71 protein-coding genes, 1 tRNA gene, 3 pseudogenes and 1 riboswitch (2 of these 76 only partly in view) are annotated in these 115343 nt (G+C 43.8%); of the genes and pseudogenes, 23 read left to right on the top strand and 52 right to left on the bottom strand.

Annotated elements, in window-relative coordinates; all coding sequences use genetic code 11:
* On the top strand, window positions 1-1607 hold the 3' portion of the coding sequence (gene parE, locus HC660_RS09710) for a DNA topoisomerase IV subunit B (protein ID WP_010334425.1). Its footprint begins 361 nt before the window's first position; 1607 of the gene's 1968 nt are visible here — the last part of the coding sequence; the start codon falls outside the window, past its left edge; the stop codon is at window positions 1605-1607.
* Window positions 1608-1610: 3 nt separating this feature from the next.
* Window positions 1611-4028 (top strand): DNA topoisomerase IV subunit A, encoded by a 2418-nt coding sequence (parC, locus tag HC660_RS09715; RefSeq protein WP_168747953.1) that lies wholly within the window; start codon window positions 1611-1613, stop codon window positions 4026-4028.
* A gap of 52 nt (window positions 4029-4080) precedes the next feature.
* Here the strand turns inward: parC and HC660_RS21230 are convergent, their stop codons facing one another.
* Window positions 4081-4206: a hypothetical protein gene (locus tag HC660_RS21230; protein WP_010334426.1), complete on the bottom strand. Its 126-nt coding sequence runs from the start codon at window positions 4204-4206 to the stop codon at window positions 4081-4083.
* 24 nt (window positions 4207-4230) lie between these two features.
* Window positions 4231-4584 carry a hypothetical protein gene (locus HC660_RS09720; protein WP_168747954.1) on the bottom strand — a complete coding sequence of 118 codons (354 nt, stop codon included), beginning with the start codon at window positions 4582-4584 and terminating at the stop codon, window positions 4231-4233.
* A 477-nt stretch (window positions 4585-5061) separates the two neighbouring features.
* Between HC660_RS09720 and HC660_RS09725 the strand changes: the two genes are divergently transcribed.
* The 3 genes from HC660_RS09725 (at window position 5062) to HC660_RS09735 (ending at window position 8625) form a co-directional block, all read left to right on the top strand.
* Window positions 5062-6459: an alanine/glycine:cation symporter family protein gene (locus HC660_RS09725; RefSeq protein ID WP_168747955.1), complete on the top strand. Its 1398-nt coding sequence runs from the start codon at window positions 5062-5064 to the stop codon at window positions 6457-6459.
* A 329-nt stretch (window positions 6460-6788) separates the two neighbouring features.
* Window positions 6789-8288, top strand: a complete 1500-nt coding sequence (locus HC660_RS09730; protein ID WP_168747956.1) for a cellulase family glycosylhydrolase — start codon at window positions 6789-6791, stop codon at window positions 8286-8288.
* A 76-nt stretch (window positions 8289-8364) separates the two neighbouring features.
* Complete coding sequence (locus HC660_RS09735) at window positions 8365-8625, top strand: YnfE family protein (protein WP_168747957.1); 261 nt, start codon at window positions 8365-8367, stop codon at window positions 8623-8625.
* Window positions 8626-8893: 268 nt separating this feature from the next.
* Here the strand turns inward: HC660_RS09735 and HC660_RS09740 are convergent, their stop codons facing one another.
* From HC660_RS09740 to HC660_RS09765, 6 genes and pseudogenes are all read right to left on the bottom strand, one after another.
* The gene (locus HC660_RS09740) at window positions 8894-10039 is read right to left on the bottom strand and encodes an alpha/beta hydrolase (protein ID WP_168747958.1); all 1146 of its coding nucleotides are present in this window, start codon (window positions 10037-10039) and stop codon (window positions 8894-8896) included.
* Between the two features lie 38 nt (window positions 10040-10077).
* Window positions 10078-10269 (bottom strand): annotated as a pseudogene (locus HC660_RS09745) (response regulator); the annotation flags it as partial.
* Window positions 10270-10418: 149 nt separating this feature from the next.
* Complete coding sequence (gene xynC, locus HC660_RS09750; RefSeq protein WP_168747959.1) at window positions 10419-11690, bottom strand: glucuronoarabinoxylan endo-1,4-beta-xylanase XynC; 1272 nt, start codon at window positions 11688-11690, stop codon at window positions 10419-10421.
* A gap of 138 nt (window positions 11691-11828) precedes the next feature.
* Window positions 11829-13367, bottom strand: coding sequence for an alpha-L-arabinofuranosidase (gene xynD, locus HC660_RS09755; protein ID WP_168747960.1), 1539 nt, complete (start codon window positions 13365-13367; stop codon window positions 11829-11831).
* Between the two features lie 148 nt (window positions 13368-13515).
* Window positions 13516-13736, bottom strand: a pseudogene (locus HC660_RS09760) (malonyl CoA-acyl carrier protein transacylase); the annotation flags it as partial.
* Between the two features lie 403 nt (window positions 13737-14139).
* On the bottom strand, window positions 14140-14262 hold the full coding sequence (locus tag HC660_RS09765) for a hypothetical protein (RefSeq protein ID WP_410033813.1): 123 nt from the start codon (window positions 14260-14262) through the stop codon (window positions 14140-14142).
* Window positions 14263-14502: 240 nt separating this feature from the next.
* On the opposite strand from HC660_RS09765, the gene HC660_RS09770 reads away from it, so the two are divergent.
* From HC660_RS09770 to uptA, 3 genes are all read left to right on the top strand, one after another.
* A complete protein-coding gene (locus HC660_RS09770) occupies window positions 14503-14961 on the top strand; it encodes a GtrA family protein (RefSeq protein ID WP_168747961.1) in 459 nt (152 codons plus the stop codon).
* 6 nt (window positions 14962-14967) lie between these two features.
* On the top strand, window positions 14968-15873 hold the full coding sequence (gene galU / locus HC660_RS09775; protein WP_168747962.1) for a UTP--glucose-1-phosphate uridylyltransferase GalU: 906 nt from the start codon (window positions 14968-14970) through the stop codon (window positions 15871-15873).
* A gap of 76 nt (window positions 15874-15949) precedes the next feature.
* Window positions 15950-16546, top strand: coding sequence for an undecaprenyl phosphate transporter UptA (gene uptA / locus HC660_RS09780; protein WP_168747963.1), 597 nt, complete (start codon window positions 15950-15952; stop codon window positions 16544-16546).
* A gap of 47 nt (window positions 16547-16593) precedes the next feature.
* Here the strand turns inward: uptA and HC660_RS09785 are convergent, their stop codons facing one another.
* From HC660_RS09785 to HC660_RS09875, 19 genes are all read right to left on the bottom strand, one after another.
* Window positions 16594-17793, bottom strand: coding sequence for a DHH family phosphoesterase (locus tag HC660_RS09785; RefSeq protein WP_168747964.1), 1200 nt, complete (start codon window positions 17791-17793; stop codon window positions 16594-16596).
* Window positions 17794-17960: 167 nt separating this feature from the next.
* On the bottom strand, window positions 17961-19490 hold the full coding sequence (locus tag HC660_RS09790) for an acyl-CoA carboxylase subunit beta (protein ID WP_168747965.1): 1530 nt from the start codon (window positions 19488-19490) through the stop codon (window positions 17961-17963).
* Between the two features lie 19 nt (window positions 19491-19509).
* Window positions 19510-20292, bottom strand: coding sequence for an enoyl-CoA hydratase (locus tag HC660_RS09795; protein ID WP_168747966.1), 783 nt, complete (start codon window positions 20290-20292; stop codon window positions 19510-19512).
* Between the two features lie 16 nt (window positions 20293-20308).
* The gene (gene ldeG, locus HC660_RS09800) at window positions 20309-21211 is read right to left on the bottom strand and encodes a hydroxymethylglutaryl-CoA lyase (protein ID WP_168747967.1); all 903 of its coding nucleotides are present in this window, start codon (window positions 21209-21211) and stop codon (window positions 20309-20311) included.
* A gap of 16 nt (window positions 21212-21227) precedes the next feature.
* Window positions 21228-21449, bottom strand: coding sequence for an acetyl-CoA carboxylase biotin carboxyl carrier protein subunit (locus tag HC660_RS09805; protein ID WP_010334445.1), 222 nt, complete (start codon window positions 21447-21449; stop codon window positions 21228-21230).
* Between the two features lie 14 nt (window positions 21450-21463).
* A complete protein-coding gene (locus HC660_RS09810) occupies window positions 21464-22798 on the bottom strand; it encodes an acetyl-CoA carboxylase biotin carboxylase subunit (protein WP_168747968.1) in 1335 nt (444 codons plus the stop codon).
* Between the two features lie 16 nt (window positions 22799-22814).
* Complete coding sequence (locus HC660_RS09815) at window positions 22815-24461, bottom strand: AMP-binding protein (RefSeq protein ID WP_168747969.1); 1647 nt, start codon at window positions 24459-24461, stop codon at window positions 22815-22817.
* 41 nt (window positions 24462-24502) lie between these two features.
* The gene (locus tag HC660_RS09820) at window positions 24503-25645 is read right to left on the bottom strand and encodes an acyl-CoA dehydrogenase family protein (RefSeq protein ID WP_168747970.1); all 1143 of its coding nucleotides are present in this window, start codon (window positions 25643-25645) and stop codon (window positions 24503-24505) included.
* 259 nt (window positions 25646-25904) lie between these two features.
* The gene (locus tag HC660_RS09825; protein ID WP_412096229.1) at window positions 25905-26399 is read right to left on the bottom strand and encodes a GNAT family N-acetyltransferase; all 495 of its coding nucleotides are present in this window, start codon (window positions 26397-26399) and stop codon (window positions 25905-25907) included.
* A 207-nt stretch (window positions 26400-26606) separates the two neighbouring features.
* A complete protein-coding gene (locus tag HC660_RS09830) occupies window positions 26607-28142 on the bottom strand; it encodes a glycoside hydrolase family 10-like protein (RefSeq protein ID WP_168747972.1) in 1536 nt (511 codons plus the stop codon).
* A 143-nt stretch (window positions 28143-28285) separates the two neighbouring features.
* Window positions 28286-28678 (bottom strand): DUF1360 domain-containing protein, encoded by a 393-nt coding sequence (locus tag HC660_RS09835; protein WP_010334451.1) that lies wholly within the window; start codon window positions 28676-28678, stop codon window positions 28286-28288.
* A gap of 123 nt (window positions 28679-28801) precedes the next feature.
* Window positions 28802-32626, bottom strand: a complete 3825-nt coding sequence (fenB, locus tag HC660_RS09840; RefSeq protein WP_168747973.1) for a fengycin non-ribosomal peptide synthetase FenB — start codon at window positions 32624-32626, stop codon at window positions 28802-28804.
* Window positions 32627-32654: 28 nt separating this feature from the next.
* Window positions 32655-43451 (bottom strand): fengycin non-ribosomal peptide synthetase FenA, encoded by a 10797-nt coding sequence (gene fenA, locus HC660_RS09845; RefSeq protein WP_168747974.1) that lies wholly within the window; start codon window positions 43449-43451, stop codon window positions 32655-32657.
* Between the two features lie 25 nt (window positions 43452-43476).
* Window positions 43477-51141, bottom strand: a complete 7665-nt coding sequence (fenE, locus tag HC660_RS09850) for a fengycin non-ribosomal peptide synthetase FenE (protein WP_168747975.1) — start codon at window positions 51139-51141, stop codon at window positions 43477-43479.
* Between the two features lie 16 nt (window positions 51142-51157).
* Window positions 51158-58873 (bottom strand): fengycin non-ribosomal peptide synthetase FenD, encoded by a 7716-nt coding sequence (fenD, locus tag HC660_RS09855; RefSeq protein ID WP_168747976.1) that lies wholly within the window; start codon window positions 58871-58873, stop codon window positions 51158-51160.
* A gap of 25 nt (window positions 58874-58898) precedes the next feature.
* Complete coding sequence (gene fenC / locus HC660_RS09860; protein ID WP_168747977.1) at window positions 58899-66581, bottom strand: fengycin non-ribosomal peptide synthetase FenC; 7683 nt, start codon at window positions 66579-66581, stop codon at window positions 58899-58901.
* Window positions 66582-66959: 378 nt separating this feature from the next.
* Window positions 66960-68435, bottom strand: coding sequence for a D-alanyl-D-alanine carboxypeptidase/D-alanyl-D-alanine endopeptidase (dacB, locus tag HC660_RS09865; RefSeq protein ID WP_168747978.1), 1476 nt, complete (start codon window positions 68433-68435; stop codon window positions 66960-66962).
* A 26-nt stretch (window positions 68436-68461) separates the two neighbouring features.
* Complete coding sequence (gene galM / locus HC660_RS09870; RefSeq protein WP_168747979.1) at window positions 68462-69436, bottom strand: aldose 1-epimerase; 975 nt, start codon at window positions 69434-69436, stop codon at window positions 68462-68464.
* A 141-nt stretch (window positions 69437-69577) separates the two neighbouring features.
* Window positions 69578-70969, bottom strand: a complete 1392-nt coding sequence (locus HC660_RS09875; RefSeq protein WP_010334460.1) for an MATE family efflux transporter — start codon at window positions 70967-70969, stop codon at window positions 69578-69580.
* Window positions 70970-71258: 289 nt separating this feature from the next.
* Here HC660_RS09875 and HC660_RS09880 point away from each other — a divergent pair, with 289 nt between their 5' ends.
* Window positions 71259-71804 (top strand): DL-endopeptidase inhibitor IseA, encoded by a 546-nt coding sequence (locus HC660_RS09880; RefSeq protein WP_168747980.1) that lies wholly within the window; start codon window positions 71259-71261, stop codon window positions 71802-71804.
* Window positions 71805-71894: 90 nt separating this feature from the next.
* Here HC660_RS09880 and HC660_RS09885 read toward each other — a convergent pair.
* From HC660_RS09885 to HC660_RS09895, 3 genes are all read right to left on the bottom strand, one after another.
* Window positions 71895-71967: transfer RNA gene (locus tag HC660_RS09885), tRNA-Arg, on the bottom strand.
* Window positions 71968-72021: 54 nt separating this feature from the next.
* On the bottom strand, window positions 72022-72567 hold the full coding sequence (locus HC660_RS09890) for a site-specific integrase (protein WP_168747981.1): 546 nt from the start codon (window positions 72565-72567) through the stop codon (window positions 72022-72024).
* 315 nt (window positions 72568-72882) lie between these two features.
* A complete protein-coding gene (locus HC660_RS09895; protein ID WP_168747982.1) occupies window positions 72883-73113 on the bottom strand; it encodes an excisionase family DNA-binding protein in 231 nt (76 codons plus the stop codon).
* Between the two features lie 190 nt (window positions 73114-73303).
* On the opposite strand from HC660_RS09895, the gene ggt reads away from it, so the two are divergent.
* On the top strand, window positions 73304-75067 hold the full coding sequence (ggt, locus tag HC660_RS09900; RefSeq protein ID WP_168747983.1) for a gamma-glutamyltransferase: 1764 nt from the start codon (window positions 73304-73306) through the stop codon (window positions 75065-75067).
* Between the two features lie 230 nt (window positions 75068-75297).
* Here ggt and yofA read toward each other — a convergent pair whose 3' ends face one another.
* The gene (yofA, locus tag HC660_RS09905) at window positions 75298-76167 is read right to left on the bottom strand and encodes a LysR family transcriptional regulator YofA (RefSeq protein WP_168747984.1); all 870 of its coding nucleotides are present in this window, start codon (window positions 76165-76167) and stop codon (window positions 75298-75300) included.
* Window positions 76168-76295: 128 nt separating this feature from the next.
* Between yofA and HC660_RS09910 the strand changes: the two genes are divergently transcribed.
* Window positions 76296-77285 (top strand): zinc-binding dehydrogenase, encoded by a 990-nt coding sequence (locus HC660_RS09910; RefSeq protein WP_168747985.1) that lies wholly within the window; start codon window positions 76296-76298, stop codon window positions 77283-77285.
* Window positions 77286-77340: 55 nt separating this feature from the next.
* On the opposite strand, the gene gltD is transcribed toward HC660_RS09910, so the two are convergent.
* Together gltD and gltB are read right to left on the bottom strand one after the other, a co-directional pair.
* Entirely contained in the window at window positions 77341-78822 is a 1482-nt protein-coding gene (gene gltD / locus HC660_RS09915) for a glutamate synthase small subunit (protein ID WP_168747986.1), read from the bottom strand.
* Between the two features lie 16 nt (window positions 78823-78838).
* Window positions 78839-83401: a glutamate synthase large subunit gene (gltB, locus tag HC660_RS09920; protein WP_168747987.1), complete on the bottom strand. Its 4563-nt coding sequence runs from the start codon at window positions 83399-83401 to the stop codon at window positions 78839-78841.
* A 146-nt stretch (window positions 83402-83547) separates the two neighbouring features.
* On the opposite strand from gltB, the gene gltC reads away from it, so the two are divergent.
* Window positions 83548-84450, top strand: a complete 903-nt coding sequence (gene gltC, locus HC660_RS09925) for a glutamate biosynthesis transcriptional regulator GltC (RefSeq protein ID WP_024121635.1) — start codon at window positions 83548-83550, stop codon at window positions 84448-84450.
* Between the two features lie 56 nt (window positions 84451-84506).
* Here the strand turns inward: gltC and proB are convergent, their stop codons facing one another.
* The 3 genes from proB to rtp form a co-directional block, all read right to left on the bottom strand.
* Window positions 84507-85622, bottom strand: coding sequence for a glutamate 5-kinase (proB, locus tag HC660_RS09930; protein ID WP_168747988.1), 1116 nt, complete (start codon window positions 85620-85622; stop codon window positions 84507-84509).
* 15 nt (window positions 85623-85637) lie between these two features.
* Window positions 85638-86516 (bottom strand): pyrroline-5-carboxylate reductase, encoded by an 879-nt coding sequence (gene proC / locus HC660_RS09935; protein WP_168749441.1) that lies wholly within the window; start codon window positions 86514-86516, stop codon window positions 85638-85640.
* Between the two features lie 145 nt (window positions 86517-86661).
* On the bottom strand, window positions 86662-87030 hold the full coding sequence (rtp, locus tag HC660_RS09940; RefSeq protein ID WP_010334473.1) for a replication termination protein: 369 nt from the start codon (window positions 87028-87030) through the stop codon (window positions 86662-86664).
* 299 nt (window positions 87031-87329) lie between these two features.
* On the opposite strand from rtp, the gene HC660_RS09945 reads away from it, so the two are divergent.
* The gene (locus HC660_RS09945; protein ID WP_168747989.1) at window positions 87330-88547 is read left to right on the top strand and encodes a cytochrome P450; all 1218 of its coding nucleotides are present in this window, start codon (window positions 87330-87332) and stop codon (window positions 88545-88547) included.
* Window positions 88548-88577: 30 nt separating this feature from the next.
* Here HC660_RS09945 and HC660_RS09950 read toward each other — a convergent pair whose 3' ends face one another.
* On the bottom strand, window positions 88578-89294 hold the full coding sequence (locus HC660_RS09950; protein ID WP_168747990.1) for a 3-ketoacyl-ACP reductase: 717 nt from the start codon (window positions 89292-89294) through the stop codon (window positions 88578-88580).
* Window positions 89295-89447: 153 nt separating this feature from the next.
* On the opposite strand from HC660_RS09950, the gene HC660_RS09955 reads away from it, so the two are divergent.
* The 3 genes from HC660_RS09955 to HC660_RS09965 all read left to right on the top strand — a co-directional run bounded on the left by HC660_RS09955 (window position 89448) and on the right by HC660_RS09965 (window position 91171).
* Window positions 89448-89753 carry a DUF948 domain-containing protein gene (locus HC660_RS09955; RefSeq protein WP_168747991.1) on the top strand — a complete coding sequence of 102 codons (306 nt, stop codon included), beginning with the start codon at window positions 89448-89450 and terminating at the stop codon, window positions 89751-89753.
* A gap of 68 nt (window positions 89754-89821) precedes the next feature.
* Window positions 89822-90586 carry a hypothetical protein gene (locus HC660_RS09960; protein ID WP_168747992.1) on the top strand — a complete coding sequence of 255 codons (765 nt, stop codon included), beginning with the start codon at window positions 89822-89824 and terminating at the stop codon, window positions 90584-90586.
* Window positions 90587-90643: 57 nt separating this feature from the next.
* Window positions 90644-91171 carry a GNAT family N-acetyltransferase gene (locus tag HC660_RS09965; protein ID WP_168747993.1) on the top strand — a complete coding sequence of 176 codons (528 nt, stop codon included), beginning with the start codon at window positions 90644-90646 and terminating at the stop codon, window positions 91169-91171.
* A 211-nt stretch (window positions 91172-91382) separates the two neighbouring features.
* On the opposite strand, the gene HC660_RS09970 is transcribed toward HC660_RS09965, so the two are convergent.
* The 7 genes from HC660_RS09970 to HC660_RS10000 form a co-directional block, all read right to left on the bottom strand.
* The gene (locus HC660_RS09970) at window positions 91383-92372 is read right to left on the bottom strand and encodes an ABC transporter permease (protein WP_168747994.1); all 990 of its coding nucleotides are present in this window, start codon (window positions 92370-92372) and stop codon (window positions 91383-91385) included.
* On the bottom strand, window positions 92366-93112 hold the full coding sequence (locus HC660_RS09975; RefSeq protein WP_168747995.1) for an ABC transporter permease: 747 nt from the start codon (window positions 93110-93112) through the stop codon (window positions 92366-92368). Before HC660_RS09975 ends, HC660_RS09970 begins: the two co-directional genes overlap by 7 nt.
* 10 nt (window positions 93113-93122) lie before the next feature.
* Complete coding sequence (locus tag HC660_RS09980; RefSeq protein ID WP_168747996.1) at window positions 93123-94061, bottom strand: ABC transporter ATP-binding protein; 939 nt, start codon at window positions 94059-94061, stop codon at window positions 93123-93125.
* A gap of 12 nt (window positions 94062-94073) precedes the next feature.
* Window positions 94074-94625, bottom strand: a complete 552-nt coding sequence (locus HC660_RS09985; RefSeq protein WP_010334482.1) for a MarR family winged helix-turn-helix transcriptional regulator — start codon at window positions 94623-94625, stop codon at window positions 94074-94076.
* Between the two features lie 449 nt (window positions 94626-95074).
* Complete coding sequence (locus HC660_RS09990) at window positions 95075-96319, bottom strand: MFS transporter (RefSeq protein ID WP_168747997.1); 1245 nt, start codon at window positions 96317-96319, stop codon at window positions 95075-95077.
* A gap of 93 nt (window positions 96320-96412) precedes the next feature.
* Entirely contained in the window at window positions 96413-97891 is a 1479-nt protein-coding gene (locus HC660_RS09995; RefSeq protein WP_168747998.1) for an FGGY-family carbohydrate kinase, read from the bottom strand.
* Between the two features lie 18 nt (window positions 97892-97909).
* A complete protein-coding gene (locus tag HC660_RS10000; RefSeq protein ID WP_168747999.1) occupies window positions 97910-98983 on the bottom strand; it encodes a 2-hydroxyacid dehydrogenase in 1074 nt (357 codons plus the stop codon).
* A gap of 46 nt (window positions 98984-99029) precedes the next feature.
* A riboswitch (SAM riboswitch) is annotated at window positions 99030-99121 on the bottom strand.
* A gap of 148 nt (window positions 99122-99269) precedes the next feature.
* On the opposite strand from HC660_RS10000, the gene HC660_RS10005 reads away from it, so the two are divergent.
* Both HC660_RS10005 and HC660_RS10010 read left to right on the top strand, forming a co-directional pair.
* On the top strand, window positions 99270-101312 hold the full coding sequence (locus HC660_RS10005; RefSeq protein WP_168748000.1) for a molybdopterin oxidoreductase family protein: 2043 nt from the start codon (window positions 99270-99272) through the stop codon (window positions 101310-101312).
* A 110-nt stretch (window positions 101313-101422) separates the two neighbouring features.
* A complete protein-coding gene (locus tag HC660_RS10010) occupies window positions 101423-101719 on the top strand; it encodes a hypothetical protein (protein ID WP_168748001.1) in 297 nt (98 codons plus the stop codon).
* A gap of 335 nt (window positions 101720-102054) precedes the next feature.
* On the opposite strand, the gene exlX is transcribed toward HC660_RS10010, so the two are convergent.
* Window positions 102055-102753, bottom strand: coding sequence for an expansin ExlX (exlX, locus tag HC660_RS10020; RefSeq protein WP_168748002.1), 699 nt, complete (start codon window positions 102751-102753; stop codon window positions 102055-102057).
* Window positions 102754-103008: 255 nt separating this feature from the next.
* Window positions 103009-103686, bottom strand: a complete 678-nt coding sequence (locus HC660_RS10025; RefSeq protein ID WP_168749443.1) for a YoaK family protein — start codon at window positions 103684-103686, stop codon at window positions 103009-103011.
* Between the two features lie 197 nt (window positions 103687-103883).
* Here HC660_RS10025 and HC660_RS10030 point away from each other — a divergent pair, with 197 nt between their 5' ends.
* On the top strand, window positions 103884-104894 hold the full coding sequence (locus HC660_RS10030) for a polysaccharide lyase family 1 protein (protein ID WP_425321666.1): 1011 nt from the start codon (window positions 103884-103886) through the stop codon (window positions 104892-104894).
* Window positions 104895-105180: 286 nt separating this feature from the next.
* Here HC660_RS10030 and HC660_RS10035 read toward each other — a convergent pair whose 3' ends face one another.
* Entirely contained in the window at window positions 105181-105954 is a 774-nt protein-coding gene (locus tag HC660_RS10035; RefSeq protein WP_168748004.1) for an acetoin reductase, read from the bottom strand.
* A gap of 1050 nt (window positions 105955-107004) precedes the next feature.
* Here HC660_RS10035 and HC660_RS10040 point away from each other — a divergent pair.
* The gene (locus HC660_RS10040) at window positions 107005-107499 is read left to right on the top strand and encodes a VanZ family protein (RefSeq protein WP_244956489.1); all 495 of its coding nucleotides are present in this window, start codon (window positions 107005-107007) and stop codon (window positions 107497-107499) included.
* Between the two features lie 171 nt (window positions 107500-107670).
* Window positions 107671-108216 carry a hypothetical protein gene (locus tag HC660_RS10045; protein WP_168748006.1) on the top strand — a complete coding sequence of 182 codons (546 nt, stop codon included), beginning with the start codon at window positions 107671-107673 and terminating at the stop codon, window positions 108214-108216.
* Between the two features lie 150 nt (window positions 108217-108366).
* Here HC660_RS10045 and HC660_RS10050 read toward each other — a convergent pair whose 3' ends face one another.
* The 4 genes and pseudogenes from HC660_RS10050 to HC660_RS10065 form a co-directional block, all read right to left on the bottom strand.
* On the bottom strand, window positions 108367-108723 hold the full coding sequence (locus HC660_RS10050; protein ID WP_168748007.1) for a DUF3221 domain-containing protein: 357 nt from the start codon (window positions 108721-108723) through the stop codon (window positions 108367-108369).
* A gap of 283 nt (window positions 108724-109006) precedes the next feature.
* On the bottom strand, window positions 109007-109486 hold the full coding sequence (locus tag HC660_RS10055) for a YozF family protein (RefSeq protein WP_168748008.1): 480 nt from the start codon (window positions 109484-109486) through the stop codon (window positions 109007-109009).
* Window positions 109487-109673: 187 nt separating this feature from the next.
* Window positions 109674-110218: pseudogene (locus HC660_RS10060) on the bottom strand (delta-aminolevulinic acid dehydratase).
* 354 nt (window positions 110219-110572) lie between these two features.
* The gene (locus HC660_RS10065; protein ID WP_168748009.1) at window positions 110573-111988 is read right to left on the bottom strand and encodes a sugar porter family MFS transporter; all 1416 of its coding nucleotides are present in this window, start codon (window positions 111986-111988) and stop codon (window positions 110573-110575) included.
* Between the two features lie 534 nt (window positions 111989-112522).
* On the opposite strand from HC660_RS10065, the gene HC660_RS10070 reads away from it, so the two are divergent.
* Both HC660_RS10070 and HC660_RS10075 read left to right on the top strand, forming a co-directional pair.
* Window positions 112523-113134, top strand: coding sequence for a thermonuclease family protein (locus HC660_RS10070; RefSeq protein ID WP_168748010.1), 612 nt, complete (start codon window positions 112523-112525; stop codon window positions 113132-113134).
* A 79-nt stretch (window positions 113135-113213) separates the two neighbouring features.
* Window positions 113214-114653 (top strand): flavin monoamine oxidase family protein, encoded by a 1440-nt coding sequence (locus tag HC660_RS10075; RefSeq protein WP_168748011.1) that lies wholly within the window; start codon window positions 113214-113216, stop codon window positions 114651-114653.
* Between the two features lie 191 nt (window positions 114654-114844).
* Here the strand turns inward: HC660_RS10075 and HC660_RS10080 are convergent, their stop codons facing one another.
* A protein-coding gene (locus HC660_RS10080; protein WP_010334501.1) for a glycoside hydrolase family 11 protein crosses the window boundary here: on the bottom strand, window positions 114845-115343 show its 3' portion. The gene runs 197 nt beyond the window's last position; only the last 499 of its 696 coding nucleotides appear in the window; its start codon lies off the right edge, out of view; the stop codon is at window positions 114845-114847.

Genomic DNA, 115343 nt, shown 5'->3' on the forward strand with positions numbered 1-115343 from the left:
GTGCATCTGTCGTGAATGCTTTATCTGAATGGCTGACGGTTACGATTGAGCGGGACGGCTTCGTCTATCAGCAGCGTTTTGAAAACGGAGGTAAACCGGTCACATCTCTCGAAAAGATCGGCAAAACAAAAAAGACAGGCACACTTACTCACTTTAAGCCTGATCCGACAATGTTCAGCACAACAACTTATAATTTTGAAACGCTTTCTGAGCGATTACGAGAATCAGCGTTTTTATTAAAAGGATTAAAAATTGAACTGATTGACGAGCGGAACGGCCAGCGTGAAGTCTTTTATTATGAGAACGGTATAGAAGCGTTTGTTGCTTACTTAAATGAGGAAAAAGATGCCCTGTCTGAAGTGGTCTCGTTTGAAGGAGAACATCATTCCATCGAAGTGGATTTTGCGTTCCAGTTTAACGACGGCTATTCTGAAAATATCCTGTCGTTTGTTAACAATGTCAGAACAAAAGACGGCGGGACTCATGAGTCAGGTGCAAAGACAGCGATGACGCGAGCCTTTAATGAATATGCGAGAAAAGTGTCTTTGCTGAAAGAAAAGGATAAAAACCTGGAAGGCACTGATATAAGGGAAGGTCTTTCAGCGATTATTTCTGTCCGTATTCCTGAAGAACTTCTTCAATTTGAAGGACAAACAAAAGGAAAACTCGGCACAAGCGAAGCCAGATCTGCCGTAGACGCAATCGTGTCAGAGCAGCTTGCGTATTTTTTAGAGGAAAACCGGGACACGGCTACACTTCTTGTGAAAAAAGCTATAAAGGCGAGCCAGGCGCGTGAAGCGGCTCGTAAGGCACGGGAAGAAGCCAGAAGCGGCAAAAAACGAAAAAAATCAGAAGCGACATTAAGCGGTAAGCTGACACCTGCGGGTTCAAGAAATCCGGCAAAAAATGAGTTGTATCTCGTTGAGGGTGACTCTGCGGGCGGTTCAGCAAAGCAGGGAAGAGACCGCAGATTCCAAGCGGTTCTGCCATTGCGAGGTAAAGTCATTAACACGGAAAAAGCAAAGCTTGCTGATATCTTTAAAAACGAAGAGATTAATACGATCATTCATGCAATCGGCGGCGGTGTCGGAGCTGATTTTTCAATCGACGACATTAACTACGATAAAATCATCATTATGACGGATGCCGATACTGATGGCGCTCATATTCAAGTGCTGCTTTTAACCTTTTTCTATCGCTATATGAAGCCGCTCATTGAGAATGGAAAGGTATTCATTGCACTGCCTCCTTTATATAAGGTCAGCAAAGGAAGCGGTAAAAAAGAAATCATTGAATATGCATGGTCTGATGAAGAGATGGATGGAGTACTGAAAAAAGTCGGCAAGGGCTATACAATCCAGCGATACAAGGGTCTTGGTGAGATGAACGCGGATCAGCTGTGGGAAACGACGATGAATCCGGAGTCCCGTACGCTTGTAAGGGTCAAAATTGACGACGCGGCACGTGTTGAGAGGCGCGTGACGACATTGATGGGCGATAAAGTAGAGCCGCGCAGAAAGTGGATTGAGAAAAACGTAGCTTTCGGCTTAGACGAAGAAAGCAATATTTTAGAAAATGAAAACTTATCGGTCGCTGAGGAGGTTTAATGATTGTCACAGCCAGAATTATTTCATGATTTACCATTAGAAGAGGTGATCGGCGACCGTTTTGGACGCTATAGTAAATATATTATTCAAGACAGGGCGCTGCCTGATGCGCGCGACGGTTTAAAACCCGTACAGCGCAGAATACTGTATGCGATGCATACAGACGGAAACACATTTGATAAAAATTTCAGAAAAGCGGCCAAAACGGTCGGTAACGTCATCGGTAACTACCATCCGCACGGGGACAGTTCGGTGTATGAAGCAATGGTGCGGATGAGCCAAGACTGGAAAGTGCGTAATGTTTTAATTGAAATGCACGGGAACAACGGAAGTATTGATGGAGATCCTCCGGCGGCCATGCGTTACACAGAAGCGAAGTTATCTTCGATTGCATCAGAGCTTCTGCGGGATATTGACAAAAATACAGTTGAATTTGTCCCGAACTTTGATGATACAAGCAAGGAGCCCGTTGTACTTCCGGCTATGTTCCCTAACTTGCTGGTCAACGGATCTACCGGTATATCTGCAGGATACGCGACTGATATACCGCCTCATCATTTAGGAGAAGTCATTGATGCTGTGATTAAACGCATTCAAATGCCGTCATGCTCTGTAGACGATCTCATGGAAGTGATCAAAGGGCCTGACTTTCCGACAGGCGGAGTTATCCAGGGCGTTGATGGCATTAGAAAAGCCTACGAAACCGGAAAAGGGAAAATTATTATCCGCGGAAAAGCTGAGATCGAAGCGATCAGAGGCGGACGAGAGCAAATTGTGATTACCGAAATCCCATTTGAAGTCAACAAAGCCAACCTTGTGAAAAAAATGGACGAATACCGTATTGATAAAAAGGTTGAAGGCATCTCCGAGGTCCGAGACGAGACAGACCGAACCGGCCTTAGAGTGGTCGTAGAACTAAAGAAAGAAGCAGATGCCAAGGGCATTTTGAATTACTTATATAAAAATACTGATTTACAGATTACGTATAACTTTAATATGGTGGCGATCCATAACCGCCGTCCAATGCTGATGAGTCTGCCTGCTATTTTAGATGCATATATCGGCCACCAAAAAGAAGTGGTCACAAACCGATCTGTTTATGAGCTTCAAAAAGCAAAAGACAGACATCACATTGTAGAAGGTCTTATGAAGGCTTTATCGATCTTGGATGAAGTCATCGCAACGATTCGCTCCTCAAGCGATAAACGTGACGCCAAAAACAATTTAATGGCGAAATATGAATTTACTGAGCCTCAGGCTGAAGCTATCGTGTCCTTGCAGCTATATCGTTTAACAAATACAGATATCACAGCACTCAAGGAAGAGGCTGAAGAGCTCAGCAAAAATATTGAAGAACTTGAATCAATTCTGAGCAATGATAAAAAGCTGTTAAAGGTCATTACAAACAGCTTAAAAGCGCTGAAAAAGAAATATGCGGACACGAGACGCTCTGTCATTGAAGAAAAAATTGAGGAAATCAAAATTAATCTTGAAGTTATGGTCGCCTCTGAGGATGTATACGTGACCGTTACAAAAGATGGCTACTTAAAGCGCACAAGCCAGCGTTCCTTTGCCGCTTCAAACGGGCAGGACTTCGGAATGAAGGATACAGACAGGCTGCTGCATCAGTTTGAAATGAATACGACAGATGTGCTACTGCTTTTCACAAATAAGGGAAGCTACATCTATTGTCCGGTTCACCAGCTGCCTGATATCAGATGGAAGGACATGGGCCAGCATTTTTCAAACATAATCACGATTGAACGGGACGAATCGATTGTTAAGGCCATCCCGATAAAAGAATTTGATCCGTCTGCTTATCTTTTATTCTTCACGAAAAACGGCATGGTGAAAAAGACAGAACTCACGCATTACAAAGCACAGCGTTATTCTAAAGCGCTTGTAGCGTTAAATCTAAAGGGTGAAGACGAGCTGATTGATGTACACGTGACAAATGGTGACAGTCAGATCTTGATGGCGACACATCTGGGGTATGGCCTATGGTTTGGAGAAGATGAAGTGAATGTTGTGGGTGCACGTGCAGCAGGCGTTAAAGGAATTAACTTGAAAGATGGAGACTTTGTCGTGTCAGGAGAAATTCTGCATGAATCCGATTCACTTGTATTGTTCACACAAAGGGGAGCGGTCAAACGTATGAGTCTTTCTGAATTTGAAAAGACCTCCCGTGCAAAACGGGGAGTCGTTATGCTGCGGGAGCTGAAGAAAAATCCACATCGTGTCGTTTCGCTGTTTGCATGCGGACTTAATGAGCGGTTTATGGCAGAAACGGAAAAAGGGGACAGAAAAGAACTGCAGGCTAAAGAATTGCGAACAAACGACAGATACAGCAATGGCTCATTCTTTATTGATGAAGAAGAATCAGGCAAGATCACAGCTGTCTGGCGTCTTAAAACTGAATAATCATCATTAAAAAACCCGCTCACATATCGTGAGCGGGTATATTTGTTTTTCATCAGCTTTCATGGCTGGTGAATAAGTCTGTCACGGCATGAATGACTTCAATCCCTTGCCATACAAATAAGTTCAGCGCTGTGAAAGAGAATAAGCCTAAAATCACCATTCTTAAGATAAACAACATGTTAACAGCCTCCTCATATTTTCGTTATATATTCGGGTGATGTTGAACATGAAGTTTGTCGAAATAAGACGATTGATAAAATTTGGCCAGTATAAAGCTTTTTTTCCGCTGGCGCCTGCGGGAGTATCCCGTACTTTTGCTTTCAGCGGTCAGAAGCAGAACAGCCATTGCCCATAAAGCAGTCAGCGCAAATGCCCCTGTGATGGATTTCTTCTCATCATCAGCATTTTGGCCGGCTTTCATCTCATGCATTTCCTGCTGGTCGGCTACGGCTTTATAATGATGGCCGATATCAAAGGCGTGGGGAATTGAGAACAAATGAAAACTGGCAAGCGCCAAAAATAAGATGGACGCTTTCAGTATCGTTACTTTTTTCAAATGATCTCCCCCCTTTTAATATTACTGAATATTTTTATAATAATACCCTAATCCACCCTGAAAGTAAACCTGATTTATTAAATTTAAAAATAAATTTCACTTTGTTAAGTATATATCTTTTTGCTTATTTTTGAAAGAGAAATTTCTTTTATTAGTGTATGTATACCCGGTCTAAGGTGTGAATAAAAACACATTTTAAAAGATATGTTTGTTGTTTAGAATTTATTACTTTTGGAATCAAAAGAAACAGAAAATGTCAGGCAAGAGAGGACTCTTATTTATAAGCTTAATAAGAAATTTTTTATTCATAGAAAAATAATAGAGAGGGAGACCGAAGGAGTAACTTCAATCTAGAACAATATTCTTCCCGAAAAAACTTCCTAATTCGACATAATGTGATATAATAAGACTCGATATGTTAAAAAATCTAACATCAAATTTAAATTTTTTATGAATTGATGAAAACGGGAGGTAAATATGGAGTCTTTTTTCAACAGTTTGATTAATATTCCAAGTGATTTTATCTGGAAATATTTATTTTATATTTTAATAGGGCTTGGATTATTTTTTACACTTCGTTTTGGTTTTATCCAATTTCGTTATTTTATTGAAATGTTCAGAATAGTAGGAGAGAAACCTGATGGAAATAAAGGTGTTTCTTCTATGCAGGCATTCTTTATTTCTGCCGCATCCCGAGTCGGTACAGGAAATTTGACTGGTGTTGCCTTAGCAATTGCGACAGGCGGACCGGGCGCTGTATTTTGGATGTGGGTTGTAGCTGCAGTAGGTATGGCTTCAAGCTTTGTTGAGAGTACGTTGGCACAGCTTTATAAAGTGAAGGACGGAAACGATTTCCGCGGTGGACCGGCCTACTATATTCAAAAAGGTCTTGGAGTCAGATGGCTCGGCATCGTATTCGCTGTCTTAATTACCGTGTCATTCGGTTTAATCTTTAACGCTGTTCAATCCAATACAATTGCAGGAGCGTTAGATGGCGCATTTCATGTGAACAAGATAGTTGTAGCTATTGTTCTTGCTGCTTTAACGGCTTTTATTATTTTCGGCGGTTTAAAACGTGTAGTTGCAGTGACACAATTGATTGTTCCGGTCATGGCTGGTCTTTATATTCTCATAGCTCTATATGTTGTATTCACTAATATTTCTGCATTTCCAAGCGTTATTGCGACCATTGTCAAAAATGCTTTGGGATTTGAACAAGTTGTCGGCGGAGGAATAGGAGCGATCATCGTCATCGGTGCACAGCGCGGACTTTTCTCTAACGAAGCAGGAATGGGTAGCGCGCCAAACGCTGCTGCGACAGCTCATGTTTCGCATCCGGCAAAGCAAGGCTTTATCCAGACATTAGGCGTGTTTTTCGATACATTTATCGTATGTACGTCCACAGCGTTTATTATTTTGCTGTACAGTCTAACACCAAAAGGTGACGGCATCCAAGTCACACAGGCTGCTCTGAACCACCATATTGGAGGATGGGCACCTAGTTTTATAGCAGTCGCAATGTTCTTATTCGCTTTCAGCTCAGTTGTCGGAAACTACTATTATGGCGAGACAAACATTGAATTTATTAAAACAAGTAAAACATGGCTGAACATTTACCGTATTGCGGTTATTGCTATGGTTGTCTTTGGATGTGTAGCAGGTTTCCAAATTGTTTGGGACATGGCAGATCTCTTTATGGGGATTATGGCGCTGATTAACTTAGTTGTAATTACGCTGCTATCAAACGTAGCATACAAAGTCTATAAAGATTACGCAAAACAGCGCAAACAAGGACTTGATCCTGTGTTTAAAGCTAAAAATATCCCAGGACTGAAACACGCTGAAACTTGGGAAGAAGAGAAACAAGAAGCATAAATGATAAAGAACGGCTGCATTCAATGATTTGAATGCAGCTTTTTATTTGCCGAAAAAAGCGGAATCTTTTGATTTCATTAAATAATAACGAGCAAAGTCCTGATCAAACACTTTTATCCCTGATACACATGTATCAGCTGTATACAAAACAACTCAAAAAGAGTCAATAGACAGGCTTTTAAGCCGCCTAAAAACAAGAAATTAGGTTGATAGACAATCATGAGAAAGATTTTTACAATGAGTGCGTGTTTAAAAAAAGAAAGGGAGGGAGAGCGGCAGCTAATAGGCATACGTTTTACATGATTATTTGGAGGAGGAGAGAATGCTATATGAAACGTTCAGTCTCTATCTTTATCGCATGTTTAGTAATGACAGTATTAACAATTAGCGGTGTCGCGGCACCAGAAGCATCTGCAGCAGGGGCGAAAACGCCTGTAGCCCTTAATGGCCAGCTTAGCATTAAAGGTACTCAGCTAGTCAATCAAAACGGAAAATCGGTGCAGCTGAAGGGGATCAGCTCACACGGTTTGCAGTGGTTAAGCGATTATGTCAATAAAGACTCTTTAAAATGGCTAAGAGACGATTGGGGAATTACCGTCTTCCGAGCGGCAATGTACACGGCTGAAGGCGGTTATATAGAGAATCCGTCTGTGAAAAATAAAGTCAAAGAAGCTGTTGAAGCGGCAAAAGAGCTCGGGATATATGTCATCATTGACTGGCATATTTTAAATGACGGCAATCCAAATCAAAATAAAGAGAAGGCGAAGGAATTCTTTAAGGAAATGTCGAGCCTTTACGGAAGCACACCAAACGTTATTTATGAAATTGCTAATGAACCGAACGGTGATGTAAATTGGAAGCGCGATATCAAACCGTATGCGGAGGAAGTGATTTCCGTTATCCGTAAAAATGACCCGGATAACATCATTATTACCGGAACTGGCACTTGGAGTCAGGATGTCAATGATGCTGCTGATGATCAGCTTAAGGATGCAAACGTCATGTACGCGCTTCATTTTTATGCCGGTACACACGGCCAGTATTTAAGGGATAAAGCCGATTATGCGCTCAGCAAAGGAGCGCCGATTTTTGTAACGGAATGGGGGACGAGTGACGCTTCCGGAAATGGCGGGGTCTTCCTTGACCAGTCGAGGGAATGGCTGAATTATCTCGACAACAAGAAAATCAGCTGGGTAAACTGGAACCTTTCTGATAAGCAGGAATCTTCCTCAGCTTTAAAGCCGGGGGCATCTAAAACAGGCGGCTGGCCGTCATCAGATTTATCCGCTTCAGGGACATTTGTAAGGGAAAAGATCCGTGGCTCCCAACATTCGACTGAAGACAGATCTGAGACACCAAAGCAAGATAAACCCGTACAGGAAAACAGCCTCTCTCTGCAATACAGAACAGGGGATGGAAGTGTGAACAGCAACCAAATCCGTCCTCAGATCCATGTGAAAAACAACAGCAAGACCACCGTTAATTTAAAAAATGTAACTGTCCGCTACTGGTATAACACGAAAAACAAAGGCCAAAACTTCGACTGTGACTACGCGAAGATCGGATGCAGCAATGTGACGCACAAGTTTGTGACATTACAAAAACCTGTAAAAGGTGCAGATGCCTATCTTGAACTTGGGTTTAAAAACGGGACACTGTCACCGGGAGCAAGCACTGGAGACATCCAAATTCGTCTTCACAATGAGGATTGGGGCAATTATTCACAAATCGAGGATTATTCTTTTTCTCAGTCAAATACGTTTAAAGATACAAAAAAAATCACATTATATAATAACGGAAAACTAATTTGGGGAACTGAACCCAAATAGTTACTGTATTGACGGACATCACAATTGGTGTCCGTTTTCATTATCTAATAAGCAGCAGAACAAGGAGGTGTAAGCTGTGGACGAAACATTGAAACAGTATATGTTGCTATTCAAACAAAACAACGACCTGGTTAACGGACCGGACTATCCAAATAAGGAAAAAGATATCCAAAACCAAAAAGAACAGATTGAAGCCTATGAAAAACTTCTGCAGCAAGGTTTTACCAGTGATTATGATTATGATGAGTTTGCTGATTCGGTGATCAAATGCGCATACGGTGATATGACATTAGAAGAGCTGGAAGCCGTTTATTATGGGTTGACCTCGCCATTTTAAAGTTTCTTAATAAGACTTGCTGAAGCTCAGAACATTTTTTTATTCTGTCTCACTAACTTAAGTATACTTTGTTATTGAGACAGAATTTCTTTAAAATTAATTACTTCCTAGAATATATATTATGTAAACTAACAAAATGAAATTCATATTTGGATTTCTTTGCCTGAAATATGAATGAGAGAGCCGATAACCGCGTAATAGAGTTATCGGCTTTGTATCTGTATGGCTAGCTCTTTGATATACGTTTATCAGCAACCTCTCGGTTATGTCACTTGTTGCTGGTCTTCTTGATCAAGTCCACTCCATCGTATGCCAGACTTTCCACACTTGCAGCTTTCTGCAGTAAGTAATGATCAAAAAAGTTCTTCGTATAGTCTGTAACAAGATTTCGCATCTCCATAGCATCCCGTTCGCCTCTAAGTTCCTCATTCACACTGGTAAACACGATGTCACAGTAATCTAAATGTGCAACACGCTCAACAGAGAAATAATAGGTTTCCATGCTATTGTTAGCGCCAATTATCGCATTCATGTTATAGTTAGGTTCACAAAACAGTAGCAAGAAAGGTTTCTTAAGGTCGCTGTCGAGAAGGCCGAACGCACCGCTATCCAAGCCAATCCCGCAGGTGAACCGGTCGTCTTCCCGGCAAACAATCGCCGACGTAGGCCCTCCATAAGAATGTCCGACTATGCCCATGCCGATGTCAAGCAACAATCTGCCCTTAAAGCTGGAATTCAACTCTCCAGAGTCCAGTTTGTAAAGATAATCGGCTACATACCTTACATCTTCTGTCTGTAATTCACTATACTCTGTTAACTTGGCAAGTATCGGCAGTGTAAGCACGTTATGGCACATCTCAATGGCAGTTTCATCGTTAGGCCGCATCTCCATCTTACCAGCCAACGCCAGCATCTCCGGATCTTCAGAAAACGCCATAATGACATCCGAAAAATCCTTTGATACATTAAACAAGCGCCCATCTTTACGCTTATACATTGTGCTATTCTGATGACCGATGCTTACCACAATATATCCCATGCTTGCCAAGTCTGTACAGATCACTGTACCCCATTCTGGAGAACCGCCCCCGCCGCAAACATAGAATAACACCGGATAGCGCTTTTCCTTCCCGGAGAGAGCAAGGTCGTCGTAACACTGGGTCTTGATATCGATAGAGAAAAAATCCTTCTTTTTAAGATACTCAGTGACAAGTGGCTGATCATTAAGCATCTCATAGACTTCAGAAAACATGTACGTTGATGTAGTCTTCCCTTCGCTGCTGTCAGATGGATAATACACAAACGCCGTCAGTTCTCTTTTTGAGTGATCTGATGCCGTGTACTCAACATCCATCTGGGTTCGACCAACAGCATAGCCGCCAATTGGTTCTGGAAATGCGTCATCAGTTTTCACTTTCTTGTTCCCCCTTCATTAATAAAAGTGGCGAATGCTCTTATTTGCTTGCAGATATCATAGCCTTCACCGTCTGGCAGCATGATATCCAGTAAAACCAAATCTGGATTTTCTTGATGAAATTGAGCCAATCCATCACGGGCAGTAGAAGCTGTGATCACACGCTCAATACCTTCTCTTCTTAATACTGTTTTGATCAGTTCCAAAATTTCTTTTTCGTCATCTATTATTAATACTTTGTTGTGTAGCTGTTATACCGAATGTCCGTGCATTGTTAAAAAATCAACACTTCTCTTCTACCACAGAAAATAAGCCAATTTTCTTTTTCGTGTGAGAAAATTGGCTTATTGCTATGATCTATTTGAACAATCAGATGTCTTTAACGCTTTACAACAAATGTTGTGACGCTTTGAGCTGGAAGATGGGCCCAAAAATGATTGTCCGTTACATTGAGATTCGTTCCAGGTTGAAGATTGCTGCTTCCGCTCGTGATCCATCTAGATACCTGAGAAGCAGATCCATTCTGCAACACAAAGTTTTGGTTGACCCCTGTGTTATTTTTGTTAATGGCAACAATAACGACCTTGTTATCACCTTTATAGGCTGACACGTAAACGTTCGCATTAGGATTTTTCGTTGCATCAACCCTTATATAGCCGGGACGCACAAACTTCGAGAAATGAGCCATATTGTAACCGCGTTTGCTGATCGTACCGTCCTCTTTCATAGGACCGTAAGATCTGCGGATGTACCACCAAACATAAGTTTGAAAATCTCCCTCCACCATTGAATGGTGAATATGCTCTGAAACGCCTAATGCCTCGGGCCAGCGATCCGCTGAATTGTTGTCACTGTTTGGATAGTATACTTCCGTCATCCATAGCTCTTTCCCTGCTCCTTTTTGTTTGAAAAGCGGATAAGGAAACTGACTGACCTGAGTACCGTACAGGTGAGTTCCGAGAATATCCATGTTCCTAAGCGCCTGTGGATCGTTCAAAATGGGGTCCGATATATTTTTCAGGTATTGAAATGATTCTGGTGCAATGACACGTGCATTAATGGAACCGGCATTTTCTCTCATGAAACGAAGTATTTCTTGTGGCGTCCACCACGTCCATTCGTGTGCATAATCAGGCTCGTTTTGAACAGAAATCGCATAAAGATTCACGCCATTATTCTTCATGTAGGTAACAAAATCGTTAAGATGCTGCGCGTATGCGGCGTATTTATCGTATCTTAGCCGTTTAGCTGATGCGTCACCATTATGATTGAAGGTTTCAACCATATCGCTTGGAGGATTCCAGGGAGAAGCAAAAACGATTGCTCCATGTTTGATTGCACTCTTTGCAGTCTCCACTTCTCTGTACCAATTATTTCTATTTTCATCTATATGAATTCTTAAAATTGAAAAGCCTAACTGATTCTGTCCATTGCCAAAAGCGGTTTCTCTTTGAGCAGCTGTCAAATCTCCAATCCAAGCCGGGTGGTTCATTCCTCCAAAACCGCGAATCACTTGTTTTTCTGCAGATAAATTAACTGTCACATCACTTGCTGCCAAAACTTCAGTAGCACCTGGTCCGGCTAACATGACTGACAGCATAGTGAAACATACCAACAATAAACAAATTGGTTTTTTTACGCATGACATCATTTTTTCCTCTCCTTCATATGTCTTTTTCTGTCTCCTTTTATATTGCAAACAGAGTTGACTTATCCGATCAATGGGGGCTGCTCCGGCGTTGGTCAGTTCTGCACCCTTCTCGTTTCTTAAGCGGTGCCATTACAGGTGCTATCGTTGCGTAAACTGCCAGTAATCAAAATTAAACAAGTTTCCTGTACCTGTTCCGGTAAATACAAAGAATACTTTGTGCACACCGGTTACACCGCTTACCGCAGTTTCTATTTCTCTCCAGGTTTGCGCTCCACCTGTGGAAGGTACATTCAGGGTTCCTGCAAGCTTACCGTTTGCACTGTCGAGGCGCACTTCTATTTTCCCGCCTACAGTGGATGCTACATTTGCTTTAAACGTCCTGGCACCGCCCGCCCCGAAGTCGGCATTTCCAACAGCAATCCAGTCTCCGTTATGAATGCTTGTTACATGTTGATTATTTACCGGCCCGCCTGGTGCTGAGGATTTCTCTGTCAAAATGCGTCCATTCCAGGCAAACGTTTCAGCTTCTACCCGGTTATATGGATTTAAATTGGAAAGCTGTGTTACGCCTGCATAATTTGCCGCAACCTCTTGAATGGATCCATCTGCATTGTGCACCAGCTTATTAATATGGGGAGAACGGTATCCTTTGCCGGTCCCGAACAGAGCGGAACTGACAGTTTGAGTATGGTACACCACATACCACTCGTTTTTAAAATTGAAAACAGCATGGTGGTTGTTTCCGCCACCTCCGAAAAATGCTCCCGGATTTTTCAGGAAGTGCCCTCTATATGTAAAGGGACCCATGGGACTTGAACTGGTCATGTAGCCAATCTCACCTGGGGGTTTATCGGCCGGGTGCATGCCCCCGAAATTGATGCAATAGGAATAGTAATATTTTCCGTTATGCTTATGCATTCCCGAATCTTCAAACATAAAAGGCGCATCAATTGTAGCTGCACTTCCAACAACACTGGTCATATCAGGGCCCAATTTCATGACTCTTGCTGTTTTAGGATTGGCCCATTGTCCCTGCGTTGGGTTTGAACCGCCAGGAACGCCTCCCCCGGCATACAGGTAACCGGTGCCGTCATCATCTACAAATACTGCCGGATCAAAAAGCCATACAACACCAGACATTCCTGGCGTACTTGGCGTTACGAGCGCTTTTCCAATTGGGTCGGTCCATGGACCAATCGGGCTGTCTGCGGTGAGAACCCCGATACCTCCGCCGCTGTTAGCGAAATAAAGGAAGAATTTATCCTTGCCGTTTATTTTTTTTACTGCAATTGACGGGGCCCAGGACGCACCTGCCCATTTCGCAATCCCCCGGCCACCATTAGCCCCGTTGGCACCTGCTACCGGAATGGCTCCGTGGTCTGTCCAGTTCACCATATCCGCTGAAGAGATGACGAATACTCTATTCAAATTGGCAAATGAATTATCCTTAATCGTTCCGTCGCTATTATATTCATAGTCATCACTTGACATATAGATGTAGATTCTTCCGTTATAGGTCAGCGCAACCGGATCTGCTCCCAAATGATGGTCGATAAGCGGGTTTGAATTTCCTATATGTTTTGCAATTGTAGTACTGGCAGCATACGCAGACTCCCCAAATAAGCAACTCAATAATAAAGCAAGAACCCATAAACATACGCTACACTTTTTACCCATAACTAAACATCCTCCTTTTTCGTTAAAATGAAGGGGTTCTTTTAAAAATTGATGACACAGGTCCAGAACGCAAAAAATAGATAATTTCTAGAGTAAACCGTTGATTTCCTAGCCTTGATTCCCTATCAGCCTCCAGTATTTGAAAAGCGGAAATGATCGGCCATGCGGCATCCCGGAAGGAATACTGGTGTAATACAGTCTGGAATTGTTCGGATGCTGATCATATCATCGAACTGTGAAAAGGCGCACTGACATTCAAATAAGTATATTTAGCTCCCTTTTCCTTCGTCATCCTGATGACACGTTTCACAGCTTGCCGATGTCCGGACAACACTGCTGCTGGTCTGAATTCATGCAAGTTACATCAGCTCCCTCCGATCACAATGAACAGGGATACAATATTATACAAAGTATCCTTTATCTAACATCCTAGCATGATTATAATAAATGTGTATAGAATACTTTCGGAGGAATTATTGTTCGGTTTTACAAAGAAACTGGATACATTTATTCATTAAATATATAAGTGGGGCTGACACCGAAAAATCAGTCTTAAAGAGAGATGATCAGAGCCGTGATGGAAGGCTGTTACCAACTCTTCTTCCTTAGACTGCGCCTTCAAGGTCTACAGGCACAAAAAAACAGCCGTTCAGAGCGGCTGTTTTTTTCAAGAGGATAAGAACTATTGAGCGGTATATCCGCCGTCCATGACTACGGCCTGACCTGTGATGCCTTTTACTTTGTCGCTGTCCCTCTTGAGCGCGAGAAGCCTTTATGTAATAAGCCATTCACCCCTTCCTGTAATCTGCTGTAAGTGATGACCCGTTCTCTGCCTGTTCATGGGGGCGCCCTGGGAAGCTCTCATTCTGACGCTGTAATATGCTTCTTCCTGCATCATATTCCCCTCCTTTCTTACCTAGAATCCTTTCTTACCTAGAAAATGAATGTTAACTAAAAATCATTAAAGGTTAATAATTGTGCGGAATATTAGTGTTGCTCGTAAAATTCGTCAACCTAAACGATCAAACTATTAACTTAAAGGATCTGCAAGGCCTCATTACTTTTTCATGTTTTGTTCATATTTTAGTAATTGTTTATTCAACACTCTCCGCTAAAGTAATCCATATCACCCAATATGACAGCCATATGCATCTTTTATGAAGGGAGGTCAAAACCGGATGCCGTTATGTTGAAAGAAAAAATAAAAACATTAGGGCGTTTTTGCACCGTGGGCGTCGGCAATACGCTGATAGATTTTGGTGTCTTCTTTTTCCTCACCGCTTGTCATATCCCTTATCTGCCGGCACAGATCTGCTCCTATTCGGCAGGTATCATCAACAGCTATGTGTGGAACCGGAATTGGACGTTTCAGGTAAAACGTAAGGCTGACGGTAAAGAGATCGTGCGCTTTCTCATGATTAATATTGCCGCGTCGGGGATCACCTTTTTGCTGCTTTATTTGTTTCAAAGAGGCGGCTGTTCGCTTTTGGTGAGTAAGCTCGCCGCCACTATCGGCGGAATGATGATGAATTTTACCGGAAACCGAATCTGGGTATTTGGAGATTCGCTGAAAAACATACAGGATCAGGAGTGAAAATGAATGAGAACAAAAGTGAGAAAAGCGGTCATTCCCGCAGCGGGTTTAGGAACGAGATTTCTGCCGGCGACAAAGGCGCAGCCGAAAGAAATGCTCCCGATCGTAGACAAACCAGCAATCCAATACATTGTAGAAGAGGCTGTAGAGTCAGGAATTGAAGATATACTGATTATTACAGGGAGAAACAAACGCTCGATTGAAGATCATTTTGACCGGTCGGCGGAATTGGAATTCAATCTGCGAGAAAAAGGCAAGACGGAGACGCTTAAGGAAATGCAGCAGATTGCCAATTTGGCCAACATTCATTACATCCGCCAGAAAGAGCCGCTCGGATTAGGTCATGCGGTGCTGTGTGCGGAGCATTTTATCGGAGATGAGCCTTTCGCCGTTCTTTTAGGCGATGATATTATGGTGTCTGAAAAACCGGCTCTTCGGCAATTAATGGATGTATACGATGTTTACGGCACAGAGGTTGTCGGTGTACAGTCAGTTCTCCCTGAGGATGTCAGTAAATATGGTATTATAAATACATCAGGCTCTCAAGGGCATGTGTATGAAGTGAAGGATTTAGTTGAAAAGCCTTCTCCTGAAGAAGCGCCTTCGGATATCGCCGTGATGGGACGATATGTACTGACCTCTTCTATCTTTCCTGTGTTGAAGTCGATTGGGAGAGGCGCAGGCAATGAAATTCAATTAACAGATGCACTTCGTGAGGTTTGCCGCACCCAGCCTATTCATGCGCGGCTTTTAAAAGGAAAACGATATGACATTGGCGATAAATTGGGCTGTTTTAAAGCAAGCACTGAAATCGGCTTAATGCGTCCTGAAATGCGATCTCAGCTTTTAGCTTATCTAGAAGAATTGCTCGAGCGGGAAACACGTGAACGGGAAACAAAAGAAGTGCTGTAATTAAAAAATTTGTAACCATCTTGCTCGTCAATCAGTCATATAATAGTGAAAAAGATAAGGACAGGTTGTGAAGAATGTGGGCAGTTTGATAAGCGAAATTTTAACATGGCTGACGAATATGGGATATGCGGGCATTGCGATTGGTTTGATGATCGAAATTATACCGAGTGAAATTGTATTGGCCTATGGCGGCTATATGGTTTCAGAAGGCACGATTGGATTTATCGGCGCAATCATTGCGGGTGTTATCGGGGGCACCATTGCCCAGATCTTTATTTATTGGATTGGACGCTATGGCGGCAGACCTTTTTTGGACAAATACGGGAAGTACTTATTGATTAAAAAGCATCACATTGACATGTCAGAAAGCTGGTTTCAAAAGTACGGCACGGGGGTTGTCTTCTCGGCACGTTTTATACCGGTTGTCAGACATGCGATATCCATTCCTGCAGGCATTGCCAAAATGCCGTTTCTCAAATTTGTGATACTGACTGTGCTTGCTATCATTCCATGGTCTATCCTCTTTGTTTATTTAGGCATTCAGCTCGGAAGCCAGTGGGATGACGTTGAGAACATAGCGGGCACCTATACAACGCCGATTATGATATTGGCGATTGTGGTCATTGCACTTTATTTTGTCATAAAAAAACGCACAGCCATTTTTAAACGATAGCTTATGGAAATGCATAGGGATGACTCTTCCCCTATGCATCTTTTTTGTTATCTTCGATGATGATTAGAAAGCTTCATATGTTCCGCTAAAAATGCGACAAACACTTCATCCCGTACAAGAGATGCGGCATAATTCCTTTTAATAAACCATTCTGCTTCCTCAAAAGCCGCAAAGGTTTCGTCCTGTGTCTCCCCGTTAATTTGAATATTCCATGCGTTGTCCAAAGGAAACAGGAAGAATCTCATTTGTTCTCGATTTTCGTATAATGAGCCGTTTGCAGATCCTTTCAAGTTATAGAAATTACGGAATGCATCTGGGCGGACCGGTTCCATTCGGAATGCTTCAGCTACAAACAAATCGTATACTTCGTCCGTTATGGAACAGCCGGAAGCCTTCGCATGCCCCCCGCCTCCGTACCGGCCTGCTACTTCTGAAACATCAATGTAATCATGAATGGTGCGCAAGCTGGCTCGTTTTGATCCCATGCTTAAAATGGCAATGTAATCAAGATGCGGATTGTCTTTTCCGAGTCTGTTTCCGAGTTCAGAATGGTACGATTCTGCGTGAACGATACCTACACAGTGTTCGTGAACAAAGGTTTGCACCATTTCTCTTTTTTTCCTGCGAAGGTAGCGCTCGATTTTTTCTTCTTCTAGGTCAAGCAGTTTTACTTCAAATTCATCAAAGAAGAATTCGTCATGGGCAGAAAGCCGCTGGATCATTTTTTGTTCAAATTCATCAATTGAAAGCAAAAAGAAAAGGTCATTAAGCCGCTTAGCCTGTTTTTGATCGTACTGCTCCCACTCCCAAGTGTCGTATTGGCGGATGAGCTCTGTAAATTGATCTAATGCGTTTGTCGGCTTCATCAGATCATTTTGGACAAGGTAGTCGTATAAAAGAGATGTAGCCGATGCAAGACGTCCGTCATCGTATTCCACCTGAACAAATCCCCACTCATGCTCATTCAAATGGAGGGCTGTTTTATGATGGTCAATCAGTTTCACTTTTCCGCCAGCATGAACATACTCGTTCAGCCTTTTTTCATTTTCTTCATTGACAGCAAGATCCGTGATAAATAAGGCATCGTGTCTGCTGGTCTCTTTTGCTTTTTCTAAGAAGTATTGGACTTGAGCATTTAAGCCGTTGACAGAGTTATAACGGACCTCAACTTCTTTCCCGAAAGCCAATTTTGCAACGATCCCGCACCCTACTCCGTCCAAGTCGTTATGTGAATATAAATGGTACATAATAAAGGCCCCTTTTTATCATACTGGAGATTGCCGCTATAGGTGTGCGGCAGCCTTTATTTACTATTGTAAAAAACAGATGGTTTTATGCACAGTTGATTAGTTTACATAATAAGATTATCGAAAACAATAAAAGGAGCGCTTATTCACGCTCCTGGTACTTCCTTTTAAACTGGATAAACCGGATGTTTTCGATTGGTGAATGTCATTTCCTTTGTCATGTATGCCCTAAGCCGTTTGTGCAATTCTTCGCGCAATGAATTGGCTGGGATTACCGCATCAATGATCATCTCTGAAGCCAAGCGGTATATATTGATGTCCTCTTTGTACTCCTCGCGTTTTCTGCTGATAAAATCAGCTCTCTCCTCTTTCGGCAGCTCGGAGATTTTTTTGGCGTAGACAGCGTTTACGGCTGCTTCAGGCCCCATTACGGCGATTTGTGCGGTTGGAAGCGCTATGCAGCAATCCGGTTCGAAAGCCGGTCCGGCCATTGCATATAACCCCGCTCCATAGGCTTTTCTCACAATCACAGAAAGCTTAGGGACGGTTGCTTCTGACATCGCTGAAATCATTTTGGCTCCATGACGGATGATTCCGGCCTGTTCTACCTTTGTTCCGATCATGAAGCCGGGAATGTCCGCTAAGAACAGCAATGGAATATGAAAAGCGTCACATAATGTGATAAATTTAGCGGCTTTGTCAGCGGAATCGTGGAACAAGACGCCGCCCTTTACTTTCGGCTGATTCGCGATAATTCCGACAGGCTGTCCGTGAATCCTCGCTAGACCTGTAATGATTTCTGGTGCGAATAAAGCTTTGATTTCAAAGAAAGAGTCTTCATCTATTACACGATCGATCAGCTCAAACATATTAAAAGGTGCATTTTGGTTTTGCGGAATAACGTCGGAAAGCGGTATGTCAAAGGGCTTTGGCGGCCGTTTTTCTTGTACAGGCGCTTTTTCTTTATAATTTGCCGGGAAGTAAGATAAATATGAGCGTGCCAAGTGAATGGCTTCTTGTTCAGTTTCTGCGAGAATATCTCCGCATCCTGAAACTGAACAATGCATGCGGGCGCCTCCCATCTCTTCAAGTGACACCTTTTCGCCGATCACCATTTCCGCCATGCGCGGCGAGCCTAAATACATGGACGCATTGCCGTCTACCATGACGACAATATCGCAGAAGGCAGGAATATAAGCGCCCCCAGCTGCGGACGGGCCGAATAGAAGGCAGATTTGGGGAATGCGCCCTGACAATTTGACCTGATTGTAAAAAATTCTCCCTGCGCCTCTTCTGCCCGGGAATACATTGATCTGGTCGGTGATTCTGGCGCCTGCCGAATCGACTAAATAAATGAGCGGACAGTTTAATTTTTCTGCTGTTTCTTGAATTCTGATGATTTTTTCGACTGTTTTTGCTCCCCAGGAGCCTGCTTTCACTGTAGAATCATTCGCCATGGCGCAGACGGTTTGGCCGCCGATTTTACCGATGGCGGTTATGACTCCGTCGGCGGGAAGCCCGTCTGACATACATTCTGCAAAAAAAGCGTCTTCAAGCTCGATGTCATCGTCAAATAAGAGGGCAAGCCGCTCTCTTACAAAGAGCTTGCCTTTTTCTTGGTTGCTGCGATGATACTTCTCCGCTCCGCCTTTTTGTATCCTTTCCGCCCGTTCTGTTCGTTCTTTTTCATAATCCATAAGGCATTCCCTCCGCTCTTTATTCTCCCGTGTATACGGCACGTCTTTTTTCTTGAAAGGCTTGAAGTCCCTCTGTCCTGTCCTTTGTCGGGATCGTGTGTTCATATGCTTTTTGTTCAATTGATAATCCTGTTGCCAGATTTGTATCCAATCCTTTATTGATCGCGAATTTAGCCTGGCGAACGGCAATTGGTCCGTTAGCTGAAATGGCTTCTGCCAGTTCCTCTGCTTTGGCCATAAGCTCACTAGAAGCTGTAACATGCTCTACAAGGTTTATCTCTTTGGCTTCATGGGCCGTTATGCGTCTGCCTGTATAAATTAATTCTTTTGCCTTTCCTCTGCCGATCAGACGGGGAAGTCTTTGTGTCCCTCCTGCGCCTGGGATAATGGCTAAAGCCGTTTCCGGAAGGCCTAATGTAGCATTCTCGGCTGCTATCCGGATGTCGCATGCCATTGCCAATTCAAGCCCGCCTCCTAAAGCACTTCCGTTTATGGCTGCTATCACCGGCTGCGGTAAGGCTTCGAGTAAAGCAGCGGTTCTCTGAATGAAGGATACACTTCTGAGAACCTGATCTTGCTTCATTTTTATTCTTTCTTTTAAATCTGCTCCAGCGCAGAATGCTTTTTCGCCAGCGCCTGTTAGGATGACACAGCGGATTTTCGGGTTGAATTCGATTTCTTGAACAATGGATTGCAGGCCTCTAAGCATTTCTGCCGAAAGGGCATTTGCCGCATGGGGCCTGTTAAGGGTGATGACAGCAATGTGTTCTGTTTTTGACGTAAAAAGGATAGATTCTCCCATTGGTTTTTCCTTTCTTTTATAAAGATGATTTATACACCTGTAAATTTCGGCTCGGAAGATGTTTCCCGATTTTCTCCTCGATCCATTTGGCTGCTGGAAGCAACTTGGCGAGCTTTACGTTTGTTTCGATTCCCATTTGCTCAAACATGTACACGATATCTTCTGTCGCAGCATTTCCTGAGGAACCTGGAGCATATGGGCAGCCGCCAAGCCCGCCTGTTGAGCCGTCAAATATTGTGATGCCCATTTGCAGTGCGGTGAGGATATTGGCGAGAGCTGTTCCCCTTGTATCATGAAAGTGGAGTGCGAGCTGGCTTGCCGGGAACCGTTTCAAAAGTGCTTCAAGTACGATTTCAACCTGTACAGGATTTGCCGCTCCGATCGTATCTCCAAGCGATAGTTCAGAAATTCCGAATTCAAATAAAGAATCTGCTAGGCGAATTACTTGTTCAATCGGTACACGTTTTTCATACGGACAGCCGAAAACTGTGGAGAGATAGGCTCTTACTGAAAGATTTGCTTTTTTTGCGTCGTCGGTTACTTGTTTGAGGACTTGGAGAGTGTCAGCAGTGGATTTGTTGATGTTTTTTACGTTGTGTGTTTCGCTTGCGGACATAAAGACAGAAGCTTCGTCAATACCCCCTTCCAGCGCATTCTCCAGTCCCTTTTGATTAGGGACAAGTGCTGCGTACGTGACGCCTTTTACCCGGCTGATGCCTTTTGCCACATCTAGAGCATCTCGAAGCGCGGGAATCCATTTTGGATGAACGAAGGATGTCAATTCGATATAGGAGAGTCCTGTTTGGGAAAGCTGGTTGATCCAAGCGATTTTATCTTCTGTTGCAAGCCAAACCGGTTCGTTTTGCAGGCCGTCCCGAGGGCCGACTTCTCTTAACATGACTTTTTTAGGATAGGACATGGTCTGGCCTCCCTGATCATTGAGTTGGATCGTTCAGTTCGAGCAGCACATCACCTTCATTCACGAAATCACCTTCATTTTTTTTGACTTCTTTTACTGTTCCGCTTCTCTCTGCAACAATCGGGATTTCCATTTTCATTGATTCTAAAATGGCGACTTCCTGGCCTTTTTCGATGTGGTCTCCGGCTTTAACATGTACCTTCCACAGGTTTCCTGCCATTTGAATGTGTATGGTCATGACAGCTGCCTCCTTTATAAGTTGTTTTTCAAAAAATCAGTTGTAACGTCTCCTTTTTTGAATGCTTCTGATGAAGCAGCCTGTAAAAGAAGCGGAATATTCGTTTTAATCCCTTCTATCCGATAATCACGGAGCGCCTCCTTTAGTCTCTCAATCGCTTCCTCTCTGTTTTGGCCTTTGACAATCATTTTGGCGATCATTGGATCATAAAAAGGCGTGACCGCGCTCCCTGCTGCTACTGCACATTCGTGCCGTACTCCCTTTTGTGCCGGGAGAGAAAAAGCGGTGATTGTTCCCGGTGACGGATAAAAGGTTTTTGGATCTTCCGCATAGATTCTAACCTCTATGGCATGCCCGTTTCGGCTTATGTCCTGCTGAGCGAATTTGAGAGTCTGTCCCTCCGCAACCCTTATTTGCTGCTCAACTAAGTCTAAACCTGTAATTTCTTCAGTCACGGGATGCTCTACCTGCAATCTCGTGTTCATTTCCAGAAAATAAAAGTTTTTATTCTCATCGACTAAAAATTCGATTGTTCCCGCATTGGCATAGCCGATCGCTTTGGCTGCTTTCACTGCCGTTTCTCCTATCTTCATTCTCAGCTCATCATCAACAAATGAAGATGGGGCTTCTTCAATGACCTTTTGGTGGCGTCTCTGGACAGAGCAATCACGTTCAAACAGATGCACGGCATGCCCGTGGTGATCTGCAAGAATTTGAATTTCAATGTGGCGGGCGTGTTCAATCACCTTTTCTATATACATGGATCCGTCTCCGAAAAAATCTGCTGCGCGCTTTTTGTTTCCTTCATACGCCTTTATCAATGCTTCTTCGTTAGGAACGAGCTGCATTCCGATGCCGCCTCCCCCTGCTGAGGCTTTCAGCATAACGGGGTAGCCGATTTCACTCGCGGCGAGGCAGGCTGCCTGAATGTCTCCAAGGGATTCGGAAACGCCGGGCACTACAGGAACACCTGCCTCCTCCATTGCCTTTCGTGCTTCAATTTTACTTCCCATTTTGGCAATGACAGCTGGTGAAGGGCCGATAAACACAATGTTTTCTTCTTTGCAGCGTTGCGCAAAACGGCTGTTTTCTGACAATAATCCATATCCCGGATGGATGGCATCGGCATTTGCTTTTTTCGCTGCCTCTATGATTCTCTCAATATTTAAATAGCTCTCACTGACTCTCGATTTTCCGATATAATAAGCCTCTGTTGCTGCCTTTGTATGGAGCGCATCTCTGTCTGCTTCAGAATATACGGCTGCCGTTTTGATCCCAAGGCGGCTGCACGTACGAATGATTCTCATTGCGATTTCTCCCCGATTGGCAATCAGCACTTTTGTAAACAAATGAATTCACCCCTCATTAACTTGATGGTAAGTGAAACAGCTGAATCGTTTTTTCACGCAACTTATATTTTTGAATTTTGCCTGAGGCTGTCATAGGATACTCGTCTGTAAAGATGAAATAGCGCGGAATTTTGTGGCGGGCGATTTTCCCTTTGCAGTAGGCTTTCAGCTCTTCGGGTGAAGCTGTTTTCCCCTCTTTCAGCTTAATCCAGGCAGCAGCCTCCTCCCCGTATTTTTCGTCAGGCACACCAACTACCTGTACATCTAAAATATTTGGATGGCGGTATAAAAATTCTTCTATTTCTCTCGGATAAATATTTTCACCGCCTCTGATGAGCATGTCTTTTAATCTCCCGGTCACGCGGCAGTATCCGTCCTCATCCATAACAGCGAGATCACCGGTAAATAGCCATCCGTCTGGGTTAATTGCCTTTTGGGTAGAATCTTCGTCTTTATAATAGCCCTTCATGACATGATAGCCGCGGGTGCAAAGCTCTCCCTGTCCACCTCTTTGAACCTCATGAAACGTGCCGTGCTCCACAATTTTCACTTCGACCTCAGGCAAGGCTCGGCCGGTTGTTTCCACTCTTCTTTGGAAGGAATCATTAGCTCTTGTTTGTGTGATCACCGGCGAAGCTTCCGTTTGTCCGTAAGCGATTGTGATGTCGGTCATGCCCATTTTTTCAATGACAGCTTTCATCACTTCGCTTGGACAGGATGATCCGGCCATGATGCCTGTTCGCAATGATGACAGATCATAAGAATCAAAATTCTGATGATGAAGCTCCGCGATAAACATGGTCGGTACGCCGTGAAGCGCTGTGCATTTCTCGTTTTCAACCGTTTTAAGGACTGTGGCAGGTTCAAATTCTACAACAGGTACCATAGCTGCACCAACGGACACACATGCCAAAACGCCAAGCACGCAGCCGAAGCAATGGAAAAACGGAACCGGGATGCACATGCGGTCAGATGAGGTTAATTTCATACATTCAGCGATATTTACGGCGTTGTTGATGACATTAAAATGAGTCAGCATCACTCCTTTAGGAAATCCTGTCGTTCCTGACGTGTATTGCATGTTAATCACGTCATTTTTTTCAAGGCTGTTCATTCTTGCTTCCAGCTCGACATCTGTCACTGTTTGTGCCAGCATCTCTGTATCGTCCCAATGATACATACCTGGTAAACGTTTTTCACCGATATAAATCAGTGTTTTTAAACACGGATAGCGTTCTGATTGCAGCTGCCCTGGCTCTGCATCCTTCAGCTCAGGAATTAAGCTGTTGAGGATTCCTGTATAAGAAGTGCCGCGATAGGAATCCATGACGATAAGCGCATCCGCATCTGATTGTCTCAGCAAGTAATCAAGCTCTTGGGCTTGGTAATTCGTATTCACGGTAACGAGCACGGCCCCGATTTTTGCGGTGGCGAATTGAGCAGCAAGCCATTCCGGTATATTCGAAGCCCATATGGCCACGTGGTCTCCCTTTCCAATCCCCATCCCCATAAGTCCTTTAGCGGTTTGGCGGCACAGCCTGTTGAATTGCGCGTACGTGTAGCGGAGATTCCGGTCGGGATAGACAACCGCTTCTTGATCAGGATAGGCTGCTGCCGTTTGTTCCAGCAGCCTGCCGATTGTGCAATGGATGAGTTCGGCCATGTTTCGGTCCTCCTTTCACGAGATCAGAAAGCGTTTACATTTTATTTCAGAAGCTGTCTGGCGATCACGATACGCTGAATTTCTGATGTGCCCTCTCCAATTTCCATCAATTTTGCATCCCGCAGCATCCGTTCAACCGCGTATTCCCTCATGTAGCCGGAACCGCCGTGGATTTGAATCGCTTGGTTGCATGCCCTTGTTGCCATTTCAGAGGCAAACAGCTTGGCATAAGCCGCTTCTTTCGTAAACGGGCGCTTATGATCTTTCAGCCAGGCCGCTTTTAATACCATTTGCCGTGCCAGATCGATTTCCATCGCCATGTCGGCAAGTTTAAACTGAATGGCCTGAAAGGAAGAAATCGGCTGTCCGAACTGCTTTCGTTCTTTTGCATAGGCTAGGGATGTGTCTAGTGCCGCTTGAGCAATGCCGACTGCAAGAGCGGCAATTGAAATGCGTCCGCCATCCAGGGTATGAAGAAACTGTTTAAATCCTTTTGAAGGGTCGCCGAGCAGGTAATTTGCGGGTACACGGACATCCTCTAGCAAAATTTCCGCTGTATTTGACCCGCGCACACCCATTTTATCGTATGGGCTCGTTATGGTAAGGCCGGGTGTATCAGTCGGAACAATCAATGCGGAGATGATATTATGTCCGCTCTCGTTTTTGCCTGTCACTGCCGTCACAATCACCGTACGTGCGTAGCTGGCATTTGTGATCCAGCATTTTTCGCCGTTCATCACATATTCATCACCATCTATAACCGCTTTCGTTTGCGTGCCTCCTGCATCAGAGCCGGCATTTGGTTCTGTCAGACCGAATGATCCGAGTGCTTTGCCGGAAGCTAGAGGAATCAAATGCTCCCGTTTTTGTTCTTCTGTCCCGAAGTAGTATAGAGGGCTTGCACCGAGTGAAACTGCAGCTGCATAGCTTAATCCTGTACTGCCGCATGCTTTGCCAATTTCCTCAACAGCTAAGGCATAGGAAATCGTATCTCCGCCTGATCCTCCATATTCCTCAGGAAAGGGGATGCCCATCAGCCCGAGATCACCCATTTTTTGAAACGTTTGTATCGGGAATTCACCCGTTTGATCCACATGTTCTGCGTGAGGAGCAATTTCTCTCTTTGCAAAATCCTTTACCATTTCACGTACCATTTGCTGTTCTTTTGTCAGCTCAAAATTCACTTGGTTTCCTCCTTCACATCTTTGTAACATCCTATTAAGTGAATTCAGTAATCATTCCCTGACAAAAGAAGTCTGAAAATTAAAATGGAACCACTTTCTATATGACAGCAGCAATGGAATGAACAAATATATGGCGTAAGCACATACCATCCATATTGAAAAGCAATCCTTGCCCTTCAGAAAGTGCCGGGAGGATGAAGGCATGGTTCCAAAGGAAAAACGTATCAATAAACAAGCCGCTGCTCCCATTTTTCTCGTTTCATACATCAAAATCTGCAGATTCAGATGTATTCCTAGATATTTCTAAGTCGACAACTCCTTTGCCGGCCCAATAAGAAGCCTGTCTAATTAAGCCTTCTCTCATAAAATTATTTTTCAAGAGGACTTTTTTTGACGCTTCATTTGCAGGAATAACCTCTGCTTGAATTCGGTTTACGTTGACTTTTTTAAATAAAAAAGTGACCAGCATTTGGACGGCTTCAGTTGCAATGCCTTTACGCCAATAATTTCGTCCTAGAAAGTATCCTATGGTTACCATGTTTACTTTTTGGTTAAAATCCATTGCTTCAATGATCCCAACCAATGCAGTCCCTTGATACTTCTCGAAAATCCCCCATTTAATTTTGCTTTTTTTCTGATAATCTCTCTCAAAATGGCTAATCATTTTATGTATTGTCTTTATGTGATGTTTCGGAATGATGCCGCAGTATTCAAATACTTTGTCATTGTTATAGATTGAAAATACAGCTTGCAAGTGTGTCTCTTCGATCTTTATTAATACTAAATGCTCGGATTCCAATACAGGAACTCGGTAAAAATCATTTCCAAATTCACGTTCTTTCCTCCATTTGTATTTCTTTTATTTGTTTCTCTTAGTCCTTCAGCACCGGCCATACGTTTCCTGTCTATTCATGAAAAATGGAATATAAAGAGACGGCTAGTAAATAGCCGTCTCTAAGGGCTATTGATTTATTTTTCTTTTCGAGGCCTTACTTTCGTTGTGAAGCCGATCTGCTGACGTGACATAATACGTATAGGTTTTATTTGGTTTTGCCGTGTCATCCAGGAAGGTTTGCTTGTCGTTTGTTTTTCTTGCGGTGGCCAGTAATGCTTGCTTCTGTTTTCCTTCAGATCTGTATATCGCATAATAGGCTGTTTCCTTTGTTTTTCGATTTGATGGGTGGTCTTGTATGTGCAGGAGATTTCCGTTATCGTCTGCGGTTACTTTGGTCAGTTTCGGTTTTTTTGGCGCTTTGCTGTCGAGCCAAGGCATTTCGGGTACCAGTGCGGGCTTACTGTACAGGTCGGTTATGAGTCTGTCTTTGATGCCGAGCGGATTATTATTGAGGTCTTTGAGGCTGAAATGCATGCTTCCTTTCACCAGCTCCAGCTGACGGTTGAGGTTGATTTGTCGGGCGTATTCTTCAGGATCGGACCATGGCGGGTCAAAATTGTTATTGATTTTATAAGCTGCCTGCCCGATGTATAAATGAACGGGTCTGTTTTTGACTTCGTTGCTCCACCAATCAGCCAGCACGTCATAAGCCGCTGCGTTGAAGCCGATGCTCCAGTAAATTTGCGGGGCGATATAGTCGATGTCGCCTTGCTGGATCCAATGTCTCGTATCTGCATAAAGATCATCATAATTTCTGACGCCTGCTTTGGTATTTGATCCGGTTGGGTCGTCTTCTATGTTTCTCCATACACCGAATGGGCTGATGCCGAATTTAACATATGGTTTTTCAGCTTTGATTGTTTGATTGATTTGGCTGACAAGCTGGTTTACATTGTCTCTTCGCCAGTCATCAATATCGGGAAATATGTCTTTCCCGTATTGTTCGTACTGTTCTGAATCAGGGAATTCCTGTCCGGCTATTTTATAAGGGTAAAAATAATCATCCATATGAACGGCATCAATATCATAATGCTTTACGACTTCTTCAATGCCCTCGACGATAAAATCCCTCGCTTCAGGAATGCCGGGATTATAATAAAGCTGCTTTCCGTAAGCAGCGACCCAGTCAGGATGCTTTCTTGCCGGGTGATCCTCAGACAATTTATTGAGATCTGTATGGTTCATCGTAATGCGGTAAGGATTAACCCAAGCGTGAAATTCAAGATTTCGTTTATGGGCTTCTTCAATCATAAAAGCGAGCGGATCATAACCTGGGTCTTTTCCTTGAACACCAGTCAAATATTCAGACCAAGGCCCGTAAGCGGACGGATAAAAGGCATCGGCCGTCGGCTTAATTTGAACAATGACGGCATTCATTCCCATTGACTGAACGTCATCCAGCAGGCTGAGATACTCCTGTTTTTGCGCTTCAATCGATAACCCTTTTTTTGATGGCCAATCAAGGTTTAATACGGATGCAATCCATACGGCTCTCAGTTCCCTGTCCGTTTGTGCTTTGGCCAGATATGGAACGGTTATGATCAACGTTCCGATGAGCAAGCTGACAAGAATACGTACGATCGGCTTTTGACAACCCTTCATTCTGTTTCTTCTCCCCCATTACATCGCTTTCACTATTTCGTTAATACGGTATTCCCGGGCTGTAAAAGGGTGCTTAATCGATTGAAGAAACCGGAATTATCACCGGGTGAACGTAAAAAAGTCCCGAAGCATCTTTATCTGCTTTAGGACTTTTTATCATTTATGAGTATTTGGACACTTTTTAACACGTCAACGAGTTTTACGCCTACGCCGACAGCTGATTCAAGAATGGCCTGTGCGCCTGCGATCGATAATATGAAAATCACCGGAACAGCGATATCAGGTAAAAAAAGATAGCCCAGCCCAATCAGGATGGCACACCAAACGCCGGCGCACCAGTAGCAATTAAGCATATAGCCAAAGTTTGAGGCCGGCACGTTTTTTTCATTCACGTGCCCGTTTGCATCAACAGTCCTTTTCTTTTTCATAAAAGGTTTTCGGATGAATTCAGTAATTTTGTCGAATACAATTAAGTGTGTCAGCCTGTAACTCGCCAGTATCAGCATAAAAAAAGTAAGCCAAGAAAGATGTTCCATGACAAGCCTCCAAGAAAAGGGATGTTGTTATCATTCCCCGCATTTTTGCATCCATTCTTATGCGCGACTCTCTTGCAAAAAGAAAACCGGACAGAGAATCGCTTCCGTCCGGCCTGCATTTGTTTAATGCTTGTTTGGTAGCATTTTTTGATCTGACGTAATCTTGTCTAATATATCAAGTATGATGTTTGCATTCTTTTCAGCACATTCACCTTCCAGCATGTCTTTGTGCGCGCCGTACCCGGTGTATTCGGTATAGCCTTCCTCAGAGGCGTCTTGCCATTTCTGTAATACCATCGGGCCGCTTGTTTCCGACTGAATGCCAGCTTCAATGAAATGAATGTTTGACTTGATGCGGCCTTCATTTATTAGCTGAGCCCAATAATCCTGATAGCACCTTTTTTTCTGCATCACTGTTTCTCTGACTGCTTCCGGCAGGTATGCGGCTGAGTCGTCTTTTTCGGTATCTGCTGTTATAGACTGATCCTTTTTGTAGGCGTCTACGATAATGAAGTCACTGACTACTAATCCTTTCTGCTCCATAGCCTGTACGACCTCAAAAGCCAAGTTTCCGCCCGCGGAGTAGCCTAATAGAACGTACGGTCCTTCTGGCTGTATGTCGGTGATGCGGCTGACGTATTGTTCGATGCGGCTGTCTTCCTCAATAAAATGAAAGCCATACACGGCTGCTTTGTGATTTAGCTGTAGTGCCAAGTCTTTGAAATAAATCCCGAAGCCTGAAATCGGCGGGAAGCAGAAAAGGTTTTTTCCGCCTTGCTCGTTCAGTTGGATCACATGCTGTTCGCCAGCCGCTGTCAGCTGATTAGAATAAAGCTTATCCGCAAGCTGGGCGATCGTCGGATTTTCGAATAAGACATCGATTGGTATATCAATATGCTGATGATGTTTAAGCATGTGTATCACTTGAAGCGCTTTTAGTGAATGTCCGCCAACAGCAAAGAAATCATCATGTATTCCGATCGTTTTGACACCGAGTACGCTTTTCCAAATTTGCATCAATTCCTGTTCGACCCAGTTTCTGGGCGGTGTAAGATCCTGACGATTTTCAGGCTCGTTTTCAGGAATAGGAAGTGCGCTGCGATTGATTTTTCCGTTTCCAGTAAGCGGCATACGGTCAACCCGGACCCAGCGCTGCGGAATCATGTAGTCAGGAAGCACACGTGCCAATGCAGCGCGAATTTCCTTTTCGTTTCTGCTGCCATCACTAACATAATGCGTGTATAGCTGCGCCTCTCCATCTGTTTCCACCGATGTAACTGCTGCTTCACGGACCCCTTCAATTTCTAACAGACGCGCTTCAATTTCAGCGGGTTCAATCCGTTTTCCGCGAATTTTAATCTGCCTGTCAATCCGGCTGATATATTCTAGATTCCCATCTGGCAGCCATCGCGCCAAATCACCGGTACGGTATATTCTTTTTCCAGGTATGAAAGGATCAGGAGAAAAAACGGCAGCTGTTACATCATCTCTATTCAAATAGCCTTTTGCCACCCCGTCACCGCCGACACATAGCTCTCCGGGAACGCCTATTGGCAAGAGACGTCCTTTTGCATCTAAGATGAAAGCGGTACAATTGCTGATCGGTTTCCCGATCGGGATTGGAGTCGTATAGTCTCTTTTAATCTCAAAAAAGGTTGAGAACGTCGTGTTTTCCGTTGGTCCATAGATATTATAAAGCGAAAGCTTCGGACACGCGTGTCTGACAGTTTTTATAAGCTCAGGCGACAGCGCTTCGCCTCCGACATATAGCGTATGAAGCCTGCGGAACATGTCAGCTTGAGCTTGTGCCAGCTGATTAAAAAGAGCAGTTGTCAAAAACAGCACTGAGATGTTGTTTTCAAGTAAATACGCGCCAAAAAGATCTGGTGTCAGCATTGTTGATTTATCAATGATATGCAGAGTTGCTCCTTTTAAAAGAGCCCCAAACATTTCAAAGGTGACGGCGTCAAAGCTGATGGATCCTGTCAGGATAAAGCGGTCATTTACAGAAGCTGATGTGTAATTGCTGTTGCAAACAAGGGACACGACATTGCGATTGGTGACCATGACGCCTTTAGGCCGGCCTGTCGAACCGGAAGTATACATGATGTACGCGAGATCATCCGGGCCAGTGACGATTTCCAAAGGTTTCGTATGTTCTTCAATCAGCGCCTCTGCATCTGCAGAAATGAAGGTTCCTGCAAACGCTGTGTTTGGCTCCAGTCCTTTTTGAACAATCAGCATAGCGGCTTTTGTCTCGTCGAGCATATAGCTGATCCGTTCAGGCGGAAGCTCCGCGTCAAGAGGAAGGTATGTCCCCCCTGCTTTTAAAACAGCCAGTACACTAATGATGAATTCAGGAGAATGACCAGCCAAAATACCCGCTGTCCCGTTTCGGCGCAGCCCGTTTTCATACAATGTTCTGGCCAGTGCATCCGATTTTTGATCGAGCTCACGATAAGAGATGGACCTATTTCCGTAAACTAGCGCCGTTTGATCTGGTGTTTTTGCTGCCTGTTCGCGGAATAGATCTATTACTGTTTTGTTTTTCGGATACTCCGTCGAAGTGTCGTTACATTGTGTCAGCATCTGCTCTTTTCCTTTCGGATCAAGAAAGGAAAAGTCTGCAACGGGAATGTCAGGGTGATCTGCAGCAACTTGTAACGCTTGTGTAAGCTGTCTTTGGATGCAGGTCATCCAGGCAGCATCATACACGTGCGCATTATAGCTGAACTTGATGACGAGTTCATCACCGGGAGCAACGACAAGGTTAAAATTGTACCCTGACTGTTCAGACACGTTTACATTGTCTATTTGCAGAGGTGAATCAATCCGATCAGCTGAGTCAGCCATTTTTTGCTGTAATGGATAGTTTTCAAAGACAATAATGTGGTCAATCAGTTCCTGTTTTAAGGCGGTGTTTGCCTGAATATCGAATAAAGGATGGCAGGTAAACGGCTCGGCGTCCAGCATATCTTTTTGACAGCGGGTGAGCAGTTCTGCTAACGTTTCTTCTTTGCCTGTTTGAACACGAACCGGAACCGTATTGATAAACAATCCGATCATTGACTCAACACCCGGGATTTCAGATGGTCTGCCTGAAACGACTGCGCCAAAAACGACATCGTCCGTTCGGTTGTAGCGCTGGAGCATGACACCCCAGACCGTTTGAATAAAGGTGGCAAGCGTGACGCCTGTTTGTTTGGCGGTCTCTTTCAGCTTGTCCGTCAGCTTTTGATGTAGAGTGAAAATTAATTCTTCGCGGTAATACCCTTCTTTTGCTTCTCTGTCCGTCACCCGAGGCAGCGGTGAGGGGGTGCTGTAGTTTTTCAGATAAGCACGCCAGTAGTCCGCTGCCGTTTCTTTGTCTTGTTTTGTCAGCCAAGAAATATAGGTGCTGTAGGGACGGACAGGCTCCATAGAAAGGTGATTTCCTGTATGGATAGATTGATAGATTTGCATAAATTCCTGCAGAATGATCCCGAGACACCAGCCGTCCATTAAGATGTGATGATGACTCCAGACACAGACATGCTCATTATCCGCTTTTTTGAGCAGAGAAATCCGCATCAGCATGTCTTTTTGCAAATCAAACCCTTTTTCCTTATCTATCTCTTTAAACTGTTCAATATAATCATTCTGCTCATTCGTTTGCAGGCTGGAAATGTCCTCATTGTGCAAATGGAATTTCCGTTCTGTCATCACGACCTGCCGAGGCCCCGATAAATTGGGGACGTGCGGCAGAAATACGGTTCTGAAGATATCATGGCGGTCGATGATGGCTTGAATACTGCGCTGAAACATCTCATAGCTAAGGTTTCCTTTTATCGTAAAGAGCGACTGCTCAACATATGCTCCCTCCTCTTTTTGGAGGAAGGAATGAAACAGCATGCCCTCCTGCATATAACTCAGAGGATATATGTTCTTGATTTTTTTGGTTTTCCCCATATGGCCTGCACCTTTCTATACGGTTTCATTAGTGAAAACTGAGCATATCAGCGATCTCTTGGAGTGCGTCCTCGGTCAGTTCATGATCATCAAAATCACTGATGGTTTTTTCTGTTTCTGTTTTGTTCAGACAGTGATCAATCAGCTTCAGTAAGTAGTGATGGCAATTCTCACAAAGCTGTGCAATTGTTTTGTGCTGGAAACGGTATGTTTCATACGTCATGTTGACTGTCATTTTTCCTTCTGCTGCCATCGCACTGATATCAAGCGTTTGCTCACGGTTCCAAGAGGTGCTGATATCTTCTCCGGTCCCGAGTGGAGAAAACGAGAAGGTTTTTTCATCAGGCGCTTCAGTTGTACGGCTGTTTTCAAATTGACCCAGATAGTTGAAGCTGATTTCCGTTGTGCCGCTGAAATCGACGTCAGTTTTCTCAGGCGGGGTCAAATACTTGAGTACACCGTAGCCGAATCCTTTGTCCGGTACGCGTCTCAGTGTATCTTTTGTTGTTTTTAACACATGAACCAAGTATTCTTCTTGATCCTTGTCGGTCAAGTCTGAATCTAGTTTGACGAATAACGGATAAATGGCAGTAAACCATCCAACCGTGCGGCTGACATCTATGCCGTCTAACACATCCTCGCGTCCGTGGCTTTCTAATGACAATTTGACGGCGGATTGTTTCGTCCAATCCCGCAAAGCTAGAATTACGGAAGCCAGCAGCATATCTTGCGTATCTGTGTTATATGTGCGGTTGACGCTTTTTAAAAGCGCCTCCGTCTCTTTTGTATTGAGAGAGAATGAAACTGTTTCCCGTTTTCTCTGATTTAACGTTTGATCGTTTATTTGATCAAACGGCAGTGCTTCTGCCTGATACTCTTCAGCTTCGCGCCAATAGGCGAGCTGTTTCATAAGCTGACGGCTTTCAGCATAGTCGGCGAGTTTTTCCGTATATGCTTTGAAAGAGCTAGTTTTAGGCGGCAAATCAATGCCTTCTCCCTTTACAGCCTGACGATATCCGGTTGCCAAATCCTCCAACAGGACACGCCATGAGATGCCGTCAACGATGAAGTGATGAGCCGTTAGGAACAAAAAGTCTCCGTCATCTGTACGGAAAAGTCCGGCCTGCAATAGCGGCCCTTTTTCCAAATCTATGTTCTGTTGAATGCCACGTACATGGTGTTTCATAAGAGATTCATATGCATTGACTTCTGAACCTTTAAGATTGATGATCTGAAGGCTGTACAGTGCGTCGTCTGAATGACTGACCGGCCGATTATATTGAACCCATTTGCCTTGCTCAGACTGTGTGAACACCATTCGCAGCGCATCGTGGTGAATGGTGATGGCTTTTAACGTTTTGCGCAGCGCGTCTTCTTGGACGGAGGCATTCCGATGCAGCATAACAGATTGATTAAAATGGTGTTTCTCTTTTATATCTTGAGAAAGGAACCATTTCTGAACAGGTGACCATTGTACTTCACCCTCAACCGGAGCTTGACTGGCAATAGTATCGGAATCACGAATATAGGCTGCCAGTTCTTTAATTGTCGGATGACTGAATAAATCTTTAACCGACATTTGTTTCCCGATTCGATGAAGCCGTGCTGACACCTGTAACGCTTTAATGGAATCTCCTCCGAGCTCAAAGAACGAAGCGTCAATTCCGATTTTTTCTGCACCGAGCACTTCACCCCATATATCTGCCAGTTTTTGTTCCATCTCGCTGTTCGGTGCATGAAATGTCCGTACTTGATTGAATGCCGGTTCTGGAAGTGCCCGGCGATCCAGCTTGCCATTTGGTGACAAAGGAAGCGTGTCCAGCGTTTGAATAAACGCCGGCATCATATATAAAGGCAGCTGTTTTTTTAATTCGGCACGCAGCATTTCTGTATTGAAGTCTTGCTCTGCCACAATATAAGCACATAATTCGGTTTGAGCAGGCGCTGTTTCGCGAGCAAGGACAACGGCCTCTTTTACTCCGTTTATACGGCGGATAACCGATTCAATTTCTTTCGTTTCTACACGGTGGCCTCTGATTTTGACTTGATCGTCCAATCGTCCTAAGTACTCGATCGTACCGTCTGCCATCCATCTGGCTGCGTCACCTGTTCGATACATGCGTTTTTCGGGCTGGAATGGGTGCTGAACGAACGTTTTTGCTGTCAGTTCCGGAAGATTGACGTACCCTCTAGCAAGCCCTGTTCCTGCTATGCAAAGCTCGCCGGCAACGCCGATTGGCTGAAGCTGATCCCGGTTTAAAATCAGCACTTCAGTATTGTCGATCGGCCGGCCGATGCATACGTTTTTCTGCCGTTCCATATGTCTCATGGCTGTGGTTGCCACACTGTTTTCTGTCGGCCCATATTCGTTTGCTAGCTCTGTATTCGGACATATTGCCATGCTGCGGTCTATCAATTCCCGGTCAGCTGCTTCTCCTGCAAGCGTGACTACTCTAAGCGTCTTTGCATCTTCCGGCTGTAGGACGTCCAAAAGCGCCCGATATAAAACAGGGACGATAATCATATGTGTAATTCGATGATGAGATAGATCATGCTTAATGGACAAAATATCTTTCGCTTCGTTTTCATCAGGCAGCACTGTCTTTGCACCTGACAAAAGCGGTGTGAACATACTTGTTAAAAAGCCGTCAAACGAAAAAGAAAAGAGCTGAAGGACTGTGTCTGTCTCATTCAAAGCATAAGCGTTTTGCCGCCACTGCAGGGTGTTGGCTATTCCTTTATGCTCGACCATCACTCCTTTAGGCTGGCCTGTCGTTCCTGAAGTGTAAATGATATAAGCCAAATGCTGAGGGCGTGACACTTGCGGAAGCGGTGATCCGTCGTATGTCTCCGCGTTCTCTAGGGCGAATATCTCACCTTCAAAATCTTCAAGTGCTTCTTGGTCCGCAGCAGGTAAAGTGATGAGCAGTTTGGTTCTGCTGTCGCCGAGTATATAGCGTTTCCGTTCCGCCGGGTATTCCGGATCAATCGGGACATAACAGCCGCCGGCTTTCCAAACGCCCAGAATGGCTGCAATCATGCTGAACGAACGAGGCATCATAATTCCGACTGGTGTGTCCGGTTTAACCCCGCGGTCACGCAGTGCCCATGCAATGCCATTGGACCATTCGTCCAGTTCCTGATAGGTGAGCGTGTTTTCTCTGCTGACGAGTGCAGGAGCATTCGGAGTCAGCGCTGCTTGTTTTTCAAACAGGTGATCGATTGTTTGCCCTTTATGTTCATTTTCTTGGCCGCTGTTAAACTCATTCAGCAGTTTGTTTCGTTCTTCATGAGTCAGAATGTCGATATCGTTAAGAAGGGTGTTCGGGTTTTCGACGATATGGCTCAGCAAATTTGTCAGATGATATGTCCATTGTTTTACCGTTGCTTTTTGAAAAAGAGCAGACGAATATTCAAATTGTAAATGAATTTGCTCGTCACCCTCAGAAGCCTGCAATGTGATGTCAAATTTAGAAACATGATGAGAAGCGCTGGCCGGCTGGAGTTGTATGTCATCCAGCTCCAAAGTCTGTTGCTCTGTATTTTGTACGACTAACATGGCGTCAAACACTGGATTTCGGCTCATATCCCGCGTTATGCCGAGCTTGTCGACAAGCTCTTCGAACGGATAATCCTGGTGCTCATAAGCTTCCAATGCGATCTCGCGAACTTCCTGCAATAATTGCGCAAACGGCTTCCCTCCCTCCGGGCGTGCCCGAAGCGCCAGGGTGTTGACGAACATTCCAAGTATCGGCTCAAGGTCCTTGTGAGGACGTCCGGCAATAGGCGACCCGACGATGATGTCTTCCTGTCCGCTTAAGCGTGACAATAATGCTGTGTAAGCTGCCAGGAGCACCATGTACAGGGTGCTTCCGTTCTCGCGTGCGAGCTTGTGAAGCCCGGCTGTGAGTTCTTGATCGAGCGTAAATGAAACTTGATCACCCGCGAAGCTTCGCACCGGCGGCCGGGCGTAATCAGCCGGCAGGTCCAGTACGGGCAGCTCGCCTTCGAGCTGCTTCAGCCAGTACGCCTCCTGCGTCTTGTACGTGTCTCCTTTTTTAAAGGCCTCCTGCCATACGGCATAGTCTTTATATTGAATGTGAAGCGGAGGAAGCTCCTGATTGGCGTACAGCTTTCCGAATTCCCGAATGAGCGTATTGACTGAAACACCATCTGAAATAATGTGATGCATATCGACCAGTAATAGATGCCGCCCGTCTGATATCTTGACGATTCCCGCTCGGAACAGCGGAGCTTGGCTGAGATCAAACGGCTGGATAAACGATGCCGCGGCCTCCTGTTCAGTTTGTCCGCCGAGCACAGAGGTGTGGAATGTAAACGGCACTTCCTCATGGATGCGCTGAACCGGCTCGCCGTCTGTGTCCGTTGTAAAGGACGTCCGCAGTGACTCGTGGCGTTTGATCAGCTTTTTGAATACGACATCCATTCTTGTAAGATCCAGCTTTCCTTCCAGCTCCAAGACTGCCGGCATATTGTAGCCTGTGCCTCCATCCTCCAGCTGCTGGAGCACATACATCCGCTTTTGGGCGGAGGAAACCGGATAGGACTCGCGTTTTTCTGCCGGCTTAATGGCTTCATACGGACTTTCCGTTCCTTCGCTGATGACAGAAGCCAAACCTTCTACCGTCGGATGGGCAAATACCTCCTTCAGCGGCACCTGGACGCCGAATTCCTTGGCGATCCGGGAGACAAGCGCGGTGGCTTTTAAGGAATGGCCGCCCCGGTCAAAAAAGTTGTCGTGAATGCCGACAGGTCCGCTTTTCAGCACTTCCTCCCACAGCTGGGAAAGCTTCATCTCTGTCAGATTTCTCGGCGCTGTGTAGGTTTCCCGATCTGCCGCTCCGTCAGGAGCAGGCAGCGCTTTTCGGTCGAGCTTTCCACTCGGGGTAACCGGCCATTGTTCCATCTCAATGATATGAGCAGGAATCATGTAGCCCGGAAGCAGTGTCTCAAGCTGCTTGCGCACTTCGTTTCTTCCGAGCCCTTCTGCATACGCACATAATTCCGCCTCGCCGCTTTCTGTACGAACAGTCACAGCCGCTTCCCGCACGCCTTCTATGCTTCTGAGCGCCGCTTCGATTTCTCCCGGCTCAATCCGGTAGCCGCGGATTTTCACCTGGTCATCCAGACGGCCGAGGAATTCCACCTGTCCGTCAGGCAGCCAGCGCGCCAAATCACCCGTTTTGTACATGCGTTCACCCGGATAAAATGGATCATCAAGAAAACGTTCTTCTGTTAATTCCGGGCGATTCAAGTAGCCTCTGGCGACACCGGCTCCGGCGATATACAATTCCCCGATACATCCAGCAGGCAGCACCCTCTGCTTCTGGTTCAGAATATACAATCTGACATGATGAATAGGTTTGCCAATGGGAATGCGGTCAAGTTTTTCATCAACCGGGCAATCGAAGAATGCCGCTTCTACAGTAGCTTCGGTAGGACCATAGGAATTGGTTAATGTAACATCTGGCAGCAATTCACAGAACCGAGAGACAAGATGAGCCCCTAGCTGTTCGCCTCCAGAAAACACTCTCTTCAGCCTGTTCGTTTTGATCGGTACAGGGCCATTTTTTAGATATTCTAAAAACGCATGAAGCATAGAAGGCACAAAATGCATCGCGGTAATCTGCTGTTCTTCTATGACCCTCAATATCATGTCCGGTTCTTTTTCGCCTCCTTGAGGAAGCAGATAAACAGAGGCGCCAGCGTACGGCCACCAAAACAGCTCCCATATCGAAGCATCGAAGGAATACGACGTTTTATGCAAAATGACGTCCGATTGATTCAAAGGATAGCGGAACTGAAGGGAATTCATAAAATTCACTGCAGATTGATGCTCAACCTGTACCCCCTTAGGTCTTCCAGTAGAGCCGGATGTATAAATCATATAGGCTAAAGAATCCGGATAGACTTCAACATTTGGATTGGATACACGATGTGTCAGCCCGTTGTTTAATTGACTGAGATGAACGATTTCTCCATTAAAAGCCGGAATGTCTAGATTGTCAGATTGAATAAGGAGAATCCCAGAATCGCTGTCCTTCAGCAAAAAGCGGATCCGTTCCTCTGGATAATCCGGGTCAATAGGAAGATAAGCGCCGCCTGCTTTTAGAATCGCATAAATCCCGATCAGCATTTCAGGGGAACGCCTTCCCATAATGGCAACAGTCGTTTCGGCTTTTACTCCGCGGTCGATCAGCTCCCAGGCTACACGGTTCGCCCGTTCGTTCAATTCCTTGTAAGTTATCGCTCCGTCCTCAAAGATTACAGCCGGTTGGTCAGGTGTTTTTGCCGCTTGCTGTTCGAGTGTATGGTGCAAGGTCTGATTCAACGGATAGCCTGTCTCTTCAAGCGGATGGCATGAGTCAATGAAGGACCTTTCTTCTGCTATTGTCAGGATCGGAATATCGTCCAATTCCATCTCAGGACTGGAAGCCGTGTTTTCCACAAGTGTTATAAAAAGGTCGGCCCATCTTTGAACGGTATCTTTTTCAAACAAAGCGGTACTGTATTCAAACTGACAGTACAGCTCAGCTTCATGCTCCGTGACATACAGGGAAATATCGAACTTAGATATCGGATGCTGCAAATCGTTCCATCTAAGCAGCAAATCATTCATTTTCAGTGTTTGCTTTTCCATATTTTGCAGCACAAGGGTTGTATCAAACAGCGGATTCCGGCTCATTTCCCGCTGCACACCGAGTTGATCAACCAGCTCCTCAAACGGATAATCCTGATGCTCATAGGCCTCCAGGGCAGTCTGCTTGACTTCCTTCAGAAAATCCGTAAATGTCTTATTGCCGGCTGGGTGCGTCCTAAGCGCTAATGTATTGACGAACATGCCAAGGACCGATTCAAGATCGGCATGCGGGCGTCCGGCAATAGGCGAACCAATCACGATGTCTTCCTGACCGCTTAACCGCGACAAAAAAGCTGAATACAATGCGAGTAGCGTCATGTACAGCGTACTCCCATTTTTGCGGGCTAGCTGCTTCAGGCGGGATGTGATTTCTTCATTCATTTGAAATAAAATTTTTCCGCCTGAGAAATTCCGTTCTGCCGGTCGGCGCTTGTCTGTTGGGAGCTCAAGCACCGGCAGCTCACCGCTAAACTGTCTCAGCCAGTAAGTCTCCTGCTTTTTGTATGTGTCTCCCTTTTGAAATTCCTGCTGCCAAACGGCGTAATCTTTATATTGGATTCGTAACGGCTTAAGCGTCCGATTTGCATAGCGCTCAGTGAATTCGCGGATTAACAGCTGAACGGATACACCATCAGAAATGATATGATGCATGTCCACCAGCAGCAAATGCTTCTCGTTCGCAAGCTTCACAAGGCCAGCTCTGAATAACGGCGCTTGACTGAGGTCAAATGGACGGACAAATCCAGCAGCAGAGGCTTCCTCACTTAACGTAAACGGAACTTCACTGTGAATACGCTGTACGGGCTCGGCGTTTTCTCCCGGCACAAAGGACGTTCGAAGCGGCTCATGCCGGCTGATCAGTTCCTTGAATACAGCAGCCAATTTTTCGCGATCAAGCTTCCCTTCAAGTTCTAAAACTGCCGGCATGTTGTAGCCGACACCGCCATTATCTAGATGCTGGAGCACGTACATCCGCTTTTGAGCTGATGATACTGGGTACGTCGGTTGTTCTTTTGCCTGTGCAATCGCCGCATAAGGATTTTCCTCTGCATTTCGAATAATAAGAGCCAATCCTTCCACTGTCGGATGGGCAAATACGTCCTTCAGCGGGACTTGCACATGAAATTCCTTGGCGATTCGCGACACAAGCACCGTTGCTTTTAACGAGTGTCCGCCGCGGTCAAAAAAGTTATCGTGAATGCCGATTGAGCCTTCCTTCAGCACATCTTCAAACAGCTGTGAAAGCTTTACCTCTAACAGGTTCCGCGGAGCAGCGTATGTATGACTGCTGATTGAAGCTTCCGGTTCTGGAAGAGCTGATTGATCGACTTTCCCGTTCGGCGTCAAAGGGATGCTGTCAACCGAGACCCATTTGGCCGGAATCATATATTCTGGGAGCTCACTTGCCAGATATTGTCGCAAAGCCGAGGAATCCAGCCTGTGCGTACTGCTATAATAGGCGCATAACTCATGTTCTCCGCTTTGATTTTGCCGGATAAGAATAGCAGCTTCTTTTACCTCCGGATGATTCATTAACGCGATTTCTATTTCTTGCGGCTCGATTCGATAACCTCTGATTTTCACTTGATCGTCGGCTCGACCGATATATTCAAAATTGCCATCTTCACGAATTCTCGCTACATCTCCCGTTCGGTACATGACAGCTCCGGACCTGAAGGGATCGGGTAAAAATTTCTCTCGCGTCAGTTTATCGTTATTGATATAACCTCTGGCGACACTTGAACCGGAAATATAAAGTTCTCCTGATACTCCCCGAGGCTGCAGCTGTTTTTGGCGATTTAAAATATACATATCAGTACAATCAATCGGTTTGCCAATCGGAGGAAACTCAGGAATTTGGTCACCCGGATATATGGTATATGCCGACACTACATGAGTTTCTGAAGGTCCATAATGATTATGCAAGCACATGTTGCGCTGACGCAAAACATCTTGGAGGAGACTGGAAACGATTAATTGCTCACCGGCTGTAATTAGGTGTTTTACATCACGAGGAAACGCGTTCGCAAATTCCTGTTCGCTGAAAATCATTTTGATAAAAGCTGTTGGGAGAAACACAATAGCCGTCTGATGCTCTTTTATAAATGCAAACAGCTGAGGCACGTCTCTTTTAATAGCTTCAGGTACGATATGAAGTGTGCCGCCTTCCAGCAATGTTGAAAATATTTCTTGATAGCAGACGTCAAAGGCAGGAGTAGCAAATTGCAAAACGTTATTTTGAAAGTCAATGCCAGAGCGAGTGAATTCAAACTGCAGCAAGTTCGCCATATTTCGATGTTCAAATTGAACGCCTTTTGGTTTTCCTGTTGTGCCTGATGTGTAAATCATATAGAGCAGATCGTCAGCACTATTCACTGAATGTAAGCAGCTGCCGTCTTCGATTTGAGTATCTTCCATATAGGTAACATTCAGGCCAGTCTCAAGCAAAGGAGCAAAACGCGCTTGTGAAACGACATGAGAGCAGCCGCAGTCATTCAGAATATAATGGATTCTGTCAGACGGATAATGGGGATCGATTGGAACAATGGCGCCTCCAGCCTTCAATATACCGAGAACACCGGTAATGAACTCAGCTGAGCGTTCCATCATGATTGCGACAGGTTCCTGCCTCATAACGCCTTTTTTCCGCAAATGCCGTGCCAATCTGTTGGCGGATTCGTTCAATTCTTTATAGGTCAGAGATTGTGCTTGATCAATTATAGCCTGCGCGTCAGGCGTCTTTTCTGCCTGTTTTTCAAACAGGGCATGGATGGTTTCATAAGCTGGTGTGTGATCTTTGATTTCCCCAACCAACTGCAGCTTTTCATTGTCTGTTGTGATATCGATGTCCGCTGGTGAGAGATGCGGATGATCTAAGATTTGAGAAACAGTGTTCAACAGATGCTCCTTAACAGAAAGCACAAAGGATCGGTCATGCAGTGCTGCATCATAGCTCATTTTTATATGGATTTTTTCCGCTGGCGCGACCATGAGATAAAAGCTGTAATTGGTTTCATCCGCCACTGTGAAGTTATGAATCTGAAAAAGATCTGAATCGTGCTCCTGGCTGTTCAGCATTTCTATTTCTTTCTGCACCGGATAGTTTTCGAATACAAGAATGTGATCTATCAAACCTTGCTTGACTGCTGAACGGGACTGTATCTCGTATAGGGGATGGTAGCTGTACGCTTCTGCAGCAAGGCGATCCTTTTGCATGTCTTTTACGAGCTGTAAAAATGGCCTTTTTGATCCGTGTAGCCGTATGGGAATTGTGTTGATGAAAAGCCCAACCATTTGTTCAATTCCTTCAATGTCTGAGGGCCTTCCTGACATGACAGAACCGAATACCGCGTCATCACTATTGTTATATTTTTGAAGGAGAATCCCCCATAGGGTATGGAAAATCGTGCTGAGTGTGACTTCTTCTCTTACGGCAAGCTCTGACAGCCTGCTGCTGTCTTCTTTTGAAAATGAAAATGTAATTTGCTCCTGCCCGCTTGTACTTTTTGTTTTTTTCTGCTTCGGAAGCAGGGTTTGCTGCTCATAGCCGGAAAGATAATTGTCCCAATAGGAAACAGCTTTCTCTTTGTCTTGCTCCATCAGCCAATTGATATAAGTTCCGTATGGCTGAACGGGCTCCAGTGATAATGGAGCCCCTTTTATTTTTGATGCATAAATCTGAAGGAATTCTTTTAGTACAATGCCGAGGCACCAGCCGTCCATCATGATGTGGTGAAAGGTCCAAATACAAGTATATTGCCGCTTTCCGGTTCGAATAAGTGTGATGCGCATGAGCATATCCTTTTGCAGATGAAACCCTTTGGCGCGGTCCTTTTCTTTTATTTGTTCGACAAACGCAGATTGGCCCGCTTCATCTAAATGAGCAATGTCCTCCTCCAGTACACTGACAGTCCGTTCTCTCAGAACAACCTGCTGAGGTGAAGAGACATTTTGGCTGATGAAAATCGTTCTGAAAATGTCATGTCTTGCTACTAAAGCATTGATGCTCTCTTGGAAAAACTGTAAATTAACATCGCCCTCTATTGTAAAAGAGGCTTGTTCAACATATGCCCGTGAATCTTTTTGCAGGAGGGAATGAAAAAGCATTCCTTCCTGCATATAAGACAGCGGATAAATATCCTGAATTGAATTCGCTTTTGTCATGTTCATATCTCCCTGTCACGATTTTCTACAAGTCTTCCACCAAGCTGGATATACTGTCCAAATCCTCTGCCGTTAACGATTGGCTGCTGAAATCGCTCAGCGTCTTTTCTGTGTTCTGTTTTTCAGCACAGTGTTTCATAATATCCTGCAGATAGCATTCAATTAGGTTGATAAGCCGCTCCATTGTCCTCCTGTGAAACCGTGCTGGCGCATAGCTGAGCTGAAAATGAAGCTGATTTTCTGCTGCCATCGCACTCATTTCAATAAGCTGTTCCCGCTTCCAAGTAGGAGTGATGTCCTTACCGCTCCCAAGACCGGACGGGCGGAAACGGTCTTGTCTTCCTATGTCGTTGAACTGCCCCAAATAGTTAAAGCCGATTTCAGGTGTTTTTGAAAACACCATACTTTTATATTCGGGAGGTGTGATATATTTCAAGATGCCGTAGCCTACCCCTTTGTTCGGTATCCGGCCCAATGTATCTTTCACGGTTTTAACTGCGGTTCCAAGCTCATCCGCTTGATTTTCAAAGTCAATAAGGACGGGGTAAATGGATGTAAACCAGCCAACCGTGCGGCTGATGTCTAAATCTGGAAGAATATGTTCTCTTCCGTGTCCCTCCATTGCCATACGGAGCTTGCTGCCCCCTGTCCAGTCACAAATCGCTAAGGAAGCCGCCGTCAATAGAATATCTTGTGTATCAGTGCCATAAGCGTGGTTTACCTTTTGCAGCAAGACCGCGGTGTCTGCTTCAGTGAGTGAAAAGCGCAATGTTTCCCTTTCATTGCTGTTCATATTCTCCATATAAGGCATTTCATATGGCAGTTCCGCTGCTTTTTCCTCTTCAACTGTCCGCCAGTACGTTTCCTCACGAATCAGCTTGCTGCTTTGGGCATAATCTTGAATTCGCCGTGCGTATTCAAGATAGGAATCTGTTTTAGGCGGAAGCTGTATAGCCTGTCCTGAAGCTGCTTGATGATATGCCGCTGACAGGTCCTCCAGTAAAATTCTCCATGATACCCCATCAACGACCAAATGATGAATCGTGAGAAATAAATAATCTCCGGACAGCGTTTTAAACCAAGCGGCATGCAGTAATGGTCCTTGTTCGAGATTAATGCTTTGCTGAAGATTTGCAACTTCTTCTTTAATGCTCGTTTCCCAATCGATACCCGGATCTGAAACATCAGAAGTCCTTAAGCTGTACAGTTTGGATTCATGAATGTCTTGGTTGATTTGCAGCTGTTGTCCGCTATCATCCCGATAAATCATCCGCAGGGCATCATGATGCTCTGCCAGTTTTTTCAATGACGCTCGCAGTGCATCTTCAGACAAACAATCAGGAGTAAACAGCATGACAGACTGGTTAAAATGGTGCCTATCTTCTATATCCTGAGAGAGGAACCAATGCTGAATGGGTGTCCATGGAACAGCTCCCTGAACAGATCCTTGGTCTATTACTCTTTCTGTCTTCCGGATGACTGCTGATAAATCTTTTATTTTTGGATGGCGGAATAAATCGCTTGCATGCAAGCTCCATCCATAACGCCCGAGGCGCGCGGATACTTGAAGAGCCTTAATTGAATCTCCGCCTAGTTCAAAAAACGAATCTTCTATTCCGATCCTCTGTGTCCCGAGAACCTCCTGCCATATGATCGCAAGCTGTTCTTCAAGGTCATTGCGAGGCGGGACGTACGTTTGTTTAGATGTGATATCTGGTTCAGGCAGTGCTTTTCGGTTCAATTTTCCGTTGGCCGTGAGCGGGAGAGCATCCATTTCTATCATATAGGCCGGCATCATATAGCCAGGCAGCATTTGAGAAAGGTGAGTACGCACTTGTTCAGCATTTGTACCCTCTTTTACGCTTATATAGGCGTAAAGCTCCTTGCTGCCTAATTGTCCTGTTCGCGCCAATACAGCTGCTTCTTTGACACCCTCTATATGACGAAGCGCTGATTCAATTTCACCGAGTTCAACCCGGTACCCCCGTATTTTTACCTGATCATCGACACGGCCTACGTATTCAATTGTGCCGTCAGGCAGCCAGCGTGCCAGATCACCGGTACGGTACATTTGTTCGCCGGACGCAAATGGATTTGGCACAAATTTCTCTTTCGTCAGGTCTGGGCGACCAAGATAGCCTCTTGCCACACCATCTCCGCCGACACACAGTTCACCGACAGCTCCGATCGGCTGCAGCATTCCCCATTTATTTAAGATAAATGCGGTTGAATTACCAATCGGCCGGCCGATTGGGATGGAATGATCATACGTTTTTTCAATGTGAAAGCAAGTCGAAAATGTTGTATTCTCAGTCGGCCCATATCCGTTCCAGATGGACAATTCTGGGCATGCTTGCTTGATTCGATTGACATGACTGGCTGACAGAGCTTCTCCGCCAATAATCAGATTTATGAGCCGGGAAAATATTTTCTCATTCTGTTCTGTTAAATGGTTGAAAAGAGATGCAGTCAGCCACATTGTGGTGATTCCGTTTTGTTCTATGTATCTCTTAAGCTGATGGGAATCCAGAAATGTTTCTTTATCTGTGAGATGCAAAGCAGCGCCATTTAGCAACGGTCCGAGTATTTCAAATGTAACGACATCAAAACCGAGTGAAGAAGTCAGCAGAAGCCGGTCTTCAGGTGTAAATTCAATGTAATTGCTGTTTTTAACGAGACGGATCACACTTCGCTGTTCAATCATGACACCCTTCGGTTTGCCGGTTGATCCTGATGTATAGATGATATAAGCGAGAGAATGTGGTCCTGCTGGAGATTCAAAGTTCTTCGCTTCTCCTTGTCCTTGAATCTCTTCAATGACGATTTGCTCACAATTATGCTCTAAGTCTAATTGTTGACTATTTGTTTTTTCAGATCGAAGGAGTATTTTTGCACCGCTGTCTGACAGCATATATGATATTCGGTCAGCGGGCAGATCCTTAGCAATAGGCAGATAGGCTCCTCCAGCTTTCAAAATGCCGAGCATTCCTGCTGCAAGTTCTGGAGTTCGTGTTGTCAATAATGCAACTACAGTTTCAGGTCCGACTCCTTTTCTCCGAAGAACAGCAGAAATCCTGTTTGCCCGGCTGTTCAGTTCCTCATACGTTAATGTTTGTTCATCGCCGGCCACTGCTATGGCATCAGGCGTTTGTGCAGCCTGTAACTCAAACAGCCTGCTGATGGTTTCATGTCTCGGATACTCTCTTTTTGTACAGTTGAGTTCATGGATAAGGAAATGGGTTTCATTCTCGTCCAATACATGTATTGTTCCAAGTGCTGCTTTGCTGTCTTGGATGATGGCGCGTAGCAAATTCATTAAATAGTGAAGCCACATTTCGATCGTTTTTTTCTGATAGAGATCCGTGCTATATTCCATTTGAAACATCATAGATCCATTAGATTCCTCGTACGCATACAGGGTTAAATCGAACTTCGATACTTGATGTCCCATATTTGTTGCGGGCCGGAGACACAGGTCCTTCAGCTGCATGGATTCTTGGTCCATATTCTGAAGCACAAACATCACATCAAACAGCGGATTTCGGCTCATATCCCGCGTTACGCCGAGCTTGTCGACAAGCTCTTCGAACGGATAATCCTGATGTTCGTAAGCTTCCAATGCGGTCTCGCGCACTTCCTGCAAAAATTGCGCAAACGGCTTCCCGCCCTCCGGGCGTGTTCGCAGCGCCAGGGTGTTGACGAACATTCCAAGTATCGGCTCGAGGTCCTTGTGAGGACGTCCGGCAATTGGTGACCCGACGATGATGTCTTCCTGTCCGCTTAAGCGCGCCAATAACGCTGTGTAAGCTGCCAGGAGCACCATGTACAGGGTGCTTCCATTCTCGCGTGCGAGCTTGTGAAGCCCGGCTGTGAGTTCTTGATCGAGCGTAAATGAAACTTGATCACCCGCGAAGCTTCGCACCGGCGGCCGGGCGTAATCAGCCGGCAGGTCCAGTACAGGCAGCTCACCTTCGAGCTGCTTCAGCCAGTACGCCTCCTGCGTCTTGTACGTGTCTCCTTTTTTAAAGGCCTCCTGCCATACGGCATAGTCTTTATATTGAATGTGAAGCGGCGGAAGCTCCTGATTGGCGTACAGCTCCCCGAATTCCCGAATGAGCGTATTGACTGAAACACCATCAGAAATAATGTGATGCATATCGACCAGTAATAGATGCCGCCCGTCTGATACCTTGACGGTCCCCGCCCGAAACAGCGGAGCTTGGCTGAGATCAAACGGCTGGATAAACGCTGCTGCGGCCTCCTGTTCAGGTTGCCCGCCGAGCACAGAGGTGTGGAATGTAAACGGCACTTCCTCATGGATGCGCTGAACCGGCTCGCCATCTGTGTCCGTTGTAAAGGACGTCCGCAGTGACTCGTGGCGTTTGATCAGCTTTTTGAATACGACATCCATTCTTGTAAGATCCAGCTTTCCTTCCAGCTCCAAGACTGCCGGCATATTGTAGCCTGTGCCTCCATCCTCCAGCTGCTGGAGCACATACATCCGCTTTTGGGCGGAGGAAACCGGATAGGACTCGCGTTTTTCTGCCGGCTTAATGGCTCCATACGGACTTTCCGTTCCTTCGCTGATGACAGAAGCCAAACCTTCTACCGTCGGATGGGCAAATACCTCCTTCAGCGGCACCTGGACGCCGAATTCCTTGGCGATCCGGGAGACAAGCGCGGTGGCTTTTAAGGAATGGCCTCCCCGGTCAAAAAAGTTGTCGTGAATGCCGACAGGGCCGCTTTTCAGCACTTCCTCCCACAGCTGGGAAAGCTTCATCTCTGTCAGGTTTCTCGGCGCCGAGTAGATTTCCCGATCTGCCGCTCCGTCAGGAGCAGGCAGCGCTTTTCGGTCGAGCTTTCCGCTCGGGGTAACCGGCCATTGTTCCATCTCAATGATATGAGCAGGAATCATGTAGCCTGGAAGCAATGTCTCAAGCTGCTTGCGCACTTCGTTTCTTCCGAGCCCTTCTGCATACGCACATAATTCCGCCTCGCCGCTTTCTGTACGAACAGTCACAGCCGCTTCCCGCACGCCTTCTATGCTTCTGAGCGCGGCTTCGATTTCTCCCGGCTCAATCCGGTAGCCGCGGATTTTCACCTGGTCATCCAGACGGCCGAGGAATTCCACTTGTCCGTCTGGCAGCCAGCGCGCCAAATCCCCTGTTTTGTACATGCGCTCTCCCGGATAAAATGGATCATCAAGAAAACGTTCTTCTGTTAATTCCGGACGATTCAAGTAGCCTCTGGCGACGCCGGCTCCAGCGATATACAATTCTCCCGCTACGCCGACAGGCTGTACGGCTACATGCGGATCTAACACATACAGACGCGCGCCAGGCACAGGTTTTCCGATCGGAAGGCGCAAGCGATCCCTGTCAAGCTCAGGATCACACGTGTAAAATGCCGCATCAACAGTTGCTTCTGTCGGCCCGTAGCCGTGAACCAGCGATGTCTCTGGCAGCAAAGAAGCGAAACGGGCTGCCGTATGGGGGGCCAGCGGTTCACCTCCGGCGAATACGCGTTTCAGGCTTCTCGGCGCTTCGATTTCCGATTGGTCCAAAAAGCTGTTCAGCATGGCCGGAATAAAATGGGCCGTTGTAATGCTTTCCTCTCGAATAGCTTTTACCATCAATGCTGGATCTTTCTCCCAGCCGGACGGAAGCAGATAGGCCGAAGCACCTGAAAGCGTCCACCAAAACAGCTGCCAGACAGACGCATCAAAGGAAAAAGACGTTTTCATCATAATGATGTCGTCTTCCTCTAAAGGAAACTGCATCTGCATGCCGGTCAGAAAGGAAACCGCCTGGCGGTGCTCAACGGCGACTCCTTTCGGCCGTCCAGTGGAGCCTGATGTATAGACCACATAGGCGAGAGAATCGCTGTCCGCTTGATGAAGAGAGTGATATTCGGATTCTTCATTCGCAAGAGCCGTCAGATCCACTTCAAGTGTCTTTCCGGAAAAATCAGGTGCCTTTAATTCCGGCTGTGTCAGTAAAAGGGCTGCCCCGCTGTCTTTCAGCATATAGCTCAACCGTTCCTTTGGGTATGCAGGATCAAGAGGCAAATAAGCTGCGCCTGCCTTTAATACGGCGAGAACGGCTGTCAGCATGTCCGGCGAACGCTCGCTGAGAACACCAACAATGCTTTCCTTCGTGACACCGTGCGCCGTAAGGCGCGCTGCCAGCCTGTTGGCGTACATGTCAAGCTGCGCGTAAGTCAGCGAGCCGCCAGAAAAGCGCAAAGCCGTCCGCTCCGGCATCAAAGCCGCCTGACGTTCAAACAGCCCGTGCAGCGTCGGAGCTAACGCTGAAACAGCTCCCGTCGTATTATATTCAGCAACCATTTTCTGTGTTTTGTCTTGATCTAGTAACGTCATCCTTGAAACAGGAAGAGAAGGATCAGAGATGACAGCTGAAATCATATGCAGTAAATAATCTTTTATCTCGGCAATTATGCCAGGCTCATATAAACCTGTATGAAAATTGATGCGCACGAACAATGTGCGGCCTGGAATCACTTTGACGCTGCATCCATAATTCGTCTCCTCCGCCATCGCAAAGTTTTCCACTGAGAAACCGAACGATCCAGTCTGGTTTAATCCTTCAATTTCTTCCTGGGTCGGCACGTTTTCAAACACGATAATATGATCAATGAGATCTTGTTTAAGAGCACTCTGCGCTTGAATGTCATATAGAGGGAAATAGCTGTATGCTTCTGCTTCAGTCATTTCCTTTTGCATCCGACTGACCAGGTCAGAGAAAGAAAGAGATTTGCTTTGGACCCGGATGGGAATGGTATTAATAAAAAGGCCGACTATATTTTCTACATCTTTCAGCTCAGAAGGCCTGCCTGAGACGACTGATCCGAACACGGCATCGTCACAGCGATTGAATTTTTGCAGCAAAATCCCCCACAAAGCTTGGAAAACGGTGTTAAGCGTTGCACCGGATGCTGCTGCGATTTTCTGCAAATCGGACGTTTCTTTTTCAGAGATAGTAAACGTGACCTGTTGTAATTCACCTTCTGATACTTGCTCGTTTCTTTTTGGCAAAGAAGAAGCTTTCTCGAAGTGCTGCAGCCGCTTTTTCCAATACGCAGCTGCCTCTTCACGATCCTGCTGCATCAGCCATTTAATATACGTTCCGTACGGCTGAACTGGCTGCAAATATGGAAGCCGCCCTTCTCCCAGCGCTTGATAAATGTGGAGAAAGTCTTTAATGATAATGCCTAAGCACCATCCGTCCATTAAAATATGGTGATGGCTCCAAATGCACACGTAACGCTCAGGCGCCCATTTTAAAACGGATATTCTCATCAGTACATCCGACTGAAGATCAAAGCCCCTTTTTTTATCTTGTTCCTTGAATGCTTCTGTACAATGTTCTTTTTCTCTCTCATTAAGATGAGAAATATCTTCAAAATGAACACGGCAAGAACGGTCTTTAAGCACCACCTGACGAGGTTTGGCTACATTTTTGTAGATAAAAGTCGTTCGAAAGATTTCATACCTGTCAAAAACAGCGTCCATACTTTTCTGGAAACGGTCTAAGTCAAGCTGCCCCTTGATTGTAAAAGAAGCCTGTTCAAAATAAGCTCTCGACTGTTCATCATACAGCGAATGAAAAAGCATCCCCTCCTGCATAAAAGACAAGGGATATATATCCTGTATTTCGGGTTGCTGCGGCATCAATGAATCTCCTCTCCTATAGTTTGTTGACGGCTCCCATAATTTCACTTAAATCCTCCAGCGTTAATTCCTCATCAGTAAAATCAGCGGCACTCCATTCACGGTTTTCTTTGCCCGCGCAATGCTGGATTATGTTTTCAAGCGCATGTTTAAAATGATCGGCTAATGCCTGTATGGTTTGTTTCTTAAATTGAAGTCCGTTATAAATGATGTGCATGTGCAGGCACCCTGATGAAACGGCTCCGCTGATATCAAGCACATAAGGCCGCTCCCAATCCGGGCTGATTTCATTCCCTGTCTTAATATCAGAAATCTCAAAAGCCTTTGATTGAACATCCTGATCAAACTGGCCTAAGTAATTAAAGCTGATTTCCGGGTCACTGTACTTAGAATCCCATATCTTGTTGATATATTTCAGCACTCCATAGCCTGCGCCTTTATGTGGTATGCGGTGCAGCATGTCTTTTGTCTGTTTAATGTGTCGTCCTAGCCGCTCACCTTCATCCGTATGGTCAGAATCACTCATATCAAGCCATACAGGATAAATTGAAGTGAACCAGCCTACAGTTCTGTTCATGTCAATATTGTCAAGATAATCTTCTCTGCCGTGGCCCTCCATACTGATTTTGAAATGGTCAATTCCCGTCCATTCCTGCAAAGCTAGGCCTAAAGCAGTCAGAAGGATATCATTTGTTTCCGTGTTGTATGCGTTGTTAGCAGCAGTTAGCAGCAATTCTGTGTCTTCACGGGACAGCTCGAAATCAATTACTTCTGTATCTTTGAATGAGTTCGAGGTGATCGAATGATCTTTGGGAATAGGTTCAATATCCCGATCCTCCCGCTCTTTCCAATACGCGATTTCACGCTGCAGACGCCGGCTTTTTGAATAGTCAGCCAAAGTTTGTGCATAGGTGAAATATGAATCTGTTTTTTCCGGCAGTTCGATGGGTTTTCCTGAGACTGCCTGTTCGTAAGCAATTGAAAAATCCTCAAATAAAATGCGCCATGAAACGGCATCAATGACTAAGTGATGAATCGTCAGAAACAAATGGTCTCCATCTTCGGCTTTAAACAAACCAGCATGAAGCAAAGGGCCAGTCTCCAATCGAATGGTTTGCTGAATTTGGTTTGCCATTTCTTCAATCTGTTTGCGTGCTTCTGCTGATAAGCCCTGTGAATCACCTGCTGTATTTGAGTGATGATCTCTTACATCAAACAGTTCAAAGGCATATAGCTCCTCATCTGGAAGATCTGGTCCTCTGTTAACCTGTACAGGCTTGCCATCTTTGTAACGGCATATGATTCTCAGTGCGTCATGATGAGTCACCAAGCTTTTCAGTACCTTTCTGAGTGCAATGTCATCAAACCGTTCAGCCCGGTAGAGCATAACGGATTGATTAAAATGATGGGCTTCCAATGATTGTGAGAAAAACCATTGCTGTACAGGTGTCCAAGGCAGCTCACCTTCAACGGGCGTTTGGTCAATTACGCGAACAGCTTTGCGAACGCGAGCCGACAGTTCACCAAGCGTCTGATGCTCAAACATCTCACGCACTGTCGTTTCATAGCCTCGCTGTTTCAGCCGCGCACACACCTGCAACGCTTTTATTGAATCCCCTCCAAGCTCAAAGAAATTCGCGCTGACACCTATCTCCTCCGCTTCGAGCAGTTCTTCCCAAATGTCAGCCATCGCCTTTTCAATCTCATTTCTAGGGCTGATATCATTCTCAGCTAGAGCCCGCTTATCTGGTTCCGGCAGGGCCTTCTGGTCGAGCTTGCCGTTAACCGTCAGCGGGATGCTGTCAATCTGGATCAAACGGGCAGGCACCATAAAATCAGGCAGAACGGCTCTCAGGGCAGCACGGATATCTGCTTCATTTACAGCCTGTCCATCTTCCGCAACCATGTAAGCATAGACAGCGGATTGTCCTTGTTCATCAGCTCTTGTAATGACAGCCGCCTCTTTAATTATTGGTAGCTGAAGCAGAGACGCCTGGATTTCACCGAGCTCGATGCGGTGTCCTCTCACTTTTACTTGATCATCAATGCGGCCCATATATTCCAGCTCTCCATTTGCCAGACGCTTTGCAAGGTCTCCGGTTCGGTATAATCTGTCTCCCGGAAGATAAGGATTAGGTACAAATCGGGCCGCGGTCAGATCATCTCTGTTCAAATATCCCCGGGCTACCCCTTCTCCGCCAATATACAGCTCTCCTGGAACTCCTGTAGGCTGAAGATTCATATGAGCATCCATCACATAAGCCTGAAGGGTTGCCAGCGGTTTTCCGATATTGCTTTTATTTTTTTCTATATCAGCTGAGGACAATTCCTTATATGTCACATGTACAGTTGTTTCAGTAATGCCGTACATATTGATCAGATCAGTATCAGGGTATTTCTCGTTCCAGGTTACAAGCATGCCGGGCTGTAAAGCTTCTCCGCCGAAAATAACGTATCGCACATGTAATCGGTCTGTATGATTTCCTTCTTCATGAATGAGTCCGTAAAAAGCAGTTGGAGTCTGATTAAGTACTGTGACGCCTTCTTTTTTTAACAATAAGCGGAATGCATTCGGATCGCGGGCTGTTTCTTTGGAGACAACAACCAGCGTACTTCCATTCAGCAACGCTCCGAACATTTCCCATACTGAGAAATCAAAGCAATATGAATGGAATAAAGTCCAAACGTCCTCACTGTTAAAATCAAAAGGCAGATCCTGATGCTTCAATAGACTCATCACATTGCGGTGCTCGACAACGACGCCCTTTGGCTGCCCAGTGGTTCCAGATGTATAAATCACATAAGCTGGCTGGTCTGCTAATATTTCTTGCACTTTCAAATCAGGCGAAATCAATTCGTTTTCGGCGTCATTCAGATATAAAATTTGCCCATGGTAATCCGCCGGTTTGTTGTGTCCGGGCTCTGTCAGGAGAATTCTTGCCCCGCTGTCATTCAGCATAAAGCTGATGCGTTCTTGAGGATATTCAGGGTCAATCGGCAAGTATGCTCCTCCGGCTTTTAGGATAGATAAAACGCCAATCACCATATCAGGCGATCGATCCAACAATAAACCGATGATATCCCCGGATTGGATCCCTTGTTTCATCAGCATAGCCGCTGTCCGTTCTGCTTTTTCATTCAAGTCACGATAAGACAGCCGTATATGATCGCATACCACTGCGGTATGATCGGGATGTTGAGCTGCTTGTTTTTCAAATAAATGAACGATGCTTTCTTCTCTTGGATAGTCAGCATACTGACCCATCGTTTCAAGTAGCAATTCGCGCTCTGGAGCAGACAGCAATTGCATTTCCGAAAGCTTCATATGAATGTCAGAGGTTATTCCTTTCACCAGCTCAATAAAATGAGAGGCCCATCTAGCAATGGTCTCTTCTTCAAACAGCGCGGTACTGTATTCGAAGCGGCAGCGAATGCCATCGGAATGCTCCTCGGCGTGTAATGTCAAATCGAATTTAGATACATTGTGTGACGGGGTTACAGACGAGATAGATAAACCGGGCACACCAAACTGGAAATCTTCGCTGTTTTGAAGCACGAGCATCGCGTCAAACAGCGGATTGCGATTGATCTCTCGTTTCGTTTCAAGCTTATTGACGAGCTCTTCAAAAGGGTAATCCTGATGCTCGTATGCAGTCAGAGCAAGTTCGCGAATTTCCTGCAAATAAGAGCTGAACGTTTTGTGGCCCTCAGGCTGGCATCGCATAGCCAATGTATTGACGAACATCCCAATGACCCGATCCAGATCAGCGTGCGGTCTCCCGGCAGCAGGCGAGCCGACAACCATATCCTCCTGTCCGCTCAGTTTGGAAAGCATGATGGAATAGACAGACAGAAGGAGCATATACATCGTCGTTCCCGTTTCAAACATCAAGCGGTGCAGTTCTTCCGCCGTTCTTTTATCAATGTTTACTTCAAATGTCCCGCCGCTGAAATCAGGCAGAAGCGGCCTCGTTTTATCAAGAGGCAATTCCAATACTGGAAGGCTGCCGCCAAGCTGCTTCAGCCAGTAGGCCTCCTGTTTGCTGTAATGCGTTTCCGGGAACTTCTCTTGCTGCCAAACCGCAAAATCTTTATAATGCAGGTTTAAAGCTGGAAGCTCTTTTCCGCAATAAAGATCAGTGAATTCTTGGACGAGTGTACTCATAGAGATTCCGTCAGCAATGATGTGATGCATATCGAGCAGCAAATAGGCTCTTTCTTTTTCAAGAGATATCAAGCTTGCTCTAAAAAGCGGTCCAACCGTTAGATCAAACGGTTTGATAAAGGACGAGATCGCAGACTGCAGCATTTGTTCTGATTCAATTTCAAGCTCTTTCAGATCAGCTGTCAGCGCCGGATGAATCCTTTGCACTGGCTCACCGTTATTCAGTTCAAATGCAGTACGCAATGATTCATGCCGATTCACAAGCTCTGTGAGAACTTTTCTCAATCTCCCGCGATCCAAATGTCCTCGCAGTTCCAGTACTGCCGGCATGTTGTAGCCTGTGCTGTCATCTGCCAGCTGGTAGAGAGCGTATAATCTTTTTTGCGAGAAAGACAGCGGATAAACATCTCTATAATCCGCAGGTTCAATCTGCGTAAAAGCATGCTCATGGAAACTCATCAGTTTGGCTGCCATGCTTTCCACGGTCGGATAAGAAAAAACGTCACTGAGCGGCAGCTCGATATTCAGCCGTTTATGTATTCTCGATACGAGTGTGGCTGCTTTTAAGGACTGTCCGCCTAATTGAAAGAAATCATCGCGAATACCGATTTGATTTCTGTTCAGCACCTCTTCCCAAATGCGTGCCAGTTTAGTTTCCATTAAAGTGTGTGGCGGCATGTACGTTAAGCTAGTTGTGTTTTCTGGTTCCGGAAGTGCGGAACGGTCGAGCTTCCCGCTGGATGTTAACGGCATTTGAGTGACTTTGATGATGCTTGCGGGAATCATATAGGACGGCAATGTACCGGCTAGATGCTGGTGCAGATTTGGAAGGCCGTTTCCCTTTTCCGGAACGATATAAGCAACGAGTTCCTTTTCCTCATCAGACACATCACGGGCAAGCACCGCAGCTTCCTTCACTCCAGGTGCTTGCCGAAGAACAGTTTCAATCTCACTCAATTCAATGCGATATCCCCTGATTTTTACCTGATCATCAAAACGTCCAATATATTCAATCGTGTCATCAGGCAGGAAGCGCCCTGCATCTCCGGTTCGATATAAGCGTTCTCCTTTGAGGAATGGATGGTCTGTGAATGCTTTCTCTGTTAGCTCTGGCCGCTTATAGTACCCCCGTGCGAGACCCGCGCCTGAAATACACAGCTCACCCGCCGCGCCTATCGGCTGCAGCTGATCTCCTTGTAAAATATATACTTTTGTATTGGCAATCGGGCGTCCGATCGTGATTTTCTCTTTTTCGTTCAGATGCCGAAGTATTGTTGTTGCCACACTGTTTTCTGTCGGTCCATATTCATTTGCAAGTTCAGCGGAGGGGCAAATCTTTCTGCTAGACTCTAGCAGGTCGGGAGTCACTGCTTCGCCCGCAAATGTCACGATACGAAGACTTTGTGCATCTTCAGCTGTCAGCACTTCTAATAACACCCGGTACAAGGAAGGAACAATAAGCATATGACTGACCTTGTATTGAGCTATTTTCCGTCTAAGGGCGAGCACGTCCTTCGCTTCGTTATCTGTTGTCAGCAGCACGCATGCACCGGATAGAAGCGGAGTAAACAAGCTCGTCACGCAGCCGTCGAAAACATAGGAAAACAGATGAAGTGCTGTATCCCCTTCGCTCATGCCGTACTCTTCCCGTCTCCACTGCAAGGTATTTGCAATTCCTTGATGGTCAACGAGCACACCTTTTGGCCGTCCTGTCGTTCCTGACGTATAGATCAGGTAGGCAAGCTCACCAATCGATACATCAGGAGAGTCCGTTTTGTAATGTGCTGTGTGTTCTGATGTCACAATACTGCCCTCAAAGCCTGACGGGATGGAAGAAATAAGTTCTTCTTCTGTCAGTAAGAGAGCTGCTTGACTGTCATGCAGCAGAAAAGAAAGCCGTTCTTTCGGATAACTTGGGTCAAGAGGCAGATAAGCGCCGCCGGCTTTCCAAATTCCAAGCAGGGCAGCAGCCATGTCCATTGACCGTTCCATCATCACTGCGACAATCCCGTTAGGTCCAGCTCCCTTTTCTATCAGGGCGTGCGCAACCTGATTGGCTCTTTCATCTAATTGCCGATATGTCCGGCACTCATCTCCCATTCTCAAAGCAGCCGCATCAGGTGTTTTGAGAGCCTGCTCCTCAAACAATTGAGATACCGTATTGTTTGGATAATGGCACTCCGTTTCGTTAAACGATTGAATGAGCTTTTGTTCTTCAGGAGGCACAATGTTGATGTTTCCGACAGCAATATCGGGATTTGACAAAATACAATCCATTGCCTGCATGAGGTGCCCCTGAATCCGAAGCACCTCTTCCCGTTCATAAACGGCGGCATTGTAGCTGAATTTAATATAAAATGATTCACCTGGAACGATGACAACGTTAAAGTCATAGTTGGTTTGTTCTGACATAGAAATGTCATCAAGCTTCAATGCGTTTTCGTCATTTTCGCTTTGCCTATTGACTGCCTGCTGAAGCTGTACGGGATAATTTTCAAAGACAAGAATATGATCAATCAATCCTTGCTTCAAAGCACTGCGGTTTTGAATCTCATAAAGCGGATAATAACCATGCTGCTCAGAATATAAAGTATCCTCCTGCACGGATTTGACAAGCGTAGAAAACGCCATTTTCTCTGCAGATCGAATACGCACCGGAACCGTGTTAATAAACAAGCCGACCATTGACTCGATCCCGTCAATTGCAGACGGACGTCCGGAAACAACAGAGCCGAAGACCGCGTCATCGGTTCCGTTGTACCGATGGAGAAGAACACCCCATAGACTCATAAATAAAGTGTTTAATGTAACACCCCAATTTTGGGCAGCTGCTGTCAATTTCTGAACGATAGCTTGATCCAAAGAAAAACGGATATGTGCGGGTTCATATTCCCCGTTCGCTGAGCGGCTTTTTAGCTTGGGAATAGAAGCGGTCTTGCCGTACTCCTGCAGATAATCTCTCCAGTATGCAGCGGTTTCTTCTTTATCTTGTTCTCCGAGCCATTCAATATAACGGCTGTACGGCACCGTGCTGCCGAGCTGTACAGGCCTGTTATTTTTAAGTGAGTCATACATGCTGAAGAATTCTTTGAGGATGATGCCCAAGCACCAGCCATCCATGATGATATGGTGATGTGTCCAGACACATGTATATGTGCTGTCTCCTCTATCAAAAAGCGTAAGCCGCATTAACGGATCTTTTTGCAAGTGAAACCCTTTTTCCCGGTCCTGCTGCATAAAGTCTTCTATCAGAGCAAGCTGCTCACCATGTTTTAGGTGAGAAAGATTTTCCCTTTGTACGGTTAATTCACGGTTTGTCAGCACAACTTGCTGCGGCCCAGTGAGATCCGGCACCTCCTTAATGAATATGGTTCTGAAAATATCGTATCGGGAAACAAGAAGATTTAAGCTCTTTTGAAACGAATCGATACACAGGCTGCCTGTAATGGTAAACGAGGTTTGCTCCACATAAGCTTTAGAGCTGAAATCAAGCAGTGAATGAAACAGCATCCCTTCCTGCATGTACGATAACGGATAAATATCTTGGATCTGTGTTGCTTGCGTCATCAATTCCACACACCTTTTCCAAAAGTTAAAGACCTTTAACGAGATTTTCGATGCTAGATAATGCGGATGGCGTTAATTCTTTGTTGCTGAAATCGCTCAGCGTTTTTTCTCGTTCTTTTTTCTTTGTACAATGCTCAATGATCTCGATAAGATGACTGTGAAAGCTGTCCATCAAACTCTGAATTGTGTTTTCGTAGAACACCCGGGTGTAAACTGCTTTGACTTGCAGACGCCCATCTGTTATCAAAGCATTCATATCGAGCTCGTACTCTCTTTCTCTCTCCCCAGCTATTTCGTAACGAGGCTGATAAGAAGACAGTTGAAACAAATCCGAACTCTCATCTTCGCTGAATTGTCCAAGATAATTGAAGCTGATCTCAGGCTCTTTATGCTGTATGGCTCCCTTTTGGACTAATAAGCCGTAGCCCGTTCCCTTATGCGGCACTCTTCTCAGCCTATCCTTTGTCGCTTTGATTCTGTAACCGAGCTGATCTTCGGATGAATGCGGTACACTCATGTCCAGAAGGATAGGATAAATAGAAGTGAACCAGCCTACTGTTCGTGAAATATCAATATTCGGAACATGTCCTTCTCTTCCATGGCCCTCAGTGCTGATTACAATTTGTTCGTGTCCGCTCCATTCGTAAAGCGCCATTCCTAAGGCAGTCAGCAAAAGTTCGTTGGCATCAGTCCCATAGGCTTGCTGCGTTTCAAACAGCAGTTTTTTAGTCCAGTCACTGGCTAATACAAACGCAGCTGTTTCAGCACTGCTTTGATGCCTGTCCGATTCAGCCCTGTCCTTAGGCAGAAAAACGTTATGAGCATCCAAAGTCGTTTGCCAATATGTTATTTCTGATAACAATTGCCGGCTTCCGGCTATCTGTGCCAGACCATTGGCATATGATAAATAAGAATCGCTTTTCGGCGGCAGTTTGATCTCTGTTTGCTCCAAAGACTGTTGGTAGGCTGCAGCTACATCTTCAAGCAGAATCCTCCAAGAAACGCCATCTACAGCGAGGTGGTGGATCGTAATCAGCAAATGGTCTCCCTCTATCGTTTTAAACAAGCCTGCTTGCAGCAAAGGTCCTTCTTTTACATTCATATTGCTTTGAAGCACGATTTCCTCAGCAGCAAATTTTTCTTCCAAGAGTGTGCCTTTTGCCTGTTCTTTTGTCCAATCTGCCACGTGTAATCCGAACAGTTCGTTTTCAGTGATCTGAATGCCGCGATTGTACTGAACGACACGCCCGGCATGATTCTGTGTAAACACCATGCGCAGCGCGTCATGATGCTCAGTCAATTTGCGCAGCGCTTGACGAAGCGCGTCGGCATGAAACCCCTTTTCGCTGAAAAGCATGACCGATTGGTTGTAATGATCACGAAAAGCATGACGCTGATCGAAAAATCTGTTCTGAATCGGTGTGAGTTCCGCTTCACCTTCGATAGGCCTCTGTTCAGCCTGAGATGTCAATAGTGTGATATGGCCGCTCAGCTCATGAACTGTTGGATAGCGGAATAAATCCTGTATAGTCATGCTCCAGCCTTCAGCTGCCAGCCGGGCAGACACTTGCAGTGCTTTAATAGAGTCTCCTCCAAGCTCAAAAAAGGAGTCGTGAATGCCAACTCGAGACACGCTCAGCACGTCCTCCCAAATCTGCGCTGTCATTCCCTGCAATTCGTTGACCGGTGCAGTATACGGCCGCGAGAAAGCTTCATTTGGTGCCGGTAAAGCTCTTCTGTCCAGCTTCCCGTTTAATGTCAGCGGCATCTTTTCCAAAGGAATGATATGCGCAGGAGTCATATATGCCGGCAGCATTTTTGATAGAGCACCGCGGAGAACCGTTGTATCGGCATCTGAAGGCAGAATATAAGCTGCCAAACGAGCCTGTCCATTCGTATCACTTTGAACCGTAACAACCGCTTCATTCACAAGTCCTGTTTGGAGGAGCACACTTTCAATTTCTTCTGTTTCGATTCTGTACCCGTTTATCTTTACTTGGTGATCTATCCGGCCAAGAAGTCTGAGAGTGCCGTTTGGAAGCCAGCAGGCCAGATCCCCTGTTCTATACAGTCTTTCTCCAGGCACAAATGGATTCTCTGTAAATTTCTTATCCGTTAATTCAAATTTTCCGTGATAGCCCTTGGCAACGCCGGCTCCGCCGATGCAAAGCTCGCCGGCAATACCGATCGGCTGTATTTGATCAGTCTGGCTGAGTACGTACAGTTTTACATTGGGAAGCGGGATGCCGATCGGTACGCTGTCTCCCGAATACTCTTCACCCATATTCATTTCATAGTAGCTTGAATCGATCGTGGCCTCTGTAACCCCGTAACTATTGATTAACCGCATTTTGCCTCCGAAACGCTCCGCCATTGTTTGGAAGTCATGAGCTTTCACCATATCCGAACCAAAAATAAGGATGCCTAAGTCAGAAAGACTAAGCTGATTGCGGTAGACATATTCCATAAATGGGACAATGAGTGCCGGCGTTGACTCCATGATCGTGATACGCTGGCGGTTCATCAATGCATATAATTCAGCAGGCTCAAGCCTTGTGTCATCAGGGCAAATGACTAGAGTCCCTCCGTTGGCCAATGTTCTCGCCAAATCTCCTGAAAAGACATCAAAGGAGAAGCTTGCCATTTGAAGCAGCCTGACAGGCATTTGATCGAGCTGATATATGCTGCGCCAAGCAAGAACAGCATGAGCAAAGTTTCGGTGCGTAACGATAACGCCTTTAGGCGCACCGGTTGTTCCTGACGTATAAATGATATATGCCGAGTCCTCCGGGACAGGAGACGAAGCAAGATTGCAACTTTTTGCTTCATAGGAACTTTCATCATCAAGACAGACACGAGAAATATCACCTATATCTGAGCCTGAAATCAAATGCTTTACTTCATTCTGTAAAAGAAGAATTTCAGCCCCGCTATCTTTGAGAAGATATTCAATCCGGGCTTTTGGGTAATGAGAATCTATCGGAATATACACGCCGCCGGCTTTCATAACGGCTAAAATACCAACAATAGCATCAATGGATCGCTCCGCTAAAACAGCAACGATCGGCTGCTTCTCTTTTCCTTTTTCTTGCAGTGTGCGCGCCAGACGATTGGCTTTTTCGTTGAGATGGCGATAGCTGATCTGTTTTTCACCGTCAATAACAGCTATATGCTCCGGTGTCTCTTCAGCCCTCTTTTCAAACATGCGATGAAAAACGGTATCAGTTTGAGAACATTCAACGTGAGGTTTGTTGAGTTCTACCAAAATCTTTTGTTTTTCTTTTTCGCTAAGTATATTCACTTGTGAGAGAGTGGTATTAGGATTTGACGTGGCAGCACGTAAAAATTCGGTAAAATGAGCCGCCCAGCGTTCAATTGTCGTTCTCATAAATACGTCGGTACTAAATTCCATGTCACATTTGATGACTCCATCTGATTCAGCTGCAATCAACGTCATGTCAAATACAGAAATTTGATGAATGACATTTGCAGGCCGGGCTTTTATGTCTCCAAGATGAATGTCTTGCTTGTCCATATTTTGAAGAATAAACATCGTATCAAACACTGGGTTTCGGCTCATATCCCGCGTTACGCCGAGCTTGTCGACAAGCTCTTCGAACGGATAATCCTGGTGCTCATAAGCTGCCAATGCGGTCTCGCGAACTTCCTGCAAAAATTGCGCAAATGGCTTCCCGCCCTCCGGGCGTGCCCGAAGCGCCAGGGTGTTGACGAACATTCCAAGTATCGGCTCGAGGTCATTGTGAGGACGTCCGGCGATAGGTGACCCGACGATGATGTCTTCCTGTCCGCTTAAGCGCGCCAATAACGCTGTGTAAGCTGCCAGGAGCACCATGTACAGGGTGCTTCCATTCTCCCGTGCGAGCTTGTGAAGCCCGGCTGTGAGTTCTTGATCGAGCGTAAATGAAACTTGATCACCCGCGAAGCTTCGCACCGGCGGCCGGGCGTAATCAGCCGGCAGGTCCAGTACAGGCAGCTCACCTTCGAGCTGCTTCAGCCAGTACGCCTCCTGCGTCTTGTACGTGTCTCCTTTTTTAAAGGCCTCCTGCCATACGGCATAGTCTTTATATTGAATGTGGAGCGGCGGAAGCTCCTGATTGGCGTACAGCTCCCCGAATTCCCGAATGAGCGTATTGACCGAAACACCATCTGAAATAATGTGATGCATATCGACCAGTAATAGATGCCGCTCGTCTGATACCTTGACGATCCCCGCCCGAAACAGCGGAGCTTGGCTGAGATCAAACGGCTGGATAAACGCTGCCGCGGCCTCCTGTTCAGGTTGTCCGCAAAGCACAGAGGTGTGGAATGTAAACGGCACTTCGTCATGGATGCGCTGAACCGGCTCGCCGTCTGTGTCCGTTGTAAAGGACGTCCGCAGTGACTCGTGGCGTTTGATCAGCTTTTTAAATACGACATCCATTCTTGTAAGATCCAGCTTTCCTTCAAGCTCCAAGGCCGCCGGCATATTGTAGCCTGTGCCTCCATTCTCCAGCTGCTGGAGCACATACATTCGCTTTTGGGCAGAGGAAACCGGGTAGGTCTCGCGTTTTTCTGCTGGCTTAATGGCTTCATACGGACTTTCCGTTCCTTCGCTGATGACAGAAGCCAAACCTTCTACCGTCGGATGGGCAAATACCTCCTTCAGCGGCACCTGGACGCCGAATTCCTTGGCGATCCGGGAGACAAGCGCGGTGGCTTTTAAGGAATGGCCTCCCCGGTCAAAAAAGTTGTCGTGAATGCCGACAGGGCCGCTTTTCAGCACTTCCTCCCACAGCTGGGAGAGCTTCATCTCTGTCAGGTTTCTCGGCGCCGAGTAGATTTCCCGATCTGCCGCTCCGTCAGGAGCAGGCAGCGCTTTTCGGTCGAGCTTCCCGCTCGGGGTAACCGGCCATTGTTCCATCTCAATGATATGAGCAGGAATCATGTAGCCTGGAAGCACTAACTCAAGCTGCTTGCGCACTTCGTTTCTTCCGAGCCCTTCTGCATACGCACATAATTCCGCCTCGCCGCTTTCTGTACGAACAGTTACAGCCGCTTCCCGCACGCCTTCTATGCTTCTGAGCATCGCTTCGATTTCTCCCGGTTCAACCCGGTAGCCGCGGATTTTCACCTGGTCATCCAGACGGCCGAGGAATTCCACCTGTCCGTCTGACAGCCAGCGCGCCAAATCACCCGTTTTGTACATGCGTTCACCCGGATAAAATGGATCATCAAGAAAACGTTCTTCTGTTAATTCCGGACGATTCAAGTAGCCTCTGGCGACGCCGGCTCCAGCGATATATAATCCTCCCGCTACGCCGACAGGCTGTACGGCTACATGCGGATCTAACACATACAGACGCGCGCCAGGCACAGGTTTTCCGATCGGAAGGCGCAAGCGATCCCTGTCAAGCTCCGGATCACACGTGTAAAATGCCGCATCAACAGTTGCTTCTGTCGGCCCGTAGCCGTGAACGAGCGATGTCTCGGGCAGCAAAGAAGCGAAACGGGCTGCCGTATGAGGGGCCAGCGGTTCACCTCCGGCGAATACACGCTTCAGGCTTCTCGGTGCTTCGATTTCCGCTTGGTCCAAAAAGCTGTTCAGCATGGCCGGAATAAAATGGGCCGTTGTAATGCTTTCCTCTCGAATGGCTTTTACCATCAATGCCGGATCTTTCTCCCAGCCGGACGGAAGCAGATAGGCCGAAGCACCTGAAAGCGTCCACCAAAACAGCTGCCAGACAGAGGCATCAAAGGAAAAAGACGTTTTCATCATAATGATGTCGTCTTCCTCTAAAGGAAACTGCATCTGCATGCCGGTCAGAAAGGAAACCGCCTGGCGGTGCTCCACGGCGACCCCTTTCGGCCGTCCAGTTGAGCCTGATGTATAGATCACATAGGCGAGAGAATCACTGTCCGCTTGATGAAGAGAGTGATATTCGGATTCTTCATTCGCAAGAGCCGTCAGATCCACTTCAAGTGTCTTCCCCGAAAAATCAGGTGCCTTTAATCCCGGCTGTGTCAGTAAAAGGGCTGCCCCGCTGTCTTTCAGCATATAGCTCAGCCGCTCCTCTGGATATGCAGGATCAAGAGGCAAATAAGCTCCGCCTGCCTTTAATACGGCGAGAACGGCTGTTAGCATGTCCGGCGAACGTTCGCTTAGAACACCGACAATGCTTTCCTTCGTGACACCGTGCGCCGTAAGGCGCGCTGCCAGTCTGTTGGCGTACATATCAAGCTGTGCGTAAGTCAGCGAGCCGCCAGAAAAGCGTAAGGCCGTCTGCTCCGGCGTCAAAGCCGCCTGACGTTCAAACAGCCCGTGCAGCGTCGGAGCTGCAGGCGAAACAGCTTTCGTTCTGTTAAATTCATACAAAACTTTTTCTTTCTCACGTTTTTCTGCCATATCTAATTCTTTTATAGTACGATGAGGATTTTGAAGCGCGTTTTCCAGCAACGTAAGCAGGTGGTGCTGAATCCGTTTAATGTCCTCAAGAGAAAATAATATATGTTGATAGTCGAAATTTAATTGAATGGCTCCAGTGTCTATCCGCTCCTGTATTTGAACAGAAAGCTCGTTCGCGGTGTATCCGCTGAAATAAAGCGCCGTCTCATAGTTCAAATCATCCGCTTTTTTCCATTGAAGCGGATGGTACTGCATAGATATACCGATCAGGTTGTGTAAATCCTTGTGTTCTTTTCTTAATTCATTCACCAGCAAATTATAAGGAAATCTTTGATGGCGCATGACTGAAAGCTGTTCTCTGCCGACACTGCGCACAAAGGAAAGAAAATCGGCGTCAGAATCAACCGTTTTTCTGATTGGAAGGGAGCTGACAAACATGCCAAGCATTTCTTTCTCCGCCTTTGACCCCCTGTTTCCATAGTAGGTTCCGATTGCAAGGTCCGTTTTAGAGGTGAGGCGGCTGATACATATGTAAAATGAAGCCATAAATAAGGAAATCATACTGATTTTCTGTTCTTCGCAAAAAGCTTGGATGGAATGTGCTAGGTAAGGTGAAAGTGTGATGGTATCTCTCGATGCGGAGGTACTCTGCTTTTGTAAAGTGCTCTGTCCGGTTAGTGAGTGGTACACCGGCGGCTGTTGGTAGGTTTGCGTCCAAAATAAATGGTCTTTTTCAAAACGTGAAGATTGTAAGTACTGCCTCTCTTTTTCTATGTAGCTAAGGTAAGACGGCTCTTTTTGATCGGGTATAGGCTCCCCTTTTTTAATTTTTTGATACAGATCAATAATTTGATTTCCCATCAAATTTAAAGAGATGCCGTCCATGATAATGTGATGGAATTTCGCATATAGCCAAATCTCATGACGGTGGATTCTAAGGAGATAAAATTGATACAGAGGCGAGTCAAGCAGCGTAAACGGAATTCTGGCTTGATCATGAATCCATTGCTCTGTTTCTGTCATTTCAGCATTTGTAAAATCTATTATTTCAAGTGATAATTCTTTGTTTTCTGCAAGATACAGACGAGGCTCTGACTCCGATTCAATTCCTTCTGTCAGCTGGAACCTGATTGCATCATTACGGGAAATTGAAAGGTTCAGAGCCAACTGAAGAGCATCAAGATCAACATCACCCCTGAATTTTACACAGGCGGTCAGATTACAGATGCTTGTACCAGGCTCTAACAGTTCAGTAAACCAAACTCTCCTTTGGGCATGAGTTAAACCATAAGTATATTCTTTCAACGAATTCCCTCCAATTCTCATTATAAGAGGATAAGAAACTGAAATAATTACAATAAAAAGAAATTATATGTCTATATCATCCATATATGCATTATATTAACCGAATTTTTTTAAAGTACAATAAAAAATATAAAATTTTTATAACATTTTTTTGAATATAGTATTAATTATTTATTTTTCTTGATTAATTTTAAGAGGATTCCGAATGTAAAGTTATAAAAGTAGCTTTTTTTAATAGTATTTCATCACTAGAATTTTTCTTTATTCTTTTGATTTTATATGGCTAATGTTAAATCGTTCTCCACCTCAGTGTCACATACATAAACGGAATAATGTAAAAACATATAAAAAAACCTGTTTTCGTGGAAAACAGGTTTTTTATTGATTTGCCAAAATAACAGCAATTTGATCTTCAATGTCTTTTCCATCCGATTCATCAATCAAACCGTTTAGAAGAATAGAGAAAACCAGCGTTTTTCCGCTCTTTGTTTCTGCGTAGCCAGTCAGAGAGCTGACAGTGCTTAACGATCCGGTCTTTGCCTTTATCTTTCCTTGTGCTGGGGTGTCTTTCATGCGGTTTCTCAGCGTTCCGCCTATCATCCTGTCACTGTTGCCCGCTTCCGGCAGAGCATGTAGATAAGGTTGAAACCACTTTTCACCTTGGATGTCATATAACAGCTTTGTGATTTGGTTTGATGATACGGCATCGATATGAGAAACCCCGGAACCGTCTCTCAAAATAAGTGTTTTGGGATCAACGCTGAAATTCGGAAGCGTACTGTTTAGCACTTCAAGACCCTTTTCCCAGCTGCCCTCTCCTTTTTCCACTTTCCCCATCTCTTTGACAAGTACCTCGGCATGTCCGTTATTGCTTAATTTCATAAATGGAAGAAATAGCTTTGACAAAGGCATTGAGTAATGAGTGGCCAGTACGGCAGAAGAGTCGGGCGCTGTGCCCATTATGATTTTCCCTTTTACTGTAATGCCTTGTTTTTTGAGGGCTTGCTTAAATAAATCTAAAGCATATCCTGTCGGCTCCCAGACGGAAATCCACTCTTTTGTCTTGCTTGCATCAACTGGTATGCTCCCTTTAATCGAAATAGTATTGGTTCCGTGTTCTCTTTCGATAGAAAGCTCTTTCTTTTTTCCCGCCTCAACTGTTTTCGCCTCATTCTCAATTGCTACATAATCCGTTTTTGGTGAAATTGATATTGCTGGCTTTTGTCCTTCTTTCTTTCCCGGACTTGCTTCTACTATCACAGTGCCTGCATCATAGTCCTCATTTGGAGACGCTGTCAGTGCTGAAATTTGGGCGCCGTAATAAGTGTATTCATCGCTCCATGGCAAATCTGGCGAATAGCGGATATGATCATACCATGAGTCATCGCCGATAAGATTGCCTTTAATGACCTTAATACCGGATTTTTTCAGCTTTTCGGCCATTTGATCAAAATCCGATGGTAAAAGTGTTGGATCTCCTTTTCCTTTCAGATAAAGGTTGCCATTCAGTTTTTGACCTTTGAGGCGGCCGTCTGTCCGCACTTCTGTCGTGAAAGAATAATCCTCACCGAGAACAGAAAGTGCCGCGGCGGCTGTAAAAAGCTTTAGAGAAGAGGCGGGTCTCATCCGGACATCCCCTAAATGCTCGTATATGACGTCGCCTGTTTCGGCAGAACGGATGGTAATGCCGGCCGTTGCGCCTTTTAAAGCAGGTTCATTGGCTAAAATGTTTTCAATCTGCCCGGCAAGTGTATCCTGTTTTTCAGCCGCTTGTGCAGCATGGTGCATATATGGAACGGAAGCAAAGGTGAAAAGCAGCAATATCACAAAATAAAGCTTTATGCTTTTACCCATTTTCTTATCCCGCCTCTCCTGATTGGCTATTGATGATTACGTTCAATCGTGATGCTGCTTTTGACTGTCGTCTCTTCACCGGGCTCTAACACTTGTAGGCCAGTGAGTGACGAAGGGAGATCAAGGTTAACTGCGTTTGTCACCCATGTATAAGGCTCTGGGCACAAATACCCTTGTGTTCCATCAGCATTATACACAACCCAATGCTTAAATTGTTCATCCGCCTTGTAGATCATATTGAGATGTACATGCTGATGGTAAATGACAGCCTGATTTTCTCCCCCTCTCTTCTGATAAGAAGATAAATAGACATCATCAAGCTGCTGCCGCAAGAGCATTCCTTCGTGTAAAGCTTCCTGATTCGGTATATCTACCAGCTGTCCGGTCGGCAATAAACGTTCATCCAATTCCCATTGCTGATCAGCTGTGAGAGAAAATAAAGAGCTCTCTTCCGGGAAAACGAATGTCGTATGGTAACCAAGCCCCCAAGGAAATGCGTCCTCCCCTTTATTCATGATCGTTGCATGCTTATGAAGAGTGTTATCATTTAACATGTACCTCATCCGTACAACGGCATGATGCGGAAATTGTTTATACACATGGGGAATGTCCGATAGATCAATTTCAGTTTCTATAATCACTTCTTCATCTGTTTGTTTCATCATAATGATATCCCACTTTTTATCATAGAGAAAGCCGTGAAGGTGATGGTGTTTATCTTTTTCATTGATATCAAAATGATAGGTTCTGCCCCGGAAGCTGAACGTTCCGTCACTTATGCGGTTAGGCGGAAACAAAATAGGGATTCCATACAGTGTAGGTGTGTCATGAAAGCTATCGGTTGTTTCCGGTTCACGTAAAAGGTGCAGCTTTGTTTCTTTGTCTACGAGAGAAATGACGTTGCTTCCCCACTCAGGCACAACTATCATTTCCAAGTGCTCATTACCCGCTTTGACAGCTGGTGTTCCTAAATACGTCATCTTTTCAATATAATTTGTCATATGTACTCAACCTCTCCTTAGTTCAATGCTTATATAATACATTCAATTCTGTGCGCAATATTTCCTCCATTTTATGTTTTCCCTTTAGTCTTTACGTAAACAAAAAAACACTGCTCAAAATGAACAGTGTTTTTTTGGAGTTTATTGAATCAGACGTGTAATCTGCTTCTTTTTCCAAATGAATTGATAATACCCGTAAATCAAAAGCAAGCTGACGGCAAACGCAGCCGGATAGCCAACCCAGACGCCGAGTATTTCAAGCTTGGTGTAGTGGGACAGAACAAACGCAACCGGCACCTCGATTCCCCAGATGGCAAAAATACTGATGAGAGTCGGCCATAAAACCGTTCCGCTTGCACGCATCGTCGCAGAAATAATTTGTGCATTTCCAAACAGCAAATAGCTCCATAATGTAATCATTAAAAGCTTGTGTGCAATATGAAGTGTATCTTTCTCGGTCAAAAATAACGCTAAAATCTGATGTGCAAAAAGATAGATAAGGACAATCAACACACCGCCAATGATATAATTCAGCCAAATGCCGACTCGGATTACTTGCTTTAACCGGTCAAACTCATTCGCTCCAATAGATTGAGCAGCGAAAATAGACACCGCGATACCCAGACTGACAGCCGGCATTTGCACATAGCTGGCTACCTGGTTGACCACGCCATATGCTGCTGTCGCATCAGAGCCATAATGATTGACGAATGAAATGACCGCTATTTCCGATAGTGACACGAGAATCATGTTGATGCTTGACGGAATTCCAAGACGCAGCAGAAGCGCCAGCAGTTCCTTATCCATCTTCAAATAACGCCGCACTGTCTTATCAAATTGCAGCGGATGTTTCGTTTTCCGCAGATACACCAATAATACGATAAAGGTCACAATTGTAGAAATAACGGTTGCGTAAGCAGAGCCGTAAATGCCCAGCTTCGGCAAACCAAACATGCCGAGAATGAAGATCGGTAAAAGTGCTATATTGATGACTGTGCTTACAATCAATGTATAAAACGGTGTCTTAGAATCGCCTGTTCCCCGCAAGAATGTGGTATAGGCAAAATATAAAAACATAAATGGCATTGCGTAAAATAAGATACGCGCATACCTAACACTTACATCAATTACATTTTCCGGGGTTCCCATGAGACGCAGAATATCTAAGGTGAATATACTGCCGATCACAGCTAACACAATTCCTAATAAAAAGGTGAATGTCAGTGTTGTTCCGACAACGGCCTTTAACCGTTCCTCATTTTTTGCCCCATAGGCTTGCCCGATAAGAATGGAACTGCCGGAACCGATGCCGATCGTAAATGAAATGAGAAGAAAAAACAGCGGGAAAAAGGATGAGACAGCTGCAAGCGCATCTACACCAAGCCATCTGCCCACAGCGACCATCCCGACTAACTGGCCGACTGATTGCAGCACATTGCTCAGAAGGAGCGGCACTAAAAATAGTGACATGGACCGCCAAACAGATGGATTGCTCTTCTTCTTAGATACGGGATTTTCTTGTAATGTTTCCATATGTAATGACTCCTTTATTTAAACTCGTTTCACTAACGTGCTCCCGTTTCTTTTGAAATGAACACGACACGCAACATGTAACTATTCACCACAGTACTTATGAAACCCTTCCCGAATCTCCTATTTTTACACATTTTGAAGCATCAAGAATAAGCTAGCACGATACAGCATAGTCTTTTGGTGAGATGAAAGAATAAAAAAATAATTTATGCAAAAGTGTTGTAATCTAAACGTAACTATTGTAACATTTGTAACATAAGAGAAAGAGATTTTAAAGGAGAGAGCCACATTGAAAAAATATCTTCTGTTTCTAACCACTATTGCACTTATTCTGTCATTAAACACAAATGCATTTGCAAAAAACACATCCGGGGATTTATCACAAAAACAAGCATTGCAGCTGGCCCTAACAGCTAGAGAGCATTTTTGGAATACAATGAGCGGACACAATCCAAAAGCGAAGAAAGCAGTTTGCCCATCAGGCACATTTGAGCATCAAAATCTTCAGTACGTATACATGTGCAGTGACCTTGGCACAAAAGAAAAAGCTGTGAATTACTTAACACCTATTTTCTCAAAATCAGCGATTGAAAAAGGCTTTAAAGACTATCATTTCACTGTCTCAAAAGGAAAACTGGCTGTTCCGATCGGTGACGGAGACAACCTCTTAAATTGGAAAAAATCAACCGCTAAACTCATTTCTAAAAAAGGCGGCACAGTCACATATGAATTTACCGTTCCTACTTTGGACGGATCACCTTCAGCAAAACGGAAAGTGACATTTGTAAAAGAGAACAAAAAGTGGAAAGTAAATCGCTTTGACGCAGTTATATAAGAAAAAACGCCCGTTTTCCGGGCGTTTTTTATATTGAGAATAAAAAAGACAATGGACGTATCAACCACCATTGCCCTTTTGTTTTTATTACGCTCTAGGAGAGATTCGAACTCCCGACCTTCAGTTTAGGAAACTGCTGCACTATCCGCTGTGCTACTAGAGCTTTTTTAATATCTATATAGTAGCTCCGATTGTCACGATTTTCAAGCCATTTGATTTACAGCCCTCCAAATACCTTATAAGCAGCTCTTGTTGTATCTTCATCGATTCCAATATAACGCATTGTAATTGAAGGTGATGAATGATTAAGAATCCTCTGCAATTCAGCGATATCTTTTGTCCGCTGGTAGAAGTGATAGCCAAATGTTTTCCGGAGCGTATGGGTCCCTATTTCCTCAAGTCCGCACACTTCGGCTGCCTCTCTTAAAATTCTGTATGCCTGAATGCGTGAAATTGGCTTTCTGGTTCGGACAGATTTAAATAGGTATTCATTTTCTTTCATATCTTTCGTATACTCGTGTATTTCTGCTTTTAAAGATTCTAAAATGAGCACCTTCCTTTTCTTTTTAGTTTTGCTTTCAGTCGCCCATAAATGATCTTTATTTCTGACGTCTTTCACTTGAAGCGGCAAAATATCAGAAATTCGGAGCGCGCTGTTAATGCCGAAAATAAACAAAAAATAATCACGCTTGTTTTTGCTGCGTAAATACTGTTTTACATCTTGGATTTTCTCTAAACTGCGGATCGGCTGTACAATATGCATCAAAAAACTCCTTAAAAACCGTTATGTAACGTTTTGAGGTCTATGTTACTATTATATCGGAAAAACGTTGAATGTCAAAGTCCGGAGGCATTTATGTAACATAATATACATAGTGTTACATAAGTGGGAAGAAGATCTCTTGAAACACCCTATCCTCTTAAAAGGTGTTTTCAGCCTTATATGAAGCTTTTCCGATCATTGAGACAAATTACTCTAGCCCACCCCAGAGAAGTGCTTAAAACGGAATCTGAGGCTTCGCTTTTTGAGATGCTCTTAAAAAAATATACAAAAAAAGACACAATTTGAAATTGCGTCCTAGTCTTCATCCTTCACATCGACATCTTCCGGAATCGGCTCATTTAATATTTCCTGCACGAGCGCTTTATAATTTTCCAGCTGTTCAAGATGTGTTTTGAATTGTCCTTTATAAATTAAAAATTGATCACCGTCATGCACGGCGCGAATTTTCCCTTCGAGTACCAAATTTTTAATATAATCCTCTGAAAGATTTGTATATTCTGCTGTTTCTTTAATGGTTAGATACATAGTGGGGGTCCTTTCTGTTTCAATGATCCAATCGATGGTTCTACTATAGCACATGACTCACCCCAATATAATCAATTTCACACAGAAATATGGCTGAATGCTATAGATAATATACCATTTGTCACTTGTGAAACCGCTGTATTTTTTTTACGCTAAGATTGTAACATAACAGCTTAATAGGAGGGAGAACATGAAAAAAACATGGAACGTCTGTTTAGCAGCCCTGCTTAGTGTTCTGTTAGTCGCTGGAAGTGCTCCATTTCACGCGGAAGCTAAAAAGCCGCCCAAAGGCTATGACGAGTACAAGCAAGTAGATGTAGGCAAAGACGGAATGGTTGCAACTGCGCATCCTCTCGCTTCAGAGATCGGGGCTGACGTCTTGAAAAAAGGCGGAAATGCCATTGACGCGGCGGTTGCCATTCAGTTTGCGCTTAATGTCACAGAACCGATGATGTCAGGCATTGGCGGCGGCGGTTTTATGATGGTGTATGACGGAAAAACAAAAGATACGACGATCATCGATAGCCGCGAACGCGCTCCCGCAGGCGCAACTCCGGATATGTTTCTCGATGAAAACGGCAAAGCGATACCTTTCTCTGAACGTGTCACAAAAGGTACTGCCGTTGGTGTTCCGGGTACTCTGAAAGGGCTGGAAAAAGCTTTGGATAAATGGGGAACCCGTTCGATGAAACAATTAATTTCCCCCTCTATTAAACTCGCTGATAAAGGCTTTCCGATTGATTCAGTGTTAGCAAATGCGATTTCTGATTATCAGGAAAAATTATCACGGACTGCCGCAAAGGATGTATTTCTGCCGAATGGCGAGCCGCTTAAAGAAGGTGATACTCTCATTCAAAAAGATTTGGCCAAAACCTTTAAGCTCATTCGTTCGAAAGGCATAGACGCTTTTTATGAAGGCAAATTTGCCAAAGCGCTTTCTGATACGGTTCAGGATTTCGGTGGATCAATGACCAAAAAAGATTTAGAAAATTATGATATTACAATTGACGAACCGATTTGGGGGGAATATCAAGGCTATCAAATTGCAACGACTCCTCCTCCAAGCTCTGGCGGCGTTTTCTTACTGCAAATGCTGAACATTCTCGATGATTTTAACCTTTCACAATATGATATCCGCTCATGGGAAAAATACCATCTGCTCGCTGAAACCATGCATTTGTCTTACGCTGACCGTGCGGCTTATGCAGGCGATCCCGAATTTGTAAATGTTCCTCTCAAAGGTTTGCTTCACCCCGACTATATAAAAGAGCGCCAGCAATTAATCAGTTTAGATGAAGTCAACAAAAAACCAAAAGCCGGTGATCCTTGGAAATACGAAGAAGGAACCGCAAACTATAAGCAAGTCGAACAGCCGAGTGATAAAGTAGACGGCCAAACGACACACTTTACCGTCGCGGACCGCTGGGGCAATGTTGTTTCCTATACCACAACAATTGAACAGCTGTTTGGAACAGGCATTATGGTTCCTGATTACGGGGTCATTTTAAACAATGAACTAACAGATTTTGATGCGGTTCCAGGCGGAGCCAACGAAGTTCAGCCGAACAAGCGGCCTTTAAGCAGCATGACTCCGACGATTTTGTTTAAAGATGACAAACCAGTTCTCACCGTCGGATCTCCTGGAGGGGCAACGATTATTTCTTCCGTGCTGCAAACCATCCTCTTTAATATCGAATATGGAATGGAATTAAAAGCAGCGGTTGAAGAGCCGAGAATTTACACAAACAGTATGAGCTCCTACAGATACGAAGGCGGAGTTCCAGAGGATGCACTCAGCAAATTAAAAGACATGGGCCATAAATTCGGCACAAGTCCAGTGGACATTGGAAACGTGCAAAGCATTTTTATCGACCGTGAAAACGGCACCTTCAAAGGAGTAGCCGATTCAAGCAGAAACGGTGCAGCGATTGGAATTAATTTAAAGCATAAATAAAAAAGAAAAACTGTACTCATTTTTGCCGAGTACAGTTTTTTTCTATGGACGATTAATCATGCTCGCGGTCCTCGCAAACTCTTTAAGGTACGAATACCGTTCAATATAACATCCAGACATGTGCCAGACAACAAATCAATTCAAAGTCCTTAAAGCTTTTACTGAAAATAGTCTCCAGCTTACGAAAACAAAAATCTATCCAAGCTTCCCTCTGAATCTTCTCTTTTTGATTAGACTGATGGAATAAATTCTGTCTCATTCAATTCTGCAATAAACTTCTGAAACGCACTGGTCATAAAAAAGTCTTTTCTGTAAATAAACACGATCGTCATATCCTGATATGATGCGGGAAGCTGGTGAACGTACACCCTTTGGCGATAGGCTGAGCAGGTAATGGCCGACTTTGGCAGCAGCGCCGTTCCCAAACCAGCGGAAACACCTCTGATAACGGCTTCCAATGTGCCAAATTCTATGATTTTTTGCTGTTGAATACCTGCTTCCTCTAGTAATCTTTTGACTCTATCGCGATGAGAGCAGCCGGTTCCAAAAAAGAGCATTGGCAGCCGAAGCATGTCCTCTATCGCCCCTTCCTCCGGTGATATTAACACCAATTCCTCACGGGAAACAGGAATTTGTTTGATATCCGTGTATTCAACAGGACCGTACACAAAAGCGCCATCCACCTTATGATCTAGAACTTGCCGAACCAAACTGTGCGTATCACCTGTGTTCACTGATAAATCAACTTCAGGAAAACGTCTGAGGAATGAAGCTGCATGTTCAGGCAGGTGAGTGACCGCTGTTGTTTCCAATGCTCCAAGCCGTAATGGCCCTTTCGGATGCTGATTTAATTGTGCTGATTTCTCAGCTTCGTCTAATAATGATAACACTTGATCTGCGTATTGTAATAGGTTTTCCCCCGCAGCCGTTAACTTCATTCCACGATTTGTCCGGTGAAATAACTTGATATTCAGATCTGTTTCAAGCTTATGGATTCTTGCTGTTACATTAGATTGAACATAATTCAGCTGCCGGGCTGCTTTTGATATACTTCCTTCACGGGCAACAGCCCGGAATATCTTTAATTCTCCACTTTCCACACGCTGTCACCTTCTTGCAATGATTAAAAGTGATACCGACAATCATTTTTGTTCATTTTACTTGAAGAAAACCGCTGTGTAAAATATGTGAAGGTCATAGATTACGAGGGAATTAGGAGGCAGACGGCATGAAAGCGGTTGTTCATAACGGAAAAAGCGGACTTCGGGGGTTAGTGTATCAGGACATCCCTTCTCAAAATCCCGGATACGGAGAAGTGAAAGTAAAGTTGAAAACGGCAGGATTAAATCATCGGGACCTGTTTCTCATGAAAAATAAAACCGAACAAGATCCTGAGTTTATTCTGGGCTCTGACGGTGCTGGCATGATTGAAGCGGTCGGTGAGGGTGTAAATGATCTGGCTGTTCATACAGAAGTGGTGATTTTACCGACATTGAATTGGGAAGGAACAGATGATGTACCTCCTGTTCCGAATATTTTGGGAGGCCCTTCAAACGGAACACTTGCTGAATATGTGATCATTCCTTCAAAAAACGCAGTGAAAAAACCTTCTTATCTATCCTGGGAGGAAGCAGGCGTTTTGCCATTATCAGCTCTGACCGCATATCGAGCACTTTTTACAAAGGCCCAATTAAAAAAAAGCGAGCATATTTTGATACCCGGAATTGGAAGCGGCGTTGCAACCTACGCGCTATTAATGGCTAAAGCAATTGGAGCAACTGTAAGCGTGACTTCTCGAAGCCAGGAGAAAAGAAAAAGAGCAATACAATTAGGAGCTGACCATGCTTTTGACAGTTACAGCAATTGGTCTGAACATCTTCAAGGACAAAAAGCTGATGTCATTCTCGACAGCATAGGGCCGGCCCTCTTTTCAGAATACTTTGATCATGTGAAACCGAACGGCCGTATTGTCAGCTTTGGTGCAAGTTCGGGTGATAATCTCAGTTTTCCACTGCGTTCTTTATTCTTTCCGCAAATCAATATATTGGGAACGTCAATGGGAAGCAGTGATGAATTTCATGAAATGCTGCATTTTATGGAAAAATATAAACTTCGGCCCGTGCTTGACCGGACATATCCTATAGAACAAGCATATGAAGCATATACCAGAATGCAGGAAGGCAGCCAATTTGGGAACATCGGGATCACAATAGATTAAAAAAGAAACCGGCTGACAAACAGTCCGGTTTCTTTTTTTATATAATCCCCTTTATTTACGGCAGAACGGAACTCCCCATCAAATACCGATCAACTTCACGCGCCACTTCACGGCCTTCATTAATCGCCCATACGATTAAACTTTGCCCTCTTCTTGCATCCCCTGCGGCGAAAACACCATCGATATTTGTTTTATACTCCCCATATGCTGCGCTGATTTTGTTGTTATTAGAATCAACACCGAATTGTTTTAAAAGCGGCTGTTCTGTGCCTTCAAAGCCGATAGCGATAAAGACGAGCTGAGCAGGCCATACTTTTTCAGTTCCAGGCAGTTCACGGAACTCGTATTTTCCATGCTCATTTTTCACTTTCTCCATTTGAATCGTATGGAGCTCTTTCAATTTGCCGTTTTTATCGGCAACCAATTTTTTTGTTTGGATCGAATATTCTCTCGGATCTCTTCCGAATTTTGCTTCTGCTTCTTCATACGCATATTCAAGCGTAAAGACGTGCGGCTGTTCAGGCCACATATTATCATTCGTGCGAGCTGGAGGTAGTTTCGGGTGTTTGCCGAATTGGTGCACGCTTTTGGCTTTTTGGCGCAAAGCGGTAGCCACACAGTCAGCTCCTGTGTCCCCGCCTCCGATCACGATAACATCCTTCCCCTTCGCATCAATGAATCGCTTGTCTTTAAAGTTAGAATCTAAGTAGCTTTTTGTAGCAAGCGTCAAGTAATCCATCGCGTAGTGAACACCTTTTGATTCGCGACCCTCAATCAATAGATCGCGCTGTTTTTGAGCTCCTGTGCAAAGGATCACGGCATCAAATTGCTCTTTCAGCTCATCAGCCGTTATATCAACGCCAATTTCCGTATTTGTAACAAAATCGATTCCTTCTTGCGTCAGCAACTTAATGCGGCGGTCGACAATTCCTTTTTCAAGTTTCATGTTTGGAATGCCGTAAGTTAAAAGTCCGCCCGCTCTGTCTGCGCGTTCAAATACAGTGACAGAATGTCCAGCCTGGTTCAGCTGGTCAGCACTCGCCAGTCCGGCTGGGCCCGACCCAACGACGGCAACTTTTTTGCCTGTTCGTTTTTTCGGAATTCTAGGCTGAATCCAGCCATTCTCAAACCCTTTATCGATAATGGTCCGTTCAATATTTTTAATCGATACGGCCGGATCGGAAATCGCTAGTGTACATGAGCCTTCACAAGGAGCGGGACAAACCCGCCCTGTGAATTCAGGAAAGTTGTTTGTTTTTAAAAGCCTTTCTAATGCTTCTTTCCATCTGCCTCTGTAGACAAGGTCGTTCCATTCAGGAATTAAGTTGTAAATCGGACAGCCGGATGTAAATCCGTTAATGTCAGCACCGATCTGGCAAAACGGTGTACCGCAATCCATACACCGCGCCCCCTGCCGTTTCGACGCTTCTTCTGAAAAAGGAGCAGAATATTCCTTCCAGTCCTTTAAGCGAGTGAGAGGGTCTCGCTCAGCTGGTTTTTCTCGTTTGATTTCCATAAATCCAGTTGGTTTCCCCATGTTCCTCTCCCCTTCCTTACTGCACTACCGCTTGTTTTTGTCCCGCCGGCGCTATTTTCTGCTTTGGTTTCGTATTGGCTTCAAACGCATACATAACGGCTTCTTCCTCAGATAAGCCCGCAGCTTTTTGCTCTTCGATGCTCGCAAGCATTTGTTTATAGTTTTTCGGAATCACTTTAATGAATTTTTTCACACTGTCTTCCCACTGTTCAAGCAGGTCTGCAGCTTTTTGGCTGTTTGTATACGCAGCATGCTGTTCAAGCATTGCTTTAACTTGTTGAATTTCTTTCTCATCCTCTAATGACTCAAACAAAATCATTTCAAGGTTGCATTTGCGTTTAAATGCTTTTACATTTTCGGCCAATACATACGCGATTCCGCCGGACATACCAGCCGCGAAGTTTTTGCCGACATCACCCAGTACGACAACACTTCCGCCTGTCATGTATTCACAGCCGTGATCACCGATGCCTTCAACAACAACATTCACACCGCTGTTCCGAACGGCAAAGCGTTCACCTGCACGGCCGTTAATATATGCTTCTCCGCTCGTCGCGCCATAGAATGCCACGTTGCCGATAATCACATTTTCATGTGATGCGGAGTTGAATCCTTCCGGTGATTTGACAATGATTTTTCCGCCAGACAGACCTTTTCCGACGTAGTCATTTGAATCTCCGTCTAAATAAAGCGTCATGCCTTTAGGAACGAACGCTCCAAAGCTTTGGCCGGCTGATCCTGTGAATTGCAGCTTAATCGTATCTTCCGGAAGTCCTTCTTCACCGTAACGTTTCGAAATTTCACTGCCTGTTACAGTGCCTGCTACACGGTTTGTGTTATTGATTTCGACTGAAATATCAGCTTCTTTCCCAGATTCAATGGCATCTTTTACAGCAGGAAGAATCGTTGTGATATCGAGCGATTGATCAATTTTATGGTTTTGCGGTGTTTGGAATGTCCGTACGCCTTCCGGCTGATAAAGAAGTGTGGACAAATCAAGCTGGCTCGCTTTCCAATGCGCCTTTGCCCGCTCACTCACGTTAAGTGCGTCAGTGCGGCCGATCATTTCATCGAACGTTTTAAAACCTAATGCAGCCATGTATTCACGTACTTCTTCAGCAATAAACAGCATGTAGTTCACAATTTGATCAGGATCTCCCATGAACTTTTTGCGAAGTTCAGGATTTTGAGTCGCTACCCCGACAGGACATGTATCCAAATGGCAGGCGCGCATCATAACACATCCGAGAACAACTAACGGAGCAGTTGCAAAACCGAATTCTTCGGCGCCGAGCAATGCGGCCATGACAACGTCCCGGCCTGTCATAAGCTTTCCGTCTGTTTCTAATACAACACGATCACGGAGTCCGTTCAGCATTAAGGTTTGGTGCGCTTCTGCAAGGCCCAGCTCCCACGGTAACCCTGTATGTTTAATGCTTGTTTTAGGTGAAGCACCTGTACCTCCGTCATAACCGCTGATCACAATGACATCTGCAGTTGCTTTAGCAACACCCGCAGCGATCGTTCCGACACCCGCTTTCGAGACCAGCTTCACGCTGATTCTTGCATCACGGTTCGAATTTTTCAAATCGTGAATCAGCTGGGCTAAATCCTCGATTGAATAAATGTCATGGTGCGGAGGCGGTGAAATCAATCCGACCCCTGGTGTTGATCCGCGGACATCGGCAACCCAAGGATACACTTTATTGCCCGGCAGCTGTCCGCCTTCTCCCGGTTTTGCGCCTTGCGCCATTTTAATCTGCAGCTCATCGGCGTTGACTAAGTAATGGCTTTTTACACCAAATCGTCCGGATGCAATTTGTTTGATCGCACTTCTTCTGTCATCGCCGTTTTCATCCGGCACAAAGCGTTTTGGATCTTCTCCGCCTTCCCCGCTGTTGCTTTTTCCGCCCAAGCGGTTCATCGCAATCGCTAATGCTTCGTGGGCTTCCTTACTTAATGATCCAAATGACATCGCACCTGTTTTAAAACGTTTGACAATTGATTCAGCAGATTCTACTTCCTCCACTTTTAGAGGCTTGCGGTCTTCATCAAATGAGAACAGGTTTCGCAGGAATCCGATTCGTTCTTCATCTGCCGCTTTCGTATACTGTTTAAACAGATTGTAATCATTTCTGCGGCACGCCCACTGCAAGGTATGAATCGTTTTCGGGTTAAACGCGTGATGCTCTCCGCCGTTTCTCCATTGGAAGTCACTTCCCGGTTCAAGCGTTTTGCTGTAATCATCTTGATACGCTTCCTGGTGGCGGCGCTGCGCCTCTTCCGCAATGGTATTTAAGTCAATACCGCCGAGCTGTGATGCTGTTCCCGTAAAATAACGGTCAATTACGTCATGGCTGATTCCTACCGCTTCAAAGATTTGGGCGCCCCTGTAGCTCTGTACAGTAGAAATTCCCATCTTTGACATCACTTTTACGACACCTTCGGTAATGCTTTTTCCATATTTGCTGACCGCTTCTTCATAGCTGATATCCAAACGGCCTTCGTCAATTTCCTGCTTGTAGGTCGCATATGCCAGATAAGGATTGACAGCATCAGCACCATAGCCGATTAGAGCTGCAAAGTGATGAACTTCACGTGCTTCTCCCGATTCAACGATAATGCTGACTTTCGTGCGCAATCCTTTTCGGATTAAATGCTGGTGCAGTGCGCTGACTGCTAACAACGGCGGAATTGGCGTTAATTGCTCATTCATTGCTCTATCGGACAGAATCAAAAGACTTACGCCTTGGCTGATTGCTTTCTCAGCTTGGGTGAACATGTCTTTTAACCCGCGTTCAAGATCTTCTGAAAACAGCACATTAATCTTTTGGCTTCTTAAATCAGGATGGACGATTGTTTTCAGTGCATAAAACTGCTCATTTGATAACACGGGTGTATACAGCTTGATTCGGCGAACGTTACGTTCATTTGGATGAAGGAGATCGCCTTCTGCTCCGAGCCAGGTCATTGTTGAAGTCACGAGCTGCTCGCGAATCGCGTCAATCGGCGGGTTGGTAACCTGTGCAAACAACTGCTTAAAGTAGTTAAACAGCGATTGCGGTCGATCAGACAAAACAGCAAGCGGCGAATCGTTCCCCATTGAGCCGAGAGGATCTTTTCCTTCTTTAATAACAGGAATTAAATATTTTTGAATATCCTCATATGTGTATCCAAACGCTTTCTGACGCGTAAGAAGATCCGCGAACTGCTCTTCCTCTCTTGTTTCCGGATCAGGATTCACTTGCACGAGCTCTTCCTCAAGCCATTTTTGGTATGGATATTCAGTTGCGATTTGTGTCTTTATTTCTTCATCAGAAATGATGCGGCCTTCTTCTAGGTCAATTAAAAGCATTTTTCCTGGTTCAAGGCGGTTTTTATATAAGACGTTTTCCTGTTCAACTTCAATAACGCCGACTTCAGATGAGAAAATAATATAATCATCCTTTGTCACATAATAACGAGCCGGACGTAAACCATTACGGTCAAGGATTGCACCGATTTGTTTTCCGTCAGTAAATGAAATGGCAGTCGGACCGTCCCAAGGCTCCATTAATGAACTGTGATACTCGTAGAACGCTCTTTTTTCTTTAGACATGTGCGTATTTTCTGTCCATGGCTCAGGAATCAGCATCATCGCCGTATGTGCCGGCTTGCGTCCCGCCATAACGAAAAACTCAAATGCGTTATCCAAAATGGAAGAGTCACTGCCGTCAGCATTCAGTATTGGAAGAATTTTATTGAGATCCTCACCAAAGCTTTCAGACACAAATTGCTGTTCACGTGCTCTCATCCAGTTGATATTTCCTCGAAGGGTGTTAATCTCACCATTGTGAACCAAATAGCGGTTTGGGTGTGCCCTTTCCCATGTAGGGAAGGTATTTGTGCTGAAGCGTGAATGAACTAGTGCAAAAGCAGATACGAATGCCTCATCTTGCAGATCGGAATAAAACGCATCAACCTGTTCAGGTGTTAAAAGGCCTTTATAAACAATAGTTTGGCTTGAAAGACTGGCAAAATAAAAATCTAGACCTTCCGTTACTCCCCAGTTTTCAGCCTGTTTACGAATGACATACAATTTTCGCTCAAACGACAAATCATCCTTCAGGTCAGAACTTGCGCCAATGAATACTTGACGGACAAAAGGACAGCTTTTTTGTGCTACTGTTCCGATTTTTCCGACATTTACAGGTACAGTTCTCCATCCAAGCACTACTTGGCCTTCCTGTTCAATCAGTGCATTGATTTGCTTTTCGATTTTTTTTCTTTCATCTTCCTTCTGCGAGAAAAAGACCATTCCTACCCCGTAACGTCCTTTTTCCGGCAGATTGATATCTTTGCACTCTTTCTTAAAGAAAGCATCAGGGATTTGAACCAGTAAGCCGGCGCCGTCTCCCGTATCCGGATCACTGCCTTGGCCTCCTCTGTGGTCGAGCTGGCAAAGCATCTGCAGTCCCTGTTTGACGATGTCATGTGTCGCCTTGCCTTTTAAGTGCGCATATAGGCCGATTCCGCACGCATCATGTTCAAATTCAGGACGGTAGAGACCTTGAGCTTTTGGCATTTGATTGTAAGTCATAATTCCTCTCCCCCGATCAGTTTCCGATAATACCGGTCATAAAATCTAACAATTCTAATATTATTGTAGGTTTTCAAAACGATATAAACAATATATAATTTAGATCAAAAGAATCTCAAAATGAGATAGATGGATGTGAAACATACATGGAGCTGCGCCAACTGCGCTATTTTATGGAGGTTGCTGAGCGAGAACACGTTTCAGAAGCCGCTGATTATCTGCATGTGGCCCAATCAGCCATCAGCAGACAAATTGCAAACCTTGAAGAAGAATTAAATGTCACTTTATTTGAGCGTGAAGGGAGAAATATCAAACTCACTCCGATTGGAAAAGAATTTTTAATTCATGTCAAAACAGCGATGAAAGCCATCGATTATGCAAAAGAACAAATTGATGAGTACCTTGACCCGCATCGCGGAACAGTAAAAATTGGTTTTCCTACAAGCCTCGCCAGTCAGCTTCTGCCGACTGTCGTTTCGGCATTTAAAGAAGAATATCCGCACGTCGAGTTTTTGCTGCGCCAAGGCTCTTATAAGTTTCTGATTGAAGCTGTCAGAAACCGCGATATCGATTTAGCGTTATTAGGCCCTGTGCCGACGAATTTTCCAGATATAGCAGGAAATATCCTATTCACAGAAAAAATTTACGCGCTTGTACCATTAAATCATCCGCTTGCCAAACAAAAAACGGTGCATTTAATCGATTTGCGCAACGATCAATTTGTGTTGTTTCCGGAAGGGTTTGTGCTCAGAAAAATGGCGATTGACTCTTGCAAACAGGCCGGGTTTGCCCCTCTTGTCTCTACGGAGGGTGAGGATTTGGACGCTATCAAAGGATTGGTGTCCGCAGGTATGGGTGTCACCCTCCTGCCGGAGAGCACTTTTGCTGAAACGACACCCCGATTTACAGTGAAAATTCCAATTGAGTTTCCTCAAGTTAAACGGACTGTCGGAATTATTAAGCCGAAAAACAGAGAGCTTGCACCGTCAGCGCAGGATTTTTATGAGTTTGTCATACAGTTTTTCTCGAAATTGGAACAGTATCAATAAAAAAGAACCCGAGCTTCTGTGCGGAAGTTCGGGTTTTTTTCGTGTATGTCTTCTATTTAATATACAGGTAAAGATAAATCCAAATGGCATACAAACGCTTCCGGATCAATCACAGCTTTGTTTTTCATATCTTTATTTTTTTCGGGTGTCTCAAGCTGCGCGGAAGAATAATTGACGATCCCGAGGCCGATGTCTTCACCATGAGAATCAGTCAGGCGGACAACAGCGCCGCTTTTAAATTTTCCTTTAATCTCCCTTACACCATCTGGGTAAATACTCGATTGACCGTCAGCTATTTGGCCGGAACAGTCATCTGATAACACAATTTCACCTTCAGGTCCGGAATTAAAAGCGATCCACTGCTCTTTTTGATTCAACGGAAGCGTTCCCTCAGCTTCAAAATAGGTGCCTTCCGCCTCTCCATGAACAGCTTGATATAATATATCGGCGGTGTCTGCCTGGCCAAGAAATCCTTTAATGCCAGATGCCATCACAATTTTAAACGCATCCAATTTGGATCTCATGCCTCCGGTGCCGACTTCGCTGTCTGTATCGCCTGCACACGCTTCAATTTCCGGTGTAATCTCACTGACCCGCTGCACCCTTTTCGCTTTTGGATTCTTTCGCGGATTGCCGTCATATAAACCGTCGATATCCGATAAAATCACAAGCAGGTCCGCATCGATTAATCCGGCGACTTTCGCTGCGAGTGTATCATTATCGCCAAACTTAAGCCGATTGACGGTCACTGTGTCATTTTCATTAATTATCGGGATAATACCGCGTTCAAGCAGTACATTCATTGTGTTCCGAACATTGTGATATCGGTATTCATCAGAAAAGTCACTTCTCGTAATTAAAATCTGGGAAGCCACGTAACCGTGCGCCAAAAACAGCTTTGAATAAGCCTCCATCAGCAATCCTTGACCGATTGAAGCAGACGCTTGTTTTTCAGGCAGATTTTCTGGTCGTTGAAGAAATCCGAGCTTGCGATATCCTGCAGCTACTGCGCCGGAAGAAACCAGGATCACTTCATATCCGGCGTCTTTTAGTTTGGCAACCTGGTCTACTAAAGCTTCCAGTTTCCGAATGCTGATTTCCCCATGAAGACTTGTTAATGAACTGCTGCCGATCTTCACGACAACTCTTTTCATTTCTGTTTCAGACGTCACTTTATCACTCCTGTTTTATAGCGGTGCCGCTGTTTTTTCAAGATCATCGCTAATTTCCTTTGAACGCTTAGCTGCATGTTTAATGGCTTGAGAAATCGCTTCTCCGCCGCCGCTCTTCTTCAAAGCCTGCAATCCGGCAGCAGTCGTTCCATTTGGCGAGGTGATATTGTCTCTCAGCACCTCAGGCTGTTCTCCTGTTTCCATCAGCATTTTTGCAGCACCTAAGAGTGTCTGTGCACCGATGCTTCGTGATAATTGTTTATCGAGTCCCGCTTCCTCGCCCGTCTTTTCAATGAATTCCATTAAATAATAAAAATAAGCAGGGCCGCTGCCGGCAATTCCCGTGAAAATGTCCATTTGATTTTCCTGGATTGTATACACTTCACCCATACAGCCGAGCAAAGCCGCCGTCAGTTTTTCTAAATCATCTGTCACATGCCTGCCAAGCGCGATGGCAGTTGCAGAAGCGCCGATCATACTTGATGTGTTAGGCATTACTCTGACAACCGGCTGTTGATTATGCAATGATTGTTCAATATAAGAGGTGGTTATGCCGGCTAGCACCGACAAAATTAATTGATGGGGTTGGATACGTGTTTTTAATGATGACAGAGCGTGTTCGGCATCTTTTGGCTTCATCGCCAAAATGAGCACATCCATGTCTTCAATACATAAGTGATCCGGCGCCACGCCTTTGATTCCATATTGAAGTTCAAGCTCAGCTAATCGCTCCGTATTGCTGCGGTTTGTAACGCAGATGTTTTGTTTTGGGATTTTTTTGGCACGAACGATACCTGATATCATTCCTTCCGCCATAGATCCGGCTCCAATAAAAGCTACCTTTTTTTGATCAAAGATCGGTAACATCTCCTTTGTTCGCTTTTTTGTTCGTATTTTCACACGTTTAAAATGTTACCACGTGAGGAAATGATGTCAAGTTTGAAGGTCACTACTGATTTGTATTGTTTCATTTCGACAAATATGTATAATGAAAAACAGAAAACACCCGATACTCGTGGCTATACCGGGTTTTTCTATGTTAAAAATTATCTGACAGTGCTTTTTCAATCAGTTTTTTGCAGCGATCCAGCTCCACTTTCAGCTGTTTTTTATACAGCTTGGCTGCCTCGTAATCTTTAAATTGATAGAGGACAACTTCTTGAAGCTTAGCCCCTTCTTTCTTTACTTTGATTTGTTTTAATATCCCATCATCAAGGAGCTCATGCAAAGACCGGTAAACCTCTGTATGGTTTGGTTTAAAACCAATCTCTTTAAATTCTGATCGAAGCACTTCCAGAAGCTTTAATCCGTAGAGTCTTTTCTGCTCAGTCATGGTAATCATATAAAGTTTCAAAAACGCACGCTGTTTGACCAAAAATCCAGTGGAACTTCTTTTTTCTTCTTTCATCGTCTGCACCCCTTCTCTGTAAACTGAGAATACTATGTACTAAATATTCAATTTTTCCTATTGTTCTCCTGCTTTCTATTAATGATCTGGTTAATCAAGTTATTTTGTGATTGATGTTTATATGGCTAGAGAGTAAAAGATAATGTGAACATTTGGTACATAGTTTGTTTTGTTCATTATAACTTATTTTCACTATTATCTTCAATTTAAAACTATTGTCCGATTCACATTTTCTTCAATATATGTCCGTTGAATTGAAAAACAGCCTTTGATAACGTATGGATAAAGGAGATGATAAAATGACAAAGCAAGCAGCTCGTCCTGCCAAAGATGAACGTTACGCCAACTTAATCCCCATGAAAGAATTACAATTCGAAAAAGACCGTCTTTTCCCCTTCCCGATTTATGAGAAGCTTCGGAAATTGTCTCCTGTCCGCTATGACAAACAGCGTGATTGCTGGGATGTTTTTAAATATGATGACGTTCAATTCATCCTGAAAAATCCCAAACTTTTTTCATCTAAACGCGGCATACAGGCAGAAAGCATTTTAATAATGGACCCTCCGAAACATACCAAATTACGTGCACTCGTCAACAAATCATTTACTCCTAAGGCAGTGAAACAAATTGAAACCCGCATAAAAGACGTTACAGCATTCCTCTTACAGGAGGCGCGGCAAAAAGACACAATCGATATGATAGATGATATAGCAGGCCCCCTTCCTGTTATTATCATTGCTGAAATGCTTGGAGCACCGATTGAAGACCGGCATATCATCAAAACATACTCCGACGTACTCGTATCCGGAGCGAAGGACAGTTCAGACAAAGCTGTTGATGACATGGTTCAAAAACGCCGGGACGGCCACGCATTCTTAAGCAACTATTTTAGAGACATTCTATTAAAACGACGAGCTCACCCAAAAGAAGATTTGATTACAATGCTTTTGCAGTCAGAGGTGGATGGAGAATATCTAACAGAAGAGCAGCTGCTCGGTTTTTGCATTCTTCTTCTTGTCGCGGGGAACGAAACGACTACTAACTTGATCGCGAATGCTGTTCGCTACATCACGGAAGACACAGCCATGCAACAACAGATAAGACAAAATACAGACTATATCCCTAATGTAATAGAAGAAACGCTCCGCTATTATCCGCCTGTTCAAGCCATCGGACGAGTTGCAGCAGAAGATATAGCGCTTGGCGGAGCATTGATAAAGAAAGGATCTTCCGTTATCAGCTGGGTCGCGTCAGCCAATCGGGATGAAGCTAAATTTTCTGAACCTGATCGTTTTATCATTAACCGCTCCTCCTATCCCCATCTCAGCTTTGGGTTCGGAATTCACTTTTGCCTCGGGGCACCGTTGGCCAGACTCGAAGCAAACATCGCTCTTTCCTTCCTCTTGTCTATGTCAGCTTATATTGAAAAAGCTGATGATGAACAGAGACTTGAAGCGATACCAAGTCCTTTCGTGTTTGGCGTTAAACATTTACCTGTGCGGATTGAATTCAAATAAAAAAAGCCTGTCACTAGACAGGCTTTCGTTTTACGGATTTGTAGACCACAATCCTGCAGATTTAATGAAAATACGCGGATCTAATTTCAATTGAGCCACCATATATTCAGCAAGATCCTCAGGCTGCATAACCTTTTCAGGATTACCGTCTGTCAGGTTCAGTTCAATCGACATATCACTTGCGACAGTGCTCGGCGTTAACGCGCTGACTCTGATATTATGCTTTCTCACTTCTTGCATGAGAGATTCCGTTAACCCAAGAACGGCAAATTTAGATGCGCTGTAAGCGCTTGTGACAGCTGCTCCTCTTTGGCCGGCTGTAGAAGAAATATTAATAATGTCACCAGCTTTGCGTTCAATCATTTCAGGAAGCACCGCACGAGTAACATGGTATACACCCATTAGGTTCACTTGAATAATATTTTCCCACTCATCAGCGGATAGATCTAAGAATCCGCCAAATTTGCTGATTCCGGCATTGTTAATAAGAATATCAATCTCGCCAAGCTCCTCTTTAATAGAAGCCACAGCTTGATCAACCTGTGCTGCATCCTTTACATCCGCAGCAGCAAACGCAGCTTTTACACCAAGTGCTTTTACTTCTTCTGCGACTTTCTCAACATTAGCGGCAGTGCGTCCGATTAAACCGATATTTACGCCTTCTTTCGCAAGCGCAAGAGCTGTAGCGCGTCCAATCCCTCTGCCTCCGCCTGTGATAAGAGCAGTTTTATTTTGTAAACTTTGCAATTGAAGCACCCTTTCTTTGTTTACATATGTACGATAACACATTATAAGCACATGAAAACCAATACGCAAATCATATGAACTGCGCAGATAACATTTCACCTGATTATAGTAGGCGAAATAGGGTATGACATTAGAAAAGGGGTGAACATATATATGGTTATCGTTTATATCAGTATTGCAGTAATAGCCATTTCAATCATTTACTTAGGGATAAATGTGATTCAAAACAAGAAAAAAATAGATCCCACCATGAAGGAACTCACTGCAGTTACGCAATCGATGCAAAAACAAGTTGAAGTGGTAAAAACGGAAGCACAGCAGCTGTCTCAAAAGCAAAAAATGATTCAATACGATGTTGAAATGAAAAAAACCGCGTTGCAGCAGACTGCTGCTGAAGTGAAAAAAGCGCCTCAAGCAGTTAAAGAGGTGTGGCATGCTGGACATTTGAATAGAGGTTAAATATGAATGATATCCCGTTGTTACGTTTAAAATGGACAATGGGATATCATTTTTAGGGAGGTTAAGCCATGATTGAAAACCGCAGCGGTTTGGCAGCATTTGCAGAGAAACTACATACTCTTCCGGTATCAAGACCGCTTTCGAAAACAGATTTGTTTACTTCCCCATTTCGCATAAACCAAGAAAACGCGCTAGAAATGTATTATTCACCTCATAATGAATATATCAATCAAGCTGCTTCGATTGTGATTTCAGGCATAACGCCGGGTTTTTCACAAATGAAAACAGCTTATGAAACAGCCATCGAAAGCTTGCACAAAGGCCGTTCTCTAGAACAGATGGCTTTAGACACCAAAAAAGCTGCAGGACTTTCAGGAACTATGAGACATAACCTGATAACGATGCTGGATCAATGCGGACTGCCGCAGGTTTTAGGCATTCAAAGCGCCGCACAGCTTTTCGGCGACTTGCGCCATATGCTACACACCACTTCTGTTATCAAATACCCTGTTTTCATTCAGCAGAAAAACTATACAGGACATAGTCCTGTTATCCCCCGCTCATCTATGCTAAGCACTTATGCATATAAGTATTTCCCCGCTGAACTTGAAAAGCTATCGGGCCCTGTTCTTCTTATCCCGCTAGGCAAAGCAGCCGAAACAGTCTGTGAAACACTGATCAGGCAAAACAGCAACTGGCAGCTGACCTGCCTTCATGGCTTCCCTCACCCATCGGGCGCGAACGGTCATCGAATGAAACAATTTAAGAAAAACAAAGAGGATTTAGAAAAACAAATTCGATCCTTTGCTTCATCAAATTCGCTTTCCATATAGAAAAGAGGAAATAAAAGGGATATGATAAACCTACATACATCATTAGGGAGGGATTTGGTGTTTCCTGTATTAGAAACCGACAGGCTTATTCTAAGAGAGATGACAGAGAAAGATGCGGAAGCCATTTTTTCTTGTTTTTCAAACCATGACGTCACACGCTACTACGGACTTGATCCCCTTGAAAGTATGGATCAGGCAAAAACAATGATTCACCAGTTTGCCGACAATTATCAAGAAAAACGAGGAATACGGTGGGGAATTGAAAGAAAAGACACCAAAGAACTCATCGGTACGATTGGATTTCATGCTTTGGCTCCTAAGCATAAACGTGCAGAAATCGGTTATGAAATCAGCCCGGCGAATTGGCGAAACGGCTATGCGTCAGAAGCCATTTTAGAAATTGTGTCTTACGGCTTTGGCATCCTTGGACTAACGCGAATCGGTGCAGTTGTTTTTAGGGAAAATGAAGCGTCAAATCGTTTGCTGCTAAAAATGGGATTTGAAAAAGAAGGCGTATTAAGACACTATATGTACCAAAGCGGTGTGCCTTATGATACAAATGTTTATTCTATTATAAAATCATGAAAAGCAAGAGAATGATAAGACATTCTCTTGCTGCTCTTCCCTATTCTCTCGTCTGCCTTTCCCTCTTCAAGGTTGCCTCCCAAAATATGATAGCTGAAAATACTTACAGCAGAGGCAATCAAAAAGACTACATATCATCACGGCATTGACGAAGACGAAGCCTTGTCATATAAAAAAGATTCATAGCGCTCTATACATCTAGGAACATCCATTAATAAATCCCTTTTTTTGTCCTGCTTCTTGAAATAAAGCCTCCAAAGACATAAAATAATGCCGACCAAAGAAAGATATAAAAAAGCTGAAATTTGAATTCCCGCACTGTCTGCCCCATTTCTATTCCATGGATAAAGGTCATGAATGCTTTTTGCGGCAAAATGGTACAGAGTACATCTAAGACGGGGAGATTAGGCGTAAAAGAAATAAAGCAGCCTGACAATACAGACGTAACCACACTGATTCCGCTCGTCACCAAGCTTAAGTTTCGATCCATAACTGAAGACATAAAAATAGCGAATGACGCTGCAAGCACTGCGAGAACAGCCAGCAGTTCAGCAAAAATGTCCAAGCGAAAGCCAATATCCACATAAAATAATAATGTTGTCATCACAATGGCCAGATAGGTTGGTATATATAGACATAAAAATGTAAAGGTAAACTGAACAATCAGATATATGTTCTCGTTTACAGGTGACACTAAAATCCGCCTGAAGGTTTTAAGCATCCGATCTTCAGGATACAAGGCAGTGAGCGCGACACCTTGCATAAAAACAAGCATCACGATAAATCCTAAAATATTTGTGCCTGTCCCCCTTTCAATCCTTATTTTATCCTCTCCTTTATAGCTGATCGGCATTTTCCCAGTCTCAAAAAGCTCCCGAATCATTTTTTCATCAGCTTTACTTTTCAAAGTGGTTACCTTATAGTCTTGATGATTTTTTTCTACAACTGCTGCATATTTTCCTAACACAAGATCAGAGAACCTCGGGTTTTGATGGACCATAACCACTCGAAAGGCAGGATCTTTGGGGAGATTTTTCATCTCATCCTGCTCCGTAACAAATGCAATGGTTTCTTTTAAGACCGGTTTACCGGAAAAAAGAATGGCTGCTCCAACCATCAGCGGAATGATGATCACTGCAATGATAATAATGGCTTTCTTGGCCAGTATTCGTTCCCACCTATTTCGGAATAGATTCAGCATACATATCCCTCAGGCTTAAAAACAACATGGGAAACGGCAATACAAACGACTGAAGCCAAGAGAAGAATGGATACCACAGGCAGCAAAATACTGAAATCATGATCATAAATGAGGCGAAATGAGCATTCCTCTACCCATTTAACCGGAGAAAATACGGAAATTTCATTTACGGTATCTCCAAATCTATGAATCCCGAAAAAAACGCCTCCTAAAAAAACAAAAAAAGCAACTGGAATTTGCATGATGCTATTCGCCCGTTCTTCATTTTTGAAAATGCAGCAAAACATGGTGCCGAAACAGCAGCCAAAGAACAAAAAGACATGCAGTAAAAGCAAGATATACGGAAGATCTTCACCGCCAAAGTTCAATTTAAAAATCGTTTGAGCCATCCATACATTCATGGTGTACAAAATCACACTGAATATGTAAGTTGATAGTAATTTTGAAAGATAAATACTTGTCTTTGAAACGGGGGCGTATACAAGGCGGATGTTTCCTCTCTTCACCTTTTCTTCCATAAATGTGTTGGACGCGGTCATCGCGATCAGAGCCGCTGAGAAAATCATCATATTCACCCCGTAATAATCGTAGGAACTGATACGGCCTGCCCCAAAGCTATTTTTTGTGACAAAGCCCATGATCAGAATAAGAATGAAAGGAAAAATCGTATTGGCTAAAATGAGAACCGGATTCCTTAAAATATTCCTAAAATCAAATGACATTACTTTCACTAAATTCATGATGCCTCTCCTAATCTCTTAAATTTCTTCCCGTCAGCTCTAAAAATACCGTTTCTAAGGATGCCTCTTGACTGCTCATATGCAGAATGCTACATCCTTGAACACTTAATTCTGCTATGATTTCACCTAGGGGATCTTGGTTCTTTCGGACTGTAACTTTCAATTCATTCTCTATAAAGAGCACTTTTATAATCCCTTCGATATCCTTTAGAATGTTTTTGTTTAATTTATCTGCATTCGCCAACTGAAAAGAATAGGTCATTTCTTTATTTACTTTTTTGTATAATTCCTCTTTCGTCCCGTTAGCAATGATTTTTCCTTCATTCATAATCATAATCCGATCAGCAATAGCCTCGGCCTCTTCCATATAATGTGTTGAGTAAATGATGCTTGCTCCTTTTTCTTTCAGCACTTTAATAGACTCCAGAATGTGGTTTCTGGATTGAGGATCTATTCCAACAGTCGGTTCATCCATAATAATCAGTTTCGGCTGATGGGCAATAGCACAGGCAATGTTTAATCTTCTTTTCATCCCACCTGAAAAAGTCTTAGGCTTATCATCTTTACGATCATATAGCTGTACGAGCTCCAAAGCCTCCTTAACCCGGGCTTTCAGACCTTCTCCTTTAAGAGAGTATAGACTGGCAAAAAAGCGAACATTTTTCTCAGCGGATATATCCTCATAGATGGCGATATCCTGAGGGACAATTCCAATACCCATCTTCATTTTTTTTGCGCCGTTTTTTACATTATGGCCCAATATCGTAACATTTCCGGAAGTGGCCGACAGTACTCCGGATATAATATGAATCGTTGTGCTTTTTCCTGCTCCGTTTGGGCCAAGAAGCCCAAGAACTTCACCCTCCTTTAATTCAAATGAAATGCCGTCTACCGCAGCTTTGTTCGTGTACTGCTTTTTCAAATTTTCAATTGATGCCACGCTGTTCATACGTATCTCCTTTTACATTCTCCGTTTTGCGAATTCCTGAAGAACTTTTATTTTCAGATCATCACGTTCTTGTTCAATTTCAAAGTCACGAGCGTCTTCTTCGAAACCATCCTGCTCTTCTCCGTCAAAACTGTATAGCTTTTTCAATAAATTCCACAGTGTCTCTAATTCTTCCGTCGAAAATCCTTGAAAAATATCTGCCATAAAGTACACAGCTTTTTCACCGCATTCCTCTAAAACGCGTTTTCCAGAATCGGTAATTTTCACATTAACCGCACGCTTGTCACGTTTACTTGGCACAGTAACGGCATATCCTCTTTTTTCAATACTGCTGACCAGCCTGTTTATGTTCTGTTTCGACGTACCTAATTTTTTGGCAATGTTGTTGAAAGTGGTTTCTTCTTCCGGTAAATGCAGTATGGAGACCATTGTCATAAATTGCCTAGTCGTTAAGCTTTCATAGTACTCATCACCTCGTGATTGAATTTTGTTTAAAACAGAAAAAAGTGTAGCGTAAGACTGCTGCATTAAAAATAAATCTTTTAGTTCCTTAGAAAAATCCATTATAACCCTCCTCAAAAAGACAATTTATTGTCTTTATCATCATAGCACTTTTCGTCATTTTGTCAACATATTGTCTATTTTATTGCAAATCATACGACAATATCATATTGATCAATATGAAAAAGGTATATCATGGTTCGGTAACGTAAATTTGATAAGGAAAAAGCATTGGAATTCCCTTTTTTGAAGATCTAATTGAAGAGAAATACAGAAAACCATTAAATGCCGCGACATTATTACAATGTTGAACGCGCGACTTACAAAAATACATTTGAAGAAAAAAAACATACAATCAGGAGAGTTAAGAAGCGATATAAACGCAGAAGCGATCCCTTCTTTTATTAGGTGGACTAGTGATGATGAAACTCCTTTTCAGACCAAACATTCCGGAGCACTCTGTAACTGAAACCATTGCTGAAAAAAGCGCCCTATTCCAGGGGCGCTTTTCATCAGGATGCATATTGAGGGGAAGTCTCTTTCTGTCCTTCTTTTTCTTCAGGTATCTTAATACGTTTCGTCATGACTGCACTCGCAAGATAAAGCACCGCAAAAATCCAGACAACGCCTTGTGCACCGACGAGTCCGATGAACATCCAAGCTAAAGCAGGTCCGACAAATGCCGATAAGCCGGCTGCCAGGTTCAAAACGGACATGGCGGCTCCTTTGTCTTTTCCGGCAACTGTCGGCACAATCGCACCAATCGGCACGTAGCCTGCCAGCAAACCGCCCCAGATAAAGCCGATGATGCTCACAACAGCTATATTCCCGCCTGAAAAAACAGGCGCATAGTATAATAAAACGGTGAAAATGCCGCAGCCGACACCTCCAAACCAAATGACGGTGTTTTTCCATCCGAATTTATCACCGACAATTCCAAAAATGAGGTTAAATACAATATTGCCCAGAAAAATCGTTCCCCAAATCTGCAGCCACACATGAGTTGAAATGCCATGCTGAGCCATGTGCATCGGTAAAAACACAGGAAAACCATATGTGCCGATGCTGTTGATGATTCTAATCACTCCTCCTGTCAGCACCCGCGGATTGGTAACGAGAATGGTAACGCCTTTTAAAAGCTCCTCCGCTGTTTCTGATCTTTTTCTTTTCTTCTTTTCAAATCGGTCTTTATTAACAAACAACGCAAAGACTGCGCCGAGGCATACCCAGAAAATAGAACTCCACAGCGTATTTAAATAACCAAACGTTTTAATGGCATAACTTGAATACCAAGCACCGAAAACAAACATGCCCAGACAATATGCAATCCAGAACCAGCCGACAGCTGTACTGAGCCTGTTCTGCGGTGTTCTGTAGATGACCCATGTCAAGAAGGAATAAGCAAATAGCGGGTATCCTAAACCTTTAATAAAGTAAGTCACATACATGACAGGCAGATTTAGCTGTTCAAATCCGAAGACGATAAAAGCAGCTGTACCGATCACATAAAACAACAACCCCATAAACATCGTTCGCTTTGCCCCAAATGCTTCCAGACATACACCTGAAAACCATGAAGCAATGGCCAGTGAAATGCCGTATATACTGAAAATCGAAGCAGATTGCTGAACGGTGAGCCCATTTTCAATCAGAAAAGGACTGAGCCATCCTTGTTCAAGGCCGTCTCCCATCATAAACAGCACAACCCCTAAAAACCCCCAGGCCAGCCGCTTTGGTATACCAATTTGATCTAACATATCTGTATCCTCCTTAGATGCTTATCTCAATTACCGTATTACCTCAATAAAGTAAGAACATGTATAATTCCTCAAACGGCGGCAAATTCCGCCTTATGCTAATACCTTGTTTCCCGATGACGGCTCTAATCCTGAAAAGAAGCGCTGGACCTGCTTCCACTCCTCGTATAAAGCCATTTCTATCCGGCAATCCTGTGGCTCTATCACCCGAACACTTCCAGACATTTCTTCGGTCAAACGAAAGGCCTCATTGCAAACCACCGCAGCACCAACGACTGATGCCTGACTGTATCCTTCTTTGACATAGATTTTTTTCTGAAGAAGATTGGCGATATATTGTGTAAATGCTCTGCTTTGGAATCCGCCTCCGCATCCCCACACATAGTCACGATTAAACGGAGTGATCTCTGTTAAAATGTCAAAGTTCCATTTGATTGAACTTGCAATCTCCTGTAATGCCGCACGTACAAAATGCGCTCTGCTTAAATGGGCTGAAAGCGGTACATCAAAGAGAAAGCCGCCCTTCGCTAGATTGTTTTTTTCTGCCGATAAATATGAACCGAGGGACGACACACAGGAATGATCTTCCTTAGCTATTGCAGTAATTTCTTGTTCCATCACATCGTACGGTTCATTCGGATAGAAAATATCCTTTAATTTTTGAAAATTCAGACCTGTTATCCCGGGATTCGTCTCTGCAAGCCACTGTCCTTGATCTGTGTGGCAGTTCAGCCAGGCTTTATGATGTCTGTCCTCATGAGTTTCATCAATCATTTTGGTAATCGGTGTTGTCGTACCTGATACAATGACTGCATCTCCCAGAGCAGCGCCAGTGCTTTTGACAGCAAGCTGTGTATCTCCCCCACCCGCTATAACCTTCACATGATGTGACAGTCCCAATTCTGCCGCATACTCATCAGTTATCGATCCAATGACTGTTCCCGCTCTTACTAGAGGCGGAAGAATAGATGGCGAGAAACCGAATATATTGCACATCTCTTCTGACCATGTATTTTGTTTTACATCAAACAGCAGCGTTTCCGTCGCCTGTGACGGTTCATATGTCAATACTCCGCTCAGCTGATACGTCACCCAATCACTGATGCTTGTGAAGCTTGCAGTCTTTTTCCATAAGGAGGGCTGCCGGTGCTTTAAACCATAAAGCTTGAGCGCTGAAAAAAGCGCAGTCGGCAGACGGCCTGTTCGGCTGTATACTTCTTCACGATTCGGTATATTTCCCTCCCACTCCCTGCCCCGATTGTCAATGTTCGGCAGACCGAGGAAAGACTCACCATTTTGATCGAGCAGCACGATCCCCTGTCTTTGACTTGTTGAAGTGAGACCAATAATTTCAATATGATGAGAACGAGACATCGCACGTTTAGCCAGATTCATGATTTGATTCCACAGCGCCTGTGGAGAAAAATAGCGGCTGTCCGGATAAAGCGGCTCGGCCGTATATACAATGTCCTCCCGTTCAACCGTTTGAACGCTGCCCGACACACTTACGACTGCAACTCTTGCATTGCCAGTGCCAATGTCAAATACGAGATAACCTTTTTGTTTCGTCATCCTGATGCCCTCCTTTTCTTACACCTCTGCTGTAAGATCGTTTCTGTTATATAAAGTCGGAATATTGAGAGTTTTTTCACCCTTCCACTTTTTAAGCGCTTCGTTCAGAATGGTAACGTGATGATCCTCCACTTCAAATGTTGCCCCTGCTAAATGAGGTGTTGCCAGAACATTAGGCAATGAGATAAATTCATAATCCGATTCCTCTGGAGGCTCGTGATAAAAAACGTCTAATATCGCTCCCCTGATTTTACTTTCTTTCAGTACAGATAAAAGATCCTCTCGGTTCACTACGACAGCTCGTGATGTATTCACGAAAATGGCGCTCTCTTTCATCAAGTCAAAATACGAACGATCAATGAGGCCAAGCGTATCATCTGTACGCGGCAGATGAACAGAAACGATATCACTGTCAGAAAAAACCTTCTCCAGAGAAACTTTTTCATATAGCTGATGATCGTGGTGTACGTATGGATCGTAATACAAAACCTTGCAGTCAAATGCAGTCAACAGTTTTGCGATCCTTTGCCCAACCGCTCCGAATCCCACCATACCCACGGTTTTTCCTGTTATTTCATTACCTTTGAATTTGGCATACGCCTGCAAATAATCGCTGTTCCATTTTCCATCTTGTAGCCATTGATTTGAGGTATTCGTATGACGGAGAAATGAAATTACATTTCCGATAAACATTTCAGCAACAGCTTGTGCGTTTCGCCCAGGCGTATAGAAAACCGGAATGTCTCTGTTTGACGCTGCTGTCACATCAACATTGGAAGGCATCCCCCTGCATACTCCCACGAATGAAAGTGCCGGCATTGATGCGAACACGTTTTCTGTCACTTGATCAAGCTCAGTAATCAACCCCGTCGCATTTGACTCTTGTAATAGCTGAATCAATTCTTCTTCTCTGTATGCCCGGCCGTTTTCTTTCCAAGACTGATAAACAACGGAACCGAACAATTTTTCAAGCTCTTTTCGTCCTTCTTCGTTATACGGTGCTGTAATCAAAACCGTCATGATGCAAAACATCCTTTTCATTGTTATTTTCCACACAAAAAAATCTCTCTCCAAAGATGGAAAGAGATTCATGTATAGGCGCACTCTGCCACAGACAGAAGCCGGTATAAACCTTACTTTCCTATCTTTCAAGCTGACGCTTGCTGGAATTGGCACAATAATGTTGCCGAGGTTTCATAGGGCCAGTCCCTCCACCTCTCTTGATAGAAAATGTTTTGTATGTAATTTTCAGAATTAAGAATACGTTAATCATAAAGAAGACCCAGATTGATGTCAATGTCTTTTTTTCAGAATTGACGTTATCATTCGAAATGTTATAATTCTTACAATATATCTAACTAGGGAGAGGAACTGGGCTATGAAATCGTTTGCCACTCAACAAAACGGCATTTTTAAATCCGTTTGCTCACTGGACTGCCCGGACCAGTGCGGATTACTGGTACATAAAAAAGACGGGAAGATTGTGAAAGTGCAGGGTGATCCTGATCATCCCGTGACAGCCGGAAATATATGCAACAAAGTACGAAATATGGCTGAGCGCATCTATGATGAGAAGCGGCTGACGACTCCGCTGAAACGAATAGGTATGAAGGGCGAGGCAGAGTTTAAACCAATTTCTTGGGAGGAAGCGATTGACACCATCACATCTCGCTGGAAACAGCTGATTGATGAAGAAGGGGCTGAAAGCATACTGCCTTACAGCTTTTACGGCAATATGGGAAAATTAACGGCTGAAGGAATGGACCGCCGCTTCTTTTACCGTCTGGGCTCAAGCCAGCTTGAGCGGACGATTTGCAGCAAAGCCGGTTCAGAAGGCTATAAATATACCATGGGTGTGAGTGCTGGAATCGATCCTGAAGAAACGATTCATACAAAACTGTTTATCTTTTGGGGAATTAACGCAGTCAGCACAAACATGCATCAAATTACAATCGCACAAAAAGCACGGAAAAAAGGCGCAAAAATTGTTGTAATTGATGTGCATAAAAATCAGACAGGGCGTCTCGCAGATTGGTTTATTCCTATAAAACCCGGTACCGACAGCGCGCTTGCCCTTGGAATCATGCACATATTATTTAAAGAAAACCTTTACGATGAAGCGTTTCTATCAGAATATACAGTCGGCTATGAAGAATTGCGCGAGCATGTGAAACAGTATCATCCAGAAAAGGTATCGCTGATCACTGGTGTCAGTACCGACGATATCTATCAGCTGGCAAAAATGTATGGTGAAACCTCCCCTTCCTTTATCAGAATCGGAAACGGCCTTCAGCATCACGACAACGGTGGGATGATTGTTAGAACGATTGCCTGTCTTCCGGCGATTACCGGTCAATGGATGCATACAGGAGGCGGTGCCATCAAGCATAACAGCGGAATTTTAGAATATAACACCAACGCGCTTCAGCGTCCTGATTTACTGAAAGGCCGCACACCGAGATCGTTTAATATGAACCAGCTGGGCAGAGTCCTTCTGGAAACAGACCCTCCTGTTCGCTCCCTCTTTATTTATGGGACGAACCCAGCCGTTGTGGCGCCAGAAGCGAACAAAGTCAGACAAGGCCTCCTGCGGGATGACTTGTTCACCGTGGTTCATGATTTGTTTTTGACAGAAACAGCCAAATATGCGGACATTGTACTGCCTGCTACATCTGCTTTTGAAAATACTGATTTTTACACCTCATACTGGCACCATTACATTCAGCTTCAGCAGCCGGTGATTGAGAAATACGGAGAAAGTAAGTCTAATACCGAGGTATTCCGGTTATTGGCTGAGGCAATGGGATTTACGGATCAGGAGCTGAAAGATTCAGATGAAGACTTAATCCGCCAGGCGCTTCACCATCCAGATAATCCTTATTTGGCAGAGATTCGTTATGAATCACTCACTGAACGTTCGTTTATGAAGGCGAAGCGTGAAAAGCCGCTGTTCCCGGGTAAATTGCCGACACCGAGCGGAAAAATAGAATTATATTCAGAAAAAATGAAACAAGCCGGTTTCCCGCCGTTACCGACACATACGCCGCTTGCGCCGGATCAAGAATTCCCGTTTATGTATGTTCCGGGGCCGAATCATAATTTCTTAAATTCAACGTTTTCCAACAATGCAAAGCACGTCAAACTTGAAAAAACACCGAAACTCTTTATCAACACGATAGATGCCGAAGAACACGGCATCACTGATGGTGAAGCTGTACGGATTTGGAACAGCCGAGGTGAGTGTGAACTAACCGCCGCAGTCGGAGAACAAGTGCTGCCCGGTGTTGTCGTCAGCCAAGGATTATGGGCAGATGAACCAGGCAAAAATCAGCTTGTTAACGCCCTGACCCCAGACCGCTTGTCTGATATGGGCGGAGGCGCCACTTTTTTCTCAGGCCGAGTGCAGATTGAGAAAGCATAGAAACCGTCCAGAGCTTGCTCTGGCGGTTTTTTGTGTACACAATCAAAAAAATGAAACCAATGATATGGATTGACCGTATAACATGACGATTACATAATGGAGGCAGACACATGGACGTTTTTTTAGGAATCGGTATTGCATTGGCTGGATATTTTATCGGAGAAGGATTAAAGCATATTAACAACCCAAAAGCTAACGGAAAAAATGACATCATGCTGATTAAAGAACGAGATATTCACTTTTACATCGGGCATTTTTTAGGCATAACCCAAGCGGAGGCGAAACACTTAGCGAAGGATCTCACAGACCTCCCTCATATTGAAATAAACGGAAAAAGATATGTGCAAAAACATATCTTAAGAGAATGGCTATTAACATTAGGAGAGGAACACCAAGCGAAAGATTAATACGAGTTTTTACAGGAGAGCGGTTCTTTCAGGCACCGCTCTTCCCCATTCAGCTGTCTTCCAGCCGGTAATAATTCTCAGCAGTATAGATTGGCCACCACCAAAACTTCGCTCCTCGGGAAAGGATAACCGGTCAAACCACAATTCAAATTCATGCACAACTTGATTGATTCTTCGTATGACTCAATACAGAAAGGGCTTTATTATTGTACAGGTAACTGCGATTAGTCCAATAAAACGAACTATGATGTTCAGTTTCCATAAAAATAAAAAGCAGGATCGGTAACCTGCTTTTCATGAATTTATTTATTTTCAGATTTTTCTTATAACCTGTTTTATTCAGGAAACTGCACATGCCCAGGAACTGTGTATGACTTAGATGTTCCGTTTTCAGGAAGCTTTGGAATCGTGTCTTTTACAACTTTTCCGCGAATGTCAGTGATTCTGACTTTAAGAGAGCCCGTTCCTAAATTGGTGCTGAGGAAATGATTATAGTCCGTTTTCTCCATGTTGATCCACTTTCCGTCTTTGTAGTATTCCATTTTCATAACGGGATACTTGTGATTTCTGACTTGAATTGCTGCCCACCACTGGCTGCTGCCTTCTTTAATCCGGTATGTGAAATTGCCAGTGATTGGCGCTTTGACCACACGCCATTTGATTTTAATTTTTCCATCTTTCATGGCACCGATTTTGCTGAATGCATTTGGTGAAAGATCAAGGGCTCCTGGGGCGCCCTCAGGGTATAGATCGGTAACATAGACGATCGTCTTCCCCTTTGGCCCTTCCACTTCAAGATAAGAGCCGGCAAGAGCAGCTTTCACACCGCCGTAATTCAGGTCCTTTGGGTTAATTGCCGTAATCTCCATGTCAGATGGGATTGGGTCAAGAAGGAAAGTCCCTCCTGAATAGCCTGATCCGGTATAGGTTGCATAGCCTTCGTGCAAGTCGTTATAGGCTGCTGAAGCTTGCGGGCAAAAGCAAAGGATCATCAGCATAACTACGCTTATTACAGCACTCATCTTCTTTTTCATAGACATCCTCCTAATCCAAGCTTTAAATGAGAATCATTATCATTGTAATGCTCATCAATGTGGATTAAAAGAGGACATAGATTCATAGATTGATTTATGTCTAATTCACTATTGTATATATATCAAAGGGTGCACTTTATATGACAATGCAATCCTTATGTTCTGATGCACATATGAACCAAAATTTTTATTTCATTCATAATGTATAAGCGCAAAAAATTCCCATCCCCGCTTCAAATCACAAGCGGGAAATTTTTACTTTACTTTTTGCAACTTGGTCAGAGCAGTAAGTATAATACCTAAAATGAGCACAATCGGAGCCCAAATAATGATGTAATGAAAATGCGGCTCTGCAAAAGCTACAATCATAGCCCCGACACAATATAATATGATAGCCAGCGCCCTTAACACAGCATCTCTTAAGAATGTTTTATTCTGTTTGGAGAAAAACAACCGGCCGGAAAGATCCTCTAAAAGAGAAGCCAATGTTCCGGTTAAAACAGTTGAAGAAATGCCTGCAATCCCCAGTCGTTTAGCTGCTATTGTTTGTATTCCCATGGCAATACTCAAAAGGATAATAAGGATGTACACGGGAACGAAAGCAGAAGATATTGAAAGACAAGCAAAAACAAATAAAATGAATGCCTCAATTGCCAGCGCTTTTGTTACAGGGGATGGCCAAAATGTTTTCTCTGCCTTTCCAACAATGATCGTGGAAACAATTACTCCCACGATAAAACCGATTAGCGCAGTTAAAGAATGAAAAACAGTGACTTGAAGAGATTTTCCGATCGCTAATCCCAATAAAACGATATTTCCCGTCATATTAGCAGTAAAGACGTGTCCTAGGCTTAAATAGCCGATCACATCCACGATTCCAGCTGTTAAACAAAGAAGAGAAAGCAAAGTGTTTCGATATGCTGCAGCAGTCAATGATGTATCAATCCTTTCGTGTTGTTCCAATTGTAATTCTTTTATTTACATCAAGAAAACATATAAAATCCCGGTTTTGTTCAGGAATATAGACTCTATTCTTCCTTTTATCCAACTGTAATAATAATCCATATGCAATTTATTTAAATTTGAAAGGAAGCTGAGTGGCTTTGAAACGATTTTCTTTATTATTTGCCATGTTAAGTTTATTATTGCTTCTCTTGCCTGAAAAAGCTTTAGGCGCCGTCGATTTTCCAAATACTTCGACGAATGGCATCTTAGGCTTTGCCGGAAATGCAAAAAATGAAAAAGGAGTCTCTAAAGCGAGCACAACCGGCGGAAAAAACGGTCAGATCGTCTATATCCAAAGTCTAAGTGATTTAAAAACCCATCTGAGCGGGTCAACACCTAAAATTTTAGTGCTTCAAAATGATCTAACCGCTTCCTCAAAAACAACGGTAACCATTGGTTCAAATAAAACACTGGTCGGTTCTTACGCTAAGAAAACGCTGAAAAATATTTATTTAACAACATCATCTTCATCTGGAAACGTCATCTTTCAAAATCTGACCTTTGAACACAGCCCGCAGATTAACGGAAATAACGATATTCAGCTTTATCTAGATTCAGGCTTCAACTACTGGATCGACCATGTGACATTTTCAGGACACAGCTATAGTGCTGGCGGAAGTGACCTGGACAAGCTGTTGTATATCGGTAAATCAGCTGATTATATCACCATCAGCAACTCAAAATTCGCAAATCATAAGTACGGTTTAATTTTAGGATATCCTGATGATTCCCAGCACCAATATGACGGCTATCCGCACATGACCATCGCCAACAACTATTTTGAGAATTTGTATGTAAGAGGCCCTGGGCTGATGAGGTATGGCTACTTTCATGTCAAAAACAATTACAGCAACAATTTTAACCAAGCGATTACCATCGCGACAAAGGCAAAAATATACTCTGAATACAATTATTTTGGAAAAGGCAGCGAAAAAGGAGGAATCCTTGATGACAAGGGCACCGGATACTTTAAGGATACAGGAAGCTATCCGTCCTTGAACAGGCAATCCTCTCCGTTGACAACATGGAATCCAGGCTCCAATTACAGTTACCGGGTTCAAACTCCGCAGTACACAAAAGAATTTGTCACAAAATATGCCGGAACACAAAGTACAACACTGGTTTTTGGCTATTGACATAAAGAGGGGCTTGCGTAAAACGCCAAGTCTCTCTTTTAAGGCTATGTATTGTGTGGCTTGCTTGTGTCTAAAACTCACACATGCGCCATAATGTTGTTTGTTTCCTGAACAAGTTAAACATGCTCTCACGGACCAAATATTTTTTCACCAAAATGTCCATTCAATTTTCTTACATGAATACATGGACCTCTCAATTGCTTTTCTCATTATACAACAGGAGTCATTATTGATTCATCTCGAACAAAAAGAATCCATCTCCAAAATGGATTCTTTTATAATTCTATCATCTATAAACCAGGCCGCCATCAGTTAAAATAGCTTGACCGGTAATGTAATCTGTATCATCTGAAGCTAGAAATGAGACTAAATTGGCCACATCTTCAGGTGTTTGATATCTTTTGAGAGCAATGTCTGAAGAGAATTTTTCAAATGCTTCTCCTGGTTTGAAATCATCGCTATGTTTAACCATTTCTTCATCAATGCGATCCCACATTTTTGTTTTTGCAACACCAGGACAATATGCGTTTACTGTTATTTTATATGTGGCTAACTCTTTAGCAGCTGAATGAGTAAAAGATTTCACAGCATGCTTCGTCGCGGAATATGTTCCTAGCATTTCAAATGATTCGTGCCCTGCTATACTGCATGCGTTAATGATTTTGCCTTTTGTTTCTTGTTTAATGAATTGGTCGGCAGCTGCTTGAGTGCCAAACACAACGCCATTGACATTAACCTTGAACAATTGATTCAGTTGGTCTTCTGTTATTTCTAAAAATGGAGAAACTGCCTCAATGCCAGCATTGTTTACAAACACATCCAAACGACCAAATGTATCTGCCGCTGCTTTAACTAAATTGAATTGGTCATCACGCTTGGATACATCCCCTTTTATTCCGATAACATGAAAGCCATTTTCTTTGAAGTCTGAAACAGTTGCATGCAGCAGTTCCTCGTTAATGTCATGCAGAACGACACTAAAACCATCCTTGCACAACCTCTCTGCTATCCCTCTCCCTAAACCGCCTGCGGAACCAGTAACTATTGCTACCTTGGTCATAAATATTCCCCTTTCGAAATGAGGTATAGTGACGATATATTTATTTTAACAAATCAGTGTTTCTCCACATCGCTAAACTGCTGTTTCAAAAGAAAGCTTGTATTATATAGTTAATTCAAGTTGAAATCACTACAGGATTGATCCATAATACAGATTTATCTATATGACGTGTGTAAACATGACAACACCATTGGTAACGATATGTACACCGAGCTCTTATCCGTTTTCTTTAGTCATCATGCGCTGTACTACATTGTATTAGGAATACATTAAAGCGGTTCCCAAGAGCTATTATGTCATCGTTATGGTCAAACTTCTCAATGTAGTTTCTCTTGCTTAACATACATACCATTGAATTTCGTATGGTGTAATGCCATTTTGGTCTTGATTCCAAAGAATGCGTGATGAAGTCGTTTTTTTAAATGATGAAGAGGAGCTCATCGACCTGGTTCACTTTTTCATCATTCAAATAGAGTTATCCCTATTCAATTCCTTTTTTTATTATCAGATTCTTAATGTTGGTTTTTATTATGTGGTGTAAAAGAGGAGAAAGCCCCCTCTTTTACACTTGTATTTCTCCATAACATAATCTGTCACATAACTCATAGTTACCGCCAGTTTGATACATGCAACGTTGATAACATCGTTGTGGATCATAAGAGATTGTTAGGTGTTGAGGCACATGATAGTTCAGATCGTAAGGCGAATACCAAACTGGATATTGTCTAAACACATCGAACCCTCCATTCGTTCCTCTGGTTTTACTGTATTGTATTTTGCCTCACAGCCAAATGCGTTTGTCCATATGAAATTAGGCTTTCTTTAAAAGAACGCCCCTTTTTGAAAGCAATTAAACACATTCCATTCTAGATAAAAGTCTTCTAATATTGTAATCTCAATCTCTTTCCTAATTATGTTAGAATAGATCAAAAAAGAAATCGTGGTGTTTTTATGCTTGACTCAACTTTTCTCTTGATATTCATATTTGTACTTTATATTTGTTTTATTCTTTATAGAATTATGAAGCGATTTATATATAAGAAAGAACGAATGGCCATTTATAAGCACCTTGTTATTTTTTGTTTAATTGTTTACTTCTTTGAACTGATAAGTGTTACTATATTTCCTTTACCTATAGATCGCGATTTAATTGCGAACTTGAGGAACGATTCCTATCATCCATTTTTGTATGGAAATAACTTTATCCCGTTTTGCTTCGTTGTAGATATTTATCATCTGGGTTTGCAGTTTTATGTGATAAGATCTCTTGGTGGAAATCTAATTTTACTGCTGCCAGTTGGCTTATTGTTCCCTCTTTTATTTGACAAGTTAAGGAACCTAAAACGAATTTTATTAACTGGTTTTTTTATCTCATTGTTTATAGAACTAACGCAACTTTCGATTTCAATGTATTTAGGAAACTCTTATAGAAGTTTTGACGTTGATGATTTAATCCTTAATACGTCAGGTGCTGCACTAGGATACGGGCTGTTTTGTATTCTTCCGTCGTTATATAAAAAATTCCAATTCTTTCATAAACATTGAATCACTTTCTGATGAAGACATGTAACTCCCTCAAGCACACAATATGATCGAAAAGGTGTCAATTAATTGTTCAATCAAAAACCATCACTAGCACGAGAAATGATGTTTATTGGAAGATCGCAAGTGAAAGGATATAATTAACATAACTAATCATTTTAAGGTGATACGAAAATGGACAGTATAATGAAATCTCATTTTGAACATTTAGAAGCAAAGGACAAAAGCCTGCAATTAGAAGCCTTTCAGCATATTATTAACGCCACAAAAGAGAAAGTAGACTGGGCTTATGAAGTGTGGGACCAATTAATAGGATGGCTGACCGATCCGGATAACCACAGGCGAGCGAGAGCAGCACAGTTTCTTGCTGGTTTAGCAATCAGTGATCCGGATAAACGGATGCTGCGCGACTTTCCAGCATTATGGGAAGTGACCAAGGATTCAAAATTTGTAACTGCTCGGCATAGTTTACAATCAATTTGGAAGGTTGGCTTAGCCGGGCCAAAACAAAAAGAAATGGTGCTTACTCATATTATTGATCGCTTTAAAAATGGCATAAACGAGAAACATCATACATTGATTCGCTACGATATGATTGTAGGATTAAAAAAATTATACGATGAAGACAAAGATGAGTACATTAGGGAAATAGCAATGGAATTGATTGAGCTCGAGAAAGATAGCAAATATCGAAAGAAATATTTGTCAGCCTGGAAATAACCCTTTTATGCAATGTTCTGCAAACGTTAAAACAGCACTACGTCTTCGTGTGAGTGCTGTTTTTTATGCTATATTTATTCCTCTTCAAATTGTTATATATGGTTTGGAGAGCTTTTTATGAAAATGATCATACGTGGGGGATGCCAACTGTTATAACCTTTTAAATTTTTTAATTGTTGCTTTTGGAGGTTCAGATTCTTTAAGAGTGTTGAACCACACCTTCATTTTTTTACCTGTCACAAGGTCTTCTTTGTTTTCAATTTGACTTAATCCCAATATCACAACATGACTTTTATATTTTTTTATTAGTCTATCTTGAGACAATTGAAAGTCTTCTTTATCAGGAGTATGTTTGCCCTCAAGAAATATGGCTGACTTTTCATCCTTAATAAGGATAAAACCAACAAGGTTCTGCATCTTTGGCGTTTTTATTTTATTTTCTTCCTTATCATTGCAGCCTGAAATAAAAGCAAAGAACGCTAAGACCAGTATCGCGATTTTATGCATTTATCTCTCCCTTTTTGGTGTATATCTTTATAATAACGTGACACAAAAGTGTTGCACCCGTCACGACAGGACAAATTTATAGATTTGCAGAACAGATGTACACGGTAAACTCCCTTCAATTCAGCTTTACATTTCCGTTACACATCATTCCCTAGTGCCTGCACACAAAAAACAATTGAATATTTAGTACATGGTACAATATGATGAATTAACTATTTAGTTGACCAATAGACTCATTTACTAACATCGCATTGTGCCTTTTGTGAAAAGCTTGTAACCTTTTCTAACTGAATGTTAAGGTTTGTTTTAATTGGCGTCCTTCTTTTCCTTTTTGTGTCCAAATAATAACAACCTCTAATTCAGATGCCTTTTCAGCCACCATAAAATGTGTAAACTTCAGCGGGGTACCATCGTTTAAACTTTCGGCTAAGCTTATTAAATCCTCCTTCTGTCTCACACAATTTTCGTTGGGACAGCCAAAAAGTGAAAACCTTGTGGTTGAATCAGGATCATTTCTATACAATTGTACATCTACTGTAGCTGCGGCTTCCCCTATGTTTTGGATGTCCATTGAATAGACGTGATATTCCCCCTTTTTTGGACTCGCTAATTCCTTTGCATTTTTTGCTTCGGTTATCTCGACTGACCATTGCTCTGTTTTTTGTTTAATTGGCAACTCTGTGAATGTCAGAGCTTGAGTCTTTGTTTGAACAAAAATCAATGCAAATATTAAAACACATAAGGAAAGTAAGTGCTTCTTCACTTCGTATCTCCTTCTTTCTTTTTCATTAGCTTCCCCAAAATAGGTGTCCGGTATGACGTATAATAAAAAGCCCTCATTGATTGAGAGGGCTTCAATTACAATTGAAATGCTATTTCATTAATCTGTGTGAATCTAAGCAGGACTTTCTGCAACATAGCAATATAATAGCTATGTATATGGTTTAGATTCAATACAATTGAAACAAGCTTGTTTCTTTGTCGATCGAAGCAGCCTTTTGAAAAGCGCCTTTAGAGATTTCGCATTTGTCATTTGTTCATATATGAATGTGAGGACGAAAATAAGCGAAGCGTTTCCATCTATATAGTCGCCAGGGGCTATGTAAGAAGAGCTTTTGCATTGTCTAAACGCTTCTGCAAGCCTTTTGTCACCTAATGTGCATCCAGTTGCTAACACATGCACCCCTCGTAAATCTGCATACGCCCGAACTTCTTCAGGACCGAAATAACATGAACGCGGCTCATTTTTTTCATAAACGTCTTGTCCCAATTCCGGTAATATAAATTTTCCATCTTCTCCATGAAAACTTAAAATCATATAGTCGGTTTCTCCCCGGTTCTCGCCCGAAAGCACGCTAACTAAATCATTAGGTCGTCCAACCCAATGCATGTGTACTTTTGCACCATAATATTCAAGTGCGGAACGTAATGCAAATGATTCTAACTCACAATGTGGCCCTGCCACTAAAGTAATGCGCATGCTTGACTGACTCAAATCAAATAGCCTCCCCAAAGGTATTAGTGACCTACATTCTAGCTTCAGTCAGATTAAAATGTGATATCAAAAGGTTCCGTTATTTATTTCCCAACCGAAAAGAACTTCAACAAATCATCATTAAAATCTTTTTGTTTGAGCAGATTAGGGCATGCCATATGCACATCCAATGTTATCCCATCATTTCCTTAGCCAATACGAATGGTGGCCTTCACGTAATCGTTGAATGAAAAAAGTTTGCTTTCTCCCACAATCCATATCCAATATTTCTCGTACTTCATTAGGAGACTTCTGATGCAGAATTGCTTTCTTAATTAACCTAATCGAGTTTACAATAACATTTTAGTACAGATATCACGCTTCATGAATTGATTTTTCAGAGTCATAATGTTCATCTATTGAACGGAAATGCTCTTCTAGTTCCTCAAGTGTTCGTCCCTTAGTTTCCGGCATGAATTTGTATACAAAACCGATTGCCAATATACCCAAAGCGACAAATATAAAGAAAGTAAAGGATAAGCCTGCTGAGCTAAGCATGATTGGAAAAGCAAAACCGATGATAAAGTTTAAAATCCAAAGGAAAAATACACTGATGCCAGTACCAAGCCCCCTTAATCGCTGCGGGAATATTTCTGCAATGACCAGCCATGTTACTGGTCCGACACAGCCCTGCATAAAGGCTAGAAATAAAACGGTCAAAGATAGCACGATATACGGGAGTGCTGCTGATCCATCAAGCACGATTGAGAATATGGCAATGAATAAAAGCGCTGTGGTCGTTCCTGATAAACCAATCATCAATATCGGGCGCCGGTTCACCCTGCCAACCAGCCAAATGCCGATGATAACGGCAATGACTGATATCAATCCATTCCCAATATTAGCGATTAAAGCTGCCTTTGTACCAAAACCGGACTCTTGCAGGATTTGAGTGCCGTAATACATAATTGAATTGACACCTGTGATTTGATTAACGATGGCAACACCGATACCAATCAATAAAAGACGGCGCAGCCACGGTGTAGTAAACTCTTTGATCGATGCCTTCTCTACATTTGAATCTTTAACTGCCGCTGCTTGTATTTCCTTAAATTCTGCTTCTGCCCTTTTCTCGTCACGTATGAGTTTAAGGACGCGCAGCGCATCGCTTTTTTTACCTTTAGAAGTTAGCCACCTCGGGCTCTCCGGAACCATGAGCATACTTGCAAATAAAATGAGAGCCGGTATGGCACAAAGGATAAGCATGTATCTCCAAACATGCCCTGTATCAGCCATTGCAACACCAAGAATCGCGTTAAAAACGTAGGCTAAAAATTGCCCGCCGACGATCATCAGTTCATTTTGCGTTACCATACGCCCTCTTTTCTCATACGGCGCCATTTCTGCTAAAAAGGCTGGTACCATTGAAGATGCCCCACCGACAGCCAGTCCCAGAAAAAACCGAAAGATAACCATTGTTAAAACATTCGGCGCAAATGCTGTTCCAAGCGATGCCAGAAAGAATAAAAAGGATAGATTAAGGATCATTTTACGTCGGCCGTAGCGGTCAGCCAATTTGCCGCACAGCAATGCACCAAACGCTGCTCCTAATAGAAGCATACTTGTAACCAGCCCTTCTGTGACCGGTGTTAAGTTAAGTTGATCAGATCTTGCCATAAAAGGTAAGGCTCCATTTATAACTCCAGTGTCATATCCAAAGAGAAGCCCGCCAAATGTTGCTGAGATCATTATCAACTGCAAAAACGACCTGGGATTTCGTTGTTCTTTCATACCCTTTCCCCACCTTTATTAAGAATGCTTTATATGTTTTTCTTTCTCGTCAACCGAATGTGCTGGTTTCACCCTTTCTCTTTTAAAAGAGCAATACTCATTTCAGCCAGGTTTTTTATTTCCCGAGACCCTATTAATCTGAATATTGAAAAAACTTAATGCGGTGAACGAGGCTTTCGTAAGAACAAACTCTATTGAAATCGCTTTCATTCATTTCGTGAGAAACATATCCACTTTATTGTTATTTCCTTGTTATATGTTTGTTACATCCTAGTTAGGTTTGATATTATCATAATTTCAAAAGCGCTTTCAGTCAATTATAAAACTTCTGAGTTTTTAGCAATCGTAGAATTTCCCAGATAAAACGCCTATTCATGGTTACGTTTTTGAAATCTTGTTGTGATATTTGAATATTGATTAAGAGTTTGTACTCAAATATAAACGTGTTAAGAAAAATACTTTCACAATAAATAGCGATATCATTATAATGAATGATGGTTGATTGAGATAGAAACAGAAGAAGGGGAAATCGAATTGAAGAAAGCAATGGTAGGCTTTAGTCTATTAGCTTTGAGTTTTTCGTTGGCAGCCTGCGGATTAAATGATACTGCTGAAAAAAGCAATTCAGATCTTAAACAGCCAGTTGCCAAGAATTCTCAACCTGAAGCAAAAAAAGGATTGGTGGATGCTGTGTTAGAAAGGCCTGTTGACGGAGATACGATCAAAGTTAGCTATAACGGCAATATTGACACAGTTCGCTACTTGCTCATTGATACTCCAGAGACTAAAAAGCCAAATTCATGTGTTCAGCCATATGGCGAGGATGCATCTAAACGAAACAAAGAATTGGTTAGCGGCGGCAAGCTGCAATTAGAATTTGATAAAGGAGAGCGCAGAGATAAATTCGGAAGGCTGTTAGCTTACGTTTATGTCGATGGCAAGTCTGTTCAAGAAACACTGTTAAAAGAAGGATTAGCCAGAGTAGCATATGTTTATGAGCCAAATACGAAATACATAGACCAGTTTAGAAAAGATGAACAGGAAGCACAAACGCAAAAACGTTCTATTTGGAGTAAAAACGGTTATGTGAATACCAGAGGATTTAAAGGCTGTGTTAAGCAGCACTCCACTGAAAAACACAAGTGAAAAAAGGATATAGTTCGTGATAGACACCCTTTTGAATGAATATAATGCAATAAATCAAAAAAGAGGGTGCCTTACATAAATGAATGCTCTACTAAAGAACGAAGACATGATTGCGATTATTAGAAATGGTCTTAACTCATCACAATCCCCAAAGCATATTATTATCGTTGGCGCCGGGTTGGCTGGGCTTGTTTCTGCATCTTTACTGAAGAACGCAGGACATAAAGTGACGATTCTGGAAGCGAGTGATAGAGTCGGGGGCCGAGTTTGCACGTTGCGATCTCCCTTCAGTGCCGGGCTGTATTTCAATGTTGGACCAATGCGTATTCCGGAGATCCATACTCTAACCTGGGAATATATAAAAAAATTCAGCCTGCCAACCAATGTATTTTTGAACAGAACTCCAATGGACATCATTTACGCCAATGGCATTCAAACACGTCTTCATCATTTTGAAAGCAATCCGGGTATCTTAAGATACCCAGTTGCAGAAAATGAACAAGGAAAAACGGCCGAAGAGCTGATGCTTTCTGTATTGCAGCCTATTCTTAATTTTATTTCTGTAGATCCCGCGAGAAATTGGCGGATTGTTGAAACACAGTACAGGAACCATTCGTTAGCCTCTTACTTGAATACTTATTTTTCAAACGGTGCAATCGATATGATCGGCGTACTGTTGGATATGGAAGCATATATGGGGATGTCCCTTGTTGAAGTGTTACGGGAATCCATCTTCTATACGTCGCCAACTCGCTTCTATGAAATAACAGGCGGCATGGACCGGCTTCCTCAAGCATTTCTTCCCCAATTAAAAGAACATATTGTCTTCCATCATAAAATGGTGAAAATATCTCAAAATCAAAACAATGTTACGATCAACTGCATTCATCAACAGACAGCAAACCATTTGGAAGTGACAGGCGATCTCGCTATCATAACCATCCCATTTTCAACATTGCGTTTTGTCCAATTTGAACCATATGATTCATTTTCTTATTATAAACGGCTGGCCATTCGTGAACTCAACTATATTGCCGCAACAAAAATCGGAATAGAGTTTAAGAGCCGTTTTTGGGAAAAAGCTGGGCAGCGCGGCGGCAAATCGATCACTGATCTTCCGATAAGATTTTCATATTATCCCAGCATTGACATTGGCTCGAATGGTCATGCTGTTATTGTAGCGAGTTACACATGGGCGGATGAGGCGCTGATATGGGACAGTCTTTCAGAGGGAGAGCGCCTCCGCTATACTTTAATGAATTTATCAGAAATATATGGTGATATAGTGTGGTCAGAATTTGTGACCGGCGCTTCTTTTAGCTGGACCCTCAACCCTTATTCAGCCGGAGGGTTCACAGCTTTCGAACCAGGACAGGAATTACAGCTGTATCCATATATCCCTACCCCTGAAGGGAAAATACATTTCGCTGGAGAACATGCCTCACTTACTCATGGATGGATGCAAGGAGCGATTGAATCCGGAATACGAACGGCGTATGAAGTGAATCGTATCACTTAAATCCTCCGTTTTTTATATTCCTTTTTGATGACGGACATTGATGTTGTTGAATACTAGAGAAACAGCAATTAGGATAGTATAACTAATTTAAAAAAACCCTTCACATGACTGTGAGGGGTTTTTTGTGCGTAGACAATACTTCCGATTTGATCGTAAATCAAGAGTTTGAACGGTTACCAAATCAGGATGATTTATTGCTTACCGCCAATAGTCAATACATTCGTAGTTACATTAGCACTGCCATTACTTTGATATCCCTCTACCGTAAGCGCGGTTTCATACATTTTACCCATTGGCATTCCTAAGCTTTCCCACTTCTTGAAGTGTTCGCTGACAGATACGGTTCCGCTCGTGCGTTTTGTCTGTCGGACACTCCAATATTGTTTAAAAGTCGCGATGCCTATAATGGAGGGTTGGTTGATTCGAGTGGTCTCATAAATGTCATATGTCCCTCCATCAACAGTAAAAGTACCCTTTGGTATTCCGGTCGGTCTATAGGTGCCCCAATTATCGACGATATAATATTCTACGAGTGGATCTTTCGTCCATCCATAAACACATAGATAAGAATTTCCTCCCGGATTGAAGGTTGCGTTGTAACGAATTGATATGTTTCCAAGTTGTGAGTGAGTCTTGGTTGTATCGAATTTCTTGCCTTTTCTAAATAAAGCATTCCCAATGTTACTCCAC

The sequence above is a fragment of the Bacillus mojavensis genome (assembly GCF_012648005.1).
Taxonomy (GTDB): Bacteria; Bacillota; Bacilli; order Bacillales; family Bacillaceae; genus Bacillus; species Bacillus mojavensis.

Excerpts from the sequence above, each read along its gene's own strand:
- HC660_RS21230 (WP_010334426.1), bottom strand. The coding sequence starts at position 4,206 with ATGTTGTTTATCTTAAGAATGGTGATTTTAGGCTTATTCTCTTTCACA.
- HC660_RS09725 (WP_168747955.1), top strand. The coding sequence starts at position 5,062 with ATGGAGTCTTTTTTCAACAGTTTGATTAATATTCCAAGTGATTTTATC.
- HC660_RS09730 (WP_168747956.1), top strand. The coding sequence starts at position 6,789 with ATGAAACGTTCAGTCTCTATCTTTATCGCATGTTTAGTAATGACAGTA.
- xynC (WP_168747959.1), bottom strand. The coding sequence starts at position 11,690 with ATGATGTCATGCGTAAAAAAACCAATTTGTTTATTGTTGGTATGTTTC.
- xynD (WP_168747960.1), bottom strand. The coding sequence starts at position 13,367 with ATGGGTAAAAAGTGTAGCGTATGTTTATGGGTTCTTGCTTTATTATTG.
- HC660_RS09765 (WP_410033813.1), bottom strand. The coding sequence starts at position 14,262 with ATGCAGGAAGAAGCATATTACAGCGTCAGAATGAGAGCTTCCCAGGGC.
- HC660_RS09770 (WP_168747961.1), top strand. The coding sequence starts at position 14,503 with ATGACAGCCATATGCATCTTTTATGAAGGGAGGTCAAAACCGGATGCC.
- galU (WP_168747962.1), top strand. The coding sequence starts at position 14,968 with ATGAGAACAAAAGTGAGAAAAGCGGTCATTCCCGCAGCGGGTTTAGGA.
- HC660_RS09785 (WP_168747964.1), bottom strand. The coding sequence starts at position 17,793 with ATGTACCATTTATATTCACATAACGACTTGGACGGAGTAGGGTGCGGG.
- HC660_RS09790 (WP_168747965.1), bottom strand. The coding sequence starts at position 19,490 with ATGGATTATGAAAAAGAACGAACAGAACGGGCGGAAAGGATACAAAAA.
- HC660_RS09795 (WP_168747966.1), bottom strand. The coding sequence starts at position 20,292 with ATGGGAGAATCTATCCTTTTTACGTCAAAAACAGAACACATTGCTGTC.
- ldeG (WP_168747967.1), bottom strand. The coding sequence starts at position 21,211 with ATGTCCTATCCTAAAAAAGTCATGTTAAGAGAAGTCGGCCCTCGGGAC.
- HC660_RS09805 (WP_010334445.1), bottom strand. The coding sequence starts at position 21,449 with ATGACCATACACATTCAAATGGCAGGAAACCTGTGGAAGGTACATGTT.
- HC660_RS09815 (WP_168747969.1), bottom strand. The coding sequence starts at position 24,461 with ATGGCCGAACTCATCCATTGCACAATCGGCAGGCTGCTGGAACAAACG.
- HC660_RS09830 (WP_168747972.1), bottom strand. The coding sequence starts at position 28,142 with ATGAAGGGTTGTCAAAAGCCGATCGTACGTATTCTTGTCAGCTTGCTC.
- HC660_RS09835 (WP_010334451.1), bottom strand. The coding sequence starts at position 28,678 with ATGGAACATCTTTCTTGGCTTACTTTTTTTATGCTGATACTGGCGAGT.
- fenB (WP_168747973.1), bottom strand. The coding sequence starts at position 32,626 with ATGGGGAAAACCAAAAAAATCAAGAACATATATCCTCTGAGTTATATG.
- fenA (WP_168747974.1), bottom strand. The coding sequence starts at position 43,451 with ATGACAAAAGCGAATTCAATTCAGGATATTTATCCGCTGTCTTATATG.
- fenE (WP_168747975.1), bottom strand. The coding sequence starts at position 51,141 with ATGCCGCAGCAACCCGAAATACAGGATATATATCCCTTGTCTTTTATG.
- fenD (WP_168747976.1), bottom strand. The coding sequence starts at position 58,873 with ATGACGCAAGCAACACAGATCCAAGATATTTATCCGTTATCGTACATG.
- dacB (WP_168747978.1), bottom strand. The coding sequence starts at position 68,435 with ATGGGTAAAAGCATAAAGCTTTATTTTGTGATATTGCTGCTTTTCACC.
- galM (WP_168747979.1), bottom strand. The coding sequence starts at position 69,436 with ATGACAAATTATATTGAAAAGATGACGTATTTAGGAACACCAGCTGTC.
- HC660_RS09875 (WP_010334460.1), bottom strand. The coding sequence starts at position 70,969 with ATGGAAACATTACAAGAAAATCCCGTATCTAAGAAGAAGAGCAATCCA.
- HC660_RS09890 (WP_168747981.1), bottom strand. The coding sequence starts at position 72,567 with ATGCATATTGTACAGCCGATCCGCAGTTTAGAGAAAATCCAAGATGTA.
- HC660_RS09895 (WP_168747982.1), bottom strand. The coding sequence starts at position 73,113 with ATGTATCTAACCATTAAAGAAACAGCAGAATATACAAATCTTTCAGAG.
- ggt (WP_168747983.1), top strand. The coding sequence starts at position 73,304 with ATGAAAAAAACATGGAACGTCTGTTTAGCAGCCCTGCTTAGTGTTCTG.
- HC660_RS09910 (WP_168747985.1), top strand. The coding sequence starts at position 76,296 with ATGAAAGCGGTTGTTCATAACGGAAAAAGCGGACTTCGGGGGTTAGTG.
- gltD (WP_168747986.1), bottom strand. The coding sequence starts at position 78,822 with ATGGGGAAACCAACTGGATTTATGGAAATCAAACGAGAAAAACCAGCT.
- gltB (WP_168747987.1), bottom strand. The coding sequence starts at position 83,401 with ATGACTTACAATCAAATGCCAAAAGCTCAAGGTCTCTACCGTCCTGAA.
- gltC (WP_024121635.1), top strand. The coding sequence starts at position 83,548 with ATGGAGCTGCGCCAACTGCGCTATTTTATGGAGGTTGCTGAGCGAGAA.
- rtp (WP_010334473.1), bottom strand. The coding sequence starts at position 87,030 with ATGAAAGAAGAAAAAAGAAGTTCCACTGGATTTTTGGTCAAACAGCGT.
- HC660_RS09945 (WP_168747989.1), top strand. The coding sequence starts at position 87,330 with ATGACAAAGCAAGCAGCTCGTCCTGCCAAAGATGAACGTTACGCCAAC.
- HC660_RS09955 (WP_168747991.1), top strand. The coding sequence starts at position 89,448 with ATGGTTATCGTTTATATCAGTATTGCAGTAATAGCCATTTCAATCATT.
- HC660_RS09960 (WP_168747992.1), top strand. The coding sequence starts at position 89,822 with ATGATTGAAAACCGCAGCGGTTTGGCAGCATTTGCAGAGAAACTACAT.
- HC660_RS09970 (WP_168747994.1), bottom strand. The coding sequence starts at position 92,372 with ATGCTGAATCTATTCCGAAATAGGTGGGAACGAATACTGGCCAAGAAA.
- HC660_RS09975 (WP_168747995.1), bottom strand. The coding sequence starts at position 93,112 with ATGAATTTAGTGAAAGTAATGTCATTTGATTTTAGGAATATTTTAAGG.
- HC660_RS09980 (WP_168747996.1), bottom strand. The coding sequence starts at position 94,061 with ATGAACAGCGTGGCATCAATTGAAAATTTGAAAAAGCAGTACACGAAC.
- HC660_RS09985 (WP_010334482.1), bottom strand. The coding sequence starts at position 94,625 with ATGGATTTTTCTAAGGAACTAAAAGATTTATTTTTAATGCAGCAGTCT.
- HC660_RS09990 (WP_168747997.1), bottom strand. The coding sequence starts at position 96,319 with ATGTTAGATCAAATTGGTATACCAAAGCGGCTGGCCTGGGGGTTTTTA.
- HC660_RS09995 (WP_168747998.1), bottom strand. The coding sequence starts at position 97,891 with ATGACGAAACAAAAAGGTTATCTCGTATTTGACATTGGCACTGGCAAT.
- HC660_RS10000 (WP_168747999.1), bottom strand. The coding sequence starts at position 98,983 with ATGAATCTCTTTCCATCTTTGGAGAGAGATTTTTTTGTGTGGAAAATA.
- HC660_RS10005 (WP_168748000.1), top strand. The coding sequence starts at position 99,270 with ATGAAATCGTTTGCCACTCAACAAAACGGCATTTTTAAATCCGTTTGC.
- HC660_RS10010 (WP_168748001.1), top strand. The coding sequence starts at position 101,423 with ATGGACGTTTTTTTAGGAATCGGTATTGCATTGGCTGGATATTTTATC.
- exlX (WP_168748002.1), bottom strand. The coding sequence starts at position 102,753 with ATGAAAAAGAAGATGAGTGCTGTAATAAGCGTAGTTATGCTGATGATC.
- HC660_RS10030 (WP_425321666.1), top strand. The coding sequence starts at position 103,884 with ATGTTAAGTTTATTATTGCTTCTCTTGCCTGAAAAAGCTTTAGGCGCC.
- HC660_RS10035 (WP_168748004.1), bottom strand. The coding sequence starts at position 105,954 with ATGACCAAGGTAGCAATAGTTACTGGTTCCGCAGGCGGTTTAGGGAGA.
- HC660_RS10040 (WP_244956489.1), top strand. The coding sequence starts at position 107,005 with ATGGCCATTTATAAGCACCTTGTTATTTTTTGTTTAATTGTTTACTTC.
- HC660_RS10045 (WP_168748006.1), top strand. The coding sequence starts at position 107,671 with ATGGACAGTATAATGAAATCTCATTTTGAACATTTAGAAGCAAAGGAC.
- HC660_RS10050 (WP_168748007.1), bottom strand. The coding sequence starts at position 108,723 with ATGCATAAAATCGCGATACTGGTCTTAGCGTTCTTTGCTTTTATTTCA.
- HC660_RS10065 (WP_168748009.1), bottom strand. The coding sequence starts at position 111,988 with ATGAAAGAACAACGAAATCCCAGGTCGTTTTTGCAGTTGATAATGATC.
- HC660_RS10075 (WP_168748011.1), top strand. The coding sequence starts at position 113,214 with ATGAATGCTCTACTAAAGAACGAAGACATGATTGCGATTATTAGAAAT.